The organism is Ramlibacter agri (assembly GCF_012927085.1).
GTDB lineage: Bacteria > Pseudomonadota > Gammaproteobacteria > Burkholderiales > Burkholderiaceae_C > Ramlibacter > Ramlibacter agri.
The window spans coordinates 1-115343 of record NZ_JABBFX010000002.1 but is presented as its reverse complement, the minus strand read 5'-3'; the positions used below and the strand labels follow the sequence as shown (position 1 = coordinate 115343).

The following is a 115343-nucleotide window of genomic DNA, read 5'->3' as shown; positions in this document are numbered from 1 at the left end:
TCCTGGTTCATCGGCCAGCACTACTTCGGGCTGGGCGTGCTGCTCGCGGGCTGGTCGGTGCTGGCCGGCGTGCTGCTGCCGGTGGCCCGCGCGCTGGCCGCGCTGTTCACCGACCCGCGCTTCGTCGCGCGGGCGAGCCGCGTGTGGCTCGTTCTCTCCGGTACGCTGGGCGCGGCGGTGCTGCTGCTGTTCGTGCTGCCGCTGCCGCACCATACGCGGGTGGAGGGCGTGCTGTGGCTGCCGGAGCAGGCCACCGTGCGCGCCGGCGCCGACGGCTTCGTCGAGCGCCTGCAGCCGCCCGGCAGCGCGGTGCAGTCCGGCGACGTGGTGATGGTGATGGCGAACCCGCTGCTGGCCGCGCGCATCGCGCAGCAGCAGGGCCGGGTCGACGAGGTCGCCGCCAAGCTCGATGCGGTCTGGGGCACGCAGCCGGCGCAGGCCACGCAGCTGGGCGAGACACTGGCCCAGGAACGCGCGCAGCTCCAGCGCCTGCAGGACGAAGCGGCGCAGTTGCGGGCGCGTTCGCGCGCGGCGGGTTCGCTGCTGATCGAGCGCGCCGACGACCAGCCTGGCCGCTTCGTCCACAAGGGCGACATCGTGGCGCACGTGCTGGGCGAGTACCGGCCGGTGGTGCGGCTCGTCGTGCAGCAGGCCGACGTCGCCTTCGTGCAGGCGGACGTGCGCTCGGTGGAGGTGCGGCTCCCGCAGCAGCCCGGCGCGCCGATGCAGGCCACCCTGGTGCGCTCGGTGCCCAAGGCCGCGCCCGAGCTGCCCAGCGCGGCGCTGGGGCAGGGCGGTGGCGGCCGGCTGCTGGTGGATCCGCGCGACGAGCGCCAGGTCAAGGCGATGGAGAGCCTGTTCGAGTTCGAAGCGGCGCTGCCCCCCGAGCGGCACCTGCCGCACCTGGGCAGCCGCGCCTACGTGAGCGTCGAACACAGCCCCGAGGCGGTCGGCTGGCGCTGGTGGCGCGCGGGCCGGCGGGCGCTGCTTTCCCAGCTGGGGGTGTGAAGACCATGCAGCTCGCCTGGGCCCATCTTCCCGCCAGCCTCTATGCGGAGCGCAGCGCGCCGCCGCGCGAAGGCGTCGATGCCTGGTTGCACGGCGCCACCGGCGACCTGCCGCTGCGCATCGCGCGTGGCCTGCGCTGGCATCGCGCCATCGCCCGCCGCGCGGGCGCGCTCGAAACCATGGCGCAGGGCTGCAGCGACGCGGAACTGCGCGAGCGCCTGCGCCGCACGGCCCGCGCGAGCTGGGAAGCAGGCGTGGGGCGTGAGCTCGCGCTGGCCCTGGTGCGCGAGGCCGCGGTGCGCAGCCTGGGCCAGCGCGCCTACCCTGCGCAGCTCGCCGGCGCCTCCTGCCTGCTGCAAGGGCAGATGGCGGAAATGCGCACGGGCGAGGGCAAGACGCTCACCGCCGCACTGGCCGCGGCCGTGGCGGCCTGCGCCGGCCAGCCGGTGCACGTGATCACGGTCAACGACTACCTGACGCAGCGCGACGCCGAGGAGCAGGGGCCGCTGTTCGACTTCCTGGGCCTGGGCTGCGGGCACGTCATCAGCGGCATGGAACCGGCCGAGCGCCGGGCGCGGTACGCGAACGCCATCACCTACTGCACCGGCAAGGAATTGGTGTTCGATTACCTGAAGGACCGCGCGGCGCACGGCCCGGGCGTGAGCCAGGCCGACCTGCGCCTGCGCCGCGCGACTGGCGCGGCGGCCCAGCCCACGCTGCTGCGCGGCCTGTTCTTCGGCATCGTCGACGAGGCCGACAGCGTGCTGATCGACGAAGCCCGCACGCCGCTGATCCTGTCGCAGAACGCCGGCGGCATCGCGGATCCGGCCGTGTTGTGCATGGCGCTGGACCTCGCCGGCGAGATGCGGCCGCGCGAGCACTACGAGCTGCATGCGGGCCGGCGCGAACTGCACCTGCTGCCCGCCGGGCGCATGTGGCTGACGGAGCGCTGCGTGCCGCTGGGCGGCGACTGGAACGTGCGCCACGTGCGCGAACACTGGGTGGTGCAGGCGCTGCGGGCGCAGTTCCTGTTCCGGCGCAACGAGCACTACGTGGTCAAGGACGGCAAGGTGCTGATCGTCGATGAGAACACCGGCCGCGCATTGCCGGGCCGCACCTGGGAGCAGGGGCTGCACCAGCTGATCGAGCAGCGCGAAGGCTGCGAGCTGTCGGAGCAGAACCGCACCATCGCCCGCATCACCTACCAGCGTTTCTTCCGCCGCTACCTGCGCCTCGCCGGCATGACCGGCACCGCCAGCGAGGTGCGGCGGGAGCTGTGGCGCGACTATGGCCTGGCCACCGTGGTCGTGCCGCCCAACGCGCCCTGCATCCGCCGCACCTGGCGCGCCGCCTGCCTGCCCGACGAGGAAGCCAAGTGGGCGGCCATCGCACGAAGCGCCGGGGCGCTGGCTGCGCAGGGCCGGGCGGTGCTGGTCGGCACGCGTTCGGTGGCCGCGTCCGAGCGCCTGTCGGAAGTGCTGGCCGAGCGCGGCATAGCGCACGAGGTGCTGAACGCGCTGCAGGACGCGCATGAGGCGCAATTGGTGGCCGCCGCCGGCCAGGCCGGGCGCGTGACAGTGGCCACCAACATGGCCGGCCGCGGCACCGACATCCGCGTGGAGCCTGCGGTGCGCGCGCTCGGCGGCCTGCACGTGATCCTGTCCGAGTTCCATGAATCGCGGCGGGTGGACCGCCAGCTGTTCGGCCGCACGGCGCGCCAGGGCGACCCCGGCACGGCGCAGGCCATCGTCAGCCAGGTAGACCCGATCTTCACGCGGCAGCCGGGCCTGCTGTCCGCCTTGTTGCGAAGGCTGCCGGGCGCGTGGGTGCTGGAGGGCCTGCGGCGGCGGGCGCAGGCGCGCATGGAAGGCCTGCACGAACGCACCAGAAAGGAAGCGGTGAAGCACGATGAGCGACTCGAAGCCAGTCTTTCCTACTCGGGCCGCGCTTGAGCGCGCCGGCCCCGCGGCGCTGCTTGCGCTGGCGGCCGCCGCTGCGCAGGCGGCCGACCCGGTGCAGTGCCTGATCGGGCCCGCGCAGCTGGTGACCTTGCGCAGCTCGGTGCCGGCGCAGATCGTCGCCATGCATGCGGACCGCGGCGCGGCCGTGCAGAAGGGCCAGTTGCTGGTGACATTGGATGCGAGCGTCGAGAAGGCGTCGCTTGCGATCGCCAGGTACCGCGCGGTGATGCTGGGCCAGCAGCGCGCCGCCGAAAGCAAGCTGGTCAACGCGCAGGTCAAGTTCCGCCGGCGCGAGGAACTGCAGCTGCAGAAGTTCGTGTCGGCCCAGGACCGCGACGACGCCGAAGCGGAGATGCGGGTGGCCGAGGCCGACCTGCTGGAAGCCAAGGACAACCGCGAGCTCTCGCGGCTGGACGCGCAGCGGCTGGAGGCCGAGATCGGCCGCAGGATGCTGGCGAGCCCGGTGACCGGCGTGGTCATCGAGCGCCTGCAGAACCCCGGCGAGCTGGCCCAGGTGGGCGAGGGCACCATCGCCATCATCAAGGTGGCCCAGACCGACCCGGCGCGGGTCGAGATGGTGCTGCCGGCGGCGCGTTTCGGCAAGCTGAAGGTGGGGCAGCAGATCCGGATCAAGACCGAGCCGCCTTTCGACAAGAGCTTCCAGGCCGTGGTGAAGGTGGTCGACCCGCTGATCGACGCGGCCAGCGGCACCTTCGGCGTGCGCCTGGAAGCCGCCAACCCGAAGCAGGAAATCCCGCTGGGCGTGAAGTGCTCGGCGGAGCTGTGAGACAACAAGGAGGCCCCGCATGAAGACGAACCTGTTGCGCATGCTCGTTCCCGCCTGCCTGGCCGTGCTCTCCGCCTGCGGCGGCGGGGGCGGCGGCGGCAGCGCGGTCACCAACCAGCCGCCGGTGGCCGCCGCTTCGCTGAAGGGCGAGGCGGTGCTGCAGGCGGTCACCGTCCTGGACAGCAGCGCCAGCTCGGACCCCGAAGGCCAGGCCCTCGCCAAGTCCTGGAACTACGGCGACGGCACCAGCGGCAGTTCGGACAATCACGTCTATGCCAGCGCCGGTACCTTCCACGCGATGCTCACCGTCACCGACCCGGGCGGCGCCACCGCCACCACAGGCGTCGACGTGACGGTCGCCAAATGCAGCGCCGCCGGCACCCAGGCGGCCCAGCTGAGCCCGCTGCAGGCGGTGTGCGTCCAGACTACGCTGGGCGAACTGGTGATCGAGTTGTTCGCCACCGAGTCGCCGCAGACCGTGGCCAACTTCCTGGCCTACGTGGACGCGGGCTTCTACGCCGGGACCTTGTTCGCCCCGGTCACGGACACGCGCATCGACGCCGGCGGCTACACCACCGGGATGCAGCCCAAGGCGGCGAACCGGCCGCCGCCGGCGGCGGAGAACGGCAACGGCCTGCAGAACTGGCAATACACCGTGGCCTTGGCCAACACCGCGGGCGCGGCCTTCTTCGTCAATCTCATCGACAACCACCAGTTCGACGGCGACGTGGTCTTCGGCCAGCTGATCTCCGGCACGGCGACGGCGGAAGCCATCGGCGCGGCAGCCACTTCCACCAAGGGCGGGGTGACGCACGCCCCGAACACGGAAATCCTGATCCGGTCGGCGGTCAAGATGAAGTGAGCCGGCAGCCCGGCTGAACCCCTGAGACAATCGGGGGGATGCAAGAGGCAGTGAACGGGTGGCGCACCAGCGTGGCACCCATGATGGATTGGACGGACAGGCATTGCAGGTATTTCCACCGCCTGCTGAGCCGCCGCACGCGCCTCTATACCGAGATGGTCACCACGGGCGCCTTGCTGCATGGCGACGTGCCGCGCCACCTGGATTTCGACGCCTCCGAGCACCCGGTGGCCCTGCAATTGGGGGGCAGCGAGCCGGCCGACCTGGCGCACTGCGCGAAGCTGGGCGTGGACTGGGGCTACGACGAAATCAACCTCAACTGCGGCTGCCCCAGCGAGCGGGTGCAGCGCGGCGCCTTCGGTGCCTGCCTGATGGCCGAGCCGAAGCTGGTGGCCGACTGTGTCAGGGCCATGGTGGACGCCGTGGACGTGCCCGTGACGGTGAAGCACCGCATCGGCATCGACAAGGTCGAAAGCTACGAATTCGTCCGCGATTTCGTCGGCACGGTGGCCGAGGCCGGCTGCGAGGTCTTCATCGTCCATGCCCGCAACGCCTGGCTGAAGGGCCTGTCGCCCAAGGAAAACCGCGAGATCCCGCCGCTGCGCTACGAGCTGGTGCACCGGCTGAAGCGGGAATTTCCGGCGCTGACGATCGCCACCAACGGCGGCATCGCCACCGATGCCCTGGTGCACGAGCAGCTGACGGAGCTCGATGGCGTGATGATCGGCCGCGAGGCCTACCACCACCCCTGGTGGCTGGCGCGCTGGGACGAGCTGTTCTACGGCGAGCCGGCGTCCGGCCTGCGGCGCGAGCACGTGGAGGAGGCGATGGTCGCCTACATGGAGCGCGAGCACGCGAAGCGCGGCACGCCCTGGCATTCGATCGCCCGCCACATGATGGGCCTGTACAACGGCCTGCCGGGCGCGCGCCGCTGGCGGCAGGTGTGGAGCGACCATCGCATGAAGTCCGAGCCGCCGCGCCGCGTGATGCACCTGGCGCACGAAGGCCAGGCGCTGGCTGCCGCGGCGACCGAGTTCCGGGCGGCCTGATCCAGATCAAGGTTCCCGCGCCGGTCCAGGGGCCGGCGCTTGCCTTCCTTGGCCCATATGCTTTAAACTTAAAATATCGAAGCCTGGAGGATTCGGATGAATATCGTCTGCATCGGTGGCGGCCCGGCGGGCCTCTACTTCGCCCTGCTCATGAAGAAGCAGGATCCCTCCCACCGCATCCGCGTGATCGAGCGCAACAAGCCCTACGACACCTTCGGCTGGGGCGTGGTGTTTTCCGACCAGACCCTGGGCAACCTGCAGGCGGCGGACCCCGAGACGGCCAGCGAGATCCTGGGCGCCTTCAACCACTGGGACGACATCGAGGTCAACATCCGCGGCCACAAGATGGTCTCCGGCGGCCACGGCTTCTGCGGCATCGGCCGCAAGCGCCTGCTCAATATCCTGCAGCGCCGCTGCGAGGAACTGGGCGTCGAGCTGGTGTTCGAGACCGACGTGCAGGGCGACCAGGACTACCCCGACGCCGACCTCATCATCGCCAGCGACGGCTTGAACAGCCGCATCCGCACCAAGTACGCCGCCAGCTACCAGCCCGACATCGACGTGCGCAAGTGCCGCTTCGTCTGGCTGGGCACGCACAAGAAGTTCGACGCCTTCACCTTCGCTTTCGAGGAGACGCCCTTCGGCTGGTTCCAGGCCCACGCCTACCAGTTCGACGGCGACACCTCCACCTTCATCGTCGAGGCTCCCGAGGACGTCTGGCTGCAGGCCGGCATCGACAAGATGGAGAAGGAAGAATCCATCGCCTTCTGCGAGAAGCTGTTCGCGAAGTACCTCGATGGCAACCGCCTGATGTCCAACGCCTCGCACCTGCGCGGCTCGGCGCAGTGGATCAAGTTCCCGCGCGTGGTCTGCAAGACCTGGGTGCACGACAACGGCCGCGCGCCGGTGGTGCTGATGGGCGATGCCGCCCACACCGCGCACTTCTCGGTCGGCTCCGGCACCAAGCTGGCGCTGGAGGATTCGATCGAGCTGGCCCGCTGCATCGGCCGCAACCCCGGCAACCTGCAGCAGGCGCTGGGCGACTACGAGGCCGTGCGCAGCGTCGAAGTGCTGAAGATCCAGAACGCCGCGCGCAACTCCACCGAGTGGTTCGAGAACGTCAAGCGCTACGTCAATCTGCCGCCGGAGCAGTTCGCCTATTCGGTGCTGACGCGCAGCCAGCGCATCAGCCACGAGAACCTGCGCCTGCGCGACAAGGGCTACGTGGAGAAGTACGAGGACTGGATCGCGCAGCAGGCCGGTGCCCACCGCACGTCGAACCAGCAGCCCATCCCGCCGATGTTCACGCCCTTCAAGCTGCGTGGCGTCACCCTGAAGAACCGCATCGTCGTCTCGCCGATGGCGCAGTACTCCTGCGTGGACGGCCTGCCGGCCGACTACCACCTGGTGCACCTGGGCGCGCGCGCCATGGGCGGCGCCGGCATGGTGGTGGCGGAAATGACCTGCCCGAGCCCGGATGCCCGCATCACCCCCGGCTGCCCGGGCCTGTGGAGCACCGGGCAGCGTGACGGCTGGAAGCGCATCGTCGACTTCGTCCACACGAACACCGACGCCAAGATCGCCATGCAGCTGGGCCATGCCGGCGCCAAGGGCTCGACGCGCGTGCCCTGGGAAGGCGAGGACCAGCCGCTGGAAAGCGGCAACTGGCCGCTGATCTCCGCTTCGCCGCTGCAGTACATCGACGGCGTCAGCGACTGGTCGCGCGCCATGAGCCGCGCCGACATGGACCGCGTGCAGGAAGACTTCGTGCGCGCCACCCGCTACAGCGCAGAAGCCGGCTTCGACTGGCTGGAGCTGCACTGCGCCCACGGCTACCTGCTGTCCTCCTTCATCTCGCCGCTGACCAACCAGCGCACCGACGACTACGGCGGCTCCCTGGAGAACCGTCTGCGCTACCCGCTGGAAGTGTTCCGCGCCATGCGCGCCGTGTGGCCGGCCGACAAGCCGATGTCGGTGCGGATCTCGGCGCACGACTGGGTCGAAGGCGGCATCACGCCGGACGACGCCGTGGAGATTGCGCGCCACTTCAAGGCGGCCGGCGCCGACATGGTCGACTGCTCCTCGGGCCAGGTGAGCAAGAAGCAGAAGCCGGTGTATGGCCGCATGTACCAGACGCCGTTCTCCGACCGCGTCCGCAACGAAGCCGGCATCGCCACGATGGCCGTGGGGGCGATCTCGGAAGCGGACCACGTCAACAGCATCATTGCGGCCGGCCGCGCCGACCTGTGCGCCGTGGCCCGCCCGCACCTGGCCAACCCCGCGTGGGCGCTGCTGGAAGCTGCGAAGATCGGCTACCACGACGTGCCGTGGCCGCGCCAGTACCTGTCCGGCAAGCAGCAGCTGGAACGCAACCTGGAGCGCGAACGCGCCATGGCCCAACAACAGGAGACGAAGAATGAACGCTTCAACTGACCGCGTCGACCCCGCGCTGGTCGCAGGCAACCGCAGGCAGCTGGCGGGCTACCGCGCCGAGCATTTCCTCTGGGAGGTGAAGGAAGGCGTGGGGACCATCACGCTGAACCGCCCGGACCGCAAGAACCCGCTGACCTTCGATTCGTACGCGGAACTGCGCGACCTGTTCGGCCAGCTGAAATACGCGACCGACGTCCACGCGGTGGTGGTCACTGGCGCCGGCGGCAACTTCTGCTCCGGCGGTGACGTGCACGAGATCATCGGCCCGTTGGTGAAGCTGCAGGCGCCCGAGCTGCTGATGTTCACGCGCATGACGGGCGACCTGGTGAAGACCATGCGCGCCTGCCCGCAGCCCATCATCTCCGCCATCGACGGTGTCTGCGCCGGTGCCGGCGCCATCGTCGCCATGGCATCGGACCTGCGCCTGGGCACGGCCCGCAGCAAGACAGCCTTCCTGTTCAACCGCGTCGGCCTGGCCGGCTGCGACATGGGCGCCTGCGCGATGTTGCCGCGGATCATCGGCCAGGGCCGCGCGAGCGAGCTGCTGTACACCGGCCGTTCGCTGGGCGGCGAGGAGGGCGAGCGCTGGGGCTTCTTCAATCGCCTGTGCACGCCCGAGGCGCTGCTCGAGGAAGCGCAGAAGCTGGCGAGCCAGCTCTGCGAAGGTCCCACCTTCGCCAACGGCATCACCAAGACCATGCTGCACCAGGAATGGGCCATGACCCTCGAGCAGGCGATCGAGTCCGAGGCGCAGGCCCAGGCGCTGTGCATGCTCACGCAGGACTTCACGCGCGCCTACGAGGCCTTCGTGGCGAAGCAGAAGCCGAAGTTCGAGGGCAACTGACATGCGCGAACTTCAGCACCTCGACTGGCCCTTCTTCGAAGAGAGCCACGGCATCCTCGCCGCCGAACTGGACAACTGGGCGCGCGAACACGTCGCGCACATCCACGGCCCCGACGTCGACGAAGCCTGCCGCACGCTGGTGCGCAAGCTGGGTGATGCCGGCTGGCTGCGCAGCGCCATCGGCGGCGCCTGGGGCGAGCAGGAAACCATCGACACGCGCGCCATCTGCCTGATCCGCGAGACGCTCGCGTATCACAACGGCCTGGCCGACTTCGCCTTTGCCATGCAGGGCCTGGGCTCGGGCGCGATCAGCCTGCAAGGCACGCCGGCACAGAAGGAGAAGTACCTGTCCAAGGTGGCGCGCGGCGAGGCGATCGCAGCCTTCGCGCTCTCGGAGCCGGATGCCGGTTCCGACGTCGCCAGCATGCAATGCGCCGCCCACATCGAGGGCGACCACGCCGTCCTGAACGGCGAAAAGACCTGGATCTCCAACGGCGGCATCGCCGATTTCTATGTGGTGTTCTGCCGCACCGGCGAGGCGCCGGGCGCGCGCGGCATATCGGCCTTCATCGTCGATGCCGGCACCCCGGGCTTCGAGATCGCCGAGCGCATCGAGGTGATCGCGCCGCACCCGCTGGCCCGCCTGAAGTTCACCGATTGCCGCGTACCGCTGACGCAGCGCGTGGGCGCGGCCGGTGAAGGCTTCAAGGTGGCGATGCGCACGCTGGACGTGTTCCGCACCTCCGTGGCCGCCGCCGCGCTGGGCTTTGCCCGCCGCGCGCTGGACGAAGCCCTGCAGCGCGCGACCACGCGCAAGATGTTCAACCAGACGCTGTCCGACTTCCAGATCACGCAGTCCAAGCTGGCGCAGATGGCGACCACCATCGACAGCGCCGCGCTGCTGGTCTACCGCGCCGCCTGGCTGCGCGACCAGGGCAGCATCGTGACGAAGGAGGCGGCCATGGCCAAGATGGCCGCCACCGAAGGCGCGCAGCAGGTCATCGACGCCGCCGTGCAGATGTTCGGCGGCCTGGGCGTCAGGAGCGGGGAGCCGGTGGAACAGCTGTACCGGGAAATCCGCAGCCTGCGCATCTACGAAGGCGCCACCGAGGTGCAGCAGCTGATCATCGCGCGCGAATTGCTGAAGGAACTGAAGCCATGACTCAATACACGAAGCCGCAGGCCGTCCTGCCGGAAGGCTGGGCGCGTCCCAAGGGCTACGCCAACGGCGTGGTGGCGCAGGGCCGCCAGCTGTTCATCGCGGGCATGATCGGCTGGGACGCCGACCAGCGCTTCCACACCGACGATTTCGGCGGCCAGGCGCGCCAGGCGCTGCAGAACGTCGCCGACGTGCTGAAGGCCGCGGGCGGAAAGGGTGAGAATATCGTCCGGATGACCTGGTACGTGACGGACAAGCGCGAATACCTGGCTGCCGGCCGCGAGGTGGGGCAGGCGTTCCGCGAGATCATCGGCAGCTACACCATCGCGATGACGGCGGTGGAGGTGAAGGCGTTGATCGAGGACCGCGCCAAGGTCGAAATCGAATGCACTGCGGTGCTTCCCGACTGATTCACTGATTTCCGGAGTTGCCATGGCCGCCAAAGCTTCCTTCCACTGGGACGATCCCCTGCTGCTGGACCAGCAGATCAGCGACGACGAGCGCGCCGTGCGCGACGCCGCGCGCGCCTATTGCCAGGAGAAGCTGGCGCCGCGCGTGCTGGAGGCCTTCCGCAACGAGCAGACCGACACCGGCATCTTCCGCGAGATGGGCGCGCTGGGTCTGCTGGGGCCGACCATCCCCGAGCAGTACGGCGGCGCCGGCCTCAACTACGTCTGCTACGGCCTGGTGGCGCGTGAAGTGGAGCGCGTGGACTCGGGCTATCGCTCGATGATGTCCGTGCAGTCCTCGCTGGTGATGGTGCCGATCAACGAATTCGGCAACGAGCAGACGAAGCAGAAGTACCTGCCCAAGCTGGCCACCGGCGAGTGGATCGGCTGCTTCGGCCTGACCGAGCCGAACCACGGTTCGGACCCGGGCAGCATGATCACGCGCGCCCGCAAGGTCGACGGCGGCTACAAGCTGACCGGCAGCAAGATGTGGATCACCAACTCGCCGGTTGCCGACGTTTTCGTGGTCTGGGCCAAGGACGACGAAGGCGCCATCCGCGGCTTCGTGCTGGAAAAGGGCTGGAAAGGCCTGTCCGCGCCCAAGATCCAGGGCAAGGTGGGCCTGCGCGCTTCCATCACCGGCGAGATCGTGATGGACGAGGTGTTCTGTCCTGAAGAGAACGCCTTCCCCGAGGTCCGCGGCCTCAAGGGGCCTTTCACCTGCCTGAACTCTGCGCGCTACGGCATCGCCTGGGGCGCGCTGGGCGCGGCCGAGGACTGCTGGCACCGCGCGCGCCAGTACGTGCTGGATCGCAAGCAGTTCGGCAAGCCGCTGGCCGCCAACCAGTTGATCCAGAAGAAGCTGGCCGACATGCAGACCGAGATCACGCTGGGCCTGCAAGGCTGCCTGCGCCTGGGCCGCATGAAGGACGAAGGCACGGCGGCGGTGGAGATCACCTCCATCATGAAGCGCAACTCCTGCGGCAAGGCGTTGGACATCGCCCGCGTGGCGCGCGACATGATGGGCGGCAACGGCATCAGCGACGAATTCGGCGTGGCCCGCCACCTGGTGAACCTGGAAGTGGTGAACACCTACGAAGGCACGCACGACATCCATGCGCTGATCCTGGGCCGGGCGCAGACCGGGATCGCGGCGTTCTGAGCCTCGCTCGTCATTCCCGCGAAGGCGGGAACCCAGGGCATCCCAGCATCGTCGCGATGCTGGAGGCCACTGCGCAAGAGTTTCCTGCGCGGGAGGCCGTCGTCTTCGGCGGCACGCGTTGGACCTACGCGCAATTGCGGCGCGTGGTAGCCGGGTTCTCGACGCAGCTGGGTCACCAAGGTGGCCGCATCGCCACCCTCCTGCCAAACTGTCTTTTGGCCTGCGCAGCGCCGTACGCGGTGGCGGCGGCCGGCGCGCAGCTCGTTCCGCTGAATCCGCTGTACACAGCGCGCGAGCTGGAATACATGCTGCGCGATGCAGCGCCGCGCATCCTGATCGTCGACGATGCGCTGGTCGAGCGCGTCGAAGGCCTTTGGGACGGATGTGCGCTGCTGCGCGTCTCCCAATTGGCTGCCTGCTTCGAAACCTGGCTGGCCGAAGAGGGCACGCTCGAACTCCCCGACGCCGACAGCGACGGCCTGCTGCAATACACCGGCGGCTCTTCCGGCCTCCCCAAGGGCGTGATCCTCACGCATCGCGCGCTTGCCACCAACATCGCCCAGCGCGAAAGCCTGCTGCCGGTTGCGCGCGGCTGCGAACGCGTGCTGTGCGTGATGCCGCTGTTCCATTCCTACGCGATGGCCATGGGCCTGTTCCTGTGCGGCTATTCGGGCAGCACGCTGGTGGTGCAGCCCGGCTACCACCCGCAGCGGGTGCTGGATGCGATCCGCGACGAGGGCATCACCATCTTTCCCGGCAGTCCCACCATCTTCACCGGGCTGATGCAGCACGAGGCCTTTGCAGGGACGGACTGGTCGCGCGTGCACACCTGCTACTCCGGCTCGGCGGCGCTTTCGAGCGAGACGCTGGAACGCTGGCAAGCAGCGACTGGCGCACCCATCTACGAAGGCTACGGCCAGACCGAGGCCGGCCCGGTGCTGAGCTTCAACCCGCAACGCGGGCCGGTGAAAGTCGGCTCGGTGGGCATTGCGGTCGCCGACACCGAGATCGAAGTCGTGGACCTGGATGAGGGCACGCGCGCACTGCCGGCCGGCGAGCGCGGCGAGATCCGCGCCCGCGGCCCGCAGGTGATGCGCGGCTACCTGAACCTGCCGCAGGAGACGGCGGAGTCCTTGCGCGACGGCTGGCTCTATACCGGCGACATCGGCGAGTTCGACGCGGACGGCTACCTGTACATCCGCGATCGCAAGAAGGACCTGGTCATCGTCGGCGGCTACAACGTCTATCCGCGCGAGGTGGAAGAGGTGCTGTTCACGCACCCGGACATCGTGGAGGCCGCGGTGGTGGGCCAGCCCGATGCCTACCGCGGCGAGGTGCTGCGGGCCTTCGTCGTGCTGCGCGCCGGAGCCGCTTTCGACGAAGAGGCGCTGCGCGAATACTGTGCGGCGCGGCTGGCCAGGTACAAGCTGCCGGCGCGCATCGAGGCGCTGGAAGCGATGCCCAGGACCAGCGTCAACAAGACCGACAAGAAGGTGCTGAAGGCGCGCGTGCGCGCCTGATGTCGCGTGCGAGACGCCGACTCGCGGTGAGGGCTTTCGCCGCGGGAGTACCCTTGGGCCCATGCAGCCTTCCGCATCGACGCCGCGTCCCGAAACGCGGCACTGGCCTTTCTGGCCGCCGGGTCAGTCCCGGCACCTGACGCTCCCGCAGACGCACCTGTTCTACAACGCCGAGGTCGCGGCCACCCGCTTCCCCGACAAGCCCTTCATCGTCTTCTACGACAACGTCCTCACGTTCGCGGAGTTCCGCGCGCAGGCCGAACGCATTGCCGGCTTCCTGCAGCAGGACTGCGGCGTGCAGCCCGGTGACCGCGTGCTGCTGGACATGCAGAACAGCCCGCAATGGGTGCTGGCCTACTACGGCATCCTGCGCGCCGACGCGGTGGTGGTGCCGGTGAACCCGATGAACAAGACGGAGGAATTGCGCCACTACATGGAGGACGCGGGTGCCAAGGTGGCCTTCGTCGCGCAGGACCTGCTGCCGCAGATGCAGCCGCTGGTGGGCGCGGACGGCCTGCGGCGCGTGATCGTCGCGACCTATGGCGACCATCTCCAGGCAGCCACGAGCCTGAAGGTGCCGGACTTCGTCGCCGCACCGCGCCTGCCGCTGCAAGGCGAGGGCCTGGTCGCCTGGACGGACATGCTCGCCGCCGCCTGCGTGCCCGGGCCCATGCGCGCCGGCCCGGACGACCTGGCCGTCATGCCCTACACCTCCGGCACCACCGGCCAGCCCAAGGGCTGCATGCACACGCACCGCAGCGTGATGACGACCGCGGTGCAGGGCGTCCAGTGGTTCAGCCGCACGCAGGACTGGGTGGCCTTGTCCGTGCTGCCTTTCTTCCACGTCACCGGTATGGCCGGCGGCATGAACGGCCCACTCTATGCCGGCGGCACGATGGTGTTGTTGCCTCGCTGGGACCGCGACGCCGCGGCGGAGTGCATCCAACGCTACAAAGTGACGACCTGGCAGGCGATCACGACCATGGTGATCGACATGGTCTCCAACCCGCGCATCACCGAGTACGACCTGGGCAGCCTGATCGGCATTCGCGGCGGTGGCGCCGCGATGCCGGAGGCGGTGGCCGCGCGGCTGAAGTCGCTGACCGGTCTGGACTTCGTCGAAGGCTACGGCATGTCGGAGACGCTGGCCGCCACGCACCTGAACCCGACGCAGCAGCCCAAGCCGCAATGCCTGGGCATCCCGATGTACGACGTCGATTCGCGCTTGATCGATCCGGAGACCTTGGGTGCGGTGCCTCCGGGCGAGCCGGGGGAGATCGTCGTGCACGGGCCGCAGGTGATGCAGGGCTACTGGCGCAATGCCGAAGCGACGCAGCAGGCCTTCGTCGAGATCGAGGGCAAGCGTTTCCTGCGCACCGGCGACCTGGCGCGGGTCGACGAGCAGGGCTACTTCTTCATGACGGACCGCCTGAAGCGGATGGTCAACGCCAGCGGCTTCAAGGTCTGGCCGGCGGAGGTGGAGGCGATGATGCACCACCACCCCGCGATCCAGGAAGCTTGCGTCATCGGTGCGCGCGACCCGCGTCGCGGCGAAACGGTGAAGGCGCTGGTGGTGCTGCGCGCCGGGCTGGAGAAGCAGCCGACGCCGCAGGACATCACGGACTGGTGCCACGAACACATGGCGGCCTACAAGGTGCCGCGCATCGTGGAGTTCGTGGCGGCGCTCCCGCGCGGTGGCAGCGGCAAGGTGCTGTGGCGGGAGTTGCAGGAGAAGGAAAACGCGAAGTGACAAGGGGCGGCATGCGCCGCCCCCAAATCGTCACTTGCCCAGGTCGCTCAGCTTCACTTCCTTGATCTTGCCGCCTTCGACCACCGCCACGCGGATGTCGCCGCGGGTGCCGCCGTTGGCATCGATGCCGTCGTAGCTGGCCAGGTTCTGCGCCGCGGGCAGCTTCTGGATGGCTTCGCCCAGCTTGGCGCGGATGGCGGAGGCGTCGCTGGTCGTGCCGGCCAGCTGCATCGCCAGCGCGGCGACGCGCATGGCGGTGTAGTTCAGCGTGGCTTCGGATCCGGGCTCGCGCTCGGGGTACTTCTTCATCCAGCGGGCCACCCAGGCCTTCACCGGCGCGGAGTTGTCCTCCATCACCGGCAGCACGCCGACCGCGCCTTCCAGCGCCTGGTAGCTGCCCACGACCGGTTTCATCTCGTTGAGCTTGGCCTGGTCCATGACGATGAAGCCGCCCTTGAAGCCCAGGTCGCGCGCCTGCTTGGCGACCAGGCCGGTGGGCTCGGAGGCGCCGCCGATGAACAGCACGTCCGGCTTGGCGGCCAGGGCCTTGCTCACGCCGCTGTAGAAGTCGGTGGAGCGGTTGTAGCTCATGGGGTTGTCGGCCACGATCTTGCCGCCGGCGGCTTCCCAGGCCGGCTTCACCATGGCGGTCCACTCCTTGGCGTACTCGTGGTCCGCTCCGGCGATGGCCAGGTTCTTGCCGTAGCGCTTCATCGTGTAGGCCACGAAGGGCTTCACGTAGGCCGAGAAGTCCGGCGGGATGCGCATCGTGTTCTTGTTGCCCGTCGCCGTGATCTTGGGCACGCTGGTGTACGACAGCAGCAGCGCGTTCAGGCGGTCGTTGCTGGTCTGGATGGCGAAGCCGCCACCGGAATGCGGGCACATCACCACCGGCGTCTTCGACTCCTGCACCAGGCGCTGGAAGTTGATGGCCGTCTCGCTGGGGTTGTACTTGTCGTCCAGCGCGACCACCTCAAAAGTGACCTTCTTGCCGCCGACCTGGAAGTTCTCCGCGTTCAGTTCGTCCACGGCGAACTTCATGCCGTCCAGCGTGTTCTTGCCGTACTGCGCGGCGCCGCCGGACAGCGGGCCCGAATAGCCGATCTTCACGACCTCTTGTGCGCCTGCGGGCAGCATGGCCGCCAGGCCGGCGAGGCCCAGGGCGGCGGTCGCGACGCGTTGTCTCATCGTCATTGGCTTGTTCTCCTTGGTGGTAAATCTTCAGGCGCCGATGTAGGCCTTGCGGACGGCGTCGTTGTTCATCAGGGTCTCGGGGCTGCCTTCCAGCACGATGCGGCCGCGCTCGATGACGTAGGCACGGTGCGCGATCTTCAGCGCCGCATGCGCGTTCTGTTCGGCCAGCAGCACCGTGGTGCCGGCGGCGTTGATCTTCTTCAGCACGTCGAAGACCTGCTTGACGACCAGCGGCGCCAGGCCCAGCGAGGGTTCGTCCAGCATCAGCACGCGCGGGCGGCCCATCAGCGCGCGGCCGATGGCCACCATCTGCTGCTGGCCACCGGACAGCGAACCGGCCGGGTCGTTCTTCTTCTGCGCGAGGATCGGGAACAGCTCCAGCACCTCGTCCAGCCGCTGGCGGTTGCCGGTGCCATCGCGGCGGTGCACGTAGGAACCCAGCATCAGGTTCTTCTGCACCGACATCTGCGGGAACAGCTTGCGGCCTTCCGGGCACTGCACCAGCCCGCGCGCCACGATCTGCGCCGGCCGCGCGCCGGCGATCTCCTGGCCTTCCAGGCGGATGCTGCCGGCCGCCGGCTTGTGCAGGCCGCTGGCGGTGAGGAAGATGGAACTCTTGCCGGCGCCATTAGCGCCGAGCAGCACCACCAGTTCACCGGCCTTCGCGTGCAGCCGGATGCCGTCCAGCGCGCGGAAGCTGCCGTAGGAAAGCGACACGCCCTCAAGCTGCAGCATGTTCGCTTCCCAGGTAAGCGTCGATCACCGCGGGGTTCGCGCGCACCTCGGCCGGCGTGCCTTCCGCGATCTTCTCGCCGTAGCTCAGGACCAGGATGCGGTCGGCCAGGCTCATGATCATGTCCATCTTGTGCTCGATCAGGCACACGGTGAGGCCGTGGGCCACCATCTTGCGGATCAGGTCCGCCAAGCCCACGGTTTCCTCGGGGTTCACGCCGCCGGCCGGTTCGTCCAGCAGCAGCAGCTTGGGTTCGGTGGCCAGGGCCAGCGCGAAGGCGGTGCGCTTGCGCTCTTCCTGCGAGATGTCGCCGGCCAGCCGGTTCTCGATGTGCGCGAGGCCGACGAAGTCCAGCGCCTGCCGCGCTTTCTCGCGGCAGGTGCGCTCTTCCTCCTTCAGGCGCTTGGTGCCGAGCAGCACGTCCCACAGGCCGGAGCGCGTGCGCAGGCGGTGGCCCACGATCAGGTTGTCCAGCACCGTGGCGGCATCGAACAGCGTGGTGGCCTGGAAGGTGCGCGCCACGCCGAGACGGGCGACCTGGTCGGTGCGCAGCCGCGTGATGTCCTGGCCTTCGAAGACGATGCTGCCTTCGCTGGCCGGGTGCACGCCGCTGATCAGGTTGAAGAAGGTCGTCTTGCCGGCACCGTTGGGGCCGATGATGGCGTTGACCTTGCCGCGTTCAATCGTGGTGCTGACGGCGTTGACGGCGACGTTGCCGCCGAAGCGCTTGGTGAGGCTGCGGATCTCAAGCACCGGGCGCCTCCGTGGCGGGCAGGGTGGCTGGTGCGACCGGCCGTACGGCCGCGGCGGCGCGGCGCGCGCGCCAGGCCATCCAGCTGCCGGCGATGCCATGCGGGAAGAAGATGACCAGCGCGATCAGCAGCGGCCCGAAGATGACGAAGCGATACTCCTGCAGGAACTGCATCATCTGCGTGAGCCAGGGCACGGCGATGGAGCCAAGCAGCGGGCCGAACACCGTGCCCAGCCCGCCCACCAGCATGTACATGGTCATGTCGAAGGTGTTCTGCGCGCCGGCCACGTCGGGCCCGACGAAGCGGACGAAGGCGGCATACAGCGCGCCGGCCCAGCCCGCATAGAGCACCGAGACGATGAAGGCGAGCAGCTTGGTGCGCATCAGCGGGATGCCCAGCGCTTCGGCCAGGTCGTCGCCGTTGCGGATGGCGATGAAGGTGCGGCCCAGCAGCGAGTGGGTGATGCGCTTCATCACCCACGCACCCAGCACCAGGAAGGCGAACATCAGGTAGTACATCTGCGCCGGCGTCTCGAACTTCAGCGGGCCGATCGGCGACGGACCCGGAATGCCCATCAGGCCGACCGCGCCGTGCGTGAGCGACTCCCACTTCTCCAGCACCAGGAACAGGATCACGCCCACGCACATGGTGAAGATCGAGAAGTAGTGGCCCTTCAGCCGCAGCGACAGCCAGCCAAGCGGCAGGCCGATGGCCGCTGTCACGGCGCCGGCGGCCACGAAGGCGATCCAGAAAGGCACGTGGTAGTCCACCGTCAGGATGCCCAGCGTGTAGGCGCCGATCGCCATGAAGCCCGCGTGGGCCATGTTGAACTGGCCCGTGTAGCCGGTGATGAGGTTCAGGCCCAGCGTCGCGATGGCGAAGATGTAGGCCGTGCTCATGACGGTGAGCCGGTAGTCGTTGCCCGCGAACAGCGGGAACAGCGCGCCCAGCGCCGCCAGCAGGGCCCAGCCGGAGCGGCCCTCGATCCACTTCAGCATCAGCGCGCCCCTTGCACGAACAGGCCTTGCGGCCGCAGCGACAGGATCACCACCAGCAGCGCGAAGGCGATGATGTCCTTGTAGTCGGTCGAGATGTAGAAGGCGCCGAAGGATTCGGCGAAGCCGATGATCAGCCCGCCCAGGATGGCGCCGGGCACGCTGCCCATGCCGCCCAGGATGATGATGACGAAGGCCTTGGTGATCACCAGGTTGCCCATCGCGGGATAGACCAGGTTGATCGGCGCGTACAGCGTGGCCGCGACGGCCGCGAGCATGCCCGAGATGGCGAAGGTCATGATCGCGACGCGGTCCGGGTCGATGCCCACCAGCGCCGCGCCTTCGCGGTTCTGCGCCATGGCGATGATGGTGGAGCCGGTGACGGTGCGCGTCAGGAACAGGTGCAGCGCCAGCATCAGCGTGAAGGCCGCCACGATGATCAGCAGGCGCTGTGCCGGCAGGGCGAGGCCGCCGAACTCCAGGATGCCGGAGTAGGGCGTGGCCATGCGCTGGAACTCCGCGCCCCACAGCGCCTGCGCGCCCGATTCCAGGAACAGCAGCAGGCCGATGGCCGCGATCATCGGGTGCAGTCCGCTCGCCTTGCGCAGCGGATGGAAGACGAGCCGCTCCGAGATGGCGGCAACGACCGCGACCACGATCGCGGCGCCGACCATGGCGACCCAGTAGTTGGCGCCCCAGCCGCCCATCAACTTGATGGCGATGAAGGCGCCCACCATGTAGAAGGCGCCGTGGGCGAAGTTGGGCACCTGGAGGATGCCGTAGACCAGCGTGAGGCCGAGGGCCACCAGGCTGTAGATGCCGCCCAGGGTGAGGGCGTTGAGGAATTGTTGAAGTACGACGTCCATGCTTGGCGCGTGCACTTTATGCGGCGCAGCAGCACAAGCACTTACGGGAAAACCCCGCGACAGTCCCATGCGTGACAAGGCACGCGGGATCTGCTTCAGCCTTTCCTACTCGTCTTCGTCGCCGGCGGCCGCTTCCTGCGCGAGGTCCGCATGCAGCTCGATCATCTGCTTGAGCGTTTTCTTCAGCTCGTTGGAGCGCGCCAGGCCGAAGGGCTCCAGCACGCGGTGCTCGTGCTCCTTCGCCAGCGCGATCAGCCCCGTCACGAGCTTGTCGCCCGAGGGCGTGATCGCGATCAGCGTCATGCGCCGGTCGCTTTCGTGCGCGATGCGCTTGACGTAGCCGCGGCCTTCCATGCGGTCGACCACGCGCGTCAGGGTCGGCTGCTTCAGCACGGTCAGCCGCGCCAGCGCGCCGATGCTCATGGGTTCCGCGCCCTCCAGGCTGGCCATCACGCGCCAATCCGACACCGTGCAGCCCTTGGCCGTGACGATGCGATGGAACTCGCCCGAGATGAGGTGGCTGGCCTGCGCCAGCAGGGCCGGCAGGTAGTCGTCGACGAAGGTGGGCCCGTTGCCCTTGCCCGGCTTGTTCATGGACGCATTCTCGTTTCTCCCGAGCCGCTCAGTGCTTGACAGCTGAATATATGAAAAGTAATGTACATGCGCAACGCGGAGAACACCGAGATGAAGATCGCCATCCTGGGCGGCGGCCACGGCTGCTATGCCGCTGCCGCCGACTTGTCCGAAGCCGGCCATGAAGTGCGCCTGTGGCGCCGCGATGCGGAGGCGCTGCGCCCCGTCATCGAGACCGGCAGCATCGTCCTGAAGGACGCCGACGGGCCGCGCGCCGTGAAGATCGCGCGCGCCACGGCCGACATCGGCGCCGCGCTGGATGGCGCGCAGCTGGTGGTGATTCCTTCGCCGGCGATCGCGCAGGAAGACATCGCGCGGGCCATGGCGCCGCACCTGCAGGACGGCCAGGTGGTGTTCCTGCCGCCGGGTACCTTCGGCAGTTTCGTCATGAGCCGCATCGTGCGCCGCGCCGGCAACCAGGCCGACGTGGCCTGGGCCGAGACCGGCACCTTGCCTTATCTCGCCCGCAAGCACGGCGAGCGCGAAGTCAACGTCACCATCCGCGCCGTGCGCCTGCCGACCGGCGTCTACCCGGCGCGCCGCACCGAGCATGCGCTGAAGGTGATCCGCGAGGCCTACCCCAGCGCGCACGCTTGCGGCGACGCGCTGTCCGGTGCGCTGATGAACGCCGGCCCCATCATCCACCCGCCGCTGATCGTGATGAACGCGGCGCCCTTGCAGCACTTCGAGCGCTGGGACATCCACAACGAAGGCACGCAACCCGCCGTGCGCGCGGTGACGGACCGCCTGGACCTGGAGCGCATCGCCGTGCGCGAGGCACTGGGCTACGGCGCGCCGCATTACCCGCTGGCCGACCACTACAACAATGACCAGTGGATGTACGGCGACGCCCACAAGAAGCTGGTGAAGTCGGGCGACTGGCGCGAGCACATCGAACTGCAGACGCACCGCTACGTGACCGAGGACACCGAGCTGGGCCTGGCCTTCCTCGCTTCGGTGGCGCGCTGGGTGGGCGCCGACGCGCCCATTGCCCACGGCCTGCTGGCCATTGCCGGCGGCTGGCAAGGGCGCGACCTGCGCCAGGGCCCGCGCACGCTGGAAGGCCTGGGGCTGGACCAGCTGTCCAAGGAAGCGATGCAGCAGCTGCTGCACGAAGGCGAATGATGAGCCCCGCACGGCCGCCCGAAGGGGCTCGCACCGCAGTGCGTAGCACGGAGGTGCTCCTGTGACCGCACGCTTTGTCGCGGTCGGCGCCGGCCGCATGGGCCGCGGCATCGCGATCAGCTTTGCTTACGCCGGCCATCGCATCGCGCTGGTCGACTTGCGCCAGCGCACGCCCGAGGCGTGGCAGAAGCTGCGCGAGGAAGCGATGGCCGAGGTCCGCGGCGCGCTGCAGGGGCTGGCAAAGTTGGGGGCTCTTGCCGAAGCACGGATTCCCGAGATCGCTGCGCGCGTGGAGATGGTCGATGCCGCAGGCGCGCCCTCGGCGCTTGCGGCGGCCGAACTGGTGTTCGAAGGTGTGCCGGAGACGATGGAAGCGAAGCGTGAGGCCTTCGCCTTCATCAACAAGCATTGCCGCTCCGATGCGATCCTGACCTCCACCACCAGCAGCATCCTGGTGACGCAGCTGGCGGAGATCGTCGAGCGGCCCGAGCGCTTCCTCAACATGCACTGGCTCAACCCGGCCTACGTGATCCCGGTGGTGGAGCTGAGCACGCACCCGGGCACCAGCGCCGAGGTGCTGGCGCGCACGCGTGCGCTGATGGAGGGCATAGGCAAGCTGCCGGTGGTATGCGGCGCCGCGCCGGGCTACATCGTGCCGCGCCTGCAGGCGCTGGTCATGAACGAAGCCGCGCGCATGGTGGAAGAGGGCGTGGCGACGGCGGAGGAGATCGACAAGGCCACGCGCTACGGCATGGGCCTGCGCTTCGCCGCGCTGGGCGTGGTGGAGTTCATCGACTTCGGCGGCTGCGACATCCTGCACCACGCCAGCCGCGAGATGGCGGGCAGCATCGACCCGCATCGCTACCAGGCACCGGCCATCGTCGGCCGCATGATGGAAGAAGGCCGTCTGGGCCTGAAGACCGGCAGCGGCTTCTACGACTACGAGGGGCGCGATGTGGGCGCTTATCGCCTGGACGTGCTCTCGCGCACCTTGGGCATGCTGCGGCATGCGGGCTTGTGGAAGCCGCCCGCGGACGGGACGCTGTCGTGAAGGTTCACCGCGCCTATGCGGACCTGCCGCACGGGCAGGTGCACTATGCGGAGTGCGGCGCGAGGGACGCGCCGCCCGTGCTGTTGCTGCACCAGACGCCGCGCAGCTGGGCGGAGTACCGCGAGGTGCTGCCGCGGCTGGGGGCGCGTTATCGTGCGATCGCGATGGACACCGCGGGCTTCGGTGAGTCGGATCCGCCGGAGGGGCCAGAGTGCATCGAGGCATGGGCTTCGGTTGCTGCGCAGTTCCTGGATGCGCTGGGGATTGCATCGGCGCATGTCGTCGGTCACCACACGGGTGGCGTGATCGCGGTCGAACTGGCGGCGCGGCATTCCGCGCGCGTACGCTCGCTGGTGCTGTCGTCGACGCCGTACACCAGCGCTTCCTTCCGCGAGGCGCGCGCCGAAAGGCCGCCTATCGATGCGGTGCAGGAGAGCCCGGATGGCGCGCACCTGCGGGCGCTGTGGGGCAAGCGGCAAGGCTTTTATCCGCCGGGTCGGCCGGACTTGCTGCAGGCTTTCGTGCTGGATGCGCTGAAGGTGCGCGGCGATGTGGAGGGCGGGCATCGTGCCGTCGCTTCGTATCGCATGGAGGACCGCATCGTGGATGTGAGGCAGCCGGTGCTGGTGATCCGGGCTGGCGCGGATCCGTTTGCGGCGCCGCATGCGAAGGAGTGGATGGAGTTGTTGCCGCAGGCGCAACTGGCCGACATTCCTGGAGGCATGGTGCCTTTGCCGGACCAGTTGCCACAGGAGTTCGCGCGAGAGGTTCTCCGGTTTCTGGACGCGCTCCCTTCATAGGGTGCGCAGCTCCGCTGCGCACCTGGCACCACCTCGCGCGGTGCGCAGCGAAGCTGCGAACCCTACACGTCGCGTCGCTGGCCGATCAGGAGCAGCAGTGTGTCCTTCAGCGCGCTCGCGCGACGCGCGCCAACGGTCGCCAGCACGCGCTCCTCATGCTCCCGCGCCAGCGGCACCAGCTTCTCCGTCAACTCCAAGCCGCGCTGCGTGATGCTCACCAGCGTGATGCGCCGGTCCCCATCGTGGGGCACGCGCTGCACGTGGCCGGTGGCCTCCATGCGATCGAGCAGGCGCGTCACCGTGGGCTGTTTCATCACGACCACTTGCGCCAGCCGCCCGATGCTGGTGGGCTCGCCGCTGGCCAGCGTCGCCAGCACCCGCCACTCCGAAGGCGCGAGCCCGTGCTGCGCCGCGACGGCGTGGAATTCACTGGAAAGCAGCTCATGCGCCTGCGCCAGCAGCGCCGGCAAATAGGCGTCGACGAACTGCGTCGCCGCACCGGGACGGGGCGCAGTCCCCGGGTATTCCCTAGGCATAGAAACTGCATGACTTTTCATATGTTCCAGCTTAAACTAATCCGCAATCGAGTGCGAGCCACGCACCGGACCACGGAGACAACGGAGCCCTGAATGGCCGAGAGATCGTTCGTCGAGGAAGTCAAGAAGCTGCGCCTGGGCGCGGGCGAAACGTTCCGCGGTGAAGGCATCCTTGCCGTCACCAAGGCGCTGCTCGAATCGGGCGTCGCCTACGTCGCGGGTTACCAGGGCGCGCCCATCTCGCACCTGATGGACGTGCTGGCCGACGCGCAGGACATCCTTGCCGAGAACGGCATCCGCTTCGAGAACAGCGCGAGCGAAGCCACTGCCGCTGCCACGCTCGCCGCGTCCGTCAACTACCCGCTGCGCGGCGCCGTCACCTTCAAGGCGACCGTAGGCACCAACGTCGCTTCGGATGCGCTGGCCAACCTGGCCTCGGGCGGCGTCACCGGCGGCGCGCTGATCGTGGTGGGCGAGGACTACGGCGAGGGCTCCTCGATCATGCAGGAGCGCAGCCACGCCTTCGCGATGAAGTCGCAGATCTGGCTGCTGGACCCGCGGCCCAACCTGCCTTCCATCGTGCAGGCGGTGAAGGAAGGCTTCGAGCTGTCCGAAGCGAGCAAGACGCCCGTGATGCTGCAGTTGCGCATCCGCGCCTGCCACGTGCACGGCGAGTTCACGGCCGCTGACAACAAGCGTTCGAGCTTCACCATCGGCGAAGCGCTGGACAACCCGCGGCGCGACACCGGGCGCATCGTGCTGCCGCCGGCGAGTTTCGTGCACGAGCAGGAGAAGGTGCGCGAGCGCTGGCCCGCCGCCGTCCAATTCATCGAGGAGCGCGGCCTCAACGAATTCTTCGCCGATGGCACCGACGACATCGGCCTCATCGTGCAGGGCGGCAACTACAACACTGCGCTGCGCGTGCTGGAGCGCCTGGGCCTGGCCGATGTGTACGGCAACAGCCGCGTCCCGCTCTACTGCATGAACGTCGCCTATCCGGTGGTGGACAGCGAAGTGCTGCGCTTCTGCCGCGGCAAGCGCGCCGTGTTGATGGTGGAAGAGGGCCAGCCCAACTTCGTCGAGCAGAACGTCGCGGCGATCCTGCGCAAGGCCGGTGTCGATACGCAGTTGCACGGCAAGGACATGCTGCCCGTGGCCGGTGAGTACACCGCTGCCGAAACCCTGAAGGGCGTGCGCGCCTTCCTGGAGCTGTATGGCCGCCTGCAGCCGCTGCCCGCGCCGGTGAAGCCGCCCAAGGTCATCCCGCTGAAGCCGCTGGCGGAAAGCGTGGAAGCGCGCCCGCCCGGCTTCTGCACCGGCTGCCCCGAGCGGCCGATCTTCACCGCGATGAAGCTGGTGGAGCGCGAGCTGGGCCCGCACCACGTCAGCGCCGACATCGGCTGCCACCTGTTCTCGATCCTGCCGCCTTTCAACATCGGCAACACCACGATGGGCTACGGCCTGGGCAGCGCCGGAGCGGCCGCGCTCAACCCGAATGGCGGCGAACACAAGCGCGCCATCAGCGTGATGGGCGACGGCGGCTTCTGGCACAACGGCCTCACCAGCGGCATCGCCAACTCGGTGTTCAACCGCAGCGACAACCTGACCATCGTCGTCGACAACAGCTACACCTCCGCCACCGGCGGCCAGGACATCCTGTCGTCCGCGGCGGAGAACAAGACGCGCAGCACCGGCCACGCCATCGAGCAGGCCGTGCGCGGCGTCGGCGTGAAGTGGGTGAAGACGATGCGCCGCACCTACGACGTGAAGGGTATGCGCGACGCCCTGCGCGAAGCATTGACCACCAAGGAGAAGGGTCCCAAGGTGCTGGTGGCCCAGTCCGAGTGCATGCTGAACAAGCAGCGGCGCGAAAAGCCGCTGGCCCGCAAGGCCGCCGCCGAAGGCAGGAAAGTGGTGCGCGAGCGCTTCGGTGTCGACTCCGACACCTGCACCGGCGACCACTCGTGCATCCGGCTCTCCGGCTGCCCCTCGCTGTCGATCAAGCCCAACCCGGACCCGCTGCGCACCGACCCGGTGGCAACGGTCATGGACTCCTGCGTCGGCTGCGGCTTGTGCGGCGAGGTCTCGCATGCCGCCGTGCTGTGCCCGTCCTTCTACAAGGCGCAGATCACCACCAACCCGAGCGGCTGGGACAAACTGTGCGAGCGCGTGCGCTCCACCGTCATCGGCGCGCTGCAGCGCCGCGCCGCCCGCAAGAGCGAGCGCTACGCCTTCTGAGAACCGCATGAACGCCAAGCAGCCGATCAAGATCGCGATCCTCGCCATGGGCGGCGAAGGGGGCGGGGTGCTGGCCGACTGGATCGTCGACCTCGGCGAAGCCAACGGCTACATCGCGCAGACAACCTCGGTGCCGGGCGTGGCGCAGCGCACCGGCGCCACCATCTACTACGTGGAGTTGTTCCCGGCCGAACAGGCGCGTGCCGACGGCGGCCGCCCCATCCTGGCGCTGATGCCGCTGCCGGGTGACGTCGACGTGGTGCTGTGCTCCGAGCTGATGGAAGCCGGCCGCGCCGTGCAGCGCGGGCTGGTGACGCCGGACCGCACGACCCTGGTCTCTTCCACGCACCGCGTCTATGCGATCGCCGAGAAGATCGCCATGGGCGACGGCCGCGCCGACCACAACAACCTGCTCGCGCACGCCGAAGGCGCGGCGCGCCGCTTCGTGCGCTTCGACATGGCGCAGGTGGCCGAAGACAACGGCAGCGTGATCAGCGCCGTGCTGTTCGGCGCGGTGGCCGGGACCGGCGTGCTGCCTTTCAGCCGTGCGCAGTTCGAATCGACCATCGAGCGTGGCGGCGTCGGCGTCAAGGCCAGCCTGAAGGCTTTCGGCGCCGGCTTCGCGCAGGCCAATGCGCCTGCCGAGACCGAGCAGCCGCAGGCCGCCGCGCTGCGCCCGGCCGGCACGGCGCGCGACCCGCAGGTGCGCGCGCTGCTCGCTCGCATCGAGAAGGATTTCCCGGTCGCCGCGCAACCGGTGCTGGTGGAAGGCGCGCGCCGCCTGGTCGACTACCAGGACCCGGCGTATGCGCAGCTGTACCTGGATCGCCTGGCGCGCATCCAGCAGCTCCCCGGCGGTGACCTGCAGTTGCTGACCGAGACCGCGCGCCATCTCGCGCTTTGGATGTCCTACGAGGACACCGTACGGGTGGCGGAACTGAAGACGCGCGCCGGCCGCTTCGACCGCGTGCGCAGCGAGGTGCGCGTGCAGCAGGACCAGCTGCTCGCCATCAACGAATTCATGCACCCGCGGCTGCAGGAGATCTGCGACACCTTGCCGGCCGGCCTGGGCCGCTGGCTGCTGCGCTCCGGTTTGCCCCGCCGCGTCGTCGAACACTTCACGAAGGAAGGCCGCGTTGTTGCCACCAGCTCGCTGGGTGGCTTCCTGCTGTTGTACACGCTGGCCGGCATGAAGGGATGGCGGCGCGCCAGCCTACGCTACCAGGCCGAGAACGGCCGCATCGAGGACTGGCTGGAACGCATTGTGGCCGCCAGCGCGCTCAACCCGCAACTGGCAACGGAAGTGGCCCAGTGCCAGCGCCTGGTCAAGGGCTACGGCGACACGCACGAGCGCGGCCTGCGCAACTACGAGACGCTGATGGATGCCGTGCGCCGCGCTGGTGCGCGGCTGGCACCGGCCACCTTGCGCGAGCTGCGCGACGCCGCGCTGGCCGACGAGGCCGGCAAGAAACTGCAGGGCGCGCTGCAGCGCCTGGCCCTGGACGCGCCGCTGCAGCAGGCAGCCTGAACCCGTTCGAACAAGGAGCGAGCTTCGATGACGACTTCGCGCTACCGCGGCAACCCCGAGGCCCTGCGCTCGCTGGTGCAGCCGGACCGGGTGCACCGCGACCTGTACATCAGCCAGGAAGTGTTCGAGCTGGAGCAGGAACACTTCTTCGCCAACACCTGGAACTACATCGGCCACGACAGCCAGGTGCCCAATGCGGGCGACTACGTCACCAACGACATCGCCGGCCGGCCGCTGATCGTCGTGCGGCACCAGGACGGCAGCGTCAAGGTGTTGATGAACCGCTGCGCCCACAAGGGCTCGCGGCTGGTCAGCGCGCCTGCCGGCAACACCGGCAAGTTCTTCCGCTGCCCCTACCACGCCTGGTCCTTCGACACCGACGGCGCGCTGCGCGCCATCCCGCTGAAGCTGGGCTACGAAGGCACGGAGATGGCGCACACCGAAGCGGGCCAAGGCATCGTCGCGGTGAAGAACGTGCGCATCTACCGCGGCTTCATCTTCGTCAAGCTCAATGACGCGGGGCCGGGCTTCGAGGAATACTTCGGCGACTCGCTGAGCTCCATCGACAACATGGCCGACCGCTCGCCCACCGGCGAGCTCGAGATCGCCGGCGGCGTGCTGCGCTTCACGCACCAGTGCAACTGGAAGATGTTCGTCGAGAACCTCAACGACACCATGCATCCCATGGTGGCGCACGAGTCCTCGGCCGGCACCGCCAAGAAGATGTGGTCCGGCAAGCCGGCCGATGCGCCCAAGCCGATGGCCATCGAGCAGTTCGTGCCCTTCATGTCCGACTACAAGTTCTTCGAGGACATGGGCGTGCGGGTGTTCGACAACGGGCACAGCTTCTCCGGCGTCAACTTCTCCATCCACAGCAAGTACTCGGGGATCCCGGCCTACGAGCAGGCCATGAACGCGGCCTACGGTGAGGAGAAGGCGCACCAGATCCTGGGCCTGACCCGCCACAACACGGTGTACTACCCGAACCTCACGATCAAGGGCGTGATCCAGGCGATCCGCGTGGTCAAGCCGGTGTCGGCCGACAAGTGCGTGGTGGAGAGCTGGACCTTCCGGCTGAAGGGCGCGCCGGCCGAACTGCTGCAGCGGACCACCATGTACAGCCGCCTGATCAACTCGCCCTTCTCGGTGGTGGGCCACGACGACCTGCAGGCCTACCGCGGCATCCAGGCCGGCCTGTATGGCAGCGGCAACGAGTGGGTCAGCCTGCACCGCAACTTCAACGAAGCGGAGATCGGCAAGCGCGAGGTGACCACCAACGGCACCAGCGAGATCTCCATGCGCAACCAGTACCGCGCCTGGGCGAAGTACATGACGCTGACGATGGGGGGCGAGCAATGACTGAACCGACCCGCCAGGACCTGATCGACTTCGTGGTGCGTGAGTCCCGTTTGCTGGACGAGCGCAAGTACGAGGAATGGAACGCGCTCTTCACCGACGACGCCTTCTACTGGGTGCCGCTGGTGCCGGACCAGGAAGACGGCATCAACCACACCTCGCACATGTACGAGGACAAGCTGCTGCGCGAACTGCGCATCGAGCGCCTGAAGAGCCCGCGCGCCTTCTCGCAGCAGCCGCCCAGCCGCTGCCACCACCTGCTGCAGACGCCGACAGTCGAAAGTTTCGATGCGGCGTCCAACAACTACGTCGTGCGCACCGAGTTCCACTACACCGAGTCGCAAGGCGACGAACTGCAGTTCTACGTGGGCCACTTCCTGCACCACATGACCGTGCAGGACGGCGCGCTGCGCATGACGCTCAAGCGCGTGAACCTCCTCAACCCCGACGCCGCGTTGCCGGCCGTGCAGCTGTTCATCTGAGCATGACGACGGTCCACCAGCGCTTCGCCGCCACCGCCGCCCGCGCGCCGGCCAGCGAATTCCTGTTCCTCGATGCGGTGACGGCGCAGGTTTACGGCATTCCCGCGGCTCCCGTGTCGTGGGGCGACGCGGCCGCCGAAGTGGAACGGCTGCGCCAGCTCTATGCAGCGGCCGGCTATGGCCACGGCCATCGCGTCGGCCTGCTGCTGGAAAACCGGCCGGCCTTCCTGTTTCACTGGTTCGCGCTGAACGCTCTGGGCGTGAGCGTGGTGCCGGTCAACGCGGAGATGCGTTCGGCCGAACTCGAGTACCTGATCGGGCACAGCGAAATCGTGCTGGCCGTGAGCCTGCCGCAGCGTATCGCCGACCTGAAGGCCGCGGCGAAGGCCGCCGGCGTCCGCATGGCGGCCTGGGATCCGGCTGCCGAGGCCGCGCCGCGCGCTGCTTCGACGCTGGCGCCGCAAGACGGCGAGCCAGGCCTGGGAAGCGAATGCGCGTTGCTCTACACGTCTGGAACGACCGGACGTCCGAAGGGCTGCCGCCTCTCCAACGAATACTTCCTGCGCGCCGGTGACTGGTACGCGGGCCTGGACGGCGTCTGCTCGGTGCGGCCGGACCAGGAGCGCATCATCACGCCGCTGCCGCTGAACCACGTGAACGCGATGGCCTTCTCCACGATGGTGGTGGTGACGGCCGGCGGCTGCCTCGTGCAGCTCGATCGCTTCCATCCCAAGAGCTGGTGGCAGAGCGTGCGCGACAGCGGGGCCACGATCATCCACTACCTGGGCGTGATGCCCGCGATGCTGCTGTCGGCGCCTGCCGTCGCCAGCGATCGCGGGCACCAGGTGCGCTGGGGCTTCGGCGCCGGCGTCGACAAGAAGAACCACGCGGTGTTCGAAGAGCGCTTCGGCTTCCCGCTGGTGGAAGCCTGGGCCATGACGGAGACCGGCGCGGCCGCCTGCATCATGGCCAACCACGAGCCGCGCCACGTGGGCAGCAGCTGCTTCGGCGCGCCCGAGCCCTTCGTCGAACTGCGCTTGGTGGATGAAGAAGGCCGCGAAGTGGCCGATGGCACGCCCGGAGAACTGCTGGTGCGCTCCAGCGGCAGCGACCCGCGCCGCTACTTCTTCTCGGAATACCTGAAGGACGCCGACGCCACGGCCGAAGCCTGGCAGGACGGCTGGTTCCATACCGGCGACATGGTGAAGCGCGGCGCCGGCGGCGTGCTGCACTTCATCGACCGCAAGAAGAACGTCATCCGTCGCAGCGGCGAGAATATCTCCGCGGTGGAGGTCGAGAGCGTGCTGAACCAGCATCCGGCGGTGAAGTCCTCTGCGGTGGCTGCGACGCCTGACGAAGTGCGTGGCGATGAAGTGCTGGCCTGCATCATCGCGCGCGACCCGGTTCCGGAAGCCCAGAGAGCCGAAATCGCCGCCAGCATCGTGCAGCACGCGCTGGCGCAGCTGGCCTACTACAAGGCGCCTGGCTACGTGGCCTTCGTCGACGAAGTTCCGCTCACGCCCTCGCAGAAGATCCAGCGCGGGCAGCTGCGCGAGCTGGCGCGGTCCTTGCCTGGGATGGGCCTGTGCATCGATACGCGCACCATGAAGAAGAGGCAAGGCTGATGGCACGCCGTATGTCCTATGAAGGCGTGGCGGTCGCGGTCCCGGTGACCGTGCCCTACGTCCGCTACTCCACCCACAACGCGCACTGGTTCATCGGCCAGGCGCTGCAGCAGCTGGTCCTGCAGTCCGGCATTGCCAAGGAGCAGATCGACGGGCTCACCATCAGCAGCTTCTCGCTGTCGCCGGACACGGCAGTCGGCGTGACGCAGCACATGGGCGTCTCGCCGCGCTGGCTGGACCACATTCCCACCGGCGGTGCGTCCGGCGTGATGTCGCTGCGGCGTGCGGCGCGGGCCGTGCAGGCAGGCGACGCCGACATCGTGGCCTGCGTGTCCGCCGACACCAACCACGTGGACTCGTTCCGCCAGACGCTGGGCTCCTTCAGCAACTTCGCGCGCGACGCGTCCTATCCCTACGGCTCGGGCGGCCCGAACTCGATCTTCGCCATGATCACGGCGAACTACATGCGCACCTATGGCGCGCGGCGCGAGGACTTCGGCCGCATCGCGGTGGACCAGCGCACCAATGCGCTGCGCAACCCGAACGCGCTGTTCAAGAAGCCGCTGACCCTGGACGAGTACATGGGCGCGCGGGTGATCTCCGACCCGATCCACTTGTTCGATTGCGTCATGCCTTGCGCCGGCGCCGAGGCCTTCCTCGTCATGCGCGAGGAGAAGGCGCGCGAGCTGGGCCTGAAGCACGTGCTGCTGCGTGGCGCCATCGAGCGGCACAACGCCTTCGCCGAGGACCCGATCATGGTGCAGGGCGGCTGGCGCATGGACCGCGACGACCTCTACGCGCAGGCCGCGGCCAAGCCGGCCGACGTGGACTTCGTGCAGACCTACGACGACTACCCGGTCATCGTGATGATCCAGTTCGAGGACCTGGGCTTCTGCGCCAAGGGCGAAGGACCGGATTTCGTGCGCTCGCACGACACCAGCTTCGCCGGCAACTTCCCCAACAACACCAGCGGCGGCCAGCTCTCGGTGGGCCAGGCCGGCGCGGCCGGCGGCTTCCTCGGCATGACCGAGACCATCCGGCAATTGACCGGTGAAGCCGGTGACCGCGCGGTGAAGGACGCGAAGCTGGGGCTCGTCACCGGCTTCGGCATGGTTACCTACGACCGCTGCCTGTGCACGGGCGCCGTGCTGCTCGGGAGTTCCCAATGACGATGCCCTTGATGAAGCCGAAGCGCAAGAACCCGGTCCTGCGCACGCGGCAGATGAACCTGCCGCCCTGGGCGCGCGGCCGCGTGGCCCTGGGCATGACGGCCGCCGCCGCCGAAGGGCGCTTCGAGCTGCAGTGCTGCAAGGACTGCGGCGCGCTGCAATACCCGCCGCGCGAGGCCTGCCACAAGTGCCTGTCGCCGCGGCTGCAATGGAAGGCGCAGGGCGGGGAGGGCACCTTGCTCTCCACGACGACCCTGCACCACAGCAACGACCTGTTCTTCCGCGAGCGCCTGCCCTGGCGCATGGGGCTGGTGCACCTGGATGCCGGCCCGTCGCTGGTCGTGCACCTGCACGGCGAGGTGGGCGAAGCGCCCACGCGGGTGAAGGTGGGCGCGCGGCTGGACCGGGCCGGCCAGGCCGTGCTGATCGGATTCCCCGAGACCGGGAGTGAACACATGGCGGACGACAAGATGCTGCGAGAAATGACGAGCGACCCCAAGTTCCGCAAGGTGCTGGTGACCGACGGCAAGACCGCCGTGGGCCAAGCCCTCGTGCAGGCGCTGGTGAAGGCCGGCGCGGACATCGTCTGGGTCGGCCACGCCGAACCCTGGAAGAAGCTGCCTGGCTTCGACGACATCACCCAGTTCAAGGAAGTGACCCTGGTGCCGCTGGACCTGACCAACGGCCGCTCGGTGACGGAGCTGGCCGGCGAGATCGGCGGCAAGGTCGATATCGTGATCAACAACGCCGAAGTGCATCGCAGCTTCGGCATCGGCAACCGCCGCGGCACCGATGTGGCCAAGGCGGAGATGGACATCAACTACTTCGGCTTGCTGCGCCTGGCGCAGGAGTTCGGCCCCGCGCTGCGCGGGCGCTCGGCCGACGGCGTGACGCATGCGGCGGCCTGGGTGAACCTGCTGTCGATTTACGCGCTGTCCAACTATCCGCCGCACGGCACCTTCTCGGCTTCGAAGGCGGCGGCCTTGTCGATCTCGCAATGCCTGCGCGCCGAGATGCGGCCGGCCGGCATCCGTGTCATCAACGTGTTCCCGGGGCCCATCGACGACGAATGGAACCAGAACCTGCCGCCGCCCAAGGTGGCCCCCAGCGCGCTGGCCGCGAGCATCGTCAAGGCGCTGAAGGACGGCATCGAGGACGTCTACCCCGGCGACGTCGCGCAGGAATGGCTGGAGCGCTGGCGCGACAACCCCAAAGTGCTGGAGCGTGAACTGGCGGCGGGAGGCAACTGACATGAGCAACGTTCTCGCCAACGTCGCCCTGGCGCTCGCCACCGGCCGGATCAAGGTGGTGGACCTGACGCAAACGCTGACGCCCGACTTCCCGCAGATCGCGCTGCCGCCCGAGATGGGCCAGTGCTGGCCCTTCCGCATCGAGGAGGTCTCGCACTACGACGAGCGCGGCCCGGGCTGGTACTGGAACAACTTCTCCTGCGGCGAGCACACCGGCACGCACTTCGACGCGCCCATCCACTGGATCTCGGGCAAGGACCTGCCGAACAACTCGGTGGACACGATTGCCCCGCAGAACTTCGTGGCGCCGGCCTTCGTCATCGATTGCTCGGAGCAAGTGAAGAAGGATCCGGACTACCTGCTGACCGTTGCCGACATCGAGAACTTCGAGAAGGCCCATGGCCGCATCACCCCCGGCGCCTGGGTGCTGATGCGCACCGACTGGTCCAAGCGCAGCGACCCCGAGGCCTACCAGAACTTCGACGAGACCGGCCAGCACACGCCCGGCCCCAGCTCGGAAGCGGTGCAGTTCCTGGTCGAACAGCGCCAGGTGCTGGGCTTCGGTTCCGAAGCCATCGGCACCGACGCAGGGCAGGGCTATCACCTGCGTCCGCCTTACCCCTGCCACTACTTCATGCACGGCGCCGGCAAGTACGGCCTGCAGTGCCTGGCCAATCTCGACCTGCTGCCGCCCACCGGCGCCATCCTGATCTGCCCGCCGCTGAAGATCCAGAAGGGCAGCGGCAGCCCCTTGCGCGTGCTGGCGCTGGTGGAGGACCAACAATGAATCCCAACAAGATCGTCGCCGTCACCGGCGGCAGTGCCGGCATCGGCAAGGCCATCTGCGAGTCGCTGCTGGCCGACGGCTACGAAGTCATTTCGCTGGCTCGCCGCAAGAGCGACATCGCCCACCCGAAGATGCACGACGTCGAGGTGGACCTGATGGACCGCGCCGCCACAGGCGAAGCGGTGAAGGACATGGCGAAGCGCTTCGAGGTGACCACCATCGTGCACAACGCCGGCGTGATCCGCCCCGCGCTGCTTCCCGAGGTGGAACTGACCGACCTCGACGCCCTGGTCAACCTGCACCTGGGCGCCGCCGTGCAGCTGGTGCAGGCCTGCCTGCCCACGATGAAGGAGCGCAAGTTCGGCCGGATCCTGCTGATGTCCTCGCGCGCCGCGCTGGGCGCACAGACGCGTACCAGCTATTCCGCCACCAAGGCCGGCATGCTGGGCATGGCGCGCACCTGGGCGCTGGAACTGGCGCCGCACGGCATCACTGTGAACGTGGTGGCGCCCGGCCCGGTGCATACCGAAATGTTCTACGACGTCATCCCCGCCGGCAGCGAGCGCGAGCAGAAGCTGGCGGCTTCCATCCCCGTGGGCCGCATCGGCGAGGCGTCCGACGTGGCGCGGGCCGTGTCCTTCTTCATCCATCCCGACGCCGGCTTCATCACCGGCCAGTCGCTCTATGTGTGCGGGGGCGCCAGCCTCGGCAGCATTTCACTCTAAGAACCAGGAGACAAGATGAGAAAGCTCAAGACCCTCGCCGCCGCCATCATGGGCGCCGGCCTCGCGCTGAACGCGCTGGCCGCGGACCTCAAGGTGGGCTTCATCACCTCGCTGTCCGGGCCGGTGTCCTCGCTGGGCATCCCCTACGCCAAGGGCATCCAGGCCGGCGTCGCCTACAAGTCCGTCATCAACGGCCACAAGGTGCAGATGTTCCAGCTGGACGACGCTTCGGACCCAGCCACCGCCGCCCGCAATGCGCGCAAGCTGATCGAGGAGGACAAGGTCGACGTCGTGATCGGCACCGCCGGTTCGCCTGGCGCCCTGGCCATCGCCGCCGTCGCGCGCGAGACCAGGACGCCGCTGATCTCCATTGCCAACGCCAACCTGCCGGGTGATGACGGCGCCTGGATGGTCACGCTGCCGCAGCCCGCGCCGCTGATGATCAATGCGGTCGTCGAGCGCATGAAGCAGAACGGCGTGAAGACGGTGGGCTACATCGGCTTTTCCGACGCGTGGGGCGACCTGGTGTACGACGCGCTGGTGCCTGCCGCCAAGGCCGCCGGGATCCAGGTGGTGACCAACGAGCGCTTCGCCCGCGCCGACACCTCCGTCACCGGCCAGGTGCTGAAGATCGTTGCCGCCAAGCCGGATGCCGTGCTCACCGGCACCTCCGGCACGCCGGGCGCGCTGCCTTACCGCGCGCTCGCCGAGCGCGGCTGGAAGGGCCAGATCTACGGCACCCACGCCCTGATCAACCCCGACTTCGTGCGCGTGGGCGGCTCCTCGGTGGAAGGCCTGCTGGCGCCCACCGGCCCGGTGATCGTCGCCGAGCAGCTGCCGGAATCCAACCCGATCCGCAAGGTGTCCATGGAATTCCGTGACGCCTACAAGAAGGCGAACGGCGCGGTGCCCACCGATGCCTTCTCCGCCTATTCCTTCGACGCCTGGCTGCTGTTCGCCGACGCCGCGCAGCGTGCCATGGCCACCAAGGCTGAACCAGGCACGCCGCAGTTCCGCGTGGCGCTGCGTGATGCCATCGTCAGCACCAAGGAGCTGGTGGGCACGCACGGCGTCTACAACTTCAAGCCGAACGACCGTTACGGTTCCGACGAGCGTTCGCGCGTGATGGTGAAACTCGAAAAGGGTGAATGGAAGCTGGTGCAGTGATGACCATGAAGAAGACTTTGATTGCCCTGGTGGCCGGCGCCGTGCTTGCCGCGCCCGTGCTGGCTGCCGACCTGAAGGTCGGTTTCATCACCTCGCTGTCGGGGCCGGCGTCCGCGCTGGGCATCCCTTACAACAAGGGCATCCAGGCCGCGGAGGCTTACAAGGGCACCATCGCCGGCCACAAGGTGCAGCTGATCGTGCTGGACGACGGCTCCGACCCCGCCGCCGCTGCCCGCAATGCGCGCAAGCTGGTGAACGAGGACAAGGTCGACGTGCTGATCGGGACCTCCGGCGTGCCGGGCGCGATGGCCATCGCCGCCGTCGCCCGTGAGACGAAGACGCCGCTGATCTCGCCGACGCCAGTGAGCGTGCCGCCCGATGACGGCGGCTGGACGGTGACGACCTCGCAGTCCTTCCCGCTGATGGTCTCGGCCGCGGTGGACAAGATGAAGGCGAACGGCGTGAAGACGGTGGCCTTCATCGGCTTCTCCGACGCGCTGGGCGACCAGACCCTGCATGCGCTGGAGCAGTCGGCGGGGCCGGCCGGCATCAAGATCGTCGCCAGCGAGCGCTATGGCCGCGCCGATTCGTCCGTCGCCGGCCAGGTGCTGAAGATCATCGCGGCGCATCCCGATGCGGTGTTCGCCGGCAACTCCGGCACGCCCGGCGCGCTGCCTTTCCTGAGCCTGGCGGAGCGCGGCTACAAGGGCGGGCTCTATGGCACGCACGGCCTCGTGACGGCGGATTTCGTGCGCGTGGTCAGCAAGGCCGGCAACGGCGTGTACGCGCCCAGCGGCCCGGTGATGGTGGCCGACCAGCTGCCGGAGAGCAACCCGAACCGCAAGGTGGCGCTGGAGTTCCGCGAGGCCTACAAGAAGAAGCACGGCGAGCTGCCGGCCGACGCCTTCTCCGGCTACACCTTCGACGCCTGGCTCGTGTTCGCGGATGCGGCCACGCGCGTGGGCAACAAGGCAGAGCCGGGCACGGCGGAATACCGCCAGGCGCTGCACGACGCGATCGGCCAGACCCACGAACTGGTGGGCACGCACGGCGTCTTCAACTTCAAGCCGGGTTCGCCGGATGGACTGGACCGCCGCGCCGCCGTGATGATCCGGCTGGACAACGGCCAGTGGAAGCTGGCCCAGTAAGGCAGGCAGGAAGATGGCGCTGACCCGCAAGGACATCCAGGCCCTGGTGCAGGACGACCGCGTGCACCGCGACCTGTACGTGAGCCAGGAGCTGTTTGCCCTGGAGCAGCGCCATTTCTTTGCCAACACCTGGCAGTTCGTCGGCCATGCGAGCCAGGTGCCGGCGGCCGGCGACTACTTCAGCGTCGAAATCGCCAGCCAGCCGCTGCTGATGGTGCGGCAGGCCGACGGCGGCATCCGGGTCCTCCACAACCGCTGCGCCCACAAGGGCATGCCGCTCTCTACGGACGCCTGCGGCAACACCGGCAAGTTCTGGCGCTGCCCTTACCACGCCTGGACCTACAAGCTCGATGGCACGCCGCTGGCCTTCCCGATGAAGAAGGGCTACGAAGGCACCCGCATGCCCGAGAGCGAGGCCGGCCAGGGCATGGGCGCGGTGAAGGACGTGGAGGTCTACCGCGACTTCGTGTTCTGCAAGTTCAGCGAGGGCGGGCCGGACTTCCGCTCCTTCTTCGGCGGCGTGCTGGCCGCCATCGACAACCTGGTCGACCGCTCGCCCACCGGCAAGCTGCGGGTGGAAGGCGGCATCCTCCGGAACGTCATCCACTGCAACTGGAAGATGTACCTGGAGAACATCAACGACACCGTGCACCCGCAGTCGGCGCACGAGTCCGCGACCCAGGCCGCCAACCTGCTGTGGCAAGGCAAGCCGGCCGACGAACCCAAGCCGATGGCGATGGAGCAGATCCTGCCGTTCGGCGCCGGCTACGACTTCTTCGACAGGATGGGTGGCCGCGTCTATCCCAACGGCCACAGCATGCTGGGGGTGAACTTCAGCATCCATTCCGGCTACGCGCAGGTGCCGGAATACGAGGCCGCGCTGCAGGCCGCCCATGGCGCGGAGCGCACGGCGGAGATCCTGCAGCGTTCGCCGCAGAACAGCGTGTTCTTCCCGAGTCTCGCCGTCAAGAGCTCGCCGCAGGCGATCCGAGTCATCCGTCCGCTGGCGGCCGACCGCACGCTGGTGGAAGCCTGGAGCTTCCGCGTCGACGGCGCGCCGGACCTGCTGTTCGAACGCTCCATGACCTACAACCGGCTGGTGTTCTCGCCGATGTCGGTGGTGGCGCACGACGACGTCCACCTGTTCGAGAGCATCCAGCAAGGCCTGCAGTCGGACCACAACGAGTGGGTCAGCCTGCATCGTGACTTCGACGCTTCCGAGCTGGAAGGCGGCACGCGCGAGGTCAACGGCACCAACGAACTGCTGATGCGCAATCAGTTCCGCGCCTGGGCGCGGTACATGACGGTGGACATGGAATGACACCGCAGGAATTCATTGCTTACGAAGCGAGGCTTCTCGACGAAGCGCGTTACGACGACTGGCTCACCCTGTTCGCCGCCGACGGCCGCTACTGGGTGCCCCTGAAAGGCGCCGCGCAGGCCGAGGGTGAGCCGCACAACGCGCTGGCCGACGAAGACCACCTGCTGCTGTCGCTGCGCGTGCAGCGGCTGAAGAACCCGAAAGCGCATTCGCAGCATCCCAGGAGCCGCAGCCAGCACGTGCTGCAGGTTTCGCAACAGCTGAAGGGCGATGCCTACAGCTGCGAGCTGCACACGCCTTTCCTCTACATCGAGTCCCGCGGCAGCCGGCAACTGCTGCTCGCGGGTTCGGCCACGCACCGCCTCGTGCGGGCGGGCGACGCATGGCGCATCCGCTTGAAGCGGGTCGACCTGCTGGATGCGGGGGAGCCCCTGCCCGCCATCCAGCTCTTTCCCTGAGCCGTAACAACCAGGAGACCACGAACATGAATGCTCTCTCCCGTCGCGCTTTGCTGGCCACGTCCCTTGCCTTCGGCCTTGGCGCCGGCGCCGCGCAGGCCGCCGACCTCAAGGTGGGCCTCAGCGTTTCGCTGTCCGGCCCCAATTCCTCGCTGGGCGTGCCTTACTCCAAGGGCATGCAGGCCGCCGTGGCCTACAAGCCGGAGATCAACGGCCGCAAGGTGCAGCTGATCGTGCTGGACGACAACTCCGACCCGACCACCGCCGGCCGCAACGCCCGCAAGCTGATCGAGGAAGAGAAGGTCGACGTGATCATGGGCACCTCCGGCGTGCCTGCCGCCATCGCGATGGCGCAGGTGGCCGCCGAGACCAGCACGCCCTTCATCGGCCTGACGCCCATCGCGCTGAAGGGCAAGGAGCTCGATTGGACGGTCACCGTCGCCCAGCCCACGCAGCTGATGGTGGACGCGGTGGTGGACCGCATGAAGAAGGCCAACACCAAGACGGTGGCCTACATCGGCTTCTCCGACGCCTGGGGCGACCTGGTGTACGACGCGCTGATGCAGGCCACGCAGAAGGCCGGCATCAAGGTCGTGACCAACGAGCGCTATGCGCGCGCCGACCAGTCCGTCACCGGCCAGGTGCTGAAGATCATCGCCACGCATCCGGATGCGGTGATGACCGGCGGCGCCGGCACGCCGGGCGCGTTGCCCTACATCACGCTGGCCGAACGCGGCTACAAGGGCCCGATCTATGGCCAGCACGGCCTGATCAACGCCGACTTCGTGCGCGTGGGTGGCCAGGCCGCCGCCGGCACGCAGGTGCCCACGGGCCCGATCATCGTGGCGGAGCAGCTGCCGGACGGCTACCCGACCAAGAAGGTCAGCATGGACTTCCGCAACGTGTTCCAGAAGGTGAACAACGCGCCGACGACGGATGCCTTCTCGGCCTATTCGTTCGACGGCTACCTCGTGTTCGCCGATGCCGCCGCCCGCGCGATGGCGGCCACGAAGACGGAGCCCGGCACGCCGGCCTTCCGCGTGGCGCTGCGCGACGCGATCATGACGACCAAGGAGGTGGTGGGCGTGCACGGCGTCTACAACTTCAAGAAGGGCGACCTGTACGGCGTGGACGAGCGCGCCCGCGTCATCGTGAAGCTCGAGAACGGACAGTGGAAGCTGGTACCTTGACATGACCTGGGACGTCGCACTCATCCTCGGCATCGACGGCATGGCCAACGGGTCGGTGTACCTGTTGGCCGGGCTGGGCCTGGTGCTCATTTTTTCGGTCACGCGGGTGGTGTTCGTCCCGTTCGGTGATGTCGCGGCCTTCTCGGCGCTGAGCCTGGCCGCTTTTGAAACGGGCAAGCAGCCGGCCACGATCGGCCTGGTGCTGACCCTGGCGGCGCTGGCGACAATCGCGGAAGTGGTGTCGCTGGTGCGGCGCGGCGAAGCGGCAGGCATTCCCAAGGCCATTCTCGGTTGGGGCGTGCTGCCCGCGCTGCCTTGCGCGCTGGCCTGGCTGGTAGCGGGGCGGCAACTGCCGCACGTGGTCTTCATCCTCGCGGCCATCCTGCTGGTGGTGCCGATCACGCCGCTGGTGGCGCGGCTCGCGCTGCAGCCAATCGCCGATGCGTCGACCTTGGTGCTGCTGATCGCCTCGCTGGCGCTGCACTTCCTGCTGTCCGGCCTGGGCCTGCTGTTCTTCGGGCCGGAAGGCTCGCGCACCGCGCCGCTGGCGGAAGGCTCGCTGTCCATTGGCGGCTTCTCCGTGAGCGGACAGGTGCTGCTGATGGTGGGGGCGGCCATCGTGCTGAGCGGCCTGTTCTTCCTGGCCTTCGAGCGCACCGCGGTCGGCAAGGCGCTGCGCGCCACCGCCGTCAACCGCGTAGGCGCTCGCCTCGTGGGCATCCGGCCGGCACGCACTGCGCTGCTGGCCTACACCTTCGCCTCGGTGCTGGCGGGCTTCATCGGCGTGCTGGTCGCGCCGGCGACCACCATGTACTACGACTCCGGCTTCCTGATCGGCCTGAAGGCCTTCGTGGCCGCCATCATCGGCGGCCTGGTGAGTTACCCGCTGACCGCGCTCGGCGCGCTGGCAGTGGGCATCGTGGAAAGCTTCGGCTCCTTCTGGAGCGGGGCGCTGAAGGATGTGATCGTGTTCAGCCTGCTGATCCCGGTGCTGATGCTGCGTTCCGCGATGACCAAGCATCCTGAAGAAGAAGTCGAGGAGATCGACCAATGAGCCGGCCGCGCCTGATCGTGATCGCCGTCGTCGCCGTGCTGCTGGCGCTCGCGCCGGCGGTGCTGGGCAACTTCGGCGTCAGCCTGCTGAACGACATCGGCATCGGCGCGCTGGTGGCCCTGGGCCTGGTGCTGCTGACGGGTGTCGGCGGCGCCACTTCCTTCGGCCAGGCTGCCTTCGTCGGCATCGCCGCCTATGCGACGGCCTGGCTGACGACCGTGCACCACTACTCGCCGTGGATCGGCCTGTTGTTCGCGCTGTTGCTCACGGGCGTGGCGGCGCTGGCCATCGGCCTGCTGACCCTGCGCCTGGGCGGCCACTTCCTGCCGCTGTCCACCATCGCCTGGGGCCTGTCGATCGCCATGCTGTTCGGCAACATCGAGGCGCTGGGCAGCCACACCGGCATGTCCAAGATCCCGGCGCTGTCGCTGTTCGGCGTCTCGCTGGTGGACCCGCGCGCCATGTACTACCTGATCTGGGTGGTCGTGGGACTGGCGGTGCTGTTTTGCCACAACGTGCTGCAGTCGCGCTCGGGCCGGGCGATCCGCAGCCTGCGCGGTGGCGGCATCCTGCTGGCAAGCGTGGGCGCGGATGCGTTCCGCGTGCGGCTGGCGCTGTTCGTGCTGGCGGCGCTGCTGGCCGGCGTGGCCGGCTGGCTCTATGCGTACACGAACCGCTTCGTCAGCCCGTCGCCCTTCGACGTGCGGGCCAGCATCGAATACCTGCTGATGGCCGTGGCCGGTGGCCTGGGCCAGCTCACCGGCGCGCTGGTCGGCGCAGCGGTCGTGATGGTGATGAAGAACGCGCTGCAGGACCTGCTGCCCCTGTTCACCCAGCGCGGCGGCGAGCTTCAGGCGGTGGGCTTCGCCATCCTGTTCCTGCTGTTGCTGCACTACGCACGCGCCGGCCTGATGGGCTTCGTCGTGCGCTGGACGCATGGCCGCTTCGCGCCCAAGGCTTCGAGTGCTCCGCCCGATGCGCCCGCACTGGCCCACCGGCAACTGCCTGCGCGCGGCACGCGCGTGCTGGCCGTGCGGAATGCGGTCAAGCGCTTTGGCGGCCTGGTCGCGGTCAACGACGTCAGCTTCGACGTGGCTGCCGGCGAGATCGTCGGCCTGATCGGCCCCAACGGCGCCGGCAAGTCCACCATGTTCAACCTGCTCACGGGCACGGCGCCCATGACCAGCGGCGGCGTGGAGTTCCTGGGCGAGGACGTCAGCGGCCTGCCGCAGCGCGTGATCGCCAGGCGCGGCATGGCGCGCACCTTCCAGCACGTGAAGCTGCGCCCGCACATGACCCTGCTCGATAACGTGGCACTGGGCGCGCATGGCCGCACGGGCGCGGGCATGCTGTCCGCCGGCCTGCGCATGGACCGCAAGGAAGAAGCGCAGATCCAGGCCGAGGCCTGGCGCCAGCTCGATCGCATCGGGCTCGCCAGCCGCGCGCACGAACTGGCGGGCAGCTTGCCGCTGGGCACGCAGCGCATCCTGGAGATCGCCCGCGCGCTGGCGGCCGACCCCGTGCTGCTGGTGCTGGACGAGCCCGCCGCCGGCCTGCGCCGCAAGGAGAAACAGGAACTGGGCGAGCTGCTGCGCAAGCTGCGCGCGGAGGGCGTGACCATCCTGATCGTCGAACACGACATGGACTTCGTGATGAAACTGGTGGACCGCCTGGTCGTGATGAACTTCGGCTCCAAGCTGACCGAAGGCGAGCCCGCCTCGGTGCGCGCCAATCCGGACGTGCAGGCCGCCTACCTGGGCGGCGCGGTGGCCGTGCCGGCGCCGCGCGTCGACGAGCCGCGCAAGGCGGTGGCGGGAGCGGGCGCATGAGCGCGGTTCCCATGCTGGAAGTCGAGGACCTGCACGTTTCCTATGGGCAAGTGGATGCGGTGCGCGGCGTCACGCTGACCCTGCAGCCGGGGCAGATCGTCTCGGTGATCGGCCCCAACGGCGCGGGCAAGACCACGCTGCTGGCCGCGGCCATGGGCCTGCTGCCGTCCAAGGGCAAGCTGCGCTTCGAGGGCGAAGACCTGCACGGGCTGGACGTGGAAGCGCGCGTCGAGCGCGGCCTGTGCCTGGTGCCGGAAAAGCGCGAGCTGTTCGGCGAGCTGACGGTGCTGGACAACCTGGTGCTGGGCGGCTTCCCGAAGCGGCTGCGCGGCGCGGCGCTGAAGCGCCGGCTGGACTTCGTCTGCGAGCGTTTCCCGCGCCTGGGCGAGCGGCGCGCGCAACGCGCCGACACGCTCTCGGGCGGTGAGCGCCAGATGCTGGCACTGGGCCGTGCGCTGATGTCCTCGCCGCGCCTGCTGATGCTGGACGAGCCCAGCCTGGGCCTGGCGCCGCTGATCGTGCAGGAGATCCTGGCCTTCGTGCGCGGGCTGCGCGACGAGGGCGTGTCCATCCTGCTGGTGGAGCAGAACGCGCGTGCCGCGCTGGACAGCTCCGACCACGGCTATGTGCTGGAGACGGGCGAGGTGGCGCTGAGTGGCGCGTCCGCCGAGCTCGCCAGCGATCCGCGCGTGCAGGCCACCTACCTGGGCGGCGGCAGCGATGAAGACTGAATGGCTCCTGCCGCCGGCGCAGCGCACCGTGCCGGGGCTGCTGCGCCGGCAGGCGAGCGCTTTCGGTGCGCGGGCCTGCGTGACGATGCCGGGGGCGGAATGGAGCCATGAGGACATGGCAGTGGTTGCTGCGCGGCGTGGCGGTGCCTTGCGTGCGGCCGGCGTGGAGCAGGGCGACCGTGTCGCGGTGATGTGCGGCAACCGGGCGGAGTTCCTGGAGACGGTGCTGGGTTGCGGCTGGATCGGCGCGGCCTCGGTGCCGATCAACAGCGCGTCCATGGGCCCGCAGATCCAGTACCTGCTGGCGGACAGCGGGGCGAAGGTGCTGGTGATCGAGGAGGGCTTCCTCGAGACGCTGGACACCGCCGATCTCGCGGCCACGGCCTTGCAAGCAATCTGGGTCGTGGGCTCCGCGGCCGCCTCGACCCACGGGGAGGTCCGGGTGCTCGAATGGCCGGCGAGCGGAGAGGCGGTCGAAGCAGCGGAAGTCCAAGCCTCCGACACCTTCGCCATCCTCTACACCTCCGGCACGACGGGGCCGTCCAAGGGTGTGCTCTGCCCGCACGCGCAATTCTTCTGGTGGGGCGCCAACTCCGCCGACGTGCTGGGGGTGGGCGAGGACGACGTGCTGTGCACGACCTTGCCGCTGTTCCACATCAACGCGCTCAACACCTTTGCCCAGGCCGCGGTGGCCGGTTGCCGCGTGCACTTCCTGGAAAGGTTCTCGGCATCCGGCTTCTGGCCCGCGATGGCGCGCACCGGCGCGACGGTGGTCTACCTGCTGGGCGCCATGGTGCCCATCCTGCTGGCGCAGGCCGCGGGCGCGCACGAACGCGACCACCGCGTGCGCATCGGCCTCGGCCCCGGCGTGCCGGAGGCGGCCGGCGCCGCCTTCAGCGAGCGCAGCGGCGTGCTGCTGCTGGAAGGCTACGGTTCCACCGAAACCAATTTCGTGATCGCCACTGCGCTCCATTCGCCGCGCCGCGGCGTGATGGGCTGGCTGCGGCCCGGCTTCGACGCTCGCGTCGTCGACGAGGCCGACAACCAGCTGCCGGCTGGCGAAGCCGGCGAACTGGTGCTGCGCGCGGACGAACCCTTCGCCTTCGCCAGCGGCTATTTCGGCAAGCCCGAGAAGACCGTCGAAGCCTGGCGCAACCTCTGGTTCCACACCGGCGACCGCGTGCTGCGCGAGGCCGATGGTGCCTTCCGCTTCGTCGACCGCATCAAGGACGCGATCCGCCGCCGCGGCGAGAACATTTCGTCCTGGGAGGTGGAGCAGGTGCTGATGGCGCATCCGGCGGTCGCGGCCGTCGCCGTCTTCCCTGTGCGCTCGGAACTGGCGGAGGACGAAGTAATGGCCGCGGTGGTGCTGCGCGAAGACGCGCGAACCACGCCGCCCGAACTGGCCGCCTTCTGCGCGACCCGCCTGCCGAAGTTCGCGATCCCGCGCTACGTGGACCTGCTCGCCGAACTGCCCCGCACCGAGAACGGCAAGGTGCAGAAGTACAAGCTGCGCGAGCGCGGCGTCCCGGCGGGCTGCTGGGACCGCAGCGCCGCCTGACCCGGAGACCACCATGACCCAATCGCTGCATGGCCGGCATGCCCTCGTGACCGGCGCCGCGCGCGGCATAGGCGCGGCCATCGCCCGCGCGCTGGCGGAAGAGGGCGCGCGCCTGACCTTGCTCGGGCGCAATCGCGAAGCCTTGGCCGCCCTTGCCAAGGCGTTGCCGGGCGAGGGCCACGGCTTCGTCCTGGCCGACGTCGCCAGCGAGGACCAGGTGCGCGCCGCCTTCCAGCAGGCGCGGGCCGCCCGCGGCCCCATCGCCATCCTGGTGAACAACGCCGGCCAGGCAGAGAGCTCGCCTTTCGGCAAGACCACGCTGGAGCTGTGGCAGCGCATGCTGAACGTCAACCTCACGGGCAGCTTCCTCTGCGCGCAAGCAGCTTTGTCCGACCTGCTGGCATCCGGCCATGGCCGCATCGTCAACATCGCGAGCACCGCGGCGCAGCGGGGCTACGCCTACGTCAGCGCCTATGTGGCGGCCAAGCACGGCGTGCTGGGCCTGACGCGCTCTCTGGCGCTGGAGCTGGCGAAGAAGAACGTGACGGTGAACGCCGTCTGCCCCGGCTACACCGAGACCGACATCCTGCGTGAAAGCATCGCCAACGTGGTGGCCAAGACCGGCCGCAGCGAAGAGCAGGCGCGCGCCGAGTTCGCTTCCGGCAATCCGCAAGGGCGCATCGTGCAGCCGCAGGAAGTGGCGGACGCGGTGCGCTGGCTGTGCGGCGATGGCGCTTCCGCGATCACCGGCCAGGCCATTTCGGTGTCCGGCGGGGAGGTGATGTGAGCGCGTTCTCGGTGCCGCGGCGCATCCGCTTTTCGGACTGCGACCCGGCCGGCATCGTGTTCTATCCGCAGTACTTCGTGATGTTCAACGGGCTGCTGGAGGACTGGGTCGACCACCTCGGCATCGGCTTCGCCAGGCTCGTGATGCAGCGGCGCATCGGCCTGCCCACCGTGCGGCTGGAAGCGGATTTCCGCGCCGTCAGCCGCTTCGGCGACGACGTGAACCTGACCCTGGACGTGGCGAAGCTGGGCACGCGCTCGCTGACCCTGGCGTTGCAATGCGTGGCCGCCGATGGCGAGCTGCGGATGGCGGTGAAGCAGGTCGTGGTAACGACCTCGCTGGAGACGCACAAGGCGATCGAGGTGCCGGAGGATTTCCGCTTGTCATTGCGCGCCACCATGGATCCCGGCTCGAGCCCGGGATGACAAACCCGTAGGCGCCGCGCAGTCAGCGCGTGAAGAAGTTGTCCAGGAAATCCAGCTGCGCCTTCCGCCACGGGCCACCCGCCTCGACGCGATCGCCCAGCGTGAGGTGGTTGTCGTCCGCGGGACGATAGGGGTCCCACTGTGGCACGCCGCTGGTATTCGGATCGCCAGCAGCAGCGAACGCCACCCAGGCCTTGCGCATCACCTGCGACAACGCCTCGTCGACGCCGTCGGACGCGCCGGTGACGGCCACGTTCCCGAACGCATGCGCCACTTCGCCGCCGTGATGCGGTCCGTTCTGCTCGCCAGGCCGGCGGCGGGTGAACAGGTATTTGAACGTGCGCGGCTCCAGCTTCGCCATGCTCTGCGCCAGCAGCCGCGTGCCGTAGTTGAACTGCGTGTCGGCAAACATGGCCGCGACGGCGGGCCGGGCCTCGGCATCGCGGCCAGCCGGCCACAAAGCAGCCGCTTCGGCCTGCGCGCCGGCGAAATTGCGATCCAGCTGCTCGCGGTACGCGGCCAGCGTGTCCGTCGGCCAGGACTGTGTCAGGACGGTGCCTTCGTCGGTGTTGCTGCCGACGATCATCGGCATCGCATGCAGCCGCCCCTGCTGGAACACGGGGCGTTCGTCTTCCGGCAGCAGCCAGCCGTCGCGGATGGGACGCAGCACGCGCGGTGCTGTGAGGGCGCGCACCTTGGGGTTCATCAGCGAGGTCCGGGCCAGCACCTCGGAGGCGGGCAGGGCACGCAGCGCCGCCAGTTCGCCGAGCGCGGCGCCAGCTGCTTCCGCCTGCTGCAGGTCCGCCAGCGGCCGCGCCGCACCCGGGCTGTGCAGGATGGCGCGGTCGAAGGCGCCGCGGGCGCGCGGCGAGGCGAGCAGCAGCGAGATCGAGGCCGAACCGGCCGACACGCCGAACACCGTCACGCGCGACGCATCGCCGCCGAACGCGCCGATGTTCTCGCGCACCCAGGCCAGCGCCGCCAGCTGGTCCAGCAGGCCGTAGTTGCCCGAGACGCCCGCCTCGGACTCGCGCGAAAGGGCAGGATGCGCAAGAAAGCCGAACAGCCCGCTGCGATAGTTGAGCGCCACCACGACCGCGCCTTCCGACGCAAGGCGCGCGCCGTCGCTGCGCAGGTCGGAGCCGCTGCCCGACACGAAGCCGCCGCCATGGATCCAGAACAGCACCGGCAGCCTGGCGTTGGCGTCCAGCGTGGGCGTCCACACGTTCAGGTAAAGGCAGTCCTCGTCCTGCCGCGGCGCGCGCAGTTCGCGGCTGCTCGCCTGCGGGAAATCGGGCCCGAAGGCCAGCGCATCGCGCGTGCCGCTCCAGGGCTGCACGGGCTGCGGCGCCTTCCAGCGCAGCGGCCCCACGGGCGGGGCGGCGTAGGGGATGCCGAGGAAGGCGGCGCCTTCGCCCTGGCGCTGGCCGCGCAGGGCGCCGGCGCGTGTGCGCACGGTCGCGAACGAGTCGGTCATGGGGAATGCTCCGAAATCTGGATCAACGGCGGCCGAGCGAGGGCCCGGGCGGCTCCGCCACCAGGCGGCGCCGCACTTCGGCGGCCAGTTCCAGCAGCTTCTTGCCGTTGCGGTCCATCGCGGCCTGCGTCAGCAGCGCGGACGAACCCTGGGAATTGAAAGCCAGCAGCGTGCGCCCGTCGCTGTGCACGAAGGGCACGGCCACCGAATGCGTGTTGCGCTGGAAGGTGCCGGCCGCGATGACGTAGCCCTGGCGGTCCACCTGCTCCGCGGCGTCGTCCAGCTCCGCCTGCAGCGCGGGCCATTCCTTGCGGTAGTGGTCGCGCAGCTCCTCGTACAGGCGATCGCGTTCCTGCGGCTGCATGGCGGCGATGCAGGCGCGGCCGATCGAGGTGCGGATCAGCGGCACGCGGAAGCCCACGCGCTGGCGCCGGTTCACGTTGGCTTCGCCCAGCGCGTATTCGAGGTAGAGGACGGACAGGCCTTCGTGCACGCCCAGGCCGACGTTGGTCCTGGTCTTCTCGGCCAGGTCTTCCATCAGCGGCCGCGCGATGACGGGCACCGGCATGTTCACGAGGTAGGGATAGGCCAGCCCCACGACGCCGGCGGCCAGCTCGTACTTGCCGAACTCCTCGCGGTAGCGCAGGTAGCCGAGCTGGGTGAGGGTGTAGGTCAGGCGCGAGACCGTGGGCTTGGGCAGCTGCGTCGCCTCGGCGATCTCCACGTTGCCCATCAACCTCTGGTCGAACTGGAAGCAGCGCAGGATGGCGAGCCCGCGCGCCACCGCATTGTTGAAGCGCGGGTCCTCGTCCTCGGTCTTGATCTGGATGCCTTCGGCGTAGTCCGGCAACAGCGGCTTGTCCTTGCGGCTGGGGCGCCCCACTCGTCCTCTCCTGTCCTGCTTGCTTGCCCGCAAGTCTAGCTGCACCTTCAGCTCCAGTCGGCGAAACAGAGTCCCGTACCGGTGCCCGCGGGCGTGCGGTAGGCCGGGATGTAGTCGATGGTGCGCAAGGCCAGGTGTTCGACGGCGCCCGCCATGCAGATCCAGTTGCGGATCTCCGAGCTGCCGGATTCCAGCTGTTCCCGCGGCAGCGCCGCCAGGGCCGCGGCGTCCTTGGCCTGCAGCGCGCGGATCACGCGGCCATCCAGGTCCTCGTCCACCGTGAAGTGGCTCAGGCCGCCGGAGGCGAGCACGCCCACGCGCTTGTCGCCGGGGAGGCGCTCCACCGCCGCGCGAATCGCCTGGCCCAGCTTGTAGCAGCGTCCCGGTGTCGGCTGGTTGGGCGGGAAATAGGTGTTCAGGAAGAAGGGCACGACCGGAATGCCCTGGCCGGCCAGCAGGCGGTTGTGCACGAAGCCGAAGGCGTGGCCCTCGCCATGGCCTTCGACGATGTGGTCCGCGGTGGCGAGGTCGAAGCCTTGCTCCAGCAGGTCGGTGAGCAGGTGGTTGGCCAGCGCGGCGTCGCAGGCGTAGTCGCGCGGCGTCTCGCGCTCGTAGTAGCGCGAGGAGGCATTGCGCGACCACTCCGGCGAATTGGGCCGAGGGTGCATCGGCACGTTGCGGATCGTCGCGCCCCGGTACAGCAGGATCGACGGCATGTTGTCGTCGTGGTAGAGCTCCTTCTGGTCGTCGCCCACGACGATCAGCGTGTCCAGCCGCGCGTTGCGCACCACGGCCACCAGCCTTTCCATGTGCGCCAGCGCCTGCTGCAGCTTGCGCGCGAACACCTCCGGCGTCAGCTGCGCGGGCAGGTCCGCGGGCGCCAGCTTTTCCAGCTGCGCGTAGCTCATCGGCATGCCGGCCTTGTCGCGGTGCGGGCGCAGCCGGTCCAGCTCGATGAAGCGGCCCCAGTCGGAAGCCGGCGCGTTGAGCATGGGAGTGTGCGAGGTACCGATGCCGAGGACGATCTGGGCCATGTTGGTGTTTCCCACTAGGGTGCGCCGGATTGACGCAATTTCAAAAATGGAATTATATTTTGATTTAGATCAAGGACACGCCGCGCGATGCGCGGCGCCGGTGGAAGGAGACATTCCATGCACACCCGCCGTGGAGCCCTGCAAGGGCTCGCCGCCGGCGCCGCCGCCCTCGTGGCGGGCCGCGCCTTCGCCGAGGACGGCGTCCTCACCGTCTTCGTGGGCGCCGCGTCTTCCATGGACTTCACGGCGCGGCTGATCGCCGAGCAGTACCGCGTGACGCTCGGCCGGCCCGCGCTCATGGTGAGCAAGCTGGGCGCCGGCCAGCGCCTGGCGCTGGGCGAGGTGAAGCGCGCCGCGCCCGACGGCCGCAACCTGGTGTTCGCCACCAGCGGGCCGTTCTCGGTCTATCCCTACATCTACAACAAGCTCGATTACGACCCGGTGGCGGACTTCACGCCCATCGCCGGCATCTCCTTCTTCGACGTCGCCATCGCCACGGGGCCCATGACCGGCGTCAAGGACCTGAAGGAGCTGATCGAGTGGCAGCGCAGGCAGAAGGAGCCGGTGTTCGGCTCGGCGCCGGGCAACGGCTCGCTGTCGCACTTCGTCGGCATCTCCACCAACCTCGCCACCGGCCTGCACATGACGCACGTGGCCTACAAGGACAGCGGCGTCGGCATCATCGACCTCGCTTCGGGCCGGCTGCCCATGATGATCACCGGCCTGCAGCCGATGGTGGAGATGCACAAGGCCGGCCGCATCAAGCTGCTCGCCGTCTCGGGCAGCGTGCGCTCGCCGCTGGTGCCCGAGGTGCCGACCTTGCGCGAAGCCGGCGTCGACGTTTCCAGCAGCACCTACACCGGCGTGTTCGGACCGCCGAAGATGGCGCCGGAGCTGGTCGCCAAGCTGCATGACGCGGTCGCGCCCATGCTGTCCAACCCGGTGATCCTCGAGAAGTTCGCGCAGCAGGGCATGACGCCCTGGCCGGCCACGCCGCAGCAACTGGCCGCGCTGCTGGCCGACGAGCGCAAGCGCTTCGAAGCGCTGGTCAAGGCCAGCGGCATGCCGCGCGAAGACGCTTGAAGAAGGAGCCGCCATGACTCGCCGTCGCCTCGTCCTGCGTTCCCTTGCCGCCTCGGCCGCCGCCATCGCCGCGCCGCCGCTGCTGGCCCAGGACGACAAGTCGCCCATCACGCTGCTCGTGGGTGCCGCGTCCTCGATGGATGCCACCGCGCGGCTGATCGCCGACCACCTGCACCAGGTGCTGGGCCGGCCAGTGATCGTGGTCAGCAAGCTGGGCGCGGGCGGGCGGCTCGCACTGGGCGAACTGAAGCGCGCGGCGCCCGATGGCCGCACGCTGATGTTCTCCACCAGCAGCCTGTTCGCGATCTATCCGAACATCTATACCAAGCTCGATTACGACCCGGTGGCCGACTTCACCCCGATCGGCTGCGTCTGCTGGTTCGACGTCGGCGTCGCGACCGGCCCCATGACCGGCGCGGCGGACATGAAGCAGCTGCTCGCGTGGTCGAAAGCGAAAGGCAAGGGCGCGGTCTATGGCGACGCGCCCGGCGCCGGCTCCTCTTCGCACTTCGTCGGCATCGCCACTGCGCTGGCGACCGGCATTCCCTGGGAGGCGGTGCACTACAAGGACAGCGGCGTCGGCGTGATCGACCTCAGTTCCGGCCGGCTGCCTACCCTGATCACCGGCACCAGCCCGCTGGTGGAGATGCACAAGGCGGGGCGCATCAGGATCGTCGCCGTGTCGGGCGAGAAGCGCTCGCCGCTGGTGCCCGAGGTGCCGACCCTGGTGGAGACGGGCATCAACGTCACCATCCAGAACTCCGCCGCGGTCTATGCGCCCGCGAAGATGCCGCGCGAACTGGTGGATCGCCTGTATACGGCGTTGATGCCCATGCTGGGCAAGCCGGAGTTCCAGGAAAAGATGGCCCTGTGGGGCATGACGCCGTACCCCATGAACGGCCTCCAGCTCGCCGCTTCCCTGGCCGACGAGCGCAAGCGCTTCGACGGCCTGGTCAAGGCCAGCGGCTACGTGCCGGAGGCGCTGTGACGCAGCTCCTCCTGGCCACCGCGCGGGCCCTGCTGCGGGCGCGCCTGGCCGCGGAAGACGCGGGGCTGCTGGCCCTGTTGCATCCGCAGGCGCGCTACCAGGCCCTGGGCAAGGAAATGGTGGGCGCTGCCGCCGTGGCGCAGGAACTGCACGCCGGCGGCAACGGCGCGCTGGCGCGGCGGCTGGATTGGCAGGAGCCGGTGCTGGTCGACCGGCAGGTGCGCATCACGGGCGCGCGGCGCGCGGACAGCCGCGACCGCGGTCTGGTGCTGACGCTCGCCTTCGATGGCAACGCCGTGGTCCTGGTGCAGGAACAGCGCCTGCCGGCGCCGCCGGCCGACCCGCTGCCACTGGCGCTGCCGGACGCGCTGCGCAGGCGCGTGGACAACGCGCTCGTCGAGCGCCATCCCATGCTGATGTCGCACGTGGGCGAGGGCGGCCAGCCGGTGCTCAGTTTCCGCGGCTCGCTCCACTGCCATGGCGCCGACCAGCTGTCGCTGTGGGTGCGCAGCGCCGAAGGCGGCTTCGTGCAGGCGATCCGCCGCAATCCGCGCGTCGCCTTCATGTACCGCGACGAAGAAGCCAAGGCCACCTACCAGTTCCAGGGCCGTGCCCGCGTCGTCGACGACCCGCTGGTGCGCCAGCGCGTGTTCGACGCCGCGCCGACGGCGGAACGCGCGCACGACTTCGCGATGCTGGGTGTCGCCGTGCTGGTGGACCTGGATCGCGTCGAAGGCTATGCCGGCCTGGGCCCGCAAGGCCAGGTCGATCCCGTTTTCATGCTCAGGCAATGATGGAGAGACGATGAACCCGAAAGACAGCGAAGACCTCACCCGCGTCGGCCCCGGCACGGTCATGGGCAACTTCATGCGGCAGTACTGGATCCCCTTTGCCCGCTCCAGCGAGCTGGCGCGCGACGGCACGCCCCTGCGCGTGCTGCTGCTCGGGGAGAAGCTGGTCGCCTTCCGTGACAGCCACGGCCGCATCGGCCTGATGGACCACATGTGCCCGCACCGCTGCGCCTCGCTGGTGCTGGGGCGCAACGAGGAGGACGGGCTGCGCTGCATCTACCACGGCTGGAAGTTCGACGTGACCGGCAAGTGCGTGGACATGCCCAGCGTGCCGCCGCACCAGGACTTCAAGGACAAGGTGCACGCCACCGCCTACAAGGTGGTGGACCGCCACGGCATCCTCTGGGCCTACCTGGGCCCGCGCCAGTCCGAGCCGCCGCCGCTGCCCATGTTCGAGGCCACGCTGCTGCCGGAGCAGGACGTCGACACCTACTTCATGATGCGCAGCTGCAACTGGATGCAGGCGCTGGAAGGCGACATCGACACTTCGCACTTCGGCTTCCTGCACGTCGGCCACCTGGACCCCGATGAAGTGCCGGCCGGCCACCCGCTGGAGCACACGGCCGGCGACCGCGCGCCCGAGTACCACGTGCGCGAGACGCCCTGGGGCACGAACTACGGCGCCTACCGCAAGATCAAGCCCGAGACCATCTACTGGCGCTTTGCCAACTACATGTTCCCGTTCTGGACGCAGACGCCGCAGGGCGAGTTCCCGGTCAACATCCAGGCCCGCGCCTGGGTGCCGCTGGACGACACCCACACCATGATGGTGTTCTGGCGCCGCCGCACCGGCGGGCCGCGCTCCAGCGGCGAGCCGCTGAAGAACGGCAAGCCGCTGGCCGGCTCCCGGCCCGCGCCGGATTTCCTGCCGAACGACACCAGCTGGCTGGGGCGCTACCGCGTGAAGGCCGACGAGTCCAACGACTGGCTGATCGACCGCGAGGCGCAGCGGACCAACCGCATCTACTCCGGCATCGACCACATCGGCCTGCAGGATCAGGCGGTCACCGAGAGCATGGGCGGCATCACCAACCACATGCGGGAGCACCTCGGCCCCGGCGACGTGATGATCGCGCGCACGCGCTACCGCGCGCTGAAGGCCGCGCGCGACTTCGCCGCCGGCCAGCCCGCGCCGGGCGCGGACAACGCGGAAATCATGATGGGCGCGCGCAGCGGCTTCTTCGAGCTGCACGAGTCCGTGCCCTGGCAGGACGCCTATGCGCAGAAGATCCAGGCCGCGGACCGTGTACCGGAAGCGCGACACGCGGCCCCGGAAGCCATACCAGCGAAGTAGTAGCTGCGGCCTTGCGTGTTACATAATGGGTCCCAAGGAGGGACCCGCGTGGATGAAGCGCAGGCCAGGCAGGCGGGCAGCAGCCCGCCTCCGAGCCGTTCGTACGCCGACCAGTACGTGCGGGGCTTCGTCGAGGCCCACCGCCAGCGCATCTTCGTCGGGCTGTCGGTGGCCGGCACGCTGCTGCTGGGGCCCTTCGCGATCAACAACTTCTTCCAGGACCGCATCCTGGTCGGCATCGCCACGGTGGCCTTCGTGGCGTGCATCCTGGCCAACGCCTTCTTCATCGCGCGCGGCCGCGCGCCCATCATCTCGCCCACGGTCATCTTCCTGGCCGCCGTCATCGGCCTGGGCGTGCAGATGTACCAGAACGGCCTGATCGGCGTCTTCTGGGTCTATCCGGGCATCCTGCTGTTCCACTTCGTGCTGCCGCGGCGGGCAGCCAACCTGTTCAACGTCACTTTGGTGCTGATGACGGTGCCCCTCACGTGGATGCACCTGGGGCCGCAGATCATGACCCGCGTGGCGGTCACGCTGGTGCTGCTGATCGTCTTCGCCAACATCTTCTCCTTCATCGCCGACGTGCAGCAGGAGAAGGAGGCCGAGCAGCGCGAGCGCCTGGACACGGTGGTGCGCCAGCTGGAGGCGCAGAACAAGGCGTTGCGCGAGGCCTTCCGCATGCGCGACGAGGTGGAGCAGATCGCCCGCCACGACCTGAAGACGCCGCTGGCGAGCATCGCCTCGGTCCCGCGGCTGCTGCGCGAAGGCCGAAGGCTGGACGCCCGCGAAGCGGAGTTGGTGGGCATGGTGGAACGCGCCTCGCTGCGCGTCCTGAGCATGGTGAACCTCTCGCTGGACCTGTACCGGATGGAGGAGGGCACCTACCGCCTGCGCACGCAGGCCGTGGACCTGGCGGCGCTGCTGCGCACGGTGGTGCGCGAGCTGCAGGGCCACGCCGATTCCAAGCACCTGCGGCTGCGGCTGGACCTGCCCTCGGTCCCGGTCTACGCGCAGGGCGAGGAACTGCTTTGCTACTCCATCGTCGCCAACCTGCTGAAGAACGCGCTGGAGGCCTCGCCCGATGGGGCCGAGGTGCGCGTGTCGCTGCACCGCGCCCAGTCGGCCGCGGGCGAGTGCATGCAGCTGTCCATCCCCAACGAAGGCGAGGTGCCGCCGCCGGTGCGCAGCCAGTTCTTCGAGAAGTACGCCACCTACGGCAAGCCGGGCGGCACCGGGCTGGGCGCGTACTCGGCGCGGCTGATGGCGCAGGTGCAGCGCGGCGACCTGGTCATGGTGTCGGGGGCGAGCGGCACCACGCTGGCGCTGCGGCTGCCGCTGTGGCAGGCGGCCGCGCCCGCGCACGACCACGGCACGCCCTCGCGGCCGGCGCCGCTGGCCATCGGCCCGCTGCCGGAGCTGTCGGTGCTGGTGGTGGACGACGACGAATACAACATCATCGTGCTCAAGAGCCTGCTGCCCAGCCCGCCGCTGAAGGTGCGCACGGCGGTCAACGGGCGCGCCGCGCTGCAGTGCGTGCGCGAGGAGCGGCCGGACGTGATCTTCCTGGACGTGGAGATGCCGGTGATGGGCGGCATCGAGGCCTGCGTCCTGATCCGCGCCCTGCAGCGCGAACGCGGCCAGATGCCCAGCACCATCGCCGCCTTCTCCGCCCACGAGGACGACGCCACCCGCCAGCGCTGCCTGGAAGCGGGCTTCGACCTGTACATGGCCAAGCCGGCTTCCCGCGAGGAGGTGGTGGCGGTGCTGCGCGGCGAGGACCCGGCGGAAGCGCCGCACGTGGAGGCGCCGCCGGACGACGACGGCACGGTGCTGGTGGACCCGGAGCTGATGCCGCTGATGCCGGAGTTCCTCACTTCGCGCCGCCACCTGGCGCAGGAGCTGATGGCCGCCGCGGCGCAGGGCGCGCGCGAGACGGTGCGCAGCACCGCGCACAAGCTGGCCGGCAGCCTCGCCATGTACGGCTTCAGCGAGGCGAGCCGCGTGAGCCTGGAGGTCGAGGACGCGGCCGCCGGGGACCTGGCGGAGCTGCGGTCGAAGTGCGAGGAACTGCTGGAGTTGCTGGCGACCGTGCAGCCGGTCGCTCGGGCGATGTAACGCCTTTTACGCCGCCGCTTCCAGCCCGTTGGCAAAATGCTCCTGCATGCGCGCCATGGCCGCGCCGGCATCGCGCCGTTCGATCGCTTCCATCACCGCGGTGTGCTCCGCCAGCGATTCCTCGACGCGGCCGGACTTCAGCAGCGAGTGCTGGCGATTGAGCTTCATCACCTTGCGCAGGTCGCTCACCATCTGGTTGCGCCAGCGGTTGCCGGCGATCTGCAGCAGGCGCATGTGGAAGCGCTCGTTGACCGGGAAGAACTGGTCGCGGTCGCCGACGGCGCCCACCAGTTCCGCATGCAGCGCCTTCAGCTCGTCCAGCTCGCCCGCTGAGGCGTGCCGGGCCACTTCGCCGGCCGCATCGCTTTCCAGCAGCGCCAGCAGGTGGTACACCTCGCGCAGGTCCTGCTCCGAGACCTCGGTGACATAGGCGCCGCGCCGCACCTTCATCGTCACCAGGCCTTCGGCCGCCAGCACCTTGAGGGCTTCGCGCAGGGGCGTGCGGCTGATGCCGTACTCCTCGGCGATCTTCATCTCGTCGATCCAGCTGCCAGGCTCCAGCTCCCGGCGGAAGATGCGTTGGCGCAGGAGTTCCGCCACCTCTTCATAGAGGGCGCGGGGGGCGAGCGAGGCAGCGGACATGAAGGTAATTGTACGTACTCAGGAATTCTTTATCAATAATTATGAATGATGTAAGATGCCGCCCGGACCACAGGACAGCCCATGAACGCCCGTAACCCTGAATTCAAGACCGCCTCGCTCGCCGATTGGGAGCAGGCCGCTGCCAAGTCCGCCCCCGGCGGCAAGACCGAGGCCCTGAACTGGGTGACGCCGGACGGCATCACGGTGAAGCCGCTGTACACGGCGCAGGACCTGGACGGCCTGGCCCACGCCGACACGCTGCCCGGCTTCGCCCCCTTCCTGCGCGGCCCGCAGGCCACCATGTACGCGGCCCGGCCCTGGACGATCCGCCAGTACGCCGGCTTCTCCACCGCCGAAGAATCCAACGCTTTCTACCGCAAGGGCCTGGCCGGCGGCGCGCAGGGCGTCAGCGTGGCTTTCGACCTGGCCACGCACCGCGGCTACGACAGCGACCACCAGCGCGTGGTGGGCGACGTCGGCAAGGCCGGCGTGGCGATCGATTCCGTCGAGGACATGAAGATCCTCTTCGACGGCATCCCGCTGGACAAGGTGTCGGTGTCCATGACCATGAATGGCGCCGTGCTGCCCGTGCTGGCCGGCTACGTGGTGGCGGCGGAGGAGCAGGGCGTGTCGCAGGACAAGCTGTCGGGGACCATCCAGAACGACATCCTCAAGGAGTTCATGGTCCGCAACACCTACATCTATCCGCCCGAGCCTTCGATGCGGATCGTGGGCGACATCATCGAGTACACGGCGCGCAACATGCCGAAGTTCAACTCGATCTCGATCTCCGGCTACCACATGCAGGAAGCCGGCGCGAACCAGGCGCTGGAGCTGGCCTTCACCCTGGCCGACGGCAAGGAATACGTGAAAACGGCCACGGCCAAGGGCCTGAACGTCGACGAGTTCGCCGGCCGCCTGTCCTTCTTCTGGGCGATCGGGATGAACTTCTATCTCGAGGTCGCCAAGATGCGCGCGGCGCGCCTGCTGTGGTGCCGCATCATGCAGGGCTTCGGCGCCAAGAGCCCCAAGAGCCTGATGCTGCGCACGCACTGCCAGACCTCCGGCTGGTCGCTCACCGAGCAGGACCCGTACAACAACGTCGTGCGCACCACCATCGAGGCGATGGCCGCGGTGTTCGGCGGCACGCAGTCGCTGCATACCAACGCGTTGGACGAAGCCATCGCGCTCCCCACCGAATTCAGCGCCCGCGTCGCCCGCAACACGCAGCTGATCATCCAGGAAGAGACCCACATCACCAGCGTGATCGACCCCTGGGCCGGCAGCTACATGATGGAGAAGCTGACCCAGGACATGGCCGACGCCGCCTGGAAGATCATCGAGGAAGTCGAGGCCATGGGCGGCATGACCCAGGCCGTCGACTCCGGCTGGGCCAAGCTGAAGATCGAGGCCGCGGCGGCCGAGAAGCAGGCCCGCATCGACAGCGGCAAGGACGTCATCGTCGGCGTCAACAAGTACAAGCTGGCCAAGGAGGATCCGGTGGAGATCCTGGAAGTGGACAACGTGAAGGTGCGCGAACAGCAGATCGCCCGCCTGCACAAGATCAAGGCCACGCGCGACGGCGCCAAGGTGCAGGCGGCGCTGGAAGCGCTGACCACCGCGGCGCGCACGGGCCAGGGCAACCTGCTGGACCTGGGCATCCAGGCGGTCCGCCTGCGTGCCACGGTCGGCGAAGTCAGCGATGCCCTGGAAAAAGTCTTCGGGCGCCACCGCGCCGATACGCAAAAGGTGACCGGCGTGTACGCAGCAGCCTATGACTCGGCCGAGGGCTGGGACAAGTTGAAGAACGAGATCTCCGCCTTCGCGGAGGAGCAGGGGCGCCGCCCCCGCGTGATGGTCGCCAAGCTGGGCCAGGACGGCCACGACCGCGGCGCCAAGGTGGTGGCCACGGCCTACGCCGACCTGGGCTTCGACGTCGACATGGGGCCGCTGTTCCAGACCCCGGAGGAGTGCGCCCGCCAGGCGATCGAGAACGACGTGCACGCCGTGGGCATCAGCACGCTGGCGGCGGGCCACAAGACCTTGGTGCCGGCGATCATCGCGGAGCTGGAGAAGCAGGGCGCGGACGACATCATCGTGTTCGTCGGCGGCGTGATCCCGCAGCAGGATTACGAGTACCTGTACAACGCCGGCGTCAAGGGCATCTACGGCCCCGGCACGCCGATCCCGGCCAGCGCGAAGGACGTGCTGGAGCAGATCAAGAAAGCGATCGCATAAATTGAGCGCGGTGTCGGTCGAGGCGATCACAGGCACGGACGGCGCGCGTCAGAGACGCGCCATCGCCAAGGCCATCACCCTGCTGGAGTCCACGCGCGGTGACCACCGGGCGCAGGCCGATGCGCTGTTGACGGAACTGCTTCCCCACACGGGCAAGTCTTTCCGTCTCGGCATCAGCGGCGTGCCTGGCGTGGGCAAGAGCACCTTCATCGAAGCGCTGGGCCTGCACCTGATCGCGCAAGGGCATCGTGTCGCCGTGCTGGCGATCGATCCCTCGTCCACCGTCAGCGGCGGCTCCATCCTGGGCGACAAGACGCGCATGGAGCAGCTGTCGGTGCATCCGCAGGCGTATATCCGGCCCAGCCCTTCCAGCGGCACGCTGGGCGGCGTGGCGGCCAAGACGCGCGAGTCGCTGCTGGTGTGCGAAGCCGCCGGCTACGACATCGTCATCGTCGAGACGGTCGGCGTCGGCCAGAGCGAGACGGCGGTGGCCAACATGACGGACATGTTCGTGCTGCTGCAGCTGCCCAATGCCGGCGACGACCTGCAGGCGATCAAGAAGGGCGTGATGGAGCTGGCCGACCTGGTCGTGATCAACAAGGCCGACCTGGACCCGCATGCGGCGACGCGCGCCCAGGCCCAGATCACCAGCGCGCTGCGCATCCTGGGCCAGCACGGGCATCCGGACCATGCGCACCACGACCAGGCGCTGTGGCACGCGCAGGTGCTGCAGTTGTCCGCGCTGAAAGCGCAGGGGCTGGACAAGTTCTGGGACGCGGTGGCGCAGTTCCGCCAGCTGCAGACCGCCAACGGCAAGCTCGAATCGCGCCGCAAGCACCAGGCGCTGGCCTGGATGTGGGAGCGCATCGAAAGCGGCCTGCGCCAGGCCTTCCGGCAGGACCCCGCGGTGCAGCAGCTGCTGCCGCAACTCATTCATCAAGTGGAGCAAGGCCTGGTTGCCGCCTCGACGGCGGCCCGCCAATTGCTCGGCCTACATTCGAACGGAGAGAAAAATGCAAGACATCCTGGAGCAGCTTGAGCGCAAGCGCGCGGCGGCCCGCCTGGGCGGCGGCGAGCGCCGCATCGACGCCCAGCACAAGAAGGGCAAGCTGACCGCGCGCGAGCGGCTCGAGCTGCTGCTCGACGAAGGCACCTTCGAGGAATGGGACATGTTCGTGGAGCACCGCTCCACGGACTTCGGCATGGCCGACAACAAGATCCCGGGCGACGGCGTCGTCACCGGCTACGGCATGATCAATGGCCGCCTGGTGTTCGTCTTCAGCCAGGACTTCACCGTCTTCGGCGGCGCGCTGTCGGAAGCGCATGCCGAGAAGATCTGCAAGGTGATGGACCAGGCCATGAAGGTCGGCGCGCCGGTGATCGGCCTCAACGACTCGGGCGGCGCCCGCATCCAGGAAGGCGTGGCGTCGCTCGGCGGCTATGCCGACGTGTTCCAGCGCAACGTGATGGCTTCGGGCGTGGTGCCGCAGATCTCCATGATCATGGGCCCCTGCGCCGGCGGCGCGGTGTATTCGCCGGCCATGACCGACTTCATCTTCATGGTGAAGGACAGCAGCTACATGTTCGTGACCGGCCCCGAAGTGGTGAAGACGGTGACGCACGAGGAAGTGACGGCCGAGGAACTGGGCGGCGCGTCCACGCACACCTGCAGGAGCGGCGTGGCCGACCTGGCCTTCGAGAACGACGTCGAGGCGCTGATCATGCTGCGCCGGCTGTACAACTACCTGCCGCTGAACAACCGCGAGAAGCCGCCGCTGCGCCCCAGCAACGATCCGGCCGACCGCATGGACTTCTCGCTCGACACGCTGGTGCCGGACAACGCGAACAAGCCCTACGACATGAAGGAGCTGATCACCAAGACGGTGGACGACGGCGACTTCTTCGAGCTGCAGCCGGACTACGCCAAGAACATCGTCATCGGCTTCGCCCGCATGGAAGGCCAGACGGTGGGCATCGTCGCCAACAACCCGCTGGTGCTGGCGGGCTGCCTGGACATCAAGAGCTCCATCAAAGCGGCGCGCTTCGTGCGCTTCTGCGATGCCTTCAACATCCCGGTCGTGACCTTCGTCGACGTGCCCGGTTTCATGCCCGGCACCTCGCAGGAATACGGCGGCATCATCAAGCACGGCGCCAAGCTGCTGTACGCCTACGCCGAGTGCACCGTGCCGAAGATCACCGTCATCACGCGCAAGGCCTACGGCGGCGCCTATGACGTGATGAGCTCCAAGCACCTGCGCGGCGACGTCAACTTCGCCTGGCCGAACGCCGAAATCGCGGTGATGGGCGCCAAGGGCGCGGTGGAGATCATCTTCCGCGAAGACAAGAACGACCCGGCCAAGCTGGCCGCGCGCGAGGCCGAATACAAGGCGCGCTTCGCGAACCCGTTTGTCGCGGGCGCCCGCGGCTTCATCGACGACGTGATCCTGCCGCACGAAACCCGCAAGCGCATCTGCCGCTCGCTGGTGATGCTGCGCGACAAGAAGCTCGAGAACCCGTGGCGCAAGCACGGGAACATCCCTCTCTGAACAGCCGAAGACGGACTGCCGGACGCAAAAGTCGCAAAAGTACGCAAAGGACGCAAAAGGAAATTCCAAATGAATGAACTTGCATGTTTCCCTTTTGCGTCCTTTGCGAAACCTTTGCGCCCTTTGCGCTCGGAAGTCCGCCTTTAAAGGACAGCACATGTTCACCAAGATCCTCATTGCCAATCGCGGCGAAATTGCCTGCCGCGTGATCCAGACCGCCCGCAAGATGGGCATCAAGACCGTTGCCGTCTATTCGGACGCCGACCGCGACGCGCGCCACGTGGCGCTGGCTGACGAGGCCGTGTTCCTCGGCCCGGCACCCAGCCGCGAGAGCTACCTGGTCGCCGACAAGATCATCGCGGCCTGCAAGCAGACCGGCGCGCAGGCCGTGCACCCGGGCTATGGCTTCCTGTCCGAGAACGAAGGCTTTGCCAAGCGGGTGGAAGAGGAAGGCATCACCTTCATCGGACCCAAGCACTATTCCATCGCGGCCATGGGCGACAAGATCGCCTCCAAGAAGCTGGCGAAGGAAGCCAGGGTCAACACCATCCCCGGCTACAACGACGCCATCGAGACCGCGGAGCAGGCGGTGTCCATCGCCAAGGACATCGGCTACCCGGTGATGATCAAGGCCTCCGCCGGCGGCGGCGGCAAGGGCCTGCGCGTGGCCTTCAACGACCAGGAAGCCTTCGAGGGCTTCACCTCCTGCCGCAACGAGGCCCGCAACAGCTTCGGCGACGACCGGGTCTTCATCGAGAAGTTCGTCGAGGAGCCGCGCCACATCGAGATCCAGGTGCTGGGCGATTCGCAGGGCAGCGTGATCTACCTGAACGAGCGCGAGTGCTCCATCCAGCGCCGCCACCAGAAGGTGATCGAGGAGGCGCCGTCGCCCTTCATCAGCGAAGCCACCCGCAAGGCCATGGGCGAGCAGGCCGTGGCGCTGGCCAAGGCGGTGAAGTACCAGAGCGCCGGCACGGTGGAATTCGTGGTCGGCAAGGACCAGAGCTTCTACTTCCTGGAGATGAACACCCGCCTGCAGGTGGAGCACCCGGTCACCGAATGCATCACCGGCCTGGACCTGGTGGAGCTGATGATCCGCGTGGCGGCCGGCGAGCCGCTTCCGCTGAAGCAGCAGGACGTCAAGCGCAACGGCTGGGCGATCGAATGCCGCATCAACGCGGAAGATCCCTTCCGCAACTTCCTGCCTTCGACCGGCCGGCTGGTGCGCTTCCAGCCGCCCAAGCCCAGCATGTGGGCGAGCGACACCGAGCACCTGTTCGGCGTGCGCGTGGACACCGGCGTAGGCGAGGGCGGCGAGATCCCGATGTTCTACGACTCGATGATCGCCAAGCTGATCGTGCACGGCAAGGACCGCAAGGACGCGATCGCCAGGATGCGCGAAGCGCTGAACGGCTTCGTGATCCGCGGCATCTCGAGCAACATCCCCTTCCAGGCCGCGCTGCTGGCGCACCCGGACTTCCAGGCCGGCGACTTCAACACCGGCTTCATCGCGCAGCACTACGCCGGCGGCTTCAAGGCCGAGGACGTGCCGCACGCCGACCCGGACTTCCTGGTGGCGCTGGCTGCCTACGCCAACCGCCGCGCCCTGCAGCGTTCGGCCGGCATCCAGGGCCAGCTGCGCGGGCACGAGTTCAAGGTGGGCGAGGACTACGTCGTCGTCAAGCTCGATGACGAAGGCAGGCACGCGCAGCAGGCGGCCAAGGTGTCCGACTACGAGGTGCAGTCCGGCTCCAGCGTGGTGGAGACCAACGGCAAGCGCTACGCCATCTGCAGCAACTGGCACCTGGGCGGCGCCCGCATCCGCGGCACCGCGGACGGCAAGGCCTTCACCGCGCAGGTGGAGCGCGGCGCCGGCAAGAACCCGCTGGCCATCCGCATCGTCCACAACGGCTCGCGCCTGGACGCAATGGTGCTGACCCCGCGCACGGCCGAACTGCATGCGCTGATGCCTTTCAAGGCGCCGCCGGACATGAGCAAGTTCCTGCTCTCGCCGATGCCGGGCCTGCTGGTGCAGGTGGCCGTGCAACCGGGCCAGAAGGTGCAGGCCGGCGAGCGCCTGGCCGTCATCGAGGCCATGAAGATGGAGAACGTGCTGTTCGCCTCGGCGGACGGCGTGGTTGCCAAGGTGATGGCGGGCACGGGCGAATCGCTGGCGGTGGACCAGCCGATCGTGGAGTTCGAATGATGGCCACGCGTCCGTTCAAGGTGCTGGGCATCCAGCAGATCGCCATCGGCGGGCCCGACAAGCTGAAACTGCAGAAGCTCTGGGTCGACCTGTTCGGCCTGGAGGTCACGGGCACTTTCAGGAGCGAGCGCGAGAACGTCGACGAGGACATCTGCGCGCTGGGCACCGGGCCGTTCAAGGTCGAAGTGGACCTGATGCAGCCGCTGGACCCGGAGAAGAAGCCGGCGGTGCACGCCACGCCGCTGAACCACGTCGGCCTGTGGATCGACGACCTGCCGAAGGCGGTGGAATGGCTCTCGGCCAACGGCCTGCGCTTCGCGCCGGGCGGCATCCGCCGCGGCGCGGCCGGTTTCGACATCTGCTTCGTCCATCCCAAGGGCAACGAGGAGTTCCCGGTGGGCGGCGAGGGCGTGCTGATCGAACTGGTGCAGGCGCCGCCGGAAGTGGTGCAGGCCTTCGCGGCCCTGGCCGGCCAACCGGGCTCAAGCCCGACGAACTGACGTCCGCACGCGACAGGCGGCGCCCTGCGTCCGCCAGGCGCGGCATTTTGTCCTTCCGGGTTAAGGCAGCCACCGGGGACAATGACGGCTGAGCTATCCATGGACAAGGCCCCGCCGCCCCTTCTCGCTGCTGTCGCCGTCGCGACCGCAACCGCTTCCGAGGCTGTCCTGCGCTGCCAGGCCGCCCTGCTGGCGCGGCCGCGCCTGGCCGAGGCCGCCACCGCGCTGGCGGTGGAACTGGCTGAAATCCTGAAATGCCGGCGCGTCAGCGTCGCCCTGCTCGAAGGCGAGCGGCTGCGCATCGCCGGCAGCTCGCAGGCCAACGCGCTCGATACCCGCCACGATGCCGCGGCCGCCGTGCTGGCGGCCATGCACGAGGCGCTGGACCAGGGCCAGAGCGTTCCCTGGCCGCCGCTGGCCACGCATCCGCCGGTGTCGCTGGCGCAGCGCGAACTGGCCGCGGGCGGCAGCGCCTGCAGCATCCCGCTGGTGGCCGACCGCAAGCGCGCCGGAGCGCTGGCGCTGGAGCGCGATGGCGATCCTTTCACTCCCGGCGAATTGGCGCTGGCGGAAGACGTGGCGAGCTTCGCTGCGCCGCTGCTCGCGCTGCAGCAGCTGGCGGCCTCGCCCTGGCACAAGCGCAGCGCGCGCTGGCTGCGCGAGCGCCTGGCCACGCCTTCGCGCAAGCGCAGCGCCTGGGCCGCGGGCCTGGTTGCAGTCGCCGTGCTGCTGGCCGTCCCCTTTCCCTGGCGGGTGAGCGCGCCGGCGCGGCTGGAAGGCTCGGTGCAGCGCGCCGTGGCCGCCGCCACCGACGGTTTCCTGCAGCAGGCCAACGTGCGTCCCGGCGACCTGGTGAAGGCCGGCCAGGTGCTGGCGCAGCTTTCCTCGCAGGACCTGGAGCTGGAACGCAAGCGGCGCGAAAGCGAGCTGCGCCAGAACGAGAACGCCTATCGCGCCGCCGAGGCCCGCAGCGACCGCACGCAGATGGTGATCAACCAGGCCAAGGCGGCGGAGACGCAGGCGATGCTGTCGCTGGCCGAAACGCAGCTGGAACGCAGCCAGCTGGTGGCGCCCTTCGACGGCGTCGTGATCAAGGGCGACCTGTCGCAGAACCTGGGCGCCCCGGTGCAGAAGGGCGAGGTGCTGATGGTGCTTTCGCCCAGCGCCAGCTTCCGCCTGATCGTGGAGGTGGACGAGGCCGACATCGCCGCCGTCCAGCCTGGCCAGCAAGGCCAGCTGGCGCTGGCGGCGCGGCCGGAACAGCCGATCCGCTTCGTCACGCGCCGCATCGTGCCGGTGGCGACCGCCGCCGATGGCCGCAACTACTTCGAGGTGGAAGGCACGCCGCTGGACGCGCAGACGGACCTGCGACCGGGCCTGAGCGGCGTGGCGAAGATCGAGGTCGGCCAGCAGTCGCTGGGCTGGCTGCTGTTCCACCGCGCCGCCGCCTGGCTGCGGCTGGCGGTCTGGACCGTCGCTCTCTAGATGACGCAGCCGCTGGTCAGCGGGTCCTGGTACCGGGTCGCGCCGCTCAAGCCCAGTCTCGCCGCGGGCATCCGCATCGTGCGGCAGGTGGTGCGCGACCAGGTCTGGCACGTGCTGGTCGAACCGGGCTCGGGCCGGCAATTGCGCCTGAATCCCGCGGCCTACGCCTTTGCCGGACGATGTGACGGTCGCAGCACTGTCGGCGAGCTGTGGCAGGCCTTGCTGGAAAGCCTGGGCGACCAGGCGCCGACGCAGGACGAGGTGCTGCGGCTGCTGGCGCAGCTCTCGCGCGCCGGCATGCTGCAGTTCGACAGCGCGCCCAACCTCTCACTGCTGTTCGCCCGCCGCAACGAGGACGAGGAGCGCAGCCGCCGCGCCTTCATCAACCCGCTGGCGCTGCGCACGCGCCTGTTCGACCCGACCCGGCTGCTGGATGCGCTGCTGCCTTTCGTCATGCGTTTCGCACGCTGGCCACTGGCGCTGGCGTGGATCGCCGCCGTGCTGCTCGGCGCGCTGGCAGCGGCCGTGAACTTCCCGGTGCTCAAGGCCGATGCGCTGCGCGTGATGGCGACGCCTTCGAGCTGGGGCATCGCCTGGCTGGCTTACCCGATCGTCAAGGCGCTGCACGAACTGGGGCACGCCCTGGCGGTGCGGCGCTTCGGCGGCGCCGTGCGCGAAGTGGGCGTGTCGCTGATGTTCCTGACGCCCGCGCCCTATGTGGATGCCAGCGCCGCCAACGCCTTTCCCAGCGCGCGCCAGCGCGCCATCGTCAGCGCCGCCGGCATCGCGGTGGAACTGGCGCTGGCCGCGCTGGCCCTGTTCGCCTGGACCTGGCTGGCGCCGGGCCTGGCGCGCGACGCGGCCTTGGTGGTGGTCTTGATCTGCTCGGTCTCCACGCTCCTTTTCAACGCCAACCCGCTGCTGCGGCTGGATGGCTACCACCTGCTGGCCGACCTGCTGCAGCTGCCCAACCTGGCGCTGCGCAGCCAGGCCTGGTGGGCGACGCAGTGGCGGCGCTTGCTGGGCGCCGGTGACGCGCTGCCGCCCGGCACGCTGTCGGCGGGTGAGGGCAAGTGGCTGGCGCTGTATGCCCCGGCCTCGCTGCTGTATCGCATCGGCCTGCTGGCCGGGCTGGTGTTCTGGATCGGCCGCCAGTCCTGGCTGCTCGGATGGGTGGCGGCGCTGGCCTTCGTGGCGCTGGCGGTGGCGGGCGTGTTGCGCGGGTTGCTGCGCTCGGCGTCGAGCGCGCCCGACCTGCGCGCGCGCCGGCGCGGACTGCTGGCTGCGGGCAGCTTCGCGGTGGCGGTGTTCGTGCTGGCCTTCGTGGTGCCGGCGCCGAGCAGCGTGGTCGCACGCGGCGTCGTCTGGCCGCCGGAGCGGGCGCAGCTGCGGCCGGAGGCGGCGGGCTTCGTCGAAAGCGCTTCGGTGCGCGATGGCAGCGCGGTGGAGCCCGGGCAGGTGGTGCTCTCGCTGTCGGACCCGGCGCTGGTGGCCGTTCGCGACAAGGCGGCCGGCGAGCAGCCTGGCCTCTACGCGCAGCAATACCAGGCGCTGCTGCAGGACCCTTCCAAGGCCGCGGACCTCAATGCGCAGATCGAGCGCAACCAGGCGGAGCTGGCGCGGGCCGAGCAGCAGCTGGCCAACCTGGAGCTGCGCTCGCAGGCCGGTGGCCGCGCCGTCTGGCCGCGCGAAGGCGACCTGCCGGGTCGCTACGCGAAGCGCGGCGAGATGCTGGGCTACGTGCTGCAGCCCGGCGCCGCGCAGGTGCGCCTGGTGCTGCGCGACGAGGACTTGCTGCGCGTGCGCGGTCGCGTGCAATCGATCGAGGTGCGGCTGGCCGAAGCGCCCGGTGAAGTGCACGCGGCAAAGCTCCAGAGCGAGACTCCGGCCGCGACCCGCCAGCTTCCCAGCGCGGCGCTGGGCGACCGCGAGGGCGGCCCGGTGGCGATCGACCCGGCCGACAAGGACGGCCTGCGCAGCCAGCAGCCGGTCTTCCTGTGGGATGTGGCCGTGCCGGGCATCGCCGGCGAGCGCATCGGCAGCCGCGCTTGGGTCAAGCTGCAGCTGCCGCCCGAGCCGCTGGGCCTGCAGGCCGTGCGGGTCCTGCGCCAGATGCTGGTGCGGCAGTTCAGCCCCACCGGTCAGGCATGACGGCCGCAGCGCTCGCCTGGCCCGCGCCCGGGGTCCTGTGGGGCGAATACCCGCAGCAGGAGGCCAAGAAGCCCGGCGAGTCGCGCAGCCGGCGCCGCCTGAGCCGCCGCGCCCTCGAACGCTTCGCCGACACCGTGGCCGCCGCGCTGCCGCCCGACCACGGCGGGCTGACGCAGCGCCTGGCGGCACTCCCCGCGCTCGCGCGCGACCCGCAGGCCTGGATGGTGGAAGCGATGGTGCTGGCGGCAACGGCGCTGACCCAGGAACTGGGCTACCCGCCACATCGCCAGCAGCTGCTGGCAGCGCGCGTGCTGCTGGACGAACGCCTCGCGGAAATGAACACGGGCGAGGGCAAGACCGCCGCCATCGCGCTGGCCGCGGCGGTCGCCGCGCTGAGCCGCACGCCGGTACACGTGGTCACCGCCAACGACTATCTCGCGCAGCGCGATGCCGAGCGGCTGCAGCGCTTCTACTGGCGCCTCGGCCTGCGCGTGGCTTTCGTGACGCAGCCGATGGAAGCGGCGCGCCGCCGCCAGGCCTATGGCGCCGACGTCACCTACTGCACGGCCAAGGAACTGGCCTTCGACTACCTGCGTGACAGCCTGGGCCGGGCCGCCGGCCTGGCGCCGCTGGAGCAACGCGCCCGCCGCCTGGCCGGTGCGCAGGGCGCGGGCGAGGCTCCGGTATTGCGCGGCCTGTGCATGGCGATCCTCGACGAAGCGGACACGGTGCTGGTCGACGAGGCCCGCATGCCGCTGGTGCTGGCCCAGGCCGAAGGCTCCGAGGTCGAAGCGGCCTTCTACGCGGGCGCGCTGCGCACCGCGCAGCAGCTCGCGCCCGGCACCGACTACGAGCGCCGCAACGACGGCCGCCGCTTCGAACTGACCGCCGCCGGCCGCCAGCGCCTGGCGCCGTGGCCGCTCGCGGCGCACGCGCTGTTCGGCCACCGCGCGCATCGCGAAGCGGCGGTCGAACTCGCCCTGGTGGCCTTGCTGGTGCTGCGGCCCGAGCACGAGTACATCGTGCGCGATGGCGAGGTCACCCTCATCGACGAGACCACCGGCCGTCCCGCGGCCGGCCGCGCCTGGTCGGGCGGCTTGCACCAGCTGGTGGAGCTGAAGGAAGGCGTGGCCGCCACCCGGCGCAACGGCACGCTCACGCAGATCACCTTCCAGCGCTTCTTCCCGCGCTACCTGCGGCTGGCGGGCGCCAGCGGCACGCTGCGCGAAGCGCGCGGCGAATTGCGCCAGGTCTACGGCCTGGACCTGGTGGTGATCCCGCCGCGCGTGCCTTCGCGCCTGAAGCAGCTGCCGCTGGAGTTGTGGCCGGACAGCCCGCAGCTGTGGGAACGCGTGGCCGACGAGGCCGCGCGGGTGGCGGGCACGGGCCGCGCCGTCCTGATCGGCACCGAGAGCGTGGCGCAATCGGAGACGCTGTCCGAAGTGCTCGGGCGGCACGGGCTCGCACACCGTGTGCTGAACGCGCGCCAGGACCGCGACGAGGCCGAATTGATTGCGGCGGCAGGCGGCCATGGCCGGATCACGGTCGCCACCAGCATGGCGGGCCGCGGCACGGACATCGTCTGCGACGCGCTGGTGCTGGCCCGCGGCGGGCTGCACGTCATCCTCTGCCAACTGAACGCATCCGCGCGCATCGACCGCCAGTTCGTCGGCCGGGCGGGGCGCCAGGGCCAGCCCGGGAGCGTGCAGCGGCTGCTGGCGGCGGATTTCCCGCTGCTGGTGCGCTGGTGGCCGGCCCGCTGGCTGCGCTGGCTGGCGCACGCCGGGCGGCCGCGGGCGTTGGCAAACGTCACGCTTTGGCTCGCCCAGCGGCGCGAGTCCTTTACCCATCGTTACGATCGTGTGAAACTCAGCCATGTCGCGGCCTCCGAGGACCGCGACCTGACGTTCAGCCGACAGGTGCTGCATGAATAAACAAAGTCGTTGGGGCCTGGTTGCGTCGTTGTTGATCCCGCTGGGCCTCCAGGCTGCCCAGCCCCTGGGTTGCCTGATCGAGCCGTACCGGGTGTCCGAAGTGGGCAGCCCGGTCATCGGCGTGATCGAAACCACCCTGGCCGAGCGCGGTGCGCGCGTGACGGCCGGCCAGCCGCTGGCCACCTTGCGCGCCGACGTCGAACGCTCGTCGGTCGCCGTCGCCGCCAGCAAGGCCCAGGCCGTCGGCGAGCTGCAGGCGGCGGAGGCCAACGCGGTGCTGGCCCGCCAGAAGCTGGCGCGCGCCAAGGACCTGGCCGACCAGCAGTTCATCTCCAGCCAGGCGCTGGAACAGGCGCGGGCCGAGGCGGACGTCGCCGAGAACCGCCTCGCGCAGGCGCGCGAGCAGCGCACGGTGCTGATGCGCGAGCACGACCTGGCGCAGGCGCAGCTGGGCCTGCGCACGATCCGCAGCCCGATCACCGGGGTCATCGTCGACCGCTATCTCTCGGCCGGCGAGCGGGTGGAGGAGAAGCCGATCTTCCGCGTCGCCATGGTCAACCCGCTGCGGGTGGAAGTGGTGCTGCCGGCTTCCTTCTACAGCGCCGTGCGCGAAGGCCAGAGCTTCACCGTCACCCCCGATTTCCCTGGCACCGCGCCGCGCGTGGCCAAGGTGGCGCTGGTCGACAAGGTGATCGACGGCGCGAGCAACACCTTCCGCGTGCGGCTGGAGCTGCCCAACCCCAACCTGGAATTGCCGGCCGGCCTGCGCTGCAAGGCCGACATGGGCGCCGCCGTCGAGGCGCCGGCGCCAATCAAGCCGGTGCCGCGGCCCGGCGGGCGTGCCACCAACGACGCCTCCTTGCTGTTGCAGATGGCGCCGGTGCTGGTGAAGTCGCCCAGCCTGAGGCCCTGAAGGGAGCGGGCCGTGATGCGCTGGCTCCGCCGCCTCCGTGAGGGCCGGGCCATGCGTCCGGTGCCGGTGGCGGAGCCCATGGAGCCGCGGCTGCTGTACTCCGCCGACATCGCGGCCGGCCTGGCGCTGGCGGCGAACGCCGGCAGCGCCAGCGAGGTGCGCACGCTGGACACGAGCGGCGAATACGCTTCCTCCACCGCGTCGAACGCGGACGTCCTCGCGGCCTACGCCGCCCTGGGGCTCACTTTCGAAGCGAACGAAGGGCAGGCCGCGCCTGGCGTCGATTTCGTCGCCAACGGCAGCGGCTACGGCATCGAGCTCTCGAACGGCAACGCGCAGCTCTCGCTGGTGACCGACAGCGGGACGCAGTCGGTGACGCTGACCCTGGACGGCGCCCGTGCCGATGCCAGCGCGCAGGGCGAGCAGCAGCTGGACACCCGCAGCAACGTCATCGTCGGCAGCGACTCCTCGCAGTGGCACACCGACATCGCCAACTATGGCGCCGTCGTGTACCACCAGGTCTACGAAGGCGTCGACCTGCGCTACTACGGCACGCAGCGCCAGCTGGAATACGACTTCGTGGTGGCGGCCGGCGCCGATGCCAGCGCGATCAGCCTGCGCTTCGACGGTGCCAGCCAGGTGTCGGTGGCCGACAACGGCGACCTGGTGCTGCAGGTGGCCGGCGGCAGCCAGGAGGTGCGCTTCCGCGCGCCGGTGAGCTACCAGCGCAACGACGACGGCAGCCTGCAGGCGGTGGCGAGCCGCTACGAGCTGCGCGACGACGGCAGCATCGGCTTCGTGCTGGGCGACTACGACCACGCGCGCCAGCTGGTGATCGACCCGGTGCTGGACTACGCCACCTACTTCGGCAGCGGCAACGTGGACAGCGCCACGGGCATCGCCGTCGATGCGGCCGGCAACGTGTACATCACCGGCCGCACCGCCGGCAGCGACGGGCCTCTCGGCAACGCCATCGGCAGCAGCGCGGGCAACGGCGACATCTTCGTCGCCAAGCTGAGCGCCAACCTTTCGAGCATGGTCTACGGCACCCGCATCGGCGGCAGCGGCGACGAGCAGGGCAACGCGATTGCCGTCGACGCCAGCGGCAACGCCGCCGTGACGGGCTGGACCAAGTCCGGCAACCTGCCGCTGGTGAACGCCGACGACAGCACGCTGGCCGGCACGCAGGACGCCTTCGTGCTGAAGCTCAATGCCGCCGGCAACGCGCTGGTGTTCAGCACCTACTTCGGCGGCAACGGCGCCACCGATTCCGGCAACGGCGTCGGCTTCGACGGCAGCGGCAACGTGTATGCGACGGGCGAGGCCTCGGACAACGGCCTGCTGTCGCCGGTGCTGACCTTGCTGTTCGGCACTTCCGACAACGCCTTCGTCAACAAGTACAGCGCCAGCGGCACCGCTGTCTACCAGCAGTTGCTGGGTGGCAGCAGCAACGACCTCGGCACCGGCCTGGCGGTAGGCACGGGCGGCGACGTCTACGTGGTGGGCAACACGCAGTCGGGCAACATGGGCATGACGGGCGGGCAGCAGACCGCGCTGTCCGGCTCCAGCGACGGCTTCCTGGCGCACCTGGACGCCAGCGGCAACACGCTTTACTCCACCTACGTCGGCAGCACCGACAACGACTCGCTGGCGGCAGTGGCCATCGACGGCAGCGGCAAGGCCTACGTGGTGGGCGAGACGCGGGTGCGCTCGTCGATCGTGTTCACCACGACGACCGGCGCCTACATGACGGGCGGCCTGGGCAACAACCACGACACCGGCTTCCTGCGCGTCTACGACACCAACCTCACCGGCGCGTCCTCGCTGCTGTATTCCAGCTACATCGGCGGCTCCAACGTGGACACGCCGACCGGCGTGGCGTACTCGCGCGGCAGGGTGGTGATCGTCGGCCAGGCCGGGTCCACCAGCGATTTCCCGCTCACTTCCGACGCCGCGCAGAGTACGAACCCGGGCTCGGCGATGTTCCTGCTCGTGCTGAACCCCGCCGGCGGCGGCACGAGCGACCTGAAGTACGGCACCTTCTACGGCTCGGGCATCACCGCCGGCGGTGTCGCGATCTACGGCAATGAGGCTTACGTCGCGGGCGCGATCACCACCACCGGCTATGCCACCGGCGGCAGCTTCCAGACCGGGCGCAACGGCAGCAGCGACGCCTTCGTCGCCGCCTTCACGGTGCTGGACAACCAGGCGCCGGTGCTGTCCGGGGTCGTGCAGCCGGCGGCCATCGACGAGGACAGCCGCGGCAACGGTTTCCTGGTGTCTTCGCTGATCGCCGGCATGGTCACCGATGCCGACACCGGCGCGGTGCAGGGCATCGCGCTGGTCGCTGCCAACACCACGCATGGCAGCTACGAGTATTCGCTGGATGGCGGCACGACCTGGACCGGCGTCGGCGCCGTTTCCGGCAGCAGCGCGCTGCTGCTCGCGGCCGACAGCCTGACGCGGCTGCGCTTCGTCCCGGACGCCGACTGGAACGGCAGCGTCACGGGCGCGCTGACGCTGCGCGCGTGGGACCGCACCTCGGGGATGGCCGGCGCCAAGGTGAACATCGCGGTCACCGGCGGCACCAGCGCCTTCAGCGCCGCCACCGCCACCGTCACGGCGGCGGTGAACCCCGTCAACGACCCGCCCGTGCGCACCGGCGGCACGGTGGCCAACCTGACGATCGCCGAGGATTCGTCGGCTGCCAACCTGGGCTTTGGCGGCCTGCAGTACGGCCCCGGAGGCGGCTCCGACGAGAGCGCGCAGGTCCTCACCTACACGGTCACGGCGGTGCCGTCCTCGGCCCTGGGAGACATCGTGCTGGCCAATGGCAGCACGGTGGTGACCGCAGGCAGCGTCTACACGCTCAACGAGCTCAAGAGCATGAAGTTCCGGCCGGCTGCCAATGCGAATGGCGGGCCGGCCACCTTCTCGTGGACGGTCACCGACGATGGCGGGGGCAGCGACACCCTGGCGGAGTCGCTGACGATCACCGTCACGCCGGTCAACGACGCGCCGGTGGCCAACGACGACACGCTGGCGGCGACCGAGGACACGCCCGTCACTTTCGCCGCGGCCCAGCTGCTGGCCAACGACACCGACGCCGAGGGCGATGCGCTCAGCGTCTACAGCGTGAGCAGCGTCAGCGGCGGCACCGTGGTGCTCAATGCCGACGGCACGGTCACCTTCACGCCGGGCGCCAACTTCAACGGCGTGGCCACCTTCAAGTACAAGTCCAGCGACGGCACCGACAAGTCGCAGCAGGCGACGGTGAGCGTCAACGTGGCGGCCGTCAACGACGCGCCCGTGCGCACCGCCGGCGCCGCGAACAACGTGAACGTCACCGAGGGCTCCGGGCTCACTTCGCTGGGCCTGGCCGGCCTGGCCTACGCGCCGGGCGGCGGTAGCGACGAAGCCGGGCAGACCCTCAGCTACACCGTGACCAGCGTGCCCGCGGGCGGCGTGGGTCGCATCGTGCTCGCTGACGGCACCACTACGGTGGTGGCAGGCAACAGCTACACGCTGGCGCAGATCCAGGGCATGCAGTTCCTGGCGGCGTCCGTCTCCAGCGGCAGTGGCACCTTCAGCTTCGCGGTGAAGGACAGCGGCGGCACGGCGAACGGCGGCGTCGACACGCTGGCGCAATCGCTGGCAGTGACGATCACGAACCAGGCGCCGGCGCTGGACGGCGTCAACGCCATGGGCATGCTGGAGGACGCGAGCGCGAACAGCGGCATGCTGGTGGCGGACCTGGTCAGCGGCCACGCCAGCGATCCGCTGAACATGCGGGGCGTGGCGATCACCGGAGCGAGCGACCCGCACGGCAGCTGGCAATACAGCCTGGACAGCGGCGCCACGTGGACCACGATCAGCGGCGTGAGCGACAGCCAGGCGCTGCTGCTGGGTGCGGATGCCAGCACGCGCCTGCGCTTCGTGGCGCAAGCGGACTGGAACGGTACGGCCGGCGGCCTGACGCTGCGCGCATGGGACCAGAGCACGGGCACGGCAGGCACGCTGGCCGACACCACGGCCAACGGCGGCAGCACCGCATTCAGCACGCAGGTGCAGGCCGCGGCGATCACGGTTCTGCCGGTCAACGACGCCCCTGAGCTCACGGCCGGCACCGTGGCCAACATCACGGCGCGCGCCGGCACGATGACCAGCCTGGGACTGGGCGGCCTCGCCTACGGTCCCGGCGGTGGCGCCGACGAAGCGGGCCAGGCCCTGACCTACACCGTGACGACCGTACCGCCCATCGCGCTGGGCACGCTGTTCCTGGCCGATGGCACGACGGTGGTGGGAGCGGGCTCCAGCTACACATTGGCGCAGCTGCAGGGCATGCAGTTCAAGCCCTTCACCGGCGTCAGCAGCGGCAGCGCGACCTTCGCCTTCACGGTCAAGGACAGCGGCGGCACGGCCAACGGCGGCGTCGACACGCTGGCGCAGTCGTTGACGATCACCGTCGCCAACCAGGCGCCCGCGCTGAATGGCGCGAACGCCATGCCGGTGCTGCTGGAGGACCCGGCCAGCAACCTGGGCATGGCGATCACCGACCTCGTGAGCGGCCAGGTCGACGACCCGGGCGGCAGCCACGGCATCGCGGTGATTTCCGCCTCCAGCGCCAACGGCACCTGGCAGTACAGCCGCGACGGGGGCGCCACCTGGCAGGACTTCAGCGGGGTGGGCATGACCACCGCCACGCTGCTGGCGGCCGATGGCCAGGCCCGGATCCGCTTCGTGCCGAATGCCGACTGGAACGGCAGCGCCGGCGGTCTCGTCTTCCGGGCCTGGGACGGCAGCGCCGGCACGGCCGGTGACACGATCGGCGACACCACGGTGGTGGGCGGCAGCAGCCCCTACAGCACTGAAACCGCCGAAGCGACGATCACGGTGCTGGCGGTCAACGATGCGCCCGTGCGCACCGGCGGCACGGTCGCGGACCTGGCCGTGTCCGAGGACAGCGGCTGCACGAGCCTGGGCCTGGGCAGCATTGCCTATGCGCCTGGCGGCGGCGCCGACGAAGCGTCCCAGGCCCTCAGCTACAGCGTGAGCAGCTTGCCGCCAGCGTCGCTAGGCCAGGTCACCCTGGCCGACGGCACGGTCGTGACTGCTGGCGGCTACACGCTGGCGCAGATCCAGGGCATGCGCTTCCTGGCGACTGCGAACGCGAATGGCGTCGCGACTTTTGTCTTCCAGGTGAAGGACAACGGTGGTGGCACCGACACGCTGGTGCAAAGCCTGCAGATCACGGTGGGCGCGGTCAACGACGCGCCGGTGCGCACTGCCGGCAGCGTGCCCGACCTGACGGTGGCCGAGGACAGCGGCGGCACGAGTCTGGGTTTGGCCGGCCTGGTTTACGGACCCGGAGGCGGTGCGGACGAAGCCGGGCAGACACTGACCTACATCGTGACGGCAGTGCCCACGGCGAGCCTGGGCCAGGTCACGCTGGCAGACGGCACGGTCGTGGGCACCGGCAGCTATACGCTGGCGCAGCTCCAGGGCATGCGCTTCGTGACGGCGGCCAACGCCAACGGCACGGGCACCTTTTCGTTCCTGGTCGACGACAACGGTGGCGGCACCGAGACATTGGCGCAGAGCCTGCAGATCGATGTGACGCCGGTGAACGATGCGCCGGTGCTGGCGGCGGGTGCGGTCGGCAACCTGAGCGTGGTCGAAGGCGCCGGCGCGACTTCGCTGGGCCTGGGCGGCGTGAGCTACGGGCCCGGCGGCGGCGCGGACGAAGCGGGGCAGACCCTCAGCTACACGGTCACCGCGGTGCCGGCGAGCGGCGTGGGTCGCATCGTGCTGGCCGATGGCACCACCACGGTGGTGGCGGGCAACAGCTACACGCTGGCGCAGATCCAGGGCATGCAGTTCCTGGGGGCGTCCATCTCCAGCGGCAGCGGCACCTTCAGCTTCGCGGTGAAGGACAGCGGCGGCACGGCCAATGGCGGGGTCGACACGCTGGCGCAGTCGTTGATGGTCAGCATCGTCAACCAGGCGCCGACGCTGGACGGCGTCAACGCGATGGCGCTGCTGGAGGACCCGGTCAGCAACGACGGCATGCGGGTGGCGGACCTGGTCAACGGCCACATCAGCGATCCCTTGAACGGGCGCGGCGTGGCGATCACCGGTGCGAGCGACCCGCACGGCAGCTGGCAATACAGCGTGGACAACGGCAGCACGTGGACCACGATCAGCGGCGTGAGCGACAGCCAGGCCTTGCTGCTGGGTGCGGACGCCAGCACGCGCCTGCGCTTCGTGCCGCAGGCGGACTTCAACGGCACGGCAGGCGGCCTGACGCTGCGCGCATGGGACCAGAGCACCGGCACGGCGGGCACGCTGGCCGACACCACGGCCAACGGTGGCAGCACCGCCTTCAGCGCCCAGGTGCAGACGGCCGTGGTCGACGTCGCGCCGGTCAACGACGCGCCCGTGCTCACTGCCGGCAGCGTCACCGACCTGATGGTGGACGAAGTCTCGACCACCGGGCTGGGCCTGGCCGGCGTGAGCTACGGGCCCGGCGGTGGTGGCTACGAAACCAGCCAGACGCTGACCTATACCGTGAACGTGGTGCCGGCCGCGGGCTTCGGCCGGATCGAGCTGGCCGACGGCACGCTGGTGGCGGCGGCCAGCAGCTACACGCTGGCGGAGCTGCAGGGCATGCGCTTCGTCGCGGCTGTCGGCGTGACCAGCGGCAGCGCCAGCTTCTCCTTCACCGTGCGGGACGACGGCGGCGTGCTGGATGGCGGCGCCGACACGCTGGCGCAAAGCCTGGCCATCCGCATCCAGAACAAGGCGCCGCAACTGTCGGGTGCGAATGCGCTGCCGGATGTGGCGGAGGACGCCACGAGCAACGCCGGCATGCGCGTCGCCGACCTGGTGGCCGGGCAGATCGCGGATCCCTCGAACGCCTATGGCATCGCAGTGATTTCCGCGAGCAATGCCAACGGCCGCTGGGAATACAGCCGCGACGACGGCACGAACTGGCAGGCCTTCAGCGGCGTGGGCGCAGCGACGGCGACGCTGCTGGCCGCGGATGGCCAGAACCGCATCCGCTTCGTCGCCGACGCGGACTGGAACGGCAGCGCCGGCGGCCTTGTGTTCCGCGCCTGGGACGGCAGCGGCGGCACGGCCGGCGCGCAGATCGGCGATGCGACGCTGGCCGGCGGCTCCAGCCCCTACAGCGCGCAGACGGCGGAAGCGCAGGTCGCGGTCCTGCCGGTGAACGACGCACCGGTGCGCACGGGCGCAAGCCCGGCCGACCTGGTGGTCGGCGAGGACAGCGGCAGCACGAGCCTGGGGTTGGGCGGCATCGCCTATGGCCCCGGCGGCGGCGCGGACGAGGCCTCGCAGACGCTCACGTATTCGATCACTGCCTTGCCGTCTTCGCTGGGGCAGGTGACGCTGGCCGACGGCACGGTGGTGGGCCTCGGCAGCTACACGCTGGCGCAGGTGCAGGGCATGCGCTTCGTCACGGCGGCCGATGCCAACGGGACGGGCACCCTCAGCTTCGCGGTGAAGGACAACGGCGGCGGCAACGATATGCTGGCGCAGAGCCTGCTGGTCACGGTCACCGCGGTGAACGATCCGCCGGTGCTTGTTGCTGGCGGCGTTTCGAATCTCACCCTGGCGGAAGACAGCGGCTCGACCAGTCTGGGCCTGGGCGCCGTGGCTTATGGTCCCGGCGGCGGCGCGGACGAAGCGGGGCAGGTCCTCACCTATGCTGTCACGGCCCTGCCGGCCTCGAGCCTGGGGCAGATGATGCTGGCCGACGGCACGGCGGTCACGGCGGGCCCCTACACGCTGGCGCAGATCCAGGGCATGCGGTTCGTCACCGCGGCCGACGCCAACGGCTCGGGCGCCTTCAGTTTCGCAGTGAAGGACAACGGCGGCGGGACGGACACCTTGGTGCAGAGCCTGCTGATCACGGTGACGCCGGTGAACGATGCGCCGGTGCGCACGGCGGGCAGTGTCTCGAACCTCACGGTGGCCGAGGACAGCGGGTCGACCAGCCTGGGGTTGGGTGGAGTGGCCTATGGCACGGGCGGCGGTGCCGACGAAGCGACCCAGACGTTGACGTACAGCGTCACCGCCTTGCCGTTATCGACCCTCGGCCAAGTCACGCTGGCTGACGGCACACTCGTGACGACCGGCAGCTATACGCTGGCGCAGATCCAGGGCATGCGCTTCGTCACCGCGGCCGATGCGAACGGCACCGGAACCTTCAGCTTCGCAGTGAAGGACAACGGTGGTGGCACCGACACGCTGGCGCAGAGCCTGTTGATCACTGTGACGCCGGTGAACGATGCGCCGGTGCGCACGGCAGGCAGCGTTGCGGACCTGACGGTCGGAGGAGACAGCGGCAGTACGAGCCTGGGCCTCGCGGGCCTTGCCTACGGCCCCGGTGGTGGCAGCGACGAAGCGGCGCAGACGCTGACTTACGCCGTGACCGCGTTGCCGGCTTCCACGCTCGGCCAGATCACGCTCTCGGACGGTACGGTTGTGACCACGGGAAGCTACACACTGGCGCAGCTCCAGGGCATGCGCTTCGTGACCGCTGCCGACGCGAACGGCGCGGGCACTTTCGGCTTCCAGGTTCAGGACAACGGCGGCGGCACCGACACGCTGGCGCAAAGCCTGTTGATCAACGTGACGCCGGTGAACGACGCGCCAGTGCGTACTGCGGGCAGCGTTGCGGACCTGACGGTTGCAGAAGACAGCGGCAGCACGGGCCTGGGCCTCGCGGGTCTCGCCTACGGGCCCGGCGGTGGCGCCGATGAAGCCGCGCAGACGCTGACGTACACAGTGACCGTGCTGCCGCCTTCGACGCTCGGTCAGGTCACGCTGGCCGATGGCGCGCTGGTCACGGCGGGAAGCTACTCGCTGGCGCAACTCCAGGGCATGCGCTTCGTCACGGCGGCCAACGGGAACGGTTCGGGGACTTTCAGTTTCCAGGTGCAAGACAATGGCGGCGGCAGCGACACGCTGGCGGAAAATCTGTTGATCAACGTGACGCCGGTGAACGATTCTCCGGTGCGCACGGCAGGCAACCTTGCGGACCTGACGGTTGCAGAAGACAGCGGCAGCACGAGCCTGGGTCTCGGAGCCCTGGGCTACGGCCCGGGCGGCGGCGCCGACGAGGCCGCGCAGACGCTCACGTACAGCGTGACGGCGCTGCCGCCGTCGACGCTGGGCCAAGTCACCCTGGCTGACGGCACGCTCGTGACGGCCGGCAGCTACTCGCTGGCGCAGCTCCAGGGCATGCGCTTCCTCACGGCGGCCGACGCGAACGGCAGCGGCACCTTCAGTTTCCAGGTCCAGGACAACGGTGGCGGCAGCGACACGCTGGTGCAAAGCCTGTTGATCAACGTGACGCCGGTGAACGACGCGCCGGTGCACACCGCGGGTAACGTTGCCGATCTCACAGTGGCCGAGGACAGCGGCTCGACGAGCCTGGGCCTCGGCGGCCTCGCTTACGGCCCCGGCGGCGGCACCGACGAGGCCGGGCAGGTCCTCACCTATGCCGTCACGTCCTTGCCGGCTTCGAGCCTCGGGCAGGTCACGCTGGCCGATGGCACCGTGGTGACGGCCGGCAACTACACGCAGGCGCAGCTCCAGGGCATGCGCTTCGTCACCGCCGCCAACGCGAACGGGGCGGGCACTTTCAGTTTCCAGGTGCAGGACAACGGCGGCGGCACTGACACGCTGGCCCAGAGCCTGCAGATCACGGTCACGCCTGTCAACGATCCTCCCGTGCGAGCCGCCGGCACCGTCTCGGACCTGACGGTGGCCGAGGACAGCGGGTCGACCAGCCTGGGCCTGGGTGGAGTCGCCTTTGGCACCGGTGGTGGCGCCGACGAAGCGAGCCAGGCGCTCGCGTACAGCGTTACCGTCTTGCCGCCTTCGACGCTCGGCCAGATCACGCTGGCCGACGGCACGCTCGTGACGACCGGCAGCTTCACGCTCGCCCAGATCCAGGGCATGCGCTTCGTCACGGCGGCCAACGCGAACGGCTCGGGGTCTTTCAGCTTCCAGGTGCAGGACGACGGCGGCGGCAACGACTCGCTGGCCCAAAGCATGCGCATCACCGTGACGCCGGTGAACGATGCGCCCACGCGTAGGGCCGGCAGCGTTGCGGATCTCACGGTGGCCGAAGACAGCGGCACCACGAGCCTGGGTCTCGGAGCCCTGGGCTATGGCCCGGGCGGCGGCGCCGACGAGGCCGCGCAGACGCTCACATACAGCGTGACGGCGCTGCCGCCGTCGACGCTGGGACAGATCACATTGGTGGATGGCACGATCGTGACGACCGGCAGCTACACGCTCGCCCAGATCCAGGGCATGCGTTTCAGCACCGCGGCCGACGCGAACGGGACGGGCAGCTTCAGCTTCGCCGTGAAGGACAACGGCGGCGGCACCGATACGCTGGTGCAGAGCCTGCAGATCACGGTGACGACCGTGAACGATGCGCCGGAACGGACTGCTGGGGCCGTTGCCGATCTCACGGTGGCCGAAGACAGCGGCTCGACGGGCCTGGGCCTGGGCGCCGTGACTTATGGCCCCGGCGGCGGCGCGGACGAAGCCGTACAGGTCCTGACCTACACCGTGACGGCCTTGCCGGCTGCGAGCCTGGGGCAGGTCACGCTGGCCGATGGCACCGTTGTGACGACCGGCAGTTACACGCTGGCGCAGCTCCAGGGCATGCGATTCGTGACCGCTGCCAATGCGAACGGTTCGGGCACTTTCAGTTTCCAGGTGCAGGACAACGGCGGCGGGACCGACACGCTGGTCCAAAGCCTGTTGGTCAACGTGACGCCAGTGAACGATGCGCCGGTGCGCACTGCGGGAAGCGTCGCGGACCTGACGGTGGCCGAAGACAGTGGTGCCACGAGCCTGGGCCTGGGCGCCGTGACTTATGGTGCCGGCGGCGGGGCGGACGAAGCAGGCCAGACGCTTACGTACAGCGTGACGACACTGCCGCCGTCGACGCTGGGCCAGGTCACCTTGGCTGATGGCACGCTCGTGACGACCGGCAGCTACACGCTCGCCCAGATCCAGGGCATGCGTTTCAATACCGCGGCAGATGCCAACGGCACGGGCACGTTCGGCTTCCAGGTGCAGGACAACGGCGGCGGCACCGACACGTTGGCCCAGAGCCTGCAGATCACGGTCATGCCTGTCAACGATGCGCCGGTGCGAACCGCCGGCACCGTCTCGGACCTCACGGTGGCCGAGGACAGCGGGTCGACCGACCTGGGCCTGGGTGGAGTCGCCTACGGCACCGGTGGTGGTGTCGACGAAGCGGCGCAGACGCTCACGTACAGCGTCAGCGCCTTGCCGGCTTCGAGCCTAGGCCAGGTCACGCTGGCGGATGGAACGACCGTCACGGCAGGCAGCTACACGCTCGCCCAGATCCAGGGCATGCGCTTCGTCACGGCGGCCAACGCGAACGGCTCGGGGACTTTCAGTTTCCAGGTGCAGGACAACGGCGGCGGGACCGACACGCTGGTCCAAAGCCTGTTGATCAACGTAACGCCAGTGAACGATGCGCCGGTGCGAACCGCCGGCAATGTGTCGGACCTGGCTGTCGCAGAAGACAGTGGCAGCACGGGCCTGGGCCTGGCGGGCCTGGCCTACGGCCCTGGCGGCGGCGCCGATGAAGCCGCGCAGACGCTGACGTACACAGTGACCGTGCTGCCGCCTTCGACGCTCGGGCAGGTCACGCTGGCCGATGGCACGCTCGTGACGACCGGCGGCTACTCGCTGGCGCAATTCCAGGGCATGCGCTTCGTGACCGCGGCCGACGCGAACGGCACGGGGACATTCAGCTTCCAGGTGCAGGATGATGGCGGCGGTACCGACACGCTGGCGCAAAGCCTGTTGATCAATGTGACGGCGGTGAATGATGCTCCGGTCCGTACCTCGGGCAGCGTTGCGGACCTCACGATCGCAGAAGACAGCGGAAGCGCGAGTCTGGGCCTCGGAACCCTGGGCTACGGTCCGGGTGGCGGTGCCGACGAGGCCGCGCAGACGCTCACATACAGCGTGACGGGGCTGCCGCCGTCGACGCTGGGACGGGTCACCTTGGCCGATGGCACGATCGTCACGACCGGCAGTTACACGCTGGCGCAGATCCAGGGCATGCGCTTCAACACCGCCGCCAACGCGAACGGTTCGGGCACTTTCAGCTTCCAGGTGCAGGACAACGGCGGTGGCAGCGACACGCTGGCGCAAAGCCTGTTGATCAACGTGACGCCGGTGAACGACGCGCCGGTGCGCACCGCGGGCAGCGCTGCGGACCTGACGGTCGCCGAGGACAGCGGCTCGACGGCCTTGGGCCTGACGGGCATTGCGTATGGTCCCGGCGGCGGTGCCGACGAAGCCGCGCAGACGCTCACGTACAGGGTCACCGCCTTGCCGCCTTCGACCCTGGGTCGGATCACGCTGGCCGATGGCACGCTCGTGACGGCCGGCAGCTACACGCTGGCGCAGATCCAGGGCATGCGGTTCAACACGACGGCGAACGCGAACGGCACCGGCACATTCAGCTTCGCAATCAAGGACGACGGCGGTGGCAGCGACACGCTGGCGCAGAGCCTGCAGATCACCGTCACGCCCGTCAACGACTCTCCCACTACCACCGCCGTCGGCTTGCCGCCGATCGCGGAGGACAGCGGCCCCGTCACCGTCAGCGCCGCGCAGTTGCTGGCCCACGCCGCCGACGTGGATGGCGATGCGCTCACCGTCCTCAACCTGTCCGCCAGTTCCGGCACGCTCGTCGACAACCGCGACGGCACCTGGACCTTCACGCCGGACCGCGACTTCAACGGCACGGTCGTCTTCGGCTACGACATCGGCGACGGCACGGCCACCATTCGCGGCAGCGCCTCGCTGGGCGTCACGCCGGTGCCCGACGCGCCCGTCGCCCGCGACGACAGCGTGGCCGCCACCGAGGACACGCCGGCCACGTACGGCGCCGCGCAGTTCCTGGCCAACGACAGCGATGCCGACAACGACCCGCTCGCCATCCAGGGCGTCACCAGCGGCCACGGCGGCGTCGCGGTTCTGAACGCTGATGGCAGCATCACCTTCACGCCGGAGCGCGACTTCAACGGCACCGCCTGGTTCACCTACCAGGTCGGCGACGGTACTGGCCTGTCCGCCTCGGCGACGGTGTCCGTGCAGGTGGCGCCCGTGAACGACGCGCCGGTGATCACCGGGGCCAGCCGCGACCCGATCGCCGTCTCGGTGCTGGAAAACACGAAGGCCGTCCTCACCGTGCAGGCCAGCGACGTCGACCAGCCGGTGCAGACGCTGGTGTTCTCCATCGGCGGCGGCGCAGGTGCGGGCCTGTTCGTCGTCGATGCGCAGACCGGCGCGCTGTCCTTCCGCGATGCCCCGGTGCAGGCCAGTCCGCTGGATGCGGGCCACGACAACATCTACGACGTGGTGGTGCAGGTGAGCGACGGTTCGCTCAGCGCGTCGCAGGCCTTCAGCGTCTCCGTCGGCGCGCAGGCGCCCGCACCGGCGCCAGCTCCCGCCCCGGCCCCTGCACCTGCACCTGCACCTGCACCTGCACCTGCACCTGCACCTGCACCTGCACCTGCACCTGCACCTGCACCTGCACCGGCTCCCGTGGACGGCATCACGCCCGCGCCCGCGCCAGCGCCCGCTGCGGCGGCGCCCGCACCGGCGCCTGCTCCCGCCACGCCCGGGCGCAGCACTGAAGCGCCGGCTGCAGCTCCGACGGCAGCCGCGCCGGCTCCGGCCGCCGCGCCGGGCCGGAACGTCGCCGCGGCCATCGCCGACCTCCTGGTCGCCGCGCCCAGCCCGCTGGGCGCGAACGCACCTGCCCCGGCGGCGGAGACGACTTCGCTGCTCGCCACGGGCAGCGCGGAAGCGGGCGTGCCTGCCTTCCGCGCCGTGGTGGTGGATCGCCAGAGCGGCGTGGAGCTGATCGCGCTGCAGTCCACCGACCTCAACCTGAAAGGCTTCGGCTTGTCGGCCAGCGGCGGCGGCCACACGGTGGACGAATTGCAGCGCACGCTGCGCTCCGCCGGCTTCACCGAGAGCCTGGATCGCCTGCGCGAAAGCACGCGCGACGGCCTGCAGCTGGAGCAGTCGGTGACGATCTCGGTGGCCGGCGTGTCGCTGGGCCTGTCGCTGGTGTACGTGCTGTGGCTGATCCGCGGCGGCGTGCTGATGGGAAGCTACCTCTCGGCGCTGCCTGCCTGGCGCATCCTCGACCCGCTGCCCGTGCTGGCGCGCTCCGACGAGGAATCCGAGGAAGACGACGAAGAACTGGCCGCGGGGCCCAGCCCTGGCCGCAATGCCCTGCGGGGATTCGAATGAAGCTGCTGAACACCCGCACCTACATCACCCTGGGCCTCGTGTCGCTGGTCAGCACCGCCTTGCTGGCCGCGTCCTTCCTGGGCCTGGTGCCGGACCGCAATGCCGCGGTCCGCGAGGGCCGCGTGGCCCTGGCCGAATCCCTGGCCGCGGCCAGCACCGCCATCCTGAGCAGCAGCGACCCGCGGCCAGTGGAGGACGTGCTGCGCTTCGTGCAGAAGCGCAATCCCGCGCTGCGCTCCATCGGCCTGCGCTCGCGCGAGGGCCGGCTCGTCATCGCGATCGGCGAGCACGCGCGCCAGTGGAAGGCGATGGACAGCGAGGAGGCCGGCGACTCGCAGATCCAGGTGAACCTGCTCGCCAGCGGCGAGCCCTGGGGCCAGCTGGAGCTGCGCTTCGAGCCGCTCACGCACCCCGGCCTGCTGGGCGTCGTGCATACGCCACTCGTGCTGCTGCTCGCTTTCTGCGCCGTGCTGTGCTTCATCGGCTTCCAGGTCTATCTCTCGCGCGTGCTGCGCCACCTCGACCCGGCCAAGGCCATCCCGGGCCGGGTGCGCTCCGCGCTCGATTCGCTGGCCGGCGGCCTGCTGGTGCTGGACCCCAAGCAGCAGGTGGTGCTGGCCAACGAAGCCTTCACGCGGCTGCTGGGACGCAGCAACGAGCAGCTGCTCGGTCGCTCCGTCGCGGACATCCCGTGGCTCGATGACGCGGGCCAGCCGCTGGCGCCTTCGGCCTTCCCGTGGACGGCGGCACTGGTCGACGCCAACGTGCAGCGCGACGCGCACCTGCGGCTGCGGGGCAGCGACGGCCGCGACCGCAGCTTCATCGTCAACTGCTCGCCGGTGCTGGGCGCCGGCGCCCGCCCGGGCGGTGTCCTGATCAGCCTCGAGGACGTGACCCTGCTCGAGGAAAGCCGCGTCGCGCTGCGTGGCGCACGGGACGAGGCCGAGGCCGCCAACCGCGCCAAGAGCGAGTTCCTGGCCAACATGAGCCACGAGATCCGCACCCCGATGAACGCCATCCTGGGCTTCACCGAACTGCTGCGGCGCGGCTTCGGCAAGAGCGAGCGCGAGTCTTCGCACTACCTGGACACCATCCATCACAGCGGCAAGCATTTGCTGGGGCTGATCAACGACATCCTCGACCTGTCCAAGGTGGAGGCCGGCCAGCTGCAGGTGGAGAAGATCGCCTGCGAGCCGCACGCGCTGGTGCAGGGCGCGCTGGCGGAGCTGGGTTTGAAGGCACAGGAGAAGGGCATCAAGCTGTCGCTGCGGCTGCTGACCGCCTTGCCCGAGCGCGTGCAGTCCGACCCCGCGCGCCTGCGCCAGGTGGTGCTGAACCTCCTGAGCAACGCGGTGAAGTTCACCGACAAGGGCGGGGTGGAGGTGGTGCTGTCCTGCAGCGGCTCGACCTACGCGATGGAGGTCAACGACACCGGCATGGGCATCGCCCTGGACAAGCTGGAGACGATGTTCGATCCCTTCACGCAGGCCGATGCATCCATCAGCCGCCGCTTCGGCGGCACCGGCCTGGGCCTGGCCATCAGCCGCCGGCTCGCGCGCGCGCTGGGCGGGGACATCGTGGCCACCAGCCAGCCGGGCGTGGGCACCAGCATGCTTTTCACCTTCGACGCCGGTGCGCTGCAAGGCGTGCCGCTGCTCGATGCCGCGCAGCTGGATGCGCGCTCGCAGGCAAGCCAGCCCGCCATGCGCCGCCGCTGGAAGATCCCGCCGGCCTGCGTACTGGTCGTCGACGACGGTCCCGAGAACCGCGAGCTGATCTCGCTGGTGCTGTCGGAGCACGGCCTGTGGGTGGAGGAGGCCGAGCACGGCGAGGCCGCGCTGGACAAGATGGCGCTGATGTCGGTGGACCTGGTGCTGATGGACATGCAGATGCCGGTGATGGACGGCTACGAAGCCACCCGCGAGCTGCGCCGGCGCGGCAGCGAGGTGCCGGTGGTGGCGCTGACCGCGCATGCGATGAAGGGTTATGAGGAGGAGGTGCTGGCGGCCGGCTGCACCGCCTACCTGACCAAGCCGGTGGACATCGACGTGCTGCTGCAGCGCGTGGCGCAGCTGCTGGGCGGCCATGCGCTGGACCAGGAAGCCGCGGCGCCGGTGCCCTCGGTCTTCGGCGAGCTGCCGGCGTCCGGCGAGGACCCGGTGGGCCCGGTGCGTTCGCGCTTTGCCGACAACCCCAAGCTGGCGCCCATCGTGCGCAAGTTCGCCGCCCGCCTGAAGGAGCAGCTGGGGCAGGCCAGCCAGGCGCTGGCCGGAGGTGACCTGCCGGAGGTGGAGCGGCTCGCCCACTGGCTGGCCGGCGCCGCCGGCACGGTGGGCTACGACGCCTTCACCAAGCCGGCCCGGGAGCTGGAAGCCGCCGCCAAGGCAGGCGATGCCGCGGCCGTTGAGGCGGTGCTGCAACGGATCGCCAATCTCGAGGAACGGATCGAGCTGCCGGAGGTGGCCGCCGCCTGATCGCGGGGCACAATTGGTTGCAATGACGACTTTTGAATCCACTCGTCCGACCGGCCCGCGTAGCGGGATGGACAGCGATGCGCCGACGGTGTTCGCTCCGGGTGAGGAAAAGCTCACGGAGCAGGCCCTCCGTGCGCTGTCGCCGCAGGAAATGATCTGGCGCCACCGCTCGGTGGCGGGGCTGGCCGAAGCCCTGATCATGATGGTGGACGACGAGCTGCTGAACATCGAGATGACCCAGGCCTTCCTCACCGAGGCCGGCTACAAGCACTTCGTCCACACCGACGACCCGCAGCTGGCCATCGCCATGCTGCGCAAGGAACACCCGGGCGTGCTGCTGCTGGACTTGAGCATGCCCAAGGTGAGCGGGCACGAGATCCTGGCCGAAATGCGCGAGGATCCGGTGCTGCGCCACGTGCCCGTCATCGTGCTGACCAGCAGCACCGACCCGCAGGTGAAGCTGCGCGCGCTGGCAGCCGGCGCGATGGACTTCCTGTCCAAGCCGGTGGACCCGAGCGAACTGGGCCTGCGCATCCGCAACACGCTGGCCGCCAGTGCCTACCGCGAGTACCTGGGCCAGCACGACGCGCTGACCGGCCTGCCGAACAAGCTGAGCTACCGGAAGGACGCGGCCATGATCCTGGGCGAGGGCCGCGCCGAAGGTAATTCGGGCGCCTTCCTGCACGTGGGTGTCGACGGCCTGGGCCGCATCAACGACGCGCTCGGGCGCGTGGTGGGCGACCAGCTGCTGCAGCGCATCGCCAAGCGTCTGGCCAGCTGCGTGCAGACCGAAGCCAACGGCGAGCTCAGCTCCGAGAACCGCGACCCCAAGCTGTACCGCTTCGACGGCGACGAGTTCGCGATCCTGGTGCCCTACATGGACGGTGTGCACAGCGCCGCCGCCTTCATCACGCGCCTGCTGGAGGACTCCACGGTGAGCTTCCAGCGTCCCGGCGCGCCGGAAGTCTTCGTCACCTGCAGCGTGGGCGTGTCGGTGTTCCCCACCGATGGCGGCGACGCCGACGTGCTGATGCGCAATGCCGGCCTGGCGCTGCGCCATGCCAAGCAGGCCGGCCCGCACCGCTACGAATTCTTCTCGCCGCGCTTCAACGAGCAGGCCCTGAGCCGGCTGGACCTGGCGGCGGAACTGCGCCATGCGCTGGCGCGCGACCAGGTCGAACTGCTGTTCGAGCCGCGCGTGGACATCGCCGCCGGCCGCCTGGTGGGCGCGCAGGCCAACCTGCGCTGGAAGCATCCCTCGGGCCGCATCGTCGAAGGCGACGAGCTGATGGACCTGGCCGGCACCTCCGAGATGGACGTGGCCCTCACCGAGTGGATGCTGGAGCAGGTGAACAAGCACACCCGCAACTGGAAGACGCTGGGCCTGCAGACCGTGCCGGTCGGCATCAAGGCCTCGCTGGCCCACATCCAGCTGCGCGACCTGATGCTGCTGGTGAACGCGGCGCTGACCGCCGGCATGGACCCGCGCCAGATCTCGCTGGAGCTGCAGCGCGTGCCGGAAGAGGGCGTGCCTGCGCGCGACGCCACGGCGCTGGGTGCGCTGCGCAAGCGCGGCATGCGGCTGGCCCTGGACCGCTTCGGCGCCTCGGCCTCGGTGGCGCAACTGCGCCGCCTGGGCTTCGACGAACTGAAGGTCGACACCAGCTTCATGCGGGACCTGGAGAAGGACCCCACGGTGCAGGCGATGCTGCTGGGCATAGGCGACCTCGCGCGGCGCGTGAAGCTGAACTGCGTGGCCACCGGCGTGGACAGCGCGCTGCAGGTCGCCTTCCTGCGCAAGAACGGCTGGGACCAGGCGCAGGGCCGCTTCTTCGGCGACTCGCTCGATGGCAACAATTTCGCGGCGCGCTGGCTGCCCCGCGTCGGCAAGCCGATGCGCGTGGCGGGCGCGGACGGCGCCCCGCATTCCGGCTGATAGAGGGCTTACCCGGAGAAGCAGGGGTCGGGCGACCGGCGTAGACTGGCCCGCGGCACAGCTCACAGTGCCGCCAGAGTCAGGAGGCCCCGTTGCAGCCGACGAACACCGCCGATCCCGCGTATTTCCACAAGGTCGTGGATTGCCAGTGGGCTTGTCCGGCGCACACCCCCGTCCCCGAATACATCCGCATGATCGCGCAGGGCCGCTACAGCGACGCCTACATGGTCAACTGGGTGTCCAACGTGTTCCCGGGCATCCTCGGCCGCACTTGCGACCGGCCCTGCGAACCGGCCTGCCGGCGCGGACGGGTGGAGAAGAGCAACACGGGTGACCCGGAGCCGGTCGCCATCTGCCGCCTCAAGCGCGTCGCGGCGGACCTGAAGGACGACATCCGCGGCCGGCTGCCACCGCGCGGCGCGCCCAATGGAAGGCGGGTAGCCTGCATCGGCGCGGGCCCCGCTTCGCTGACGGTCGCCCGCGACCTTGCGCCCCTTGGCTACCAGGTGACGGTGTTCGATGCCGAAGCGAAGGCTGGCGGCTTCATGCGCACGCAGGTGCCGCGCTTCCGGCTGCCGGAGGAAGTGATCGACGAGGAATGCGGCTACATCCTCGGCCTCGGCGTCGAATTCATTGCCGGCCAGCGCATAGCTTCGATGAAGGAGCTGCTGGCGCAAGGCTACGACGCCGTCTTCGTGGGCTGCGGCGCGCCGCGCGGGCGCGACCTCGAGCTGCCCGGGCGGCTCGAGTCGGCGTCGCACATCCACATCGGCATCGACTGGCTGGCTTCCGTGTCCTTCGGACATGTCAGCAGCGTGGGACGCCGCGTCATCGTGCTGGGCGGCGGCAATACGGCGATGGACTGCTGCCGCTCGGCGCGCCGCCTGGGCGGCACCGACGTCAAGGTGATCGTGCGCAGCGGCTTCGAAGAGATGAAGGCCTCGCCCTGGGAGAAGGAAGATGCCATGCACGAGGGCATCCCCATCCTGAACTACCACGTGCCGAAGACCTTCGTGCACGAGAACGGGAAGCTCACCGGCATGACCTTCGCGCTCGTGCGGGCCGAGTACGACAACACCGGCCGGCGCAACCTGGTGCCGACCGGCGAACCCGATGTCTTCTTCCCCTGCGACGACGTCCTGATCGCGGTGGGCCAGGAGAACTCCTTCCCCTGGATCGAGCGCGATTGCGGCATTGCCTTCGACAAGTGGGGCCTGCCGGTGCTGGAGCCGGCCACTTTCCGCTCCACCGTGCCCAATGTCTTTTTCGGCGGCGACGCCGCGCTGGGGCCGAAGAACATCATCACCGCCGTGGCGCATGGCCATGAGGCGGCCATCTCGATCGACCGCCTGCTGAACGGCGAGCCGCCGGGCCAGCGGCCGCCGCCCACCGTGAACCTGATGTCGCAGAAGATGGGCATCCACGAGTGGAGCTACGACAACGACACCTCGCTGGACGCGCGCTTCAAGGTGCCGTGGGCCAAGGCGGAAAAGGCGCTGGCCAGCATCCGGGTGGAAGTGGAGCTGGGCTTCGACGCCGCCACCGCCTTCCGCGAGGCGCAGCGCTGCCTGAACTGCGACGTGCAGACGGTCTTCAACCAGGACACCTGCATCGAGTGCGACGCCTGCGTCGACATCTGTCCCATGGACTGCATCACCTTCACCGGGGACGGCGACGAGAAGGACCTGCGGCAGCGGCTGAAGGCGCCGGCGCTGAACCTCGCGCAGGACCTCTATGTTTCCGGCGAGCTGAAGACCGGCCGCGTGATGGTGAAGGACGAGGACGTCTGCCTGCACTGCGGCCTGTGCGCCGAGCGGTGCCCCACCGGCGCCTGGGACATGCAGAAGTTCCTGTTCCAGTCGGCGCTGGCGGGAAGGCGCGTCGAACGGCAGCCGGAACCGGAGGCGCTGGCATGAACCGGATCGAAGCGGTCAACGATTTCGTCGTCAAGTTCGCCAACGTCAACGGCTCGGGCTCGGCCTCGGCCAACGAGCTGTTCGCCAAGGCCATCCTGCGCATGGGCGTGCCGGTGAGCCCGCGCAACATCTTCCCCAGCAACATCCAGGGCCTGCCCACCTGGTACGAGGTGCGCGTCAGCGAGAAGGGCTGGCTGGGGCGGCGCGGCGGCGTCGACATGATGGTGGCGATGAACCCGCAGACCTGGGACGCCGACGTGGCGGAACTGTCGCCGGGCGGCTACCTGTTCTACGACAACACGCGGCCGCTGCCGCCGGCCAAGTTCCGGCAGGACATCCACGTGATCGGCATGCCGCTCACCGAGATCTGCAACGCGGTCTACGCTGATCCGCGCCAGCGCCAGCTGTTCAAGAACATCGTCTACGTCGGCGCGCTGTCGGTGCTGCTGGAGATCGACCCCGCGGTCATCGAGAAGCTGTTCGGCGAGCAGTACCGCGGCAAGGAAAAGCTGCTGGCCTCCAACGTGCAGGCATTGCAGCTGGGGCGCGAGTTCGCGCAGGAGCACCTGCAGTGGCCACTGGGCATCCGCGTGAAGAAGGCGGACCAGGTGGGCGACCAGATCTTCGTCGACGGCAACAGCGCCGCGGCGCTGGGCTGCGTCTACGGCGGCGCCACGGTGGCGGCCTGGTATCCGATCACGCCGTCGTCCTCCGTCGCCGAGGCCTTCCAGCGCTTCTGCGGCCGCTATCGCGTGGACCCGGACACCGGCCAGCACCGCTACGCCATCGTGCAGGCCGAGGACGAGATCGCCTCCATCGGCATGGTGGTGGGAGCCGGGTGGAACGGAGCACGCGCATTCACGGCCACCTCGGGGCCGGGCGTGTCGCTGATGACGGAGTTCATCGGCCTCGCGTACTTCGCCGAGATCCCGGTGACCATCATCAACGTGCAGCGCGGCGGCCCGTCCACCGGCATGCCGACGCGCACGCAACAGGCCGACATCCTGTCCTGCGCCTACGCCTCGCACGGCGACACCAAGCACGTGCTGCTGTTCCCGGAAGACCCGCACGAGTGCTTCGACCATGCGGCGCAGGCACTGGACCTTGCCGATCGGCTGCAGACACCGGTGTTCTTGATGACCGACCTGGACATCGGCATGAACCAGCGCCTGTGCCGGCCCTTCGCGTGGAAGGAAGGCCAGGCCTACGACCGCGGCAAGGTGATGACGGCGGAGGAACTGGAGGCCGGCAAGGACTTCGGCCGCTACAAGGACGTGGATGGCGACGGCGTCCCCTGGCGCACGCTGCCGGGGACGCACCCCACCAAGGGCTCCTACTTCACCCGCGGGACCACGCGCGACCCGTATGCCCGCTACTCGGAGCGCGGGCCGGACTACGTCTACAACATGGAGCGGCTGCTGCGCAAGTTCGAGACGGCCGCCACGCTGGTGCCGCCGCCGGTGCTGCGGCGCGCCGAGCGCGAAACGCCGTACGGCGTGCTGTATTTTGGCTCCACCAGCCCCGCGATGCAGGAAGCGCTGGAGGTGCTGGCGGCGCAAGGTGTCGCGCTCGACGCGCTGCGCCTGCGCGCCTTCCCCTTCACGACTGCGGTGCGCGAGTTCATAGCCCGCCACGAGAAGGTGTTCGTGGTGGAGCAGAACCGCGACGCGCAGATGCGCAACCTGCTGATGAACGAGCTGGACATCGCGCCGCAGAAGCTGGTGAAGGTGCTGCACTACGACGGCACGCCGATCACGGCCCGCTTCATCACCGACGCCATCACCGCCCACGTGCAGGCCGCCCGGGAGACCGCATGACGTACATCGCCAAGCCGAAGCTGCATCACCCGACCCTGGAGACCAACAAGGTCGGGTACACGCGGCGCGACTACGAGGGGAAGATCTCCACGCTGTGCGCCGGCTGCGGCCACGACTCCATCTCGGCGGCCATCATCCAGGCCTGCTGGGAACTGGACATCGAGCCGCATCGCGTCGCCAAGCTGAGCGGCATCGGCTGCAGCAGCAAGACGCCCGACTACTTCCTCGGCGCCTCCCACGGCTTCAATACCGTGCACGGCCGCATGCCATCGGTGCTGACCGGCGCCAACCTCGCCAACCGCGAGCTGTTGTACCTGGGCGTTTCCGGCGATGGCGACTCGGCTTCGATCGGTCTCGGCCAGTTCGCGCATGCGATGCGGCGTGGCGTCAACATGGCCTACATCGTCGAGAACAACGGCGTCTACGGCCTGACCAAGGGCCAGTTCTCGGCCACGGCCGACAGCGGCAGCAAGAGCAAGAAGGGCGTCGTCAACAGCGACAGCCCCGTGGACCTGGTGGGCATGGCGCTGCAGCTGGGCGCGAGCTATGTCGCGCGCGGTTTCTCCGGCAACAAGGCGCAACTGGTGCCGCTGATCAAGGGCGCGATGACGCACGGCGGCGCCGCCTTCATCGACGTCATCAGCCCCTGCGTGGCCTTCAACAACCATCCGGGCAGCACCAAGAGCTACGACTACATCCGCGAGCACAACGAGGCGGTCAGCCGCATCGACTTCATCTCGCCACGCGAGGAGATCACGGCTGAGATGGAGCCGGGGCAGGTGGTCGACGTGCGCCAGCACGACGGCACCTTGCTGCGCCTGCGCAGCCTGCATGCCGGCTACGATCCCACCGACCGCTTCGCCGCGATGGCCTACATGCAGTCGCACCAGGCGCGCGGCGAGATCCTGACCGGGCTGCTCTACGTGGACCCTGTCGCGACCGATCTGCACATGGCCTTGAACACGACCGCTCGTCCGCTGAACGAGCTGGAAGCGGAGGACCTCTGTCCAGGGACGGCCGCTTTGGAGAAAATCAACGCTGCACTACGCTAACGAGATCGTCGTTGAACCGGCAGGGAGGCCGCCAGAACCCTCGAGGAGGGAAGCACCATGGCCGAGCGCACCGTATTCCAGTCCGTTCCCAAGAAGCACGTCCTGAGCGTCGGCCCGCAGGCCAGCGTGTACGAAGCCGCCTGTGCGATGACGCGCGTCAACTGCGGCAGCATCCTGGTGATGGAACCGCCGGACAAGCTGCTGGGCATCCTCACCGAGCGGGACCTGATGACCCGCGTGCTGGCGCGGGCGCTGGACCCGAAGAAGACGCTGGTGACCGAGGTGATGACGCCGCATCCGATCTGCGTGCCGCCCGAGACCAAGGTGTCGGACGCGGTGCTGACGATGCTCGAGCGCGGCTTCCGGCACCTGCCCATCGTCGGGCCGGGCCACAAGATCCTGGGCGTGTTCTCCATCCGCGACGCGCTGCCGCGCGAGATCGGCAACGCGCTGAGCCAGGCGGAATTCCACGAGCAGGTGAACGACGCCTTGGGCTAACCGCGCTTCGCGCGCGCGCGGGCCAGCGCGGCTTCGATCACCGAACGCTTGCGCGCCAGCTCCTCGCCTTCCGCGCCTTTCGTGTGCGCGGGCAGGTCGGCCAGCTTGGCTTCGGCCTTGCGCTCCAGGCGCTCGCTGTTTTCCGCCTCGGCGCGATGCTGGCGGAACACGTGGAACTCGTAGCGCTGCAAGGCTTCCTGCGCCTGGCCCGCTGACCAGGCGTCCCAGCCGCTGCGTTCGCCGGTCACGTTCTCGAGCGAAATGCAATCGACGGGGCAGACCGGCACGCACAGCTCGCAGCCGGTGCACCAGGGCTCGATCACCGTGTGCATGCGCTTGTTGCTGCCCAGGATGGCGTCCGTGGGGCAGGCGTCCAGGCATAGCGTGCAGCCGATGCACCAGTTCTCGTCGATGACCGCCAGCGTGCGCGGCCCTTCCGCGCCGTTGTCGGGGTTCAGGGGCAGGGCGGGGCGGCCGGTGAGCGCGGCCAGGCGGGCCACGCCTTCCGTGCCGCCCGGCGGGCACTGGTTGATCTGCGCTTCGCCATCCGCGATGGCCTGGGCGTAGCCGGCGCAATCAGGGTAGCCGCAGCGCGTGCACTGCGTCTGCGGCAGGGCGGCGTGCAGGCGCGCCGCCTGCGCGTTCATCGCTTGGCGGCGCGTGCCGTCTTCGTGCTCGCGCGCGCGCTGGCGCCGGTCTTGCGGGCTGCGGCCGTCGCGACGCGGCGCTTGCCGGCGGCCGCGGGTGTGTTGAACTGGGCGATGAAGTCGCGCACTTGCGGGTACACCACGTCGCGCCAGCGGCGGCCGCTGAAGATGCCGTAGTGGCCCGCGCCCTTCACCTCGATGTGCTTCTGGCGCGACTTCGGCACGCCGGTGCAGAGGCCGTGCGCGGCCTCGGTCTGGCCCGAGCCCGAGATGTCGTCCAGCTCGCCTTCGACGGTGAGGTGGGCGGTGGTGGTGATGTCCTCCGGCCGCACGCGCTCCAGTTCGCCCTCGGCGCTGAGCACGTCCCAGTTGCCGTTGACCAGGCTGAACTCCTGGAACACCGTGCGAATGGTCTCCAGGTAGTAGTCGGCGTCCATGTCCAGCACCGCGTTGTACTCGTCGTAGAAATGGCGGTGCGCTTCGGCCGACGCATCGTCACCGGCGATCAGGTGCTTGAAGTAGTCGTAGTGGCTGGACAGGTGGCGGTCGGGGTTCATCGCCACGAAGCCCGAGTGCTGCAGGAAGCCGGGGTAGACGCGGCGGCCGGCGCCCGGGAAGCTGGTCGGAACGCGGTAGATCACGTTGTTCTCGAACCATTCGTAGCTCTTGTTCATCGCCAGGTTGTTCACCGCGGTCGGCGACTTGCGGGCGTCGATGGGGCCGCCCATCATCGTCATGGTCAGCGGGGTGGGCTCGCCGCGGCTGGCCATCAGCGACACCGCGGCCAGCACCGGCACGGTGGGCTGGCAGACGCTGATGACGTGGCAGTTGCCGTATTCGCGCTGGACGTGGCGGATGAATTCCTGCACGTAGTTGACGTAGTCGTCCAGGTGGAACTCGCCGTCTTCCAGCGGCACCATGCGCGCGTTCTTCCAGTCGGTGATGTAGACCTTGTGGTCATGCAGCATCGAGCGGACGGTGTCACGCAGCAGCGTGGCATAGTGGCCCGACAGCGGCGCCACCACCAGCACGGCCGGCTGCTCCTTCAGCTTCTTCAGCGTGGCCGGGTCGTCGGTGAAGCGCTTGAAGCGGCGCAGCTCGCAGAAGGGCTTGTCGACCTCGACGATCTCGTGGACGACGACGTCGTGGTCGTCCACGCTCAGCGTGCTGATGTTGAAGGCCGGCTTCTCGTAGTCCTTGCCCAGCCGATAGAGCAGGTCGTAGCCGGCGGACAGGCGCTGCGCGAAGGGATGCTGGCCGAAAGGCGACAGCGGGTTGCTATACAGCTTGGATGCCGCCTGCGCGAAGTCCGCAAAGGGCTCCATGAGCGAGCGATGGGCTTCGTAGATTTGGTAGAGCATTGGTATTCGCTGTTGTTGCAGTGCAATATAGCAGCCGGGTGCAAAGCGTGTTCAGGTAGAACTACGGATGAGCAGACGTGCTTGAAGAGTACATGGAAGTCTGGATGAAGAGAAGAAACGTGGTTGCCATCGGGGCCGCCCTGGCAGGCGTCGGCCTGCTGCCCGAACTGGCGCAGGCCGCCAGCGCGCTGAAGTCGAGCCCGCGCATGCCAGTATTGTTCGTGGGTCATGGCAGCCCGATGAATGCCATCACGGACAACGAATTCCGCCGCAGCTGGCAGGCGCTGGGCGCCGAATTCGGCAAGGCCTACCCCCGTCCGCAGCTCATTCTGTGCATTTCTGCACACTGGATCACGCCCGGCAGCTGGCGCCTGACCGGCATGGCGCAGCCGCGGACGATCCACGACTTCGGCGGCTTCCCCCAGGAGCTGTTCGACCAGCAGTACCCGGCGCCGGGCGCTCCGGCCACCGCCCGCGAGATCGCCTCGGGGACGCAGCCGCGGCTGGCGCTGGACGACCACGAGTGGGGCTACGACCACGGCACCTGGTCGGTGCTGAAGCCCATGTTCCCGAAGGCTGACATCCCAGTGCTGCAGCTGAGCCTCGACTATGCGCGCCCGCCGCAGGAGCACTTCGCCCTGGGCGAGCAGCTGCGCGGGCTGCGGGAGAAGGGTGTGCTGATCGTCGGCAGCGGCAACGTCGTGCACAACCTGCGCGCCACGCGCCGTGACGCGAACGCCATGCAGGCCTACGACTGGGCCTACGAGTTCGACCGCTGGGCGGGCGGCGTGATGGCCAAGGGCGCACTGAAAGAGCTGTCGGAGTTCCAGAAGCTCGGCCAGGTCGCGCAGCTGGCGCATCCCACTTACGACCACTACCTGCCCCTCCTGCACGCCGCCGGGGCGGCGCTGCCGGGGGAGAAGGTGCGGTTCTTCAATGACCGCTACCAGAGCGCATCGCTGGCGATGCGGTCGGTGGTGTGGGGCGGGGCTTAGGGCGGGGTGATCACGGAGTGATGTTCAGCGTGACCGGCCAGTAGGCGATGATTTCCTCGGCCCCCTTCATGTAAGAGACCTTGACTCTCGCGGTGTAGATCCCTGGTGGCAGGCATGTCTGCTCGCTGCTGCCAGTCGGGTAGCCACACGGGATCGCGTATCCGACGCTGTCGCTCCACCAGCGATGCACGAAGGGGTGGCCGGCTGCCTCCGGCGGATTCGAGAGATATTCGACTCCCGGCGCTCGCCCGCCAGAGCTGATGCCCTCGTTGTAAGTCTCCACGCGAAGTTGACGCTCGGAAGCGCTGCCCGCGGGGACTGTAAAGGTCACGGCTGCCGGATAGAACACGTAGTCGACCGCTGGATTCGGTGTGACGGTGTAGGTGACCGTGATGAACTGCCGCTGCGACGCGAAAAGTCGTGGCTGAGCCGTTGGGACCAAGGCTGTGACAGCGATGACCTCCTGATAGTTGCCCGGCGGCGCGGGCAGCAGCTGGAAAGTGACCCGGCCCTTGTCTGGTGCGGTGTCCGCCGTAACCAGTTGCATTTCGTGTGGGGGCACCAGGGATTGGTAGATCAGGTTCGGATAGGCGCTCCATTCGGAACGGTTCACCGGGAGGCTTGCCTCGACGGACTGCAGTGCTGGAAGCTCGCCGAAGGGCACTGTCAAGGAAATCTCTTGCGGGGACAGGGTCAGGCCGGGGAGCACCGTGATGTCATACGGAACCCGCAACGGCGAACCGGCAAGCTCAGTGGCGCAGCGCGGATCAAGACAGGCGTGCAGTTTCAGCTCGCCTTGGAAGTGACCGGACTTGTCCGTCCGCCCCGCGCTGAGGTGGATCAGGGCATTGCTGCCGGGGACGGATTGTGTGCCGAGCTCGACGTACGCGTTGCCGCCGGTGATGAAGTCGGGGTCTTCCACGATGGCGTACAAGGTCTTGCCATTAAGTTGCTGGATGTCGCCCGTGCCTTGCACGTAGACCTTGATATCTTCGGAGCCCTCCATCTGCTCGTACTGCCGCTGGATCGACTTCGGCGACACGAGGGACACGCTTACCGCATCGAAGGTGTTCGCCGCCGGAGTGCCACCGCCGGGCGATGCAGCGCCTCCGCTTGTCTCGCTCCCGCCGCCTCCACCCCCGCCCCCGCCCCCGCCGCAGGTGGCAAGGCACACACAAAAGAGCGCCATCGCGACGACGCGCGCAACTTGCCGAAAGAACGCCATGAATCCCTCCCTGCAGCTGAACCGGATGCTAGGACGGGACCTCCAAGAAAAAAGCGGCCCTGAGGCCGCTCTTTCCTGTGACTTCTTCAGTCAGCGGGTGGTCAGGCCACCACCTTCGCAATCGACTCCGCCACGTAGTCGATGTTCTTGTCGTTCAGCGCCGCCACGCAGATGCGGCCGCTGTCGACGCCATACACGCCGAACTCGTTGCGCAGGCGGACCATCTGGTCCTTGCTGAGGCCGGAGTAGCTGAACATGCCGACCTGCTGGGCGATGAAGCCCATGTCCTGCTTCACGCCGGCGGCCTTCAGCTTGTCGACCAGCGCCACGCGCATGGCCTTGATGCGGGTGCGCATGCCGGCCAGTTCCTTTTCCCACACGGCGCGCAGCTCGGGGGTGTTCAGGATGGTCGCGGCGATCTGGCCGCCATGGGTGGGCGGGTTGCTGTAGTTCGTGCGGATGACGATCTTCAGCTGCGACAGCACGCGGGCCGCTTCGTCCTTGTTGGCGCACAGCACCGACAGGGCGCCCACGCGCTCGCCATAAAGGCTCAGGCTCTTGGAGAAGGAGGTGGAAACGAAGAAGTCCTCGCCGGAAGCGACGAACTTCTGCACGGCCTGGCCGTCTTCCACGATGCCCTGGCCGAAGCCCTGGTAGGCCATGTCCAGGAAAGCGACCAGCTTGCGCGCCTTGACCGCGGCGACCACCTGGTCCCACTGGGCGGACGTCAGGTCGTAGCCGGTCGGGTTGTGGCAGCAGGCGTGCAGCACGACGACCGTGCCGGCCGGCGCCGTGTTCAGCGCGGTCAGCATGCCGTCGAAGTTGATGCCGCGCTTGGCCGCGTCGTAGTACGGATAGGCCTCGACCGTGAAGCCGGCGTTGGTGAACAGGGCGCGGTGGTTTTCCCAGCTCGGGTCGCTGATCAGGACCTTGGCGTCGGGGTTCAGCCGCTTCAGGAAGTCGGCGCCCAGCTTCAGGCCGCCGGTGCCGCCCAGGGCCTGCACGGTGGCCGCGCGGCCGCTCTTGACGGCTTCGCTTTCGGCCCCAAATACGAGGGTCTTCACTGCCGCGTCATAGGCCGCGATGCCGTCGATGGGCAGGTAGCCGCGGGCCGCATGGGCCGCCATCATCTTCTCTTCCGCCTTCTGCACGCAATCCAGCAGGGGCAGCTTGCCGTTCTCGTCGTAGTACACGCCCACGCCGAGGTTGACCTTCTTCGGGTTCGCGTCGGCGTTGTACTGCTCGGTGATACCCAGGATCGGGTCGCGGGGCGCCATTTCGACGGCGTTGAAGAGAGACATGGAGGTCCTTTGGGATGCGGGATGGCAAGGTGGCCGGCCATGCGTTACGCTGGCCGGCTTGCCCGGAATTTTAATCTGACGACCAGGGACAAACCCGCATGAGCGCATTACCGCAGCCGGACCAGGAGGAAAAGAAGGGCGAGTTCGTGAGCTTTCCCGGCTCGCCCTTCGAGCTGTTCCAGCCTTATCCGCCTTCCGGCGACCAGCCGCAGGCCATCGAGAAACTGGTGGAAGGCGTCAACGACGGCGAGGTTTTCCAGACCCTGCTGGGCGTGACGGGCTCCGGCAAGACCTTCACCATGGCCAACGTCATCGCGCGGCTGGGCCGGCCGGCGATCGTGTTCGCCCCCAACAAGACGCTGGCGGCGCAGCTCTATAGCGAATTCCGCGAGTTCTTCCCGAAGAACGCCGTCGAATATTTCGTCAGCTACTACGACTACTACCAGCCGGAAGCCTACGTCCCGCAGCGCGACCTGTTCATCGAGAAGGACAGCTCGATCAACGAGCACATCGAGCAGATGCGGCTGTCGGCGACCAAGAGCGTGCTGGAGCGCCCGGACACGGTGATCGTGGCCACGGTGAGCGCCATCTACGGCATCGGCGCCCCCGAGGACTACACGCAGATGCGCTTCATCCTGCGCACCGGCGACAAGGTCGGCCAGCGGGACGTCATCGGCCAGCTGATTCGCATGCAGTACACCCGCAACGAGCAGGATTTCTCGCGCGGCACATTCCGCGTGCGCGGCGACACCATCGACGTCTTTCCGGCGGAGCACTCCGAGCTGGCGATCCGCATCGAGCTGTTCGACGACGAGGTCGAGACCCTGCAGCTGTTCGACCCTTTGACGGGCCGGATCCGGCAGAAGGTGCCGCGCTTCACGATCTACCCTTCCAGCCACTACGTGACGCCGCGGGACAAGGTGCTGTCCGCCGTCGAAACCATCAAGCTGGAACTGGCCGATCGCCTGAAGTTCTTCGTGGGCGAAGGCAAGCTGGTGGAAGCGCAGCGCCTGGAGCAGCGCACCCGCTTCGACCTGGAGATGCTCAGCGAACTGGGCCACTGCAAGGGCATCGAGAACTACACGCGGCACCTTTCTGGCGCGCCGCCGGGTTCGCCGCCCTCGACCTTGACCGACTACATGCCCAAGAACTCGCTCATGTTCCTGGACGAGAGCCACCAGATGATGGGCCAGCTGGGTGGCATGTACAACGGCGACCGGGCGCGCAAGTTGACGCTGGTCGAATACGGCTTTCGCCTGCCTTCCGCGCTGGACAACCGGCCGCTGAAGCTGGAGGAGTTCGAGACGCGCATGCGCCAGGTGATCTTCGTCTCGGCCACGCCGGCCGACTACGAGAAGCAGCACGCCGGCGATGCCGTCGTGGAACAGCTGGTGCGCCCGACCGGCCTGATCGACCCTCTCGTCGAAGTGCGCCCGGCCACCCACCAGGTCGACGACGTGCTGCAGGAAATCCGCATCCGCTCGGAGAAGAGCGAGCGGGTGCTGGTGACGACGCTGACCAAGCGGATGGCGGAGCAGCTGACCGACTACCTGTCCGAGAACGGCGTCAAGGTGCGCTACCTGCACAGCGACGTCGACACCGTGGAACGGGTGGAAATCATCCGCGACCTGCGCCTGGGCCAGTTCGACGTGCTGGTGGGCATCAACCTGCTGCGCGAGGGACTGGACATTCCCGAGGTGTCGCTGGTCGCCATCCTGGACGCCGACAAGGAAGGCTTCCTGCGCGCCGAGCGATCCCTCATCCAGACCATCGGCCGCGCGGCCCGCAACCTGAACGGCAAGGCCATCCTCTACGCCGACCGGATGACCGAATCGATGAAGAAGGCCATCGGCGAGACCGAACGGCGGCGGGCCAGGCAGATGGCGCACAACGAGGCGCACGGCATCACCCCGCGCAGCATCCGGAAGAAGGTGCGCGACCTGATCGACGGCGTCTACAGCGAGAAGGCGAGCAAGGAGCAGGAAAAGCAGGAACTGCAGCGCGCGCTGGTCGAGGACATGTCCGAGAAGGACATCTCCAAGGAGATCAAGCGGCTGGAAAAGCTGATGCTGGAACACGCCCGCAACCTCGAGTTCGAGAAGGCGGCGCGCGTGCGCGACCAGCTGGCGCTGCTGAAGGAGCAGGCCTTCGGCGCGGCGGGGCACGACCACGTGAAGTAGAAAGTCCGTCGCGGGCGCGCGACTTCGTCCGCCCCGCGCAAGGCTTGAGGAGCCGGCTCCGTTAAAGTGGCCGGCTCTTTTCGTTGAGCAGTACCCATGAGCCAGACCGCCCTGACGATTTCCCAGAAGGACCATTTCCAGGGCAACTTCGGCGAGGTCTATCGCAGCTCCGCGCTCTTCTGGGCCCGCACCGATGCATCGGTGCGCACGACCATCAGCCTCACCAACTACTGGAAGTACAAGAACAACACCGAGGTCGCCGTGCTGCTGAATGCGCGGACCCTGGACGGGCGCCTGGCCGGCCGCACGCGCGTCGACTTCGGCGCTTCCGAGGTGTTCGAGTACAGCCCGCCGGCGGGCTTCGAAGGCTCCATCGAGGTGGAAGCCTTCGCGGCGAAGAACATGCGCATTCCGTATGCCGCCGTCATGGCCGTCTACGAGTGCGCCGATTCCGTCTCGATGGTGCACTCCTACTCGCGCGCCTATTCGCAGCACGAGGTGGAAGACGGCCGCACCATCACGGTCGGCGAGGAAAGCTGCTGGACGCTGCGCGACGACGCGCAGCAGGAATCCTTCGGCGTCTTCCACAACGGGCCGGTGCCGGCCCCTGCCCAGGTGGCGCGCCTGTCGGTGCGCAACGCCACCGGTGAGGAGCGGACCGCCGCGATCCGTCTGCCCGAACTGCGACCCTTCGAGACCGTGGTCGTCGTGCCGGGCGAGCATGTTCCCGCGCTGTCCGCCTTTCTCGCGGGGCAGGCTGGCAATGCGCGCCTCAGCTTCCGGGTGGAGGCTTCCTTCACCCGCATGCTGTGCGCGGTCCGGCGTCGCGACGGAACCCAGTTGCAGGTCACGCACAGCAACTTCGACTACTCGCGCCACCGGACGGACCACGTCGAGGTCAGGGCGCTGAAGGCTTTCATGGCCTTGCCACGCTATGGCGACTCCGCGATCCGGCGCGAGGTGGTGGTCTATCCCGATGCCGACCCGGGCGAGTACAGCGTGGGCAGCGACGAGCAGCCCTTCGTGCCGGGCCGGATCCTGGCGCGCGGCTGCGGTCCGGCCGCCGACGAACTGGTGTTCGCACGCCGCGACGGCGCGCTGCCGACGCGCATCGTGACGGGTATGCGCCTCTATCCCGGCGCTGCCGGCGTCATCCCCGCGGAATGCTCCCTGGGCGTCGTCCACGGGGAACGTCCCCGCAAGCACTTCGCCTGGATGCTCGTGTCGGCGCGCCTGGCGTGCGAGCTGAGCTGGGTCGACTACCGGCAGGTCTATGGCGGCTGCCCGGACGACGCGGAGGTGGTGTTCCACCTCTACACGGCGCGGCGCAAGGAGCCATGGAAGAAGTCGCTGCGGTACGGCGAGCTGCCGGCAGCCGGCCATGCCACGCTGGGCGGCCTCTTCGGGGAGGCGGTGGCTTGCGGCGACGAGTTCGGGTACCTGACGGCCTGGTGTTCCTACGGCGGCCTGCAGTGGTTCTCCGCGCTGCGCAAGAAGGGCGCCATCACCATCGAACACGCGTTCTGAGCGGGAGGCCGGCCAAGCCGGTAAAATTGCGGGTTTTCCCGGAAGACCCGCAGTCCCATGCTTCGCCGCACCTTCGCCGTCGCCTGCCTCGCGCTCGCCACGGCCAGCGCCGCCCTGGCGCAAAGCTATCCCAGCAAGCCCATCCGCCTGATCGTGCCCTTCCCGCCCGGCGGCGGCACCGACCAGCTCTCGCGCCTGATTTCGGCCAAGCTGGCCGAGTCGGAGAAGTGGAACGTCATTGCCGACAACCGCGCCGGCGCGGGCGGCACCCTGGGCATCGCGGAAACGGTGAAGCAGCCGCCGACCGGCTATGACCTCGTCATGGGCCAGAAGGACAACCTGGTCGTCGCGCCCTGGCTGTACAAGAACGTCGGCTTCGACACGACCAAGGACCTGGTCGCCGTTGCCCACGTGGCCTACACGCCGGTCGTGATCGTCGTGCGCGCCGATTCCAAGTTCAAGACGCTGAAGGACGTCGTCGCCGCCGCCAAGGCCGCGCCGGACACCGTCACCTTCGGCTCGCCCGGCAACGGCACCACCATCCACCTGGCCGGCGAAATCTTCAACAAGGAAGCCGGCATCAAGCTGCGCCACGTGCCCTACAAGGGCTCCAACCCGGCGCTGGTCGACGTGCTGGCCGGCAACGTGGACATGCTCGTCTCGTCCGTGCCTTCGGCGCTGCAGCAGATCAAGGCCGGCAAGCTGCGCGCCCTGGCCGTGACCAGCGCCAAGCGCAGCAGCTCGCTGCCCGACACGCCCACCGTCGCCGAGTCCGGCTATCCCGGCATGGACGTCGCCACCTGGTACGGCATCTTCGCGCCGGCCGGCACGCCCAAGGAGGTCGTCGACAAGGTCCACACCGCGGTCAACAAGCTGCTGACGTCGCCGGACGTGGTGAAGGCCATCCACGAGCAGGGCGCCGAGCCGCAGGCCATGACGGAGCAGCAGTTCACCGAGCTGGTGAAGGCCGACTACCGGAAGTGGGAAGGCATCGTGAAGGCTTCCGGCGCGAAGATCGAGTGATGCGCGAGTTTGCGGTCCTCTTCGTGTGCATGGGCAACATCTGCCGCAGCCCCACCGCCGAGGGCGTGTTCCGCCATCTCGTGCGGCAGGCCGGGCTGCAGGACCGCATCCACGCCGATTCGGCCGGCACCATCGACTACCACGTGGGTTCGCCGCCGGACCAGCGCAGCGCGCAGCACGCTGCAACGCGCGGCTACGACCTGTCGGATCTGCGGGCCCGGCAGGTGCAACCGGTGGACTTCGTGCGTTTCGACCTCATATGTGCGATGGACTGGGAGAACCTGCAGACCCTGCAGGAAGACTGTCCTGCGGAACTCCAGCACAAGCTGAGGCGTCTGATGGAATTCGCACCACCTGGTTGGAGCGAAGTCGTCGCCGACCCGTATTACGGCGGCAAGCAGGGCTTCGAATCGGTCCTGGACCACATCGAGGCCGCCTGCGCCGGGCTGTTGGACCACATCCAGGGCGAATTGGCGTCCTGAGCGGGTCTGTTGCACCGCAAAAAAACCTGAGTACCCGAGCGGGGAACTGGGTTTTCGGGTATACTTGACGGAAACAGTCAGGAACCCAAGAGATTTCCAAGAACCGCCGGCGCAGTAGCCGGCCGAGGGCCGGCGCCAAAGAAGCCGGAGCATGGGTGGAGACGGGCCCTGGGCAGCGGGCGCTGCCAGGGTAAGGAAGGCAAGCCAGCATAGAGGAGCTAGCGATGCGTCTCACTACCAAAGGCCGCTTTGCGGTCACCGCGATGATCGATTTGGCACTGCGCCAGAACAATGGCCCAGTCACCTTGGCGGCCATCAGCCAGCGCCAGCAGATCTCGCTTTCCTACCTGGAGCAGTTGTTCGGCAAGCTGCGCCGGCACGAACTCGTCGAGTCCACCCGTGGGCCGGGCGGCGGTTATACGCTGGGCCGCAAGGCGGCGGAAATCACCGTGGCCGACATCATCGTGTCCGTCGACGAACCGATCGACGCCACGCAGTGCGGTGGCAAGGAAAACTGCCAGGGCGACGGCGGCCGCTGCATGACGCACGAGCTGTGGTCCGCGCTGAACCAGCGCATGGTCGAATTCCTCGACTCCATCACGCTGCAGAAGCTGGTGGACGACCAGCTCGCCAAGGGGGTGCAGGTCGAGGACAAGCCCAGCCCCAAGCGCGCGATCTCCAGCGCGCCGGTGGTCAAGCCGATCCGCGTCAACGCGCCGAATTCCGTTTTCGCGCTCGGCAACTCGTTTGCCAAGCAATAAAAAGCACAACGCCAGCTCCAGAGAAACAAGCCAGCAATGGACATGACCCCGCATTTCCCGATCTACATGGACTACGGCGCGACGACGCCGGTCGACCCGCGCGTGGTCGACGCCATGATCCCCTGGCTGCGCGAGCACTTCGGGAACCCCGCTTCGCGCAGCCACGCGTGGGGCTGGGAGGCTGAAGAGGCCGTGGAGAAGGCCCGCCAGCAGGTGGCGGACCTGATCGGCGCCGACCCGCGCGAGATCGTCTGGACCTCGGGCGCCACCGAGTCCAACAACCTCGCGATCAAGGGCGCGGCGCATTTCTACAAGACGCGCGGCAAGCACCTGATCACCGTCAAGACGGAGCACAAGGCGGTGCTGGACACGATGCGCGAGCTCGAGCGCCAGGGCTTCGAGGTGACCTACCTCGACGTGCAGGAAGACGGCATGCTGGACCTGGAGAAGTTCAAGGCGACGCTGCGCCCGGACACCATCCTGGTCTCGGTCATGTTCGTGAACAACGAGATCGGCGTGGTGCAGGACATCCCTGCGATCGGCGCCATCTGCCGCGAGAAGGGCATCATCTTCCACGTCGACGCCGCGCAGGCGACCGGCAAGGTGCAGATCGACATGGCCAAGCTGCCGGTCGACCTGCTGAGCCTGGCTTCGCACAAGACTTACGGCCCCAAGGGCATCGGCGCGCTGTACGTGCGCCGCAAGCCGCGCATCCGCCTGGAAGCGCAGATGCACGGCGGCGGCCACGAGCGCGGCATGCGCAGCGGCACGCTGCCCACCCACCAGATCGTGGGCATGGGCGAGGCCTTCCGCATCGCGAAGGAAGAGATGCAGAAGGACCTGGAGCATGCGCGCCGCATGCAGCAGCGCCTGCTGAACGGCCTGAAGGACATCGAGCAGGTGTTCATCAACGGCAACCTGGAGCATCGCGTCCCGCACAACCTCAATATCAGCTTCAACTTCGTCGAGGGCGAGTCGCTGATCATGGGCATCAAGGGCATCGCGGTTTCTTCGGGCTCGGCCTGCACGTCCGCGTCGCTTGAGCCAAGCTACGTGCTGCGGGCCCTGGGCCGCAGCGACGAGCTGGCGCACAGCTCCCTGCGCATGACCATCGGCCGTTTCACGACCGAGGAAGAGATCGATTACGCGGTGTCCACGATCAAGCAGAACGTGGCCAAGCTGCGTGAGCTGAGCCCGCTTTGGGAGATGTACCAGGACGGCATCGACCTGAGCACCATCCAGTGGACCGCGCACTGAGAACGGATACGGAGTAGAGATATGGCTTATTCGGAAAAAGTCGTCGAACATTACGAGAACCCCCGCAACGTCGGCTCCTTCGAGAAGGGTGACGAGAGCGTCGGCACCGGCATGGTGGGCGCGCCCGCCTGCGGCGACGTTATGAAGCTGCAGATCAAGGTGAACCCCAGCACGGGCGTCATCGAGGACGCGCGCTTCAAGACCTACGGCTGTGGCTCGGCCATCGCCTCCAGTTCGCTCGTCACCGAGTGGGTGAAGGGCAAGACGCTGGACGAAGCCGCGTCCATCAAGAACAGCCAGATCGCGGAAGAACTGGCGCTGCCGCCGGTGAAGATCCACTGCTCGATCCTGGCCGAGGACGCCATCAAGGCGGCCGTCCAGGACTACAAGAAGAAGCACGCAAACTGATGTCCGTGTCGCTCACCGAAGCCGCGGCGCGGCACGTCACCCGCTACTTGTCCAAGCGTGGCAAGGGCGTGGGCGTGCGCCTCGGCGTCAAGACGACCGGCTGCTCGGGCCTGGCCTACAAGCTGGAATACGTCGACGAAGTGGCGCCGGAAGACATCGTGTTCGAGAACCACGGCGTCAAGCTGCTGATCGACCCGAAAAGCCTGGCCTACATCGACGGCACCGAGCTGGATTTCGTGCGCGAAGGCCTCAACGAGGGCTTCAAGTTCAACAACCCGAACGAGCGTGACCGCTGCGGGTGCGGAGAGAGCTTCCGCGTCTGACCCACAAACCGCCTTCGGGCGGTTTGTTCTATCCATGAACCTGAGCTACAGCGACTTCGAACTGTTCGGACTGCCGGAGCAGTTCGCGCAGGATCGCGCGGCCATTGACGCGCGCTGGAAGGAACTGCAGCGCGAAGCCCACCCCGACAAGTTCGCCGCCCAGGGCCAGGCTGCCCAGCGCGTGGCGCTGCAGTGGTCCGTGCGCATCAACGAAGCCTACCAGCGCCTGAAGGACCCGCTGAAGCGCGCGGCCTACCTGTGCGAGCTGCGCGGCGCGCCCATCGACGCCCACCACAATACCGCCATGCCGGCTGACTTCCTGATGGAACAGATGGAATGGCGCGAGGCGCTGGAAGAAGCGCAGGGCGAAGAGGAGCTCGACGCGATCGCGCAGAGCCTGGCCACCAGCCGCAAGCACCTGCTGGAGCGCATTGCGAAGCTGCTGGACGAAGACGGCGACGCGCCGGCGGCCGCGCAGCAGGTCAGAGCCCTCATGTTCCTTGAGCGCTTTGGCGAAGACATCGAAAACCGGCTGGCCCAGCTGGGACAATAACAGGCTCACCATGTCCCTGCTGCAGATTTCCGAACCCGGTGCCTCGCCCGACCCGCACCAGCGCCGCATTGCCGTCGGCATCGACCTCGGCACCACCCATTCGCTGGTCGCCTCGGTGCGCAACGGCGTGGCCGAATGCCTGCCCGATGACGCCGGCCGCGTGATCCTGCCCTCCGTCGTGCGCTACCTGCCGGACAACCGCCGGCAGATCGGCTACGACGCGCAGGCCGCTCACGCCGAAGATCCCGAGAACACGATCGCTTCCGTCAAGCGCTTCATGGGTCGCGGGCTGGCCGATATTGCCAACCGCGAGAAGCTGCCGTACATCTTCATCGACGAGCCCGGCATGGTGATGCTGGACACGCGCGCCGGCCGCAAGTCGCCGGTGGAAGTGAGCGCCGAGATCCTCGCCACCCTGCGCTTCCGCGCCGAAGACACCTTCGACGACGAGCTCTATGGGGCGGTCATCACGGTGCCGGCCTACTTCGACGAAGCGCAGCGCCAGGCGACCAAAGACGCCGCGCAGCTGGCCGGCCTGCACGTGCTGCGCCTGATCAACGAGCCCACCGCCGCCGCCATCGCGTACGGGCTGGACAACGGCAGCGAAGGCCTCTACGCCGTCTACGACCTCGGAGGCGGCACCTTCGACATTTCCGTCCTGCGCCTGGCGCGCGGCGTGTTCGAAGTGGTGTCCACCGGCGGCGATTCCGCGCTGGGCGGTGACGACTACGACCGCGCCCTGGCCGACTGGATGCTGGCCAAGGCCGGCAGGCAGGCCGCGAGCGCGAGCGAGAAGGCCGCCATCAAGGTGCTGGCCCGCGGCGTCAAGGAGCAGTTGTCCACCGAGGACAGCGTGGCCGCGACGGTGCAGGGCATTGCCGTCACCGTGACGCGCACCGATTTCGAAACCGTGACGCGCGAGCTGACTGCGCGCACGATGAGCGCGGTGCGCAAGGCTTTGCGCGACGCGAAGCTGGCCAAGGATGAAGTGCAGGGCGTCGTGCTGGTGGGCGGATCCACCCGCATGCCGCAGGTGCGCGTGGCGGTCGCCGACTTCTTCGGCCGCGAGCCGCTGACCAACCTGAACCCGGACGAAGTGGTGGCGCTGGGCGCCGCCATCCAGGCCAACCAGCTGGCCGGCAACAACCCGCAGGGTGAGCTGCTGCTGCTGGACGTGATTCCGCTGTCGCTGGGCATCGAGACCATGGGTGGCCTCGTGGAGCGCATCGTGCCGCGCAACGAGACGATCCCCACGGCCAAGGCGCAGGACTTCACCACCTTCAAGGACGGCCAGACCGCGATGGCCATCCACGTGGTGCAGGGCGAGCGCGACCTGGTCGCCGACTGCCGCAGCCTGGCGCGCTTCGAGCTGCGCGGCATCCCGCCGATGGCGGCCGGCGCCGCGCGCATCCGCGTCACCTTCACCGTCGATGCCGATGGCCTGCTGAACGTCTCGGCGCGCGAGCAGGGCAGTGGCGTCGAAGCGCAGATCGCGGTCAAGCCGTCCTACGGCCTCTCGGATGCGCAGATCGCGAAGATGCTGCAGGAAAGCTTCACCACAGCCGAAGCCGACATGAAGGCGAGGGCGCTGACGCAGGCCCGCGTGGATGCCGAACGCATGCTGGTCGCGACGCGCAGCGCCATCGAAGCCGATGCCGAGCTGCTGGAAGCCGGCGAACAGCGCCACATCGAGGAGCTGATGGATACGCTGCGCAAGATGGCCGCCGACAGCAGCGACGCCGGCGCGATCGAGGCGGCCGTGCAAGGCCTGGCCAAGGCCACCGAACCCTTCGCCGCGCGCCGCATGAACGAAGGCATCCGCAAGGCCCTGGCGGGCAAGAACCTCGAGGCGCTTTGAGCATGGCCATCATCAAGATCCTTCCCCATCCCGAATACGCGCCCGAGGGCGCGCAGGTCGACGCGCCCGCCGGCACCTCCATCTGCGAGGCCTTGCTGGACAACGGCATCCAGATCGAGCACGCCTGCGACATGAGCTGCGCCTGCACCACCTGCCACGTGATCGTGCGCGAGGGCTTCAGCTCGCTCAACGAGATGGACGAGAGCGAGGAAGACCTGCTGGACCGCGCGTGGGGCCTGGAACCCAATTCGCGCCTGTCCTGCCAGGCCATCGTGGCGCAGAAGGACCTGGTGGTCGAGATCCCGAAGTACTCGATCAACCACGCCAAGGAAAAGCACTGAGCTGCTTGTCATCCCGGCCTTGAGCCGGGATCCGGGCGTTTCGCCGCCGTCCGCGGCGAAATGTTCTATTGACAAGACCTTTTCTCCTTTGGACACTAGCGTGGTGTCCACCGAGTACGCCCCCCGCGGTTTCATCGGCATGCTCACGCCGCAGGCCAACACCGCGGTCGAGCCGGAGAGCGCCATCCTGCTGCCGGCCGGCGTGGGCCTGCTCGCGGGCCGCCTGGTGAGCGCGCGGCCGACGATCGAGGAGCGCCTCGTCGACTACTTCGACACGCTGGATGCATCGGCCGCGCAGTTCGGCAGTGCGCCGCTGGGCGCGCTGGGCTTCGCCTGTACCGGCGCTTCTTACCTGGCGGGCCGGGCGCGCGAAGACGAGGTGTTCGGCCGGCTTTCGCAGCGCCTCGGCTGCACGGTGACCAGCTCCGCGCTGGCCGTGGTCGATGCCTTGCATGCGCTCGATGCGCGCGACATCGCGCTCGTGTCGCCTTACTCCGACTCGCTCACCACGCAAAGCGTGGGCTACTGGGAGTCGCGCGGCTTCGCGGTACGCGCGGTGGCCAAGGTGGCGGCTGCCGCGTCAAGCAACGCGCACCCGATCTACGGCCTGGGCTCGGAAGCGGCGACACAGGCACTGGCCGGCTTGCGCGGGCAGGGCCATGACGCCGTGGTGCTGCTGGGCACCGGCATGCCGACCTTGCGCGCGATCCTCGCGACGCCGCAAATGAATGGCGCGCCGGTGTTCTCCTGCACCCTGGCGCTGGCCTGGCGCTGCACCCGCGCGCTGGAAGGCGCGGACTGCAGCGCGGCGTCCCTGCTGGACTGGATCAGCGGCAGGGGCTGGAAGGAGCGTTTGCAGGCGCGCACCGCGCCTGCGCGCATGGAATCGAATCGCAATTGATGGAGAGTCTTTCCCGTGGATAGCAAGAAACAGGAAGAGGGCGCGAAGCTGCTCGAGCAGATGTTCGCCAAGCGGGGCTACCTGCTGCCCTACCACCGCATGCTCGGCGCGTCGGACCCGCAGCTGCTGTCGACCTACGACACGCTGTACACGCGCCTCACGCTCGACCAGCGCGAGCTGACGATGGTCGAGCGCGAAATCGTCTGGATCGCGCTGATCGCCGCCACCCGCGAGAAGTACGCCTTCTTCCACCTGGAGCGCGGCGTGCAGGCCGGCATGGACAACGAAGCCATCAGCGACTCGGTGGCCATCGCCTCCGCTTGCGAAGGCTTCGATGCCCTGCACTTCGCGCAGGGCGCTTTCGAGAAGTGGACGCCGGAGAGCCGCGCCATGAAGCGCTACGCTGCGATCTTCGACGCCGCGCGCGGCGGGCTGCCGGAGGCAATTGCCGAAGTGGCCGCCGTGGTGTGCTTCGCGTCCTACCGCAACCCGAACGGCATGCGCTTCCACCTGAAGCGTGCCTTCGACAAGGGCGCGAAGCGCGAGCAGATCGCCGAAGGCCTGTCCTACGTGCTGCTGCACCGCGGCGGCCCGACGATGATCGACGCGGTCGGCTGCTGGGAGAAGGCGGCGCCGGAGCTGAAGATCCCCGGGCCGTACTGAGGCTTGTCATGCCGGGCTTGACCCGGCATCCATGCCTAGCGTGCAAGTTACTCGGGCTTGATCCCGAAAGCCTTCACCTGCGATGCCCAGTGCTTCACGTCGCCGGTGAGGAAGGTGGCGAAGCTCTCCGGCGTACCGGCTTCGAAGCTGCTGCCGTCGCCTTCCAGGCGCGCCAGCACCTTGGGTTGCTGCATCGCCTTGTTGATCGCGGCGTTCAGCGCCTTGGTGATGTCGGCCGGCATCTTCGCCGGGCCGAGCACGCCGAACCAGCCATTGTTGGCGACGTAGTTGGGCACGGCATCGGTGATGGGCGGCGCGTCCGGGAAGGCCGAGATGCGCTTCGGGCCGCCGATGGCCAGCGCCCGCAGCTTGCCGCCCTGCACCAGTGGGCGGGCGCCGTTGACCGGCGCGAACATCAGGTCCACGTGCCCGGCCACCACATCCACCAGCGCCGGGTTGGTGCCCTTGAACGGGATCTGGTTGACCGGCACGCCGCTGGCCACCTCGAAGCCGTAGGTGTCCATGTGCAGGGACGAGCCGGTGCCGCCGATGGCGAAGGTGAGGGGCTTGTTGTCCGACCTGGCCTTGGCCAGAACGTCGCCGACGCTGCGGATGGGCGAATCGGTCCGCGTCACCAGCACGCTGGAGACCTTGGCCAGCAGCGCCACCGGCGTGAAGTCGGCGACCGGGTCGTAGGGCAGCTTCTTGAACAGCGACGCGTTCATCGTGTGGCTGGTGAAGGCCACCAGCAGCGTGTGGCCGTCCGCCGGCGCGCGCGCCACTTCCACCGCGGCGATGTTGCCGCCGGCGCCGGGCTTGTTCTCGACGAGCACGGGCTGGCCGAGCGTCTTCGTCATGTCCTCGGCGATCTCGCGCGCGAGCGTGTCGGTGGTGCCGCCGGCACTGGCGCCCACCAGCAGGCGGATCGGCTTGGTCGGGAAGGCGTGCGCACCGGCGGCGGCCAGGGCGAGCGCTGCGGCGAGGATGGCGCGGCGTTGGGGGAAGCGGTTCACTGTTGTCTCCTGGTGTTCTCTGTGGGGCCTCAGTCCTGCTGCGCGGACGCGTCGTAGCGCGCGCCTTCCTGCAGCAGTTCTGGCGTGCCGATGAGGGCGTTGAGCTGGTCGAAATCCAGCATGCGCTCGCGCTCGGGCTGCGTGGTCTGGTGCTGCTTCAGGCTGCCGTAGTAGCGCTGCAGCGTATGCGCCACCGCACGCGCGGTGCCGCCGGGAAAGATGACGATGCGGAAGCCGATGTCGCCCAGCTCGCTGGCCGACTTCACCGGCGTCTTGCCGCCTTCGACCATGTTGGCCAGCAGGGGGATGCGGCCGGCGAAGCGCTCGCAGGCAGCCTTCATCTGCTCCGGCGTGCGCAGCGCTTCGATGAAGAGTGCGTCGACACCGCAGGCCAGGTAGGCCTCGGCGCGGTCCATCGCGGCATCGAAACCTTCGACAGCGATGGCGTCGGTGCGCGCGAGGACCAGCGTGTCCTTCGAGTGGCGGGCGTCGAGCGCCGCGCGCAGCTTGCCGCACATCTCCGCTTTCGACACGACGGTCTTGCCGTCCAGGTGGCCGCAGCGCTTGGGAAAGGTCTGGTCCTCCAACTGGATCATGGCGGCGCCGGCGCGCTCGAAGGCGCGCACCGTGCGCTGCGTGTTCAGCGCGTTGCCGAAGCCGGTGTCCGCGTCGACGATGACCGGCAGCGCCACGCGTTCGGTGATGCGCGCCAGCGTGTCGGCCACCTCGGTGGCCGTGGTCAGGCCGATGTCGGAGCGGCCCAGGCGCGTGTAGGCGATCGAGGCGCCCGAGAGGTACAAGGCCTCGAAGCCGGCCTGTTCCGCCACCAGCGCGGTGAGGGCGTCGTAGATGCCGGGCGCCAGCACGGCGGGCGCGTCCTGCAGCCTTTGCTTGAACTTCTTCACGGATTGCCTCCTTGGGATTGCAGCTTGCGGCGCAACTGGTTCAGCAGGCCGCCGGCCTGGACCATGTCGAGCAGGAAATCGGGGATGGGGTCGCAGGCCAGTTGCCGACCATTTGCGGTTACGACCTGCATCTGCTGCAGGTCGAGCGTGACCTGTTCGCCTTCCTTCAATTGCTCGACTTGCTTGCAGGTGAGCAAAAGCAGTCCGAGGTTGAAGGCGTTGCGGAAGAACAGGCCGCTGAAGCTGGGGGCGATCACCGCGCGCACGCCCAGTTGCACCAGTGCGCCGGCCGCCTGCTCGCGCGAGGAACCGATGCCGAAGTTGGGGCCGGCGGCGATGACGTCGCCTTGCCGCACCATGCGGGCAAACTCCGGTCGCACCGCTTCCAGGCAATGCGGCGCAATGCCGTCGATGCCCAGCTTCATGTAGGCGCCGGGGGCGAGCTGGTCGGTGTCGATGTCGGCGCCCAGGCGCCAGACCTTGTGCTGGTCCTTGTCGCTCATGCCAGCACCTCGCGCGGGTCGGTGATGCGGCCTCGCAGCGCGGAGGCTGCCACCGTGTACGGCGAGGCCAGGTAGACCTGCGCGGTCGCCGAGCCCATGCGGCCCTTGAAGTTGCGCGCGGTGGTCGCCACCACGTTGGCGCCGTCCGGGATGCTGCCGCCGTAGCCGGAGCAGGCACCGCAGGCTGTGGGGAGCAGTTCGGCTCCCGCGTCCAGCAGCACGCCC

89 protein-coding genes (1 of these 89 running past the window's edge) are annotated in these 115343 nt (G+C 68.7%); 70 read left to right on the top strand and 19 right to left on the bottom strand.

All coding sequences use genetic code 11. The features are described from left to right. From HHL11_RS19150 to HHL11_RS19095, 12 genes are all read left to right on the top strand, one after another. Positions 1–1008 carry the final stretch of a PqqD family peptide modification chaperone gene (locus HHL11_RS19150; RefSeq protein ID WP_169420182.1) on the top strand. Its footprint begins 1137 nt before the window's first position, so only the last 1008 of its 2145 coding nucleotides appear in the window; its start codon lies beyond the left edge, outside the window; it ends in the stop codon at positions 1006–1008. A 5-nt stretch (positions 1009–1013) separates the two neighbouring features. Then, entirely contained in the window at positions 1014–2960 is a 1947-nt protein-coding gene (locus tag HHL11_RS19145; RefSeq protein ID WP_169420181.1) for a preprotein translocase subunit SecA, read from the top strand. After that, positions 2917–3756, top strand: a complete 840-nt coding sequence (locus tag HHL11_RS19140; protein WP_169420180.1) for an efflux RND transporter periplasmic adaptor subunit — start codon at positions 2917–2919, stop codon at positions 3754–3756. The genes HHL11_RS19145 and HHL11_RS19140 overlap by 44 nt, the downstream gene beginning before the upstream one ends. Positions 3757–3775: 19 nt before the next feature. Further along, positions 3776–4618 carry a peptidylprolyl isomerase gene (locus HHL11_RS19135; RefSeq protein WP_169420179.1) on the top strand — a complete coding sequence of 281 codons (843 nt, stop codon included), beginning with the start codon at positions 3776–3778 and terminating at the stop codon, positions 4616–4618. 38 nt (positions 4619–4656) lie between these two features. Further along, a complete protein-coding gene (dusA, locus tag HHL11_RS19130; protein WP_169420178.1) occupies positions 4657–5667 on the top strand; it encodes a tRNA dihydrouridine(20/20a) synthase DusA in 1011 nt (336 codons plus the stop codon). 96 nt (positions 5668–5763) lie between these two features. After that, the gene (locus HHL11_RS19125) at positions 5764–8100 is read left to right on the top strand and encodes a bifunctional salicylyl-CoA 5-hydroxylase/oxidoreductase (protein WP_169420177.1); all 2337 of its coding nucleotides are present in this window, start codon (positions 5764–5766) and stop codon (positions 8098–8100) included. Continuing rightward, positions 8084–8944 carry an enoyl-CoA hydratase family protein gene (locus HHL11_RS19120; RefSeq protein ID WP_169420176.1) on the top strand — a complete coding sequence of 287 codons (861 nt, stop codon included), beginning with the start codon at positions 8084–8086 and terminating at the stop codon, positions 8942–8944. Before HHL11_RS19125 ends, HHL11_RS19120 begins: the two co-directional genes overlap by 17 nt. A 1-nt stretch (position 8945) precedes the next feature. Continuing rightward, complete coding sequence (locus HHL11_RS19115) at positions 8946–10106, top strand: acyl-CoA dehydrogenase family protein (protein WP_169420175.1); 1161 nt, start codon at positions 8946–8948, stop codon at positions 10104–10106. Next, positions 10103–10513 carry a RidA family protein gene (locus HHL11_RS19110; RefSeq protein ID WP_169420174.1) on the top strand — a complete coding sequence of 137 codons (411 nt, stop codon included), beginning with the start codon at positions 10103–10105 and terminating at the stop codon, positions 10511–10513. Before HHL11_RS19115 ends, HHL11_RS19110 begins: the two co-directional genes overlap by 4 nt. A gap of 22 nt (positions 10514–10535) precedes the next feature. Further along, positions 10536–11714, top strand: coding sequence for an acyl-CoA dehydrogenase (locus tag HHL11_RS19105; protein ID WP_169420173.1), 1179 nt, complete (start codon positions 10536–10538; stop codon positions 11712–11714). Between the two features lie 56 nt (positions 11715–11770). Then, on the top strand, positions 11771–13234 hold the full coding sequence (locus HHL11_RS19100; RefSeq protein WP_169420172.1) for an AMP-binding protein: 1464 nt from the start codon (positions 11771–11773) through the stop codon (positions 13232–13234). 61 nt (positions 13235–13295) lie between these two features. After that, positions 13296–14984 (top strand): long-chain fatty acid--CoA ligase, encoded by a 1689-nt coding sequence (locus tag HHL11_RS19095; protein ID WP_169420171.1) that lies wholly within the window; start codon positions 13296–13298, stop codon positions 14982–14984. 30 nt (positions 14985–15014) lie between these two features. On the opposite strand, the gene HHL11_RS19090 is transcribed toward HHL11_RS19095, so the two are convergent. From HHL11_RS19090 to HHL11_RS19065, 6 genes are all read right to left on the bottom strand, one after another. Further along, complete coding sequence (locus HHL11_RS19090) at positions 15015–16178, bottom strand: ABC transporter substrate-binding protein (RefSeq protein ID WP_169420170.1); 1164 nt, start codon at positions 16176–16178, stop codon at positions 15015–15017. A 27-nt stretch (positions 16179–16205) separates the two neighbouring features. Further along, positions 16206–16913, bottom strand: a complete 708-nt coding sequence (locus tag HHL11_RS19085) for an ABC transporter ATP-binding protein (RefSeq protein ID WP_169420169.1) — start codon at positions 16911–16913, stop codon at positions 16206–16208. Then, a complete protein-coding gene (locus HHL11_RS19080) occupies positions 16900–17664 on the bottom strand; it encodes an ATP-binding cassette domain-containing protein (protein ID WP_169420168.1) in 765 nt (254 codons plus the stop codon). The genes HHL11_RS19085 and HHL11_RS19080 overlap by 14 nt, the downstream gene beginning before the upstream one ends. Then, positions 17657–18661 carry a branched-chain amino acid ABC transporter permease gene (locus HHL11_RS19075; protein WP_169420167.1) on the bottom strand — a complete coding sequence of 335 codons (1005 nt, stop codon included), beginning with the start codon at positions 18659–18661 and terminating at the stop codon, positions 17657–17659. The genes HHL11_RS19080 and HHL11_RS19075 overlap by 8 nt, the downstream gene beginning before the upstream one ends. After that, positions 18661–19524, bottom strand: a complete 864-nt coding sequence (locus HHL11_RS19070) for a branched-chain amino acid ABC transporter permease (RefSeq protein WP_169420166.1) — start codon at positions 19522–19524, stop codon at positions 18661–18663. The genes HHL11_RS19075 and HHL11_RS19070 overlap by 1 nt, the downstream gene beginning before the upstream one ends. 105 nt (positions 19525–19629) lie before the next feature. Next, positions 19630–20118 carry a MarR family winged helix-turn-helix transcriptional regulator gene (locus HHL11_RS19065; protein WP_169420165.1) on the bottom strand — a complete coding sequence of 163 codons (489 nt, stop codon included), beginning with the start codon at positions 20116–20118 and terminating at the stop codon, positions 19630–19632. 90 nt (positions 20119–20208) lie between these two features. Between HHL11_RS19065 and HHL11_RS19060 the strand changes: the two genes are divergently transcribed. The 3 genes from HHL11_RS19060 to HHL11_RS19050 all read left to right on the top strand — a co-directional run bounded on the left by HHL11_RS19060 (position 20209) and on the right by HHL11_RS19050 (position 23133). Further along, positions 20209–21282 (top strand): NAD/NADP-dependent octopine/nopaline dehydrogenase family protein, encoded by a 1074-nt coding sequence (locus tag HHL11_RS19060; protein WP_169421177.1) that lies wholly within the window; start codon positions 20209–20211, stop codon positions 21280–21282. A 61-nt stretch (positions 21283–21343) separates the two neighbouring features. Then, positions 21344–22333 carry a 3-hydroxybutyryl-CoA dehydrogenase gene (locus HHL11_RS19055; RefSeq protein ID WP_342593246.1) on the top strand — a complete coding sequence of 330 codons (990 nt, stop codon included), beginning with the start codon at positions 21344–21346 and terminating at the stop codon, positions 22331–22333. Next, complete coding sequence (locus HHL11_RS19050; RefSeq protein WP_169420164.1) at positions 22330–23133, top strand: alpha/beta fold hydrolase; 804 nt, start codon at positions 22330–22332, stop codon at positions 23131–23133. The genes HHL11_RS19055 and HHL11_RS19050 overlap by 4 nt, the downstream gene beginning before the upstream one ends. 62 nt (positions 23134–23195) lie before the next feature. Here the strand turns inward: HHL11_RS19050 and HHL11_RS19045 are convergent, their stop codons facing one another. Beyond that, positions 23196–23669 (bottom strand): MarR family winged helix-turn-helix transcriptional regulator, encoded by a 474-nt coding sequence (locus HHL11_RS19045; protein ID WP_169420163.1) that lies wholly within the window; start codon positions 23667–23669, stop codon positions 23196–23198. 93 nt (positions 23670–23762) lie between these two features. Between HHL11_RS19045 and HHL11_RS19040 the strand changes: the two genes are divergently transcribed. Genes HHL11_RS19040 through HHL11_RS18945 form a run of 20 tightly spaced genes read left to right on the top strand, consistent with a single transcriptional unit; the run spans position 23763 to position 46500 of the window. After that, positions 23763–25907 (top strand): thiamine pyrophosphate-dependent enzyme, encoded by a 2145-nt coding sequence (locus HHL11_RS19040; protein ID WP_169420162.1) that lies wholly within the window; start codon positions 23763–23765, stop codon positions 25905–25907. A gap of 7 nt (positions 25908–25914) precedes the next feature. Next, positions 25915–27435 (top strand): indolepyruvate oxidoreductase subunit beta family protein, encoded by a 1521-nt coding sequence (locus HHL11_RS19035; protein ID WP_169420161.1) that lies wholly within the window; start codon positions 25915–25917, stop codon positions 27433–27435. Between the two features lie 27 nt (positions 27436–27462). Next, the gene (locus HHL11_RS19030; RefSeq protein ID WP_169420160.1) at positions 27463–28794 is read left to right on the top strand and encodes an aromatic ring-hydroxylating dioxygenase subunit alpha; all 1332 of its coding nucleotides are present in this window, start codon (positions 27463–27465) and stop codon (positions 28792–28794) included. Continuing rightward, a complete protein-coding gene (locus tag HHL11_RS19025) occupies positions 28791–29273 on the top strand; it encodes an aromatic-ring-hydroxylating dioxygenase subunit beta (RefSeq protein ID WP_169420159.1) in 483 nt (160 codons plus the stop codon). Before HHL11_RS19030 ends, HHL11_RS19025 begins: the two co-directional genes overlap by 4 nt. 2 nt (positions 29274–29275) lie before the next feature. Then, complete coding sequence (locus tag HHL11_RS19020) at positions 29276–30898, top strand: AMP-binding protein (protein ID WP_425355214.1); 1623 nt, start codon at positions 29276–29278, stop codon at positions 30896–30898. Then, positions 30898–32067 (top strand): thiolase family protein, encoded by a 1170-nt coding sequence (locus tag HHL11_RS19015; RefSeq protein WP_205964489.1) that lies wholly within the window; start codon positions 30898–30900, stop codon positions 32065–32067. Before HHL11_RS19020 ends, HHL11_RS19015 begins: the two co-directional genes overlap by 1 nt. Continuing rightward, positions 32064–33317 carry an SDR family NAD(P)-dependent oxidoreductase gene (locus tag HHL11_RS19010; RefSeq protein ID WP_169420158.1) on the top strand — a complete coding sequence of 418 codons (1254 nt, stop codon included), beginning with the start codon at positions 32064–32066 and terminating at the stop codon, positions 33315–33317. The genes HHL11_RS19015 and HHL11_RS19010 overlap by 4 nt, the downstream gene beginning before the upstream one ends. 1 nt (position 33318) lies before the next feature. After that, positions 33319–34104 (top strand): cyclase family protein, encoded by a 786-nt coding sequence (locus HHL11_RS19005; RefSeq protein WP_169420157.1) that lies wholly within the window; start codon positions 33319–33321, stop codon positions 34102–34104. Continuing rightward, a complete protein-coding gene (locus tag HHL11_RS19000) occupies positions 34101–34829 on the top strand; it encodes an SDR family oxidoreductase (RefSeq protein WP_169420156.1) in 729 nt (242 codons plus the stop codon). The genes HHL11_RS19005 and HHL11_RS19000 overlap by 4 nt, the downstream gene beginning before the upstream one ends. 15 nt (positions 34830–34844) lie before the next feature. Next, positions 34845–35996 carry an ABC transporter substrate-binding protein gene (locus HHL11_RS18995; protein WP_169420155.1) on the top strand — a complete coding sequence of 384 codons (1152 nt, stop codon included), beginning with the start codon at positions 34845–34847 and terminating at the stop codon, positions 35994–35996. A gap of 5 nt (positions 35997–36001) precedes the next feature. Beyond that, positions 36002–37144 (top strand): ABC transporter substrate-binding protein, encoded by a 1143-nt coding sequence (locus tag HHL11_RS18990; RefSeq protein WP_169420154.1) that lies wholly within the window; start codon positions 36002–36004, stop codon positions 37142–37144. 13 nt (positions 37145–37157) lie between these two features. Then, complete coding sequence (locus HHL11_RS18985; protein ID WP_169420153.1) at positions 37158–38465, top strand: aromatic ring-hydroxylating dioxygenase subunit alpha; 1308 nt, start codon at positions 37158–37160, stop codon at positions 38463–38465. Further along, positions 38462–38923: an aromatic-ring-hydroxylating dioxygenase subunit beta gene (locus HHL11_RS18980; protein ID WP_169420152.1), complete on the top strand. Its 462-nt coding sequence runs from the start codon at positions 38462–38464 to the stop codon at positions 38921–38923. Before HHL11_RS18985 ends, HHL11_RS18980 begins: the two co-directional genes overlap by 4 nt. Before the next feature lie 26 nt (positions 38924–38949). Beyond that, a complete protein-coding gene (locus HHL11_RS18975) occupies positions 38950–40113 on the top strand; it encodes an ABC transporter substrate-binding protein (protein ID WP_169420151.1) in 1164 nt (387 codons plus the stop codon). A gap of 1 nt (position 40114) precedes the next feature. Continuing rightward, complete coding sequence (locus HHL11_RS18970; RefSeq protein WP_169420150.1) at positions 40115–41167, top strand: branched-chain amino acid ABC transporter permease; 1053 nt, start codon at positions 40115–40117, stop codon at positions 41165–41167. Next, positions 41164–42996 (top strand): branched-chain amino acid ABC transporter ATP-binding protein/permease, encoded by a 1833-nt coding sequence (locus HHL11_RS18965; protein WP_169420149.1) that lies wholly within the window; start codon positions 41164–41166, stop codon positions 42994–42996. The genes HHL11_RS18970 and HHL11_RS18965 overlap by 4 nt, the downstream gene beginning before the upstream one ends. After that, positions 42993–43727 (top strand): ABC transporter ATP-binding protein, encoded by a 735-nt coding sequence (locus HHL11_RS18960; RefSeq protein ID WP_240980339.1) that lies wholly within the window; start codon positions 42993–42995, stop codon positions 43725–43727. Before HHL11_RS18965 ends, HHL11_RS18960 begins: the two co-directional genes overlap by 4 nt. After that, positions 43717–45288, top strand: a complete 1572-nt coding sequence (locus HHL11_RS18955) for an ATP-dependent acyl-CoA ligase (protein WP_169420148.1) — start codon at positions 43717–43719, stop codon at positions 45286–45288. Before HHL11_RS18960 ends, HHL11_RS18955 begins: the two co-directional genes overlap by 11 nt. Positions 45289–45301: 13 nt before the next feature. Next, entirely contained in the window at positions 45302–46075 is a 774-nt protein-coding gene (locus HHL11_RS18950; protein ID WP_169420147.1) for an SDR family NAD(P)-dependent oxidoreductase, read from the top strand. Further along, positions 46072–46500 carry a thioesterase family protein gene (locus HHL11_RS18945; protein ID WP_169420146.1) on the top strand — a complete coding sequence of 143 codons (429 nt, stop codon included), beginning with the start codon at positions 46072–46074 and terminating at the stop codon, positions 46498–46500. Before HHL11_RS18950 ends, HHL11_RS18945 begins: the two co-directional genes overlap by 4 nt. Positions 46501–46522: 22 nt before the next feature. Here the strand turns inward: HHL11_RS18945 and HHL11_RS18940 are convergent, their stop codons facing one another. From HHL11_RS18940 to HHL11_RS18930, 3 genes are read right to left on the bottom strand one after another with little or no spacing between them, the layout of a single operon-like run. After that, positions 46523–47977 carry a carboxylesterase/lipase family protein gene (locus HHL11_RS18940; protein WP_169420145.1) on the bottom strand — a complete coding sequence of 485 codons (1455 nt, stop codon included), beginning with the start codon at positions 47975–47977 and terminating at the stop codon, positions 46523–46525. Between the two features lie 22 nt (positions 47978–47999). Continuing rightward, positions 48000–48860 carry a helix-turn-helix domain-containing protein gene (locus tag HHL11_RS18935; RefSeq protein WP_169420144.1) on the bottom strand — a complete coding sequence of 287 codons (861 nt, stop codon included), beginning with the start codon at positions 48858–48860 and terminating at the stop codon, positions 48000–48002. A 47-nt stretch (positions 48861–48907) separates the two neighbouring features. Further along, a complete protein-coding gene (locus HHL11_RS18930) occupies positions 48908–49894 on the bottom strand; it encodes a DODA-type extradiol aromatic ring-opening family dioxygenase (RefSeq protein WP_205964488.1) in 987 nt (328 codons plus the stop codon). A gap of 117 nt (positions 49895–50011) precedes the next feature. Between HHL11_RS18930 and HHL11_RS18925 the strand changes: the two genes are divergently transcribed. The 5 genes from HHL11_RS18925 to HHL11_RS34860 are packed head-to-tail and all read left to right on the top strand — an operon-like array spanning position 50012 to position 56225. Then, positions 50012–50977: a Bug family tripartite tricarboxylate transporter substrate binding protein gene (locus tag HHL11_RS18925; protein WP_169420143.1), complete on the top strand. Its 966-nt coding sequence runs from the start codon at positions 50012–50014 to the stop codon at positions 50975–50977. A 13-nt stretch (positions 50978–50990) separates the two neighbouring features. Then, on the top strand, positions 50991–51965 hold the full coding sequence (locus tag HHL11_RS18920; protein WP_169420142.1) for a tripartite tricarboxylate transporter substrate-binding protein: 975 nt from the start codon (positions 50991–50993) through the stop codon (positions 51963–51965). Continuing rightward, positions 51962–52759 carry a pyridoxamine 5'-phosphate oxidase family protein gene (locus tag HHL11_RS34695; protein WP_169420141.1) on the top strand — a complete coding sequence of 266 codons (798 nt, stop codon included), beginning with the start codon at positions 51962–51964 and terminating at the stop codon, positions 52757–52759. The genes HHL11_RS18920 and HHL11_RS34695 overlap by 4 nt, the downstream gene beginning before the upstream one ends. A 10-nt stretch (positions 52760–52769) precedes the next feature. Next, complete coding sequence (locus HHL11_RS18910; protein ID WP_169420140.1) at positions 52770–54110, top strand: Rieske 2Fe-2S domain-containing protein; 1341 nt, start codon at positions 52770–52772, stop codon at positions 54108–54110. 48 nt (positions 54111–54158) lie between these two features. Then, positions 54159–56225 carry a response regulator gene (locus HHL11_RS34860; RefSeq protein ID WP_169420139.1) on the top strand — a complete coding sequence of 689 codons (2067 nt, stop codon included), beginning with the start codon at positions 54159–54161 and terminating at the stop codon, positions 56223–56225. A 6-nt stretch (positions 56226–56231) separates the two neighbouring features. Here the strand turns inward: HHL11_RS34860 and HHL11_RS18900 are convergent, their stop codons facing one another. Next, the gene (locus HHL11_RS18900; RefSeq protein ID WP_169420138.1) at positions 56232–56867 is read right to left on the bottom strand and encodes a GntR family transcriptional regulator; all 636 of its coding nucleotides are present in this window, start codon (positions 56865–56867) and stop codon (positions 56232–56234) included. Between the two features lie 81 nt (positions 56868–56948). Here HHL11_RS18900 and scpA point away from each other — a divergent pair, with 81 nt between their 5' ends. The 16 genes from scpA to HHL11_RS18820 all read left to right on the top strand — a co-directional run bounded on the left by scpA (position 56949) and on the right by HHL11_RS18820 (position 94891). Further along, positions 56949–59105, top strand: a complete 2157-nt coding sequence (gene scpA / locus HHL11_RS18895; protein ID WP_169420137.1) for a methylmalonyl-CoA mutase — start codon at positions 56949–56951, stop codon at positions 59103–59105. A gap of 10 nt (positions 59106–59115) precedes the next feature. After that, complete coding sequence (meaB, locus tag HHL11_RS18890; RefSeq protein ID WP_342593245.1) at positions 59116–60144, top strand: methylmalonyl Co-A mutase-associated GTPase MeaB; 1029 nt, start codon at positions 59116–59118, stop codon at positions 60142–60144. After that, positions 60119–61651, top strand: a complete 1533-nt coding sequence (locus HHL11_RS18885) for an acyl-CoA carboxylase subunit beta (protein ID WP_169420135.1) — start codon at positions 60119–60121, stop codon at positions 61649–61651. The genes meaB and HHL11_RS18885 overlap by 26 nt, the downstream gene beginning before the upstream one ends. Before the next feature lie 157 nt (positions 61652–61808). Then, positions 61809–63857 carry an acetyl-CoA carboxylase biotin carboxylase subunit gene (locus tag HHL11_RS18880; protein WP_169420134.1) on the top strand — a complete coding sequence of 683 codons (2049 nt, stop codon included), beginning with the start codon at positions 61809–61811 and terminating at the stop codon, positions 63855–63857. Further along, the gene (locus tag HHL11_RS18875; RefSeq protein ID WP_240980338.1) at positions 63854–64357 is read left to right on the top strand and encodes a VOC family protein; all 504 of its coding nucleotides are present in this window, start codon (positions 63854–63856) and stop codon (positions 64355–64357) included. The genes HHL11_RS18880 and HHL11_RS18875 overlap by 4 nt, the downstream gene beginning before the upstream one ends. Before the next feature lie 99 nt (positions 64358–64456). Then, positions 64457–65842, top strand: a complete 1386-nt coding sequence (locus HHL11_RS18870; RefSeq protein WP_169420133.1) for a GAF domain-containing protein — start codon at positions 64457–64459, stop codon at positions 65840–65842. Further along, complete coding sequence (locus HHL11_RS18865; protein WP_169420132.1) at positions 65843–67993, top strand: PqqD family peptide modification chaperone; 2151 nt, start codon at positions 65843–65845, stop codon at positions 67991–67993. It begins immediately after the preceding gene. Continuing rightward, the gene (locus HHL11_RS18860) at positions 67990–69927 is read left to right on the top strand and encodes a preprotein translocase subunit SecA (protein WP_169420131.1); all 1938 of its coding nucleotides are present in this window, start codon (positions 67990–67992) and stop codon (positions 69925–69927) included. Before HHL11_RS18865 ends, HHL11_RS18860 begins: the two co-directional genes overlap by 4 nt. After that, a complete protein-coding gene (locus HHL11_RS18855; RefSeq protein ID WP_169420130.1) occupies positions 69920–70840 on the top strand; it encodes an efflux RND transporter periplasmic adaptor subunit in 921 nt (306 codons plus the stop codon). Before HHL11_RS18860 ends, HHL11_RS18855 begins: the two co-directional genes overlap by 8 nt. 15 nt (positions 70841–70855) lie before the next feature. Beyond that, the gene (locus tag HHL11_RS18850; protein ID WP_240980382.1) at positions 70856–85198 is read left to right on the top strand and encodes a tandem-95 repeat protein; all 14343 of its coding nucleotides are present in this window, start codon (positions 70856–70858) and stop codon (positions 85196–85198) included. Then, the gene (locus HHL11_RS18845) at positions 85195–87672 is read left to right on the top strand and encodes a PAS domain-containing sensor histidine kinase (RefSeq protein ID WP_169420128.1); all 2478 of its coding nucleotides are present in this window, start codon (positions 85195–85197) and stop codon (positions 87670–87672) included. The genes HHL11_RS18850 and HHL11_RS18845 overlap by 4 nt, the downstream gene beginning before the upstream one ends. Positions 87673–87694: 22 nt before the next feature. After that, positions 87695–89608, top strand: coding sequence for a putative bifunctional diguanylate cyclase/phosphodiesterase (locus HHL11_RS18840; RefSeq protein ID WP_169420127.1), 1914 nt, complete (start codon positions 87695–87697; stop codon positions 89606–89608). Positions 89609–89700: 92 nt separating this feature from the next. Further along, positions 89701–91524, top strand: coding sequence for an FAD-dependent oxidoreductase (locus tag HHL11_RS18835; protein ID WP_169420126.1), 1824 nt, complete (start codon positions 89701–89703; stop codon positions 91522–91524). Next, the gene (locus HHL11_RS18830) at positions 91521–93341 is read left to right on the top strand and encodes a 2-oxoacid:acceptor oxidoreductase subunit alpha (protein ID WP_169420125.1); all 1821 of its coding nucleotides are present in this window, start codon (positions 91521–91523) and stop codon (positions 93339–93341) included. The genes HHL11_RS18835 and HHL11_RS18830 overlap by 4 nt, the downstream gene beginning before the upstream one ends. Next, positions 93338–94393: a 2-oxoacid:ferredoxin oxidoreductase subunit beta gene (locus HHL11_RS18825; protein WP_169420124.1), complete on the top strand. Its 1056-nt coding sequence runs from the start codon at positions 93338–93340 to the stop codon at positions 94391–94393. Before HHL11_RS18830 ends, HHL11_RS18825 begins: the two co-directional genes overlap by 4 nt. Before the next feature lie 57 nt (positions 94394–94450). Beyond that, complete coding sequence (locus HHL11_RS18820) at positions 94451–94891, top strand: CBS domain-containing protein (RefSeq protein WP_169420123.1); 441 nt, start codon at positions 94451–94453, stop codon at positions 94889–94891. Here the strand turns inward: HHL11_RS18820 and rsxB are convergent. Both rsxB and HHL11_RS18810 read right to left on the bottom strand, forming a co-directional pair. Further along, positions 94888–95538: an electron transport complex subunit RsxB gene (gene rsxB / locus HHL11_RS18815; protein ID WP_169420122.1), complete on the bottom strand. Its 651-nt coding sequence runs from the start codon at positions 95536–95538 to the stop codon at positions 94888–94890. The genes HHL11_RS18820 and rsxB overlap by 4 nt on opposite strands. Beyond that, positions 95535–96899: a polyhydroxyalkanoate depolymerase gene (locus tag HHL11_RS18810; RefSeq protein WP_169420121.1), complete on the bottom strand. Its 1365-nt coding sequence runs from the start codon at positions 96897–96899 to the stop codon at positions 95535–95537. Before HHL11_RS18810 ends, rsxB begins: the two co-directional genes overlap by 4 nt. Positions 96900–97003: 104 nt before the next feature. Here HHL11_RS18810 and ygiD point away from each other — a divergent pair, with 104 nt between their 5' ends. Next, complete coding sequence (gene ygiD, locus HHL11_RS18805; protein ID WP_169420120.1) at positions 97004–97894, top strand: 4,5-DOPA-extradiol-dioxygenase; 891 nt, start codon at positions 97004–97006, stop codon at positions 97892–97894. A gap of 10 nt (positions 97895–97904) precedes the next feature. On the opposite strand, the gene HHL11_RS18800 is transcribed toward ygiD, so the two are convergent. Together HHL11_RS18800 and HHL11_RS18795 are read right to left on the bottom strand one after the other, a co-directional pair. Beyond that, positions 97905–99119 carry a hypothetical protein gene (locus tag HHL11_RS18800; protein WP_169420119.1) on the bottom strand — a complete coding sequence of 405 codons (1215 nt, stop codon included), beginning with the start codon at positions 99117–99119 and terminating at the stop codon, positions 97905–97907. Between the two features lie 101 nt (positions 99120–99220). Continuing rightward, positions 99221–100420, bottom strand: a complete 1200-nt coding sequence (locus HHL11_RS18795) for an amino acid aminotransferase (RefSeq protein WP_169420118.1) — start codon at positions 100418–100420, stop codon at positions 99221–99223. Positions 100421–100518: 98 nt separating this feature from the next. Here HHL11_RS18795 and uvrB point away from each other — a divergent pair, with 98 nt between their 5' ends. From uvrB to HHL11_RS18730, 13 genes are all read left to right on the top strand, one after another. Continuing rightward, positions 100519–102600, top strand: a complete 2082-nt coding sequence (gene uvrB / locus HHL11_RS18790; RefSeq protein ID WP_169420117.1) for an excinuclease ABC subunit UvrB — start codon at positions 100519–100521, stop codon at positions 102598–102600. A gap of 96 nt (positions 102601–102696) precedes the next feature. Then, positions 102697–104127, top strand: coding sequence for a hypothetical protein (locus tag HHL11_RS18785; protein WP_169420116.1), 1431 nt, complete (start codon positions 102697–102699; stop codon positions 104125–104127). A gap of 57 nt (positions 104128–104184) precedes the next feature. Then, a complete protein-coding gene (locus HHL11_RS18780) occupies positions 104185–105150 on the top strand; it encodes a Bug family tripartite tricarboxylate transporter substrate binding protein (RefSeq protein ID WP_169420115.1) in 966 nt (321 codons plus the stop codon). Continuing rightward, complete coding sequence (locus tag HHL11_RS18775) at positions 105150–105632, top strand: low molecular weight protein-tyrosine-phosphatase (RefSeq protein ID WP_169420114.1); 483 nt, start codon at positions 105150–105152, stop codon at positions 105630–105632. The genes HHL11_RS18780 and HHL11_RS18775 overlap by 1 nt, the downstream gene beginning before the upstream one ends. A 224-nt stretch (positions 105633–105856) precedes the next feature. Further along, positions 105857–106393, top strand: a complete 537-nt coding sequence (iscR, locus tag HHL11_RS18770; RefSeq protein ID WP_169420113.1) for a Fe-S cluster assembly transcriptional regulator IscR — start codon at positions 105857–105859, stop codon at positions 106391–106393. A gap of 36 nt (positions 106394–106429) precedes the next feature. Further along, positions 106430–107650, top strand: a complete 1221-nt coding sequence (locus HHL11_RS18765) for an IscS subfamily cysteine desulfurase (RefSeq protein ID WP_169420112.1) — start codon at positions 106430–106432, stop codon at positions 107648–107650. 21 nt (positions 107651–107671) lie between these two features. Beyond that, complete coding sequence (gene iscU / locus HHL11_RS18760; RefSeq protein WP_169420111.1) at positions 107672–108058, top strand: Fe-S cluster assembly scaffold IscU; 387 nt, start codon at positions 107672–107674, stop codon at positions 108056–108058. Next, positions 108058–108381 (top strand): iron-sulfur cluster assembly protein IscA, encoded by a 324-nt coding sequence (gene iscA, locus HHL11_RS18755; protein ID WP_169420110.1) that lies wholly within the window; start codon positions 108058–108060, stop codon positions 108379–108381. The genes iscU and iscA overlap by 1 nt, the downstream gene beginning before the upstream one ends. A 34-nt stretch (positions 108382–108415) precedes the next feature. Next, on the top strand, positions 108416–108934 hold the full coding sequence (gene hscB / locus HHL11_RS18750) for a Fe-S protein assembly co-chaperone HscB (RefSeq protein ID WP_169420109.1): 519 nt from the start codon (positions 108416–108418) through the stop codon (positions 108932–108934). Positions 108935–108944: 10 nt separating this feature from the next. Continuing rightward, on the top strand, positions 108945–110792 hold the full coding sequence (hscA, locus tag HHL11_RS18745) for a Fe-S protein assembly chaperone HscA (protein ID WP_169420108.1): 1848 nt from the start codon (positions 108945–108947) through the stop codon (positions 110790–110792). Between the two features lie 2 nt (positions 110793–110794). Beyond that, positions 110795–111133, top strand: coding sequence for an ISC system 2Fe-2S type ferredoxin (gene fdx / locus HHL11_RS18740; protein ID WP_169420107.1), 339 nt, complete (start codon positions 110795–110797; stop codon positions 111131–111133). A 103-nt stretch (positions 111134–111236) separates the two neighbouring features. Continuing rightward, complete coding sequence (locus tag HHL11_RS18735) at positions 111237–112034, top strand: aspartate racemase/maleate isomerase family protein (RefSeq protein ID WP_169420106.1); 798 nt, start codon at positions 111237–111239, stop codon at positions 112032–112034. A gap of 15 nt (positions 112035–112049) precedes the next feature. Further along, a complete protein-coding gene (locus HHL11_RS18730; RefSeq protein ID WP_169420105.1) occupies positions 112050–112697 on the top strand; it encodes a carboxymuconolactone decarboxylase family protein in 648 nt (215 codons plus the stop codon). 47 nt (positions 112698–112744) lie between these two features. Here the strand turns inward: HHL11_RS18730 and HHL11_RS18725 are convergent, their stop codons facing one another. The 4 genes from HHL11_RS18725 to HHL11_RS18710 all read right to left on the bottom strand — a co-directional run. Then, positions 112745–113710 (bottom strand): tripartite tricarboxylate transporter substrate-binding protein, encoded by a 966-nt coding sequence (locus HHL11_RS18725; protein WP_169420104.1) that lies wholly within the window; start codon positions 113708–113710, stop codon positions 112745–112747. Positions 113711–113739: 29 nt separating this feature from the next. Then, a complete protein-coding gene (locus tag HHL11_RS18720; RefSeq protein ID WP_169420103.1) occupies positions 113740–114615 on the bottom strand; it encodes an isocitrate lyase/phosphoenolpyruvate mutase family protein in 876 nt (291 codons plus the stop codon). Beyond that, the gene (locus HHL11_RS18715; protein WP_169420102.1) at positions 114612–115118 is read right to left on the bottom strand and encodes a LeuD/DmdB family oxidoreductase small subunit; all 507 of its coding nucleotides are present in this window, start codon (positions 115116–115118) and stop codon (positions 114612–114614) included. The genes HHL11_RS18720 and HHL11_RS18715 overlap by 4 nt, the downstream gene beginning before the upstream one ends. Next, a partial coding sequence (locus tag HHL11_RS18710) for an aconitase family protein (protein WP_240980337.1) occupies positions 115115–115343 on the bottom strand: 229 nt, incomplete at its 5' end. The genes HHL11_RS18710 and HHL11_RS18715, both read right to left, overlap by 4 nt.

What these genes read in the sequence shown, in the direction of transcription:
- HHL11_RS19145 (WP_169420181.1), top strand. Translation starts at nt 1,014, where the DNA reads ATGCAGCTCGCCTGGGCCCATCTTCCCGCCAGCCTCTATGCGGAGCGC.
- HHL11_RS19140 (WP_169420180.1), top strand. Translation starts at nt 2,917, where the DNA reads ATGAGCGACTCGAAGCCAGTCTTTCCTACTCGGGCCGCGCTTGAGCGC.
- HHL11_RS19135 (WP_169420179.1), top strand. Translation starts at nt 3,776, where the DNA reads ATGAAGACGAACCTGTTGCGCATGCTCGTTCCCGCCTGCCTGGCCGTG.
- dusA (WP_169420178.1), top strand. Translation starts at nt 4,657, where the DNA reads ATGCAAGAGGCAGTGAACGGGTGGCGCACCAGCGTGGCACCCATGATG.
- HHL11_RS19125 (WP_169420177.1), top strand. Translation starts at nt 5,764, where the DNA reads ATGAATATCGTCTGCATCGGTGGCGGCCCGGCGGGCCTCTACTTCGCC.
- HHL11_RS19120 (WP_169420176.1), top strand. Translation starts at nt 8,084, where the DNA reads ATGAACGCTTCAACTGACCGCGTCGACCCCGCGCTGGTCGCAGGCAAC.
- HHL11_RS19115 (WP_169420175.1), top strand. Translation starts at nt 8,946, where the DNA reads ATGCGCGAACTTCAGCACCTCGACTGGCCCTTCTTCGAAGAGAGCCAC.
- HHL11_RS19110 (WP_169420174.1), top strand. Translation starts at nt 10,103, where the DNA reads ATGACTCAATACACGAAGCCGCAGGCCGTCCTGCCGGAAGGCTGGGCG.
- HHL11_RS19105 (WP_169420173.1), top strand. Translation starts at nt 10,536, where the DNA reads ATGGCCGCCAAAGCTTCCTTCCACTGGGACGATCCCCTGCTGCTGGAC.
- HHL11_RS19100 (WP_169420172.1), top strand. Translation starts at nt 11,771, where the DNA reads ATGCTGGAGGCCACTGCGCAAGAGTTTCCTGCGCGGGAGGCCGTCGTC.
- HHL11_RS19095 (WP_169420171.1), top strand. Translation starts at nt 13,296, where the DNA reads ATGCAGCCTTCCGCATCGACGCCGCGTCCCGAAACGCGGCACTGGCCT.
- HHL11_RS19090 (WP_169420170.1), bottom strand. Translation starts at nt 16,178, where the DNA reads ATGACGATGAGACAACGCGTCGCGACCGCCGCCCTGGGCCTCGCCGGC.
- HHL11_RS19085 (WP_169420169.1), bottom strand. Translation starts at nt 16,913, where the DNA reads ATGCTGCAGCTTGAGGGCGTGTCGCTTTCCTACGGCAGCTTCCGCGCG.
- HHL11_RS19075 (WP_169420167.1), bottom strand. Translation starts at nt 18,661, where the DNA reads ATGCTGAAGTGGATCGAGGGCCGCTCCGGCTGGGCCCTGCTGGCGGCG.
- HHL11_RS19070 (WP_169420166.1), bottom strand. Translation starts at nt 19,524, where the DNA reads ATGGACGTCGTACTTCAACAATTCCTCAACGCCCTCACCCTGGGCGGC.
- HHL11_RS19065 (WP_169420165.1), bottom strand. Translation starts at nt 20,118, where the DNA reads ATGAACAAGCCGGGCAAGGGCAACGGGCCCACCTTCGTCGACGACTAC.
- HHL11_RS19060 (WP_169421177.1), top strand. Translation starts at nt 20,209, where the DNA reads ATGAAGATCGCCATCCTGGGCGGCGGCCACGGCTGCTATGCCGCTGCC.
- HHL11_RS19045 (WP_169420163.1), bottom strand. Translation starts at nt 23,669, where the DNA reads ATGCCTAGGGAATACCCGGGGACTGCGCCCCGTCCCGGTGCGGCGACG.
- HHL11_RS19040 (WP_169420162.1), top strand. Translation starts at nt 23,763, where the DNA reads ATGGCCGAGAGATCGTTCGTCGAGGAAGTCAAGAAGCTGCGCCTGGGC.
- HHL11_RS19035 (WP_169420161.1), top strand. Translation starts at nt 25,915, where the DNA reads ATGAACGCCAAGCAGCCGATCAAGATCGCGATCCTCGCCATGGGCGGC.
- HHL11_RS19030 (WP_169420160.1), top strand. Translation starts at nt 27,463, where the DNA reads ATGACGACTTCGCGCTACCGCGGCAACCCCGAGGCCCTGCGCTCGCTG.
- HHL11_RS19025 (WP_169420159.1), top strand. Translation starts at nt 28,791, where the DNA reads ATGACTGAACCGACCCGCCAGGACCTGATCGACTTCGTGGTGCGTGAG.
- HHL11_RS19020 (WP_425355214.1), top strand. Translation starts at nt 29,276, where the DNA reads ATGACGACGGTCCACCAGCGCTTCGCCGCCACCGCCGCCCGCGCGCCG.
- HHL11_RS19015 (WP_205964489.1), top strand. Translation starts at nt 30,898, where the DNA reads ATGGCACGCCGTATGTCCTATGAAGGCGTGGCGGTCGCGGTCCCGGTG.
- HHL11_RS19010 (WP_169420158.1), top strand. Translation starts at nt 32,064, where the DNA reads ATGACGATGCCCTTGATGAAGCCGAAGCGCAAGAACCCGGTCCTGCGC.
- HHL11_RS19005 (WP_169420157.1), top strand. Translation starts at nt 33,319, where the DNA reads ATGAGCAACGTTCTCGCCAACGTCGCCCTGGCGCTCGCCACCGGCCGG.
- HHL11_RS19000 (WP_169420156.1), top strand. Translation starts at nt 34,101, where the DNA reads ATGAATCCCAACAAGATCGTCGCCGTCACCGGCGGCAGTGCCGGCATC.
- HHL11_RS18995 (WP_169420155.1), top strand. Translation starts at nt 34,845, where the DNA reads ATGAGAAAGCTCAAGACCCTCGCCGCCGCCATCATGGGCGCCGGCCTC.
- HHL11_RS18990 (WP_169420154.1), top strand. Translation starts at nt 36,002, where the DNA reads ATGAAGAAGACTTTGATTGCCCTGGTGGCCGGCGCCGTGCTTGCCGCG.
- HHL11_RS18985 (WP_169420153.1), top strand. Translation starts at nt 37,158, where the DNA reads ATGGCGCTGACCCGCAAGGACATCCAGGCCCTGGTGCAGGACGACCGC.
- HHL11_RS18980 (WP_169420152.1), top strand. Translation starts at nt 38,462, where the DNA reads ATGACACCGCAGGAATTCATTGCTTACGAAGCGAGGCTTCTCGACGAA.
- HHL11_RS18975 (WP_169420151.1), top strand. Translation starts at nt 38,950, where the DNA reads ATGAATGCTCTCTCCCGTCGCGCTTTGCTGGCCACGTCCCTTGCCTTC.
- HHL11_RS18970 (WP_169420150.1), top strand. Translation starts at nt 40,115, where the DNA reads ATGACCTGGGACGTCGCACTCATCCTCGGCATCGACGGCATGGCCAAC.
- HHL11_RS18965 (WP_169420149.1), top strand. Translation starts at nt 41,164, where the DNA reads ATGAGCCGGCCGCGCCTGATCGTGATCGCCGTCGTCGCCGTGCTGCTG.
- HHL11_RS18960 (WP_240980339.1), top strand. Translation starts at nt 42,993, where the DNA reads ATGAGCGCGGTTCCCATGCTGGAAGTCGAGGACCTGCACGTTTCCTAT.
- HHL11_RS18955 (WP_169420148.1), top strand. Translation starts at nt 43,717, where the DNA reads ATGAAGACTGAATGGCTCCTGCCGCCGGCGCAGCGCACCGTGCCGGGG.
- HHL11_RS18950 (WP_169420147.1), top strand. Translation starts at nt 45,302, where the DNA reads ATGACCCAATCGCTGCATGGCCGGCATGCCCTCGTGACCGGCGCCGCG.
- HHL11_RS18940 (WP_169420145.1), bottom strand. Translation starts at nt 47,977, where the DNA reads ATGACCGACTCGTTCGCGACCGTGCGCACACGCGCCGGCGCCCTGCGC.
- HHL11_RS18930 (WP_205964488.1), bottom strand. Translation starts at nt 49,894, where the DNA reads ATGGCCCAGATCGTCCTCGGCATCGGTACCTCGCACACTCCCATGCTC.
- HHL11_RS18925 (WP_169420143.1), top strand. Translation starts at nt 50,012, where the DNA reads ATGCACACCCGCCGTGGAGCCCTGCAAGGGCTCGCCGCCGGCGCCGCC.
- HHL11_RS18920 (WP_169420142.1), top strand. Translation starts at nt 50,991, where the DNA reads ATGACTCGCCGTCGCCTCGTCCTGCGTTCCCTTGCCGCCTCGGCCGCC.
- HHL11_RS18910 (WP_169420140.1), top strand. Translation starts at nt 52,770, where the DNA reads ATGAACCCGAAAGACAGCGAAGACCTCACCCGCGTCGGCCCCGGCACG.
- HHL11_RS18900 (WP_169420138.1), bottom strand. Translation starts at nt 56,867, where the DNA reads ATGTCCGCTGCCTCGCTCGCCCCCCGCGCCCTCTATGAAGAGGTGGCG.
- scpA (WP_169420137.1), top strand. Translation starts at nt 56,949, where the DNA reads ATGAACGCCCGTAACCCTGAATTCAAGACCGCCTCGCTCGCCGATTGG.
- HHL11_RS18885 (WP_169420135.1), top strand. Translation starts at nt 60,119, where the DNA reads ATGCAAGACATCCTGGAGCAGCTTGAGCGCAAGCGCGCGGCGGCCCGC.
- HHL11_RS18880 (WP_169420134.1), top strand. Translation starts at nt 61,809, where the DNA reads ATGTTCACCAAGATCCTCATTGCCAATCGCGGCGAAATTGCCTGCCGC.
- HHL11_RS18875 (WP_240980338.1), top strand. Translation starts at nt 63,854, where the DNA reads ATGATGGCCACGCGTCCGTTCAAGGTGCTGGGCATCCAGCAGATCGCC.
- HHL11_RS18870 (WP_169420133.1), top strand. Translation starts at nt 64,457, where the DNA reads ATGGACAAGGCCCCGCCGCCCCTTCTCGCTGCTGTCGCCGTCGCGACC.
- HHL11_RS18865 (WP_169420132.1), top strand. Translation starts at nt 65,843, where the DNA reads ATGACGCAGCCGCTGGTCAGCGGGTCCTGGTACCGGGTCGCGCCGCTC.
- HHL11_RS18860 (WP_169420131.1), top strand. Translation starts at nt 67,990, where the DNA reads ATGACGGCCGCAGCGCTCGCCTGGCCCGCGCCCGGGGTCCTGTGGGGC.
- HHL11_RS18855 (WP_169420130.1), top strand. Translation starts at nt 69,920, where the DNA reads ATGAATAAACAAAGTCGTTGGGGCCTGGTTGCGTCGTTGTTGATCCCG.
- HHL11_RS18850 (WP_240980382.1), top strand. Translation starts at nt 70,856, where the DNA reads ATGCGCTGGCTCCGCCGCCTCCGTGAGGGCCGGGCCATGCGTCCGGTG.
- HHL11_RS18845 (WP_169420128.1), top strand. Translation starts at nt 85,195, where the DNA reads ATGAAGCTGCTGAACACCCGCACCTACATCACCCTGGGCCTCGTGTCG.
- HHL11_RS18840 (WP_169420127.1), top strand. Translation starts at nt 87,695, where the DNA reads ATGACGACTTTTGAATCCACTCGTCCGACCGGCCCGCGTAGCGGGATG.
- HHL11_RS18830 (WP_169420125.1), top strand. Translation starts at nt 91,521, where the DNA reads ATGAACCGGATCGAAGCGGTCAACGATTTCGTCGTCAAGTTCGCCAAC.
- HHL11_RS18825 (WP_169420124.1), top strand. Translation starts at nt 93,338, where the DNA reads ATGACGTACATCGCCAAGCCGAAGCTGCATCACCCGACCCTGGAGACC.
- HHL11_RS18820 (WP_169420123.1), top strand. Translation starts at nt 94,451, where the DNA reads ATGGCCGAGCGCACCGTATTCCAGTCCGTTCCCAAGAAGCACGTCCTG.
- rsxB (WP_169420122.1), bottom strand. Translation starts at nt 95,538, where the DNA reads ATGAACGCGCAGGCGGCGCGCCTGCACGCCGCCCTGCCGCAGACGCAG.
- HHL11_RS18810 (WP_169420121.1), bottom strand. Translation starts at nt 96,899, where the DNA reads ATGCTCTACCAAATCTACGAAGCCCATCGCTCGCTCATGGAGCCCTTT.
- ygiD (WP_169420120.1), top strand. Translation starts at nt 97,004, where the DNA reads ATGAAGAGAAGAAACGTGGTTGCCATCGGGGCCGCCCTGGCAGGCGTC.
- HHL11_RS18800 (WP_169420119.1), bottom strand. Translation starts at nt 99,119, where the DNA reads ATGGCGTTCTTTCGGCAAGTTGCGCGCGTCGTCGCGATGGCGCTCTTT.
- HHL11_RS18795 (WP_169420118.1), bottom strand. Translation starts at nt 100,420, where the DNA reads ATGTCTCTCTTCAACGCCGTCGAAATGGCGCCCCGCGACCCGATCCTG.
- uvrB (WP_169420117.1), top strand. Translation starts at nt 100,519, where the DNA reads ATGAGCGCATTACCGCAGCCGGACCAGGAGGAAAAGAAGGGCGAGTTC.
- HHL11_RS18785 (WP_169420116.1), top strand. Translation starts at nt 102,697, where the DNA reads ATGAGCCAGACCGCCCTGACGATTTCCCAGAAGGACCATTTCCAGGGC.
- HHL11_RS18780 (WP_169420115.1), top strand. Translation starts at nt 104,185, where the DNA reads ATGCTTCGCCGCACCTTCGCCGTCGCCTGCCTCGCGCTCGCCACGGCC.
- HHL11_RS18775 (WP_169420114.1), top strand. Translation starts at nt 105,150, where the DNA reads ATGCGCGAGTTTGCGGTCCTCTTCGTGTGCATGGGCAACATCTGCCGC.
- iscR (WP_169420113.1), top strand. Translation starts at nt 105,857, where the DNA reads ATGCGTCTCACTACCAAAGGCCGCTTTGCGGTCACCGCGATGATCGAT.
- HHL11_RS18765 (WP_169420112.1), top strand. Translation starts at nt 106,430, where the DNA reads ATGGACATGACCCCGCATTTCCCGATCTACATGGACTACGGCGCGACG.
- iscU (WP_169420111.1), top strand. Translation starts at nt 107,672, where the DNA reads ATGGCTTATTCGGAAAAAGTCGTCGAACATTACGAGAACCCCCGCAAC.
- iscA (WP_169420110.1), top strand. Translation starts at nt 108,058, where the DNA reads ATGTCCGTGTCGCTCACCGAAGCCGCGGCGCGGCACGTCACCCGCTAC.
- hscB (WP_169420109.1), top strand. Translation starts at nt 108,416, where the DNA reads ATGAACCTGAGCTACAGCGACTTCGAACTGTTCGGACTGCCGGAGCAG.
- hscA (WP_169420108.1), top strand. Translation starts at nt 108,945, where the DNA reads ATGTCCCTGCTGCAGATTTCCGAACCCGGTGCCTCGCCCGACCCGCAC.
- fdx (WP_169420107.1), top strand. Translation starts at nt 110,795, where the DNA reads ATGGCCATCATCAAGATCCTTCCCCATCCCGAATACGCGCCCGAGGGC.
- HHL11_RS18715 (WP_169420102.1), bottom strand. Translation starts at nt 115,118, where the DNA reads ATGAGCGACAAGGACCAGCACAAGGTCTGGCGCCTGGGCGCCGACATC.